This is a genomic window from Devosia sp. 1635 (genome assembly GCF_013185955.1).
Taxonomy (GTDB): Bacteria; Pseudomonadota; Alphaproteobacteria; order Rhizobiales; family Devosiaceae; genus Devosia.
In genome coordinates, this window is record NZ_JABAOM010000003.1 from 297671 (window position 1) to 411518 (window position 113848).

Below are 113848 nucleotides of genomic sequence, written 5' to 3' on the forward strand. Positions count from 1 at the left end.
CCACCATGGCTCCAGCACCGGCACCAATTCGCCCCGCTCGAAATGGGGCCGCAACCAATCCTCGAACAGCGCGACGATGCCCATGCCCGCAATCGCAGTATCGATCGCCAGCTCCATCGCTGCCCCGGCCTGCACGATCAGCGGACCCTTGGGCTCGATGCTGACCCGCTCCCCATCGCGCTCGAAATCCCAGGCAAACAGCGCCCCACTCGGAAATCGGCCCTGGAAACAGGCATGTTCGAGCAACTCGCGCGGATGGCCGGGCGTGCCCCGTTGCGCGAGATAAGCCGGCGCGGCTCCCAGGCTAAACCGCTGCACCCGCGGCCCGATCGGCACCGCGATCATGTCCTGAGCCAGCTTTTCCTCATAGCGGATGCCGGCATCGCACCCGGTTGCCAGAAGGTCCACAAAGCTTTCATCGGCCACGATCTCGACCCGGATCTCGGGATAGGCTGCCAGAAACGGGGGGATGATGGCGGGCAGCACCGTGCGGGTGGCGCTGACCGGCACATTGAGCCGCAGCGTGCCCATCGGGCGCTCGCGATGCACGTTGACCACGTCTACCGCCAGCGCAATCTCCTGCAGCGCGGGCGCAAGCCGCGCCAGCAGGTCGCGCCCCGCTTCGGTGGGTCCGACGCTGCGGGTGGTGCGATTGAGCAGCCGCACGCCCATTTGCGTTTCGAGGCGCCGCACCGCGTCGCTCAGCCCCGAAGGGCTGCGGCCCAGCTCCCGCGCCGCATCACGAAAGCCTCCGGCGCGCGCCACTACCGCAAAGGCACTGAGGTCATTGAGGTCGAAATCCACTGTTCGCCCTTCCGCACAGCCCGTGCGGATTGTGGGGCGTTATCACGCCAATCGGCAAGCCCTATCTTGGTGCGACAACTGGAGAATGATCATGTCCACAATCGAAACCGCCGGCACCTATCCCCTTGCCGACCGTCCCGTAAAGCGCCTCGGCTATGGCGCCATGCAACTCGCCGGCCCGCATGTATTCGGCCCCCCGCGTGATCCCGACGCCGCCCGGGCCGTTCTGCGCGAAGCCATTGCGGCCGGGGTCAACCACATCGACACCAGCGACTTCTATGGCCCCCATGTCACCAACCAGCTGATCCGGGAGGCGCTCGTGCCCTACCCTGCCGACCTCGTCATCACCACCAAGATCGGCGCGGTGCGCGGCGACGACGCCTCCTGGTTGCCGGCATTCTCGGCCACCGACCTCGCCCAGGCGGTGGACGACAACCGGCGCAATCTCGGGCTCGATGTGCTCGACGTGGTCAATTTGCGCATCATGTTCGGCATGGGCCCGACTGAAGGCTCGATCGAAGCCCCGCTCACCGCTCTGCTCGAGCTGCAAAGCCGTGGCCTCGTGCGGCATGTCGGGCTGAGCAATGTCACCGCGGCCCAGGTTGCCGAAGGGCGCCAGCTCGCGTCCATTGTTTGCGTGCAGAACCAGTACAATCTCGCCCATCGCGAGGATGATGCGCTGATCGACGAGCTCGCCGCCGCTGGGATCGCTTATGTGCCGTTCTTTCCGCTAGGCGGCATTTCCCCGCTACAGTCGGCGACCCTCTCGAACGTGGCGGAGCGCCTCGGCGCCACCCCGATGCAGGTGGCCCTCGCCTGGCTGCTCCGCCGCTCACCCAATATCCTGCTGATCCCCGGCACGTCCTCGGTGGCCCATCTCCGGGAAAATCTCGCCGCCGCGCAGCTGCAGCTCTTTGATGCTGACATGGAGGAACTCAACAGCATCGCCGCTCCCGCTGCAGCGTCGTAACCGGTTTTGCAGCCTTGGCCGGCCATGCGCTCCTTCAACGCAGGGCCGGCCGGCAGGGCCCTAGCGCAGCGGGTTCTCACGCCGCCAGGCCTCGTATTCTTCCTGGGCATCGGGATGGAGCGGGTAATAACGCTGCAGCGATTCCCCGGCCATCAGCTTCATGCGCGAAAATTCCTCCCATTCGGCATGCTTCTGGCCGTCCTCGATCACCTGCTGGGCCATCGACACCGGCACCACCACCGCGCCATCGTCATCGGCCACGATGATATCGCCCGGCACCACGGTCACCCCGCCACAGGCAATGGTGACATTGACCGCATAGGGGTAGATATCGGTCTGCACATGGTAGTTGGGCGACCAGCCCTTGAGCCAGAGCGCGAGGTCGAGCTTTTCCACATTGGGCCGATCGCGCATCACCCCGTCGATGATGATGCCCGCGCCCCCGCGGCCCTTGAAATAGGTGGACATCATGTCCCCGAAAATGCCCGAGCGCATGTCGCCGCGCGCATCCACCACCACCACATCGCCATCCTGCACATGATAGAGCACATGCCGGTGCAGCTGCGTTTCGGGATCGGCATATTCGCCTTCGCTAAAGAGGTCGGGCCGCTGCGGCAGGCATTGCAGCGTCAGCGCCGGCCCGCAGATCACCTTGCCCTTTGTCTGGGGCAAGATGCCGGTCATATGCGGGTTGCGGAACCCCATATGCCCCAGCGTGCCGGCAATGGTCGCCGCGCCCAGCCCGCGCAAGCCCTCGGTCAATTCCTTTGCCGGCCGTTGTATCTCGGCGCCACTCGTCATTCGTCTTTCCTCCACTTTGGCCGGCCGCCTACCAATTGGTCACCGAACCATCTCGGCGCCGCAGATGCGGCGCTTCCCAGAACTCAAAACTCTGCCGCGCCAGGAGGTCTTCATTGACCTCCACTCCCAGCCCCGGCGCATCGCTGACCCGGTAAACCGCGCCCTCCAGCTGCGGCTGCACCGGAAAGAAGTCGGCGTTGTTAAAGCCCAGCCCGCGTTCGGGCTCCCGCGTCTCGAGCCAGGCGAAATTGGGCACGGCCGCCGCGAAGTGCACGGTCGCGGCTGTGCAGACCGGCCCCAGCGGGTTATGCGGCATCAGGTCGACATAATGGGCCTCGCTCCAGCCAGCGACCTTCATCGCCTCGGTCAGCCCACCGACATTGCACACATCGAGCCGATTAAACTGGTGAATGCCCCGCTCGATATAGGGCAGGAACTGCCACTTGCTGGAAAACTCCTCGCCAATGGCAAAGGGAATATCGGTCATCCCGCGCAGCGATTGGTAGGCTTCGGGCGTCTCGTCGCGAATGGGCTCCTCGAGAAAATCGAGCACGCCCTTGTCGAGCTTGTTGCAAAAGCTCGCTGCCTCCGCGACCGACAAGCGGTGGTGATAATCGATCCCCAGCACCACGGCGTCGCCCAAGGCCTCGCGCGCCCGGTTGAGCAGGCGCGCCGTGCTGGCAATGGACTCGCGCGGCTCAAAGATGTCGCGGCTGTCTTGCCCGATGGGGAAGAACCGGATCGCGTCGAACCCCATTTCCATCAGCTCAACGGCCCGCTCGATCGCGCCCTCCCCGGCACTGTCGCCGGTGGAGGCGAAAGTGGGGATCACGTCGCGCTGCTTGCCCCCCAGCAACTGGTAGACCGGCACGCCCAGCGCCTTGCCCTTGATGTCATGGAGCGCAATGTCGATGGCCGAGATCGCGGCCTGCAACACGCGCCCGCCCTCGAAATACTGGCTGCGATACATTTCCTGCCAGATCCGGCCGATCTGCATCGCGTCCTGCCCGATGAGGAACTCGCGGTAATGCTCGACGGCCCCGGCCACCGCCTTTTCGCGCCCGGTGAGGCCACTTTCGCCCCAGCCAAAGATCCCCCCATCGGTTTCGATCTTGAGCAGGAACTGGTTGCGGATGCCCACGCGCACGGCAAAGGGCGTAATGGCAGTGATCTTGAGCTGGAACGGCATGAGCAGGGGTAATCCGGATTATGCCGAGCGCAGCGCCATTTCGGTTTGCCCATCGAACAGATGCATGCGCTCCTGGTCGAATTCGAGCCAGACCTGCTCGTCGGGCGCGACCTGCACCGTGGGTGGCAGGCTGATATTGACGATCGAGCTCGCGACGAACGCCTGCACAAAGGTGATGTCGCCGGTGGGCTCCACCGTATAAACCCGCGCCGGCACCGCCCCGTCCACCGCCGATTTGTGCAGCCGGATGGTCGAGTGCCGCGCCCCCAGCACCACTTTGCGCGAACTGGCGCCCGCGACCTTGCGCGCATTGGCCTCCGAAAGCGGCATGTGCCAGCCCTCGGCGCTGGTCAGCACCGTTTGCCCATTGGCACTGCTCGCTTCGAGCGGCACCAGACTCATGGCCGGGCTGCCGATAAAGCTCGCGACGAACATGTTGACCGGGTGGGCAAAGACCTGCGCCGGCGTATCATATTGCTGCAGCAGCCCCCCGTTCATCACCGCCATCTTGTCGGCCATGGTCACGGCTTCGAGCTGGTCATGGGTCACATAAATGATGGTCGCCCCCAGATCCTGGTGGAAGCGCTTGATTTCCGAGCGCATCTGCACGCGCAGCTTGGCATCGAGATTGGAGAGCGGCTCGTCCATCAGGAACACCGCCGGGTCGCGCACCAGCGCCCGCCCCAGCGCCACGCGCTGCTGCTGCCCGCCCGAGAGTTCGCGCGGCTTGCGCTCGAGCAGATGGGTGATGTCGAGCACCTTGGCCGCCGCATTGACCTTGGCCTCGATCTCGGCCTTGGGGAGCTTTCTCATCTGCAGGGGGAAGGCGAGGTTCTGGAACACGCTTTTTTGCGGATACAGCGCATAGTTCTGGAACACCATGGCGATGTCCCGGTCCTTGGGGTCGAGATCGTTGACCACCCGGTCCCCGATGACGATGTCCCCCGAGGTGATCGGAATCAGCCCCGCCACGAGATTGAGCGTCGTCGTCTTGCCGCAACCGGACGGGCCGACCAGGGCAACGAACTCGCCATCATTAACTGTCAGGGACACGTCCTTGGCCGCATAAATCGAGCCATAGGTCTTGACGAGATCCTTGAGAACCACCTGAGCCATGGGGCAACTTTCTAGTGTTTGACCGCGCCTTCGGTGAGCGCACGCACGAAATATTTCTGGAGCACGAGGAACAGCACCACCACCGGCACGCTCATCATGAAGCTTGCCGCCATCAGGCCCGGGAAATCGGTGGTGTTTTCCGAAAAGAACCGCTGGATGCCGACGGGCAGGGTCAGCTGGTCGTTCCGGGTAAGGAAGGTCGCGGCATAGATGTATTCGTTCCACGCCCCGATAAAGGAATAGATCGCGGTGGCGATAATCCCCGGCGCCGAAAGAGGCATGACGATGAGGAGGAACGCCTGGAAGCGCGTGGCCCCATCGATCCGCGCCGCCTGCTCGAGTTGGACGGGGATGTTGTCGTAAAATCCCTTGAGCAGCCAGATCGCCAGCGGCAGCCCGAAGGTCAGGTAAGTCAGGATCAGCGAGCCATGGGTGTTCACCAGCCCCAGCACCCGCATCAGGATGAAGAGGGGCACGAGGAAAATCACCGCCGGGAACATGTTGCGCAGCAGCACCGCGAAAAACAGGAATTTTCGCCCGGGAAAGCTGAAGCGCGAGAAGGCATAAGCCGCGGGCACCGCCACCACCACCGCCATGATCGTGGTGCAGACCGAAACAAAGAGGCTATTCCAGAAAAAGCGCAGGAAATCCTGGCCCACGCTGTTTTGCGGATCGAGCAGCTTTTGGTAGCTCGCCAGCGTCGGCTCGCTCGGCCACCATTGCGGCGGGAACTGCATGGCGGCAAAGCCCGATTTGATCGAGGTCAGCAGCATCCAGATCATGGGCAGTGCGGTGTAAACCAGCATGAAGCCGAGAAAGATGCGCCCCGCCCAGCGCCAGCCATCGATCCTCTTGCGCCCACGCCGGGCGGTAATTGCGGTGCGGCCGGATGAGGCAGCGGTTGGGGTGATGCTGGTCACGCGCCGTGCTCCTTTTTCTCGTTGCCGCTGAGCGCGCGGACATAGAAGTAGCCCAGCGCCATCAGGATGATGAACAGCAGCACCGAATAAGCCGAAGCCACGCCCCAGCGCTGCCGCCCGAAGGCCAGCTCATAGATGTGGGTGATCCAGATATGGGAGGCGTTGGATGGCCCGCCGCCGGTCATGATCCAGGGGATAATGAAGGAATTGAAGTTCGCCACTGCCAGCAGCAGGATGGTGACCGTCGATACCCCGCTCAGATAGGGAAAGGTCACGTGCCAGAACCGCTGCCAGGTCGAGGCGCCATCGACCTTGGCGGCGCGCAGCAACTGCTCGGGCACGGTCTGCAGCCCAGCCATGATCATGATCATGGCAAAGGGGAACTCGCGCCAGATATTGACCACGATCAGCGAGGGCAAGACGGTGTGGACATTGTCGATGAAATTGGGCTGCCGGTCCACCAGCCCCATCTGCACCATCACGGCGCCCAGGATGCCGAAATCGGAATGGTACATCCACTTCCAGATATAGGATGCGGCCACCGCGCTGATCACCCACGGAATGATGAGGATCGCGCGCAGCACGGCGCGGCCGGCAAAATCACGGTGCAGCGCCAGCGCCGCGGCATAGCCCAGCACAAAGGCAATGAGCGTCGAGGCAAAGGTCCAGATCACCGTGTTGAGCGTGACGCGCCAGAACACATTGCTTGAGAGGATCGTGGCGTAGTTCTCGAGCCCGACAAAGTTCTTGTCGCGCAGCTGCAGGCCGGGGGGCGTTTCAAAGAACGACAGGTCGATCGTGTAGTAGATGGGATAGGCGATGACGATCAGCATGACGATGATCGCGGGCAGCACATAAAGATAGTCGGCCCGGCTGGACCATATCTGCTGCAACACACTGGGGCGAACAATGCGCGCCTGGGCAGGGGCGCTAGCAAACCCGATCTGCGTGGTCATTGTGGCTCTCGTGGTGAGAGAAAAACTAACCGGCAGCGGCGCAGGGCTGCCGCCGGTCGCGTCTTCTGTGCCGGCTGGGCCTAGAGTCCGCCGCCGCCCGTCAGGTCGCGCACCTTTTGCGCCGCGTCATCCGCCGCTTCATCGACCGTCATCGCCCCGGTCAGTGCGTTTTGCAGCATGTCGGGAATGATGATGTTCATGATTTCGGGCGTCACTGGCAGCGCCGGGAACGGCACGCCATAGGGCAGCATGGCGGTGGTCACATCGAGGAACTCGATGTTTTCAAGCCGCTCCTTCATCCAGCTGGTCTTGAAGCCATTGAGATTGCCCGGATTGGAGCCGGCATAAGCCATTTTGAGCGACCATTCGGGGCTGGTCCAAAAGCAGGTCATCGCCTTGGCGGCTGCCTCGTCCACGACGCCGCCATCCACATATTCGGGCTTGAGAATGTGGATATTGGAGCCGCCGAACACCACGGCGCGCCGCCCGTCGGGGCCGGTGGGAATTAGGCCATAGCGCATATTGTCGATGACGGTCTGCGCCTTTTCCTTGTCGGCGCCCGTGGCCTTGGCCTGCAGGTCCAGCATCACGTCGTAGTCGGAGGGGTGCGACACCATCATCGCCACCTGGCCGGCCAGGAACAACGGCTGGTTGTCCGCCTGCTGGTTGGTCAGCGCCGAAACCGGCACCGATTTGTCGCGCACATACATGTCATAGGAAGCCTGCAGCGCCGCCTTGCTTTCCGGGCTGTCGAGGCGAACTTCTTCGTAGGTCGGGTTCGGATCGGCTTCGTCGAACACGCCCCCGCCATAAGCCCAAAGCTGGGGCATGAAGCGATAAGGGGTATTGCCGGCATTCTTGCGCGCCACGAGCCCATAGCCGGCAATGCCCAGCGTATCGTGGATCTGCTTGGAATAGGCGACCACCTCGTCCCAGGTTGCCGGTGGCTTTTCCGGATCAAGGCCCGCGCGCTCGAAAATGTCGGCGTTCCAGATAAAGCCCATCGTCTCGTTATTGGTGGGAATGCCGTAAGTCTTGCCTTCCCACATCACCGACTTCATGGCGCCCGGCCAGAAATCTTCGCTCTTCCAGCCCACATCCTCGGGGCTGAGCTCCTGCAGATACCCCTTGGAGGCAAATTCCACCCCGCCCAGGATCTGCAGGCGCACCATCATCGGGCCGGCATTACCCAGAAGCGCGGTGCGGAACTTGTCGAGCAGGTCGTTATAGGTCAGCGCCTGTTCCTGGAGCTCGATATTGGGATAGGTTTCCCGGAAGGCGACAAAGAAGTCCTTGTAGTACTGGCGCAGCAGATCGGGATCACCCTCGAACACGCCCTGGTACCAGAAGGTCAGCTTACCTTGGTAATCGAGCGGGGTGACGGCCCCGCACTGCTCGGCCGTGTCGAACTCCTCGGTGCCCGCGATCGAGCGCACATATTCCGGCGACCACTGGCTGATATCGACACTTTGCGCGAGCACGGAAGTGCTCATCATCGTCGACACAGCGAGCGCAGTTATTGCTGCGCCATGCACAAGGGCACGGCCCAAACTGGGCTTCCTCATCTCGTCCTCCTGTCATCCGCTGGGCTCGGCGCAGCGGGCTCCCTTGGCGATCGGACAGCGGGCTTGTGCCTCTTCTGTCTCGCGCCACCTCAGGCAGGTTTGCAGACAATAAATTATGTGTCAACGGGCTAAAATTGCACATTATCCGCAAGATTTGTTGTACGATCCCGGCCCGTCTTGGCTAGGCTTGGCCCTGCCGCAACGACGCCAACCCATGGAAGTGACGGGACTATCAATGAACGACTACAAGGCGCAGCCGCCCGCAGGCATGGAGCCCAGCGGCGCGACTCCAGCCGGTGATTCGGTTTACCAGCAGATCCGGGACGACATCATTTCGGGACGCCTTGTGGCCAACGAACGCCTGGTGGTGGCCGAACTGGCGCAGCGCCATAACACCTCCGCCAACCCCATCCGCGAAGCCCTGCAGATGCTGCGTGGCGAGGGCTTTGTCATCATTTCCCCCAATCGCGGCGCCCGGGTGCGCCCGATCGACCAGGATTTCGTGCGCGACATCTACGAGATCGGCGTCTTGATCGAGCCCGCACTCACCCGCTGGTTCGTGGGCATGGCGACGAGCCAGGATATCGCGCAACTCGAAGCGGTGCAGGACGAGATCGAGGCTAACAATTTTGCCGATCCGCTGCGCCACAGCGAACTCGATACCCGCTTTCACACCATCATGTATGAGCGCCACTACAACCGCCATGCCGCCGAGCTCTGGTGGAAGCACCGCGAAGTGCTGCGCGCCGTCAGCCGCCGCTTCAATTTCACCCTGACCCGGCGGGCCCAGGTGCTGCGCGAGCATCGCGAGCTGATCGCACTGATCAAGGCAGGCGATGCCGATGGGTCGGCCGCACTCGTGGCCCAGCATGTCGAGGGCTCGGGCCGCCATATTCTGGAACATATGCGTGCCGCCGAAACGGCACGGGCGAGTTAGCGCCGCATCTGCACAGCAATCGGCGCCTTGGGGAGGAAGGCAATGAAGATAACTGGCGTCAAACCTTGGCTGATCAAGTCAGCCGCATCCTATTGGGGCGAGTTCCTCTTTGTGGAGGTGACCACCGACGAGGGCGTGTCGGGTTGGGGGGAGATAACCACCACCACCTATGTTGCCAACCGGGCGCTTTGCGTCATGCTGACCCAGATCAGCAAGATCATCGAAGGCGACAACCCCGCCCACATCGAACGCATCTGGCACAAGATCTTCCGCAATTTCACCTATATGGGCAGCCGCGGCGCCGCGGTGGAATGCACCAGCGCCATCGACATCGCCCTGTGGGACATCCGCGGCAAGGTCTTGGGCCAGCCGATCTACGAACTCCTCGGCGGTCCGGTGCGCGAGGACATTCTCCTTTACACCCACCCCGACCAGCGCAAATTCACCAGCCCGGAAGCCGTCGCCCAGGAAATCCGCGACATCGTTGCTTCCGGACACACCGCGCTCAAATTCGACCCCTTCCCCCAGCAGGGACCGGTGCTGGCCAACGGCATCGCGCGCGAACAGTTCGAGGGCTATCTCGATGGCACGATGACGCGCAAGGATGAGCGGGAAGCGGCCGAACTGACCGAACTCATCCGCCAGACCGCCGGGCCCGACATCGAAATCCTCATCGATGCGCATGGCCGCTTTGACGTGCCCACCGCCATTCGCCTTTGCCGCACACTCGAGGAAGCCGGCGATATCGACTGGTTCGAAGAGCCCGTGCCGCCCGAAAGCTTCAACGCCCTCCAGCAGGTGCGCGAGAAGGTTAATTGCCCCATTTCCTGGGGCGAGCGCGGCCACACCAAATGGGATTTCGTGCCCATCCTCGAAAACCAGCTCGCCGACTACATCATGCCCGACGTCACCTGGACCGGCGGCATCACCGAGCTCAAGAAGATCTCGGCGCTCTGCGAAGCCTATTACATCCCCGTTTCGCCCCATGATGCGGCCGGGCCCATCAACGTGGTGGCGGGCGCGCAGGTGATGATGACCGTGCCCAATTTCTACCGGCTCGAAACCTCGGAATGGAATTTGAGCAAATACGACCACCTGATCGACAAGCCGCTCGACAACTCGAACGGCTCGCTCAAGCTCAACCGGGCCCCCGGGCTCGGCATCGAAATGAACCGGGCTTATCTGGAGGAAAACCTGGTGGACCTCGCCTGAAGGCGGGAACGGGCGCGTGGAGGCGCCCCAATGGAAAAGGGAGGAATTGACCCATGAACGAGATCAACACCAATGAGTTGATCCAAGGCAATGTGCGCACCAGCTCAAGTCCGAGCGATCTGCGCATCACCGATATCCGCGTCGCCGAAATCGTGGGGGCGCCGTTCATCAGCGCGCTCCTCAAGATCTACACCAATCAGGGCATTGTCGGCTTTGGCGAAGTGCGCGACGGCGCCAGCGCCACCTATGCGCTGATGCTCAAGAGCCGGCTGCTCGGCGAAAACCCGCTTGACGTCGATCGCCTGTTCCGCCGCATCAAACAGTTCGGCGGCCACGGCCGGCAGGGCGGCGGCGTTTCGGCCATCGAGATCGCCCTCTGGGACATTGCCGGCAAGGCCTATGGCGTGCCCATCTACCAGATGCTGGGCGGCAAGTTCCGCGAAAAGGTGCGCATGTATTGCGACACCGATGCCAGCGTCGCCAGCGGCACCGAAACCGGCAAGCGGTTGAAGGAACGCATGGCGCTGGGTTTCACCTTCCTCAAGATGGACCTGGGGCTGATGCAGGTCGTCGACACCCCCGGCTCCGTCGTGGCGCCCGCGGGCTCCCTTGAGGGCTATCGCATCCATCCGCCCCGCGGCCACGGCAAGACGCTCGAGGATCGGCGCGCCCGCAATGCGGTCTACGACACCCACAATGTGCGCCATCCCTTTACCGGGCTCAACTTCACCGAGCGCGGGCTCGACCAGCTCGAGCAATATATCCACGAAGTGCGCGAGGTGATCGGCTACGAGATCCCGCTCGCCATCGACCATGTCGGCCATATCTCGCTGCAAAGCGGCATCCGGCTCGCTCGCCGCATCGAGAAATACGCCCCGGCCTGGCTCGAGGACGTGATCCCCTGGCAATATACCGAGCAGTATCGCGAGCTGCAGCAGGCCACGACCGTGCCGATCTGCACCGGCGAGGACATCTATCTGCGCGAGGGTTTCGAGCCGCTGCTGGGTTCGGGCATTTCGGTGATCCACCCCGATCTGCTCACTTCGGGCGGAATTCTCGAAACCAAGAAGATCGGCGACGCCGCCCAGGAGCAGGGCATCGCCATGGCCATCCACATGGCCGAAAGCCCCATCGCCTGCATGGCCGCCGCCCATGTCGCCATCGCCACCGAAAACTTCATGGCGCTCGAATACCATTCGGTCGAGGTCGACTGGTGGGACGACATCGTCACCGGCCTGCCCAAGCCCCTGGTGCAGAACGGCTTCATCACCGTGCCCGACAAGCCGGGCCTGGGGATCGACGACATCGTCGACGAGGTGATCGCCGAGCACCTGCAGGACGGCGTCAAGGGCATCTGGCTGCCCACCGACCAGTGGGACGACGACTATTCCTGGGACCGGACCTGGAGCTAGGCGTTTTCCCCGCAGGGGAAAATCGCCCGGCCTCTTCGCGCAGCGAAGATGGCCCCAGCCTTTCCCGCCTTTTCGCGCAGCGAAAATGGCGAGCGTCTATTCTGGGCAAGACCATCGCCCACCCACTGAACGGCACCTCCCCCCCGACGGGGGAGGCTGGGAGGGGGTGCGGGAGCCATTATATCGGGGCGAACGCCCCCCACCCTTGATCCCTCCCCGCCCGGGGGAGGGTGTCGACTGAAAGGTCAGCGACACCGCCAACAAGGTTCAGGAGGAACCATGAAAATCACCGATCTGCGCTGCGCCGTTATTGGCCGGCACCCCATTGTGCGCGTCGTCACCGATGAAGGCCTCTATGGCCTGGGCGAAGTGGAATACACCAAGGCGTATCTCAAACCCTGGGTGCTCCATTTCCGCGATGCGCTGATCGGGGAAGACCCCACCGATGTCGAGCGCTGCATGCTCAAAATCCGTCAGCGCGGCTCGTTCAAACCCTATGGCGCCGCCGTTTCGGCCATCGAGCATGCCCTCTGGGACATTGCGGGCAAGGCCGCCAATGTGCCCGTCTACAAACTCCTCGGCGGCAAGGTGCGCGACCAGGTGCGTGTTTATAACGGCTCCATCCGCCAGAAACGCACCGGCGACCGCCCCGAGGATTACGCCGCCGACGTCAAATGGATGATGGAGCAGCCGCAGAACTTCTTCATGGTCAAGCAGGGCATCAGTTTTCATTCCAACATGAAGACCAATGTTCCCGATTTCCATTACGGCGTTACCCAGCCGCGCCTCTTTCACGGCGCCATGGACCAGGGTCAGATCAGCGAGCACGCCTTCAACCACATGCTCGATTGCGTCATCGCCATGAAGGAAGTGCTGGGCGACAAGGTCTCCCTCGCGCTCGATTGCGGCCCCGGCTGGTTCCTGCCCGATGCCATCCGCTTTGCCCAGGCGGTCGAGAAATACAATCTGATGTGGCTCGAGGACATGCTGACCGGCGACTACGTGCCCTGGGTCAATCCCCAGGCCTATCGCGAGCTCACCACCTCGACCTCCACCCCCATCCATACCGGCGAGCAAATCTATCTCCGGCACAATTTCAAGGAGCTGATCGAAACCCAGGCCGTGCGCGTCATCGGCCCCGATCCCGCCGATATCGGGGGCATTGCCGAACTCAAATGGGTGGCCGAGCACGCCTATATGCATTCCATCATGATGGCCCCACATGGCACCGCTAATGGCCTTTTGGGCCTTGGTGCTCTCATCAATGTCTGCGCCACGCTCCCCGCCAACTACATCGCCTTTGAATATCCCAGCGCCTCCGATCCGTGGTGGGAAGACATCGTCATCGGCCTGCCCGACCAGATCGTCACCAATTCCATGGTCGATCTGCTCGAAGCGCCAGGCCTGGGGCTCGACATCGATCCCGAAGGCGCCCGGCCCTATCTGCTGGAAGATGATTTGGACTTTTTCGCCCCCTGAGGAGAGGGGCGAGGGAGCAGCTTTCACACAACAATCGGGCTGCACCGCAAGGGGCAGCCACTCGCGCGGAGGAGAACCACGTGAAGATCACTTCGGTCACCACAGCGGCCACATCAGGCCATTGCATGCATCTATGGGTGCGCATCGAAACCGATGCCGGCATCACCGGCCTCGGCGAATGCGTCCATGGCGGCCACCAGGCCATTGCCATCATCCAGCGCGAACTGGCGGGCAAGCTCGTCGGTCGCGACCCCTTCGCAATCGACGCCATCTTTGAGGAAATCCGCCGAAGCCTCGTTTTTGAAGGCGGCTTTGCCGGCGCCCTGATCACGGCGCTCACCGGCGTCGAGATCGCCCTTTGGGACCTCAAGGGCAAGGCCCTGGGCGTGCCGATCTATGAGCTCATGGGCGGCAAGTTCCGCGACCACATCCGGGTTTACTGCGATTGCGAAGTCTCGCCCGGCATGAACATGGACCAGGTGCAGGCCGAGGTCGATCAGGTGCTCGCGGCCGGCTTTACCGCCCTCAAGGTCGATCTCGATATCCGCGCCTATGGCCATACCGGCACCGAAACCGATTGGTACGAAAAGGACGGCTTCAACATGACTCCCAACAAATGGGAGCATGACCGCATGGTGCAACTGGCCGAAATGGTGGTCAAGGCCGCCGGCAAGGAGGTGGAAGTCGCCTGTGACCTGCATACCCGCCTCGACAAGCACAGCGCCATCCGCCTCGCCCGCGATCTCGAGCATCTGCAGCTGATGTGGCTCGAAGAGCCCATTCCGCCCGAGAACATCGATGTGATGGCCGAGATTACCCGCAGCACCACGACCCCGATTTGCGCCGGCGAAAACCTTTACCTGCGCCACGGGTTCAGGAAGCTGCTCGAGCAGCAGGCGGTGGATATCATCATGCCCGATATCCCCAAATGCGGGGGCCTGTCGGAATGCCGCAAGATCGCCGAGCTGGCCGATCTCTACTCAATCCCGTTTGCGCCCCACAACGTGTCCTCGCCCATCGGCACCATGGCCTCGGCTCAGGTCTGCGCCACGGTGCCCAATTTCCTCGTTCTCGAGTTCCATTGGTTCCACCGCGATTACTGGTCCACCATCACCGATGGCGGCGAGATCATCAAGAACGGCAGGATTGCGCTCAGCGATCGGCCGGGCATCGGGCTCGAGCTCAACGAGGAAGTCGCCCGCGCCCACCAATATCCCGGCACGACCTGGTTTGAGCCGATGCAGTAATCCGGCGCCACAGCGCCGGCGCTGCAAGGCACCGGTCGTTACCCCCGCGATCATGAACGGCAAAACCCTGCGCCGGCGCCCCAAGCGCCGGCCGCGTCATTATCCCCTAGCCGGCCTTACGCCGCCTGGGCCTCCAGCAGGTCGAAGGTCGCGACCTTGTTGGCAAAGGCGAACTTTTCGGCGGTGGAGCTATCCATCGCCGTCATCGCCTGGTTCAGCAACGCCTTAAATTCAACCAGCGCCGCGCTCGCATCATCCACCGAAAACGGCTCGCCTTCGAACCTTGCGACAAAGCGTGCAGCCACCCGGCCGAGCAGGGCGAGAATGGCGGCATTGTCGCTATCCCGACGGGCCAGCTCGCGCACTTTCTGGTGGAACTCGGTATAGGTCCGGATGCCCCCGCTTTGTTCTTCAAGCCAGGTATAAAGGTCGTGCACTCTAGGTCTCCTGTCATAACAGACGCTTGCTGGACGGCGGAAACGGGCGTGTATATCAAAAGTGAGACTTAGCGCAAAGGGAAAGCATGTCCGCCCAATTCGAGGAAATCGGCAAACGACTGCGCGCTCATCGGATCGGCAAGAATCTGAACGCCGATGATATTGCCGCCCATCTTGGCATCTCTCGCGCCGCCGTTTACCGGCTCGAGAAGGGCGAGATCGTCAAGGTCCAGATCCTGGAATCCATCGCCCGCTTCCTTGATGTATCCCTGCCTTCGCTCTTGGGCGTCGGCGTCGAATACTACAGTAATGCCCTCTCCTTTTTCGAGCGCATGCGCCAGCTCGAAGAAAAGTCGCACTATCTCCTCGGCAATTTCTCGCCGGTCTCATCTCTCTTGCTGTCGCCCGACTACATGGATTATCTCCGCCTGATGCTGGTGGAGGCCATTTCTGAAAACGAGCGGGACCGCCCTGCCGCTCTACACGCCATCGACAATATTCTCGATCTCCTCAATGAGCGCCGCCGCAGTGCCACCCGGCGCAATGTGCCCATCGTCTCCATTGTCGGCAGTCAGGATATTGAGCGGTTTTTGCTCTTGGGTCTGGTCGGGCGCCTCGATCTGCCGCGCGAAGTGCAGGCCGAGCGCCGCGCCGCCGCCCGCCTCGAAATCGAGCGGCTATGCACGACGCTCGAGCGCCAGCCCATCGGCACGCAGATCGGCATCATCGATGGCCAGCCGCCCAGCCAGACCTTCCAGATCTATGAGCGCGACGCCGATTCCGCGGTCACTCTCTCGCCCTACCGCCTTGGCGATCAACCCAATATTTCCTCGGGCATCGCCATTGTCACCACCGCGCCCGAAGCGGTGCACCACTTCCGTGACACGCTCGAAGCGCAATGGGCCGTGGCGAAGAAAGGCCCCGATGGTGCCGCCATCCTGCGCCGCATCATCGAGCGCACGGCCGCGACCTTCCCCTGAGCGCGCGGGCGTACCGACCACGCAGGCCCATTGACAACCTGCCCGGGGCTGCGCATTGTCTCAAAAATGAGACAGGATGAAATCTCCGCCCTCGCCCCCGCCGCTCCTTTTATGCCGCGCATTGCGGATACCTCGGCTCGTGTCCTCAGCAATGACTGGGTCAATGCCGAATATAAGCTCGTCGTGCTCGATGCCCCCGGTGTCGCCGCCACGGCTGAAGCGGGCCAGTTCTTCAACATCGACTGCCCGGCAATTGGCGAAGACAAGCCGTTCTTTCGCCGCCCGATGAGCACCTATGCCGCCGACCCCGCGACGGGCCGGATGGAGTTCCTCTACAAGGTCGCCGGCGCCGGCACCCGTGGCCTCGCCAGCCTCGCGCCCGACAGCACGCTGCGCATTCTTGGTCCCCTGGGGGTCGGCTTCAGCTTGCCCGAGGGCATCCGCTCCATTGTCGTGGTTGGGCGTGGCGTCGGGCTTGCAACCCTCGCGCCGCTGGCCGAACTCGCCCGCAGCCGCGGCATCGCCGTTACTGCCCTCGTCAGCGCCCGCGATCCCGCAGCTGTGCTCTCGGTGGAGCGCTTCCGCTCCGCCGGCGCTGCAGTCGAGATCGTGCTCGACAGCGATGGCACCAGCGAGCTGCCCCATGTCGAGGCCCTGCTGCGGCGCCTCCATGCCGAGGGCCGCGCCGACGCCCTTTACACCTGCGGCTCCAACCGTCTCATGCTGCTGCTCCAGCGCCTCGCCGCTGAACTGGGTCTGCCCGGAGAAGTCGCCATGGAACAGCAAATGGCCTGCGGCCTGGGCATGTGCTTTTGCTGCGTGCGCAATTTCACTGTCGATGGGCAAACCGTTTCCAAGCGCGTCTGCTGGGATGGCCCCGTCTTTCCCCTGGCCGAGGCCACCTCATGGTAGACCTGCGCACCGATCTTGGCCGCGGCCTCGTCCTCGCCAATCCCGTCATGCCGGCGTCCGGCACCTTTGCCGAGGGCCTCGCCGAAGTCATTGATCTCAATGGCCTGGGTGCCCTCGTCACCAAGACCATCACCGCCGAGCTGCGCGGCGGCAATGCTACCCCTCGCGTGGCGGAAGTGGGCAATGGCATGCTCAATTCCATCGGCATTCCCTCCAAGGGGATCGCGCATTTCCTCGCCGAAACCCTGCCCTTTTACCGCAGCTTTGCGAGCCCGCTGATCGTCTCGATCTCGGCGCCCACCATTGCCGAATTTGCCGAAGCGGCCGCGCAGCTCAACCAGCCCGGCATTGCCGGCATCGAAGCCAATATTTCCTGTCCCAATATCGAGGAAGACGGCAAGGCCTTCGCCATGCGCCCCGCCACCACCGAGCAGGCGATCGCCGCCATGCGCGCCGTCACCGACCTACCGCTTTGGGCCAAGCTCACCCCCAATACCGGCGATATTGCCGGCGTTGCCCGCGCCGCTGAAGCCGCGGGCGCCGATGCCGTGGTCGTCGCCAACACCATCCTCGCCATGTCGATCGACATCGATACGATGCGCCCGACCCTCGGCAACATCATGGGCGGCCTTTCCGGCCCCGCCTTCAAGCCCATTGCCCTGCGCATGACCTATCAATGCGCCCGCGCCGTCCGCATTCCGGTGATTGGCTGCGGCGGCATCAGCAGCGCCCGCGACGCCATTGAGTTCCTGCTCGCCGGCGCCCGCGCCGTGCAAATTGGCACCGCCACCTTCACCCGCCCCGGCACCATGCCCGAAGTGATCGCCGGCATCGATCTGTATTGCGAGCGCCACGGCTTCACGAGCCTCGACCAGCTCATCGGCGCCCTCGATACCGACCTGCAGCTCCCCCACCTCATGGAGGCCGCCCAATGAACGCGCTTGCCCCCGCCGCCGACATCGATTGGACCGCCTTCGCCACGGAGCATGAGCTCGCCACCGCCATCTTTGCCGAACTGGCCCGCTGCACGGGCGACGGCGTCGGCATCACCCGCGAATGCTATGCGCCCGGCGAAGACGCCGCGCTCGCCATCTTCTCGGCCGTCGCCCACGCCCATGGCTTTGCCATCAGCATCGATCCCGTCGGCAATCTCCTCGTTTGCCTGCCCGGCGATGATGGCACCCGCCCCGCCCATCTCATTGGCTCGCACGCCGATTCCGTGCCCCAGGGCGGCAACTACGATGGCGCCGCCGGCATCGTCGCGGGTCTCGCCTGCCTTATCCGCATTGCCCGCTGCGGGCGCGAGCTCACCACCCCCGTGCGCCTCCTGATGCTGCGCGGCGAGGAAAGCGCCTTTTATGGCCGCGCCAATATCGGCTCGCGGGCCCTTTTTGGCATCCTCTCCCCCGCCGATCTTGCCGCCCGCTCGCGCGGCACCGGTCGGACCCTGGCCGAAGCCATGACCTCGGTGGGCATCGATCTCGCCCCCATCCGCGCCGGCCAATCCCTCTTTGATCCCGCCACCGCCGCCAGCTATCTTGAACTGCATATCGAGCAGGGGCCGGTGCTGATCGACCGCCGCTTGCCCGCCGCCGTCGTGTCCGGCATTCGCGGCAATCTGCGCCACCGCCGCGTCGTTTGCCGCGGCGAAGCGGGCCATTCCGGCACCATCCCCCGCTGGCTGCGCAAGGATGCCGTCTTTGCCTTTGCCGATCTCGTGGGGCGCCTCGACGAGCATTGGCGCGTCCTCCTCGAACGCGGCCTCGACCTCGTGGTGACCACCGGCATTGTCGGCACCGATCCCGACCAGCATGCCCTCAGCCGCATCCCGGGCGAAGTCATGTTCTCCTTTGAAGTGCGCAGCCAGAGCCACGACACGCTCGAAAGCTTCTACGAGCTGTTCCGCGCCGAATGCCGCGCCGTTGGCCAGCAGCGCGGCGTCGTTTTCGAGCTCGACGAGCGCGTTTATACCGAGCCCGCCCGCATGGACCCCGCCGTGATCGAACGCCTTTGCGCCGCCGCCGCCGCTTGCGAGCTCGATCCGCAAACCCTGCCTTCGGGCGCCGGCCATGATGCGGCGGTGTTCGCCAATGCCGGCATTCCCTCGGGCATGGTGTTCGTGCGCAACGCCAATGGCTCGCACAATCCCGCCGAAGCCATGGATATCGGGGATCTCATCAAAGGCACCGATGTGCTTTATAAGGCCGTGACCGCCACCAACTGAGCCAGGCCCCCGACCCCATGCGATCCCTGACCATCCGCAAGCCCGTCGACCTTCACGTGCATTTCCGCGACGGCGCGGTGCTCGATGCGGTCGTGCCCCACACTGCCCGCCAATTCGCGCGCGCCATCGTCATGCCCAATCTGGTGCCCCCCGTCACCACCGCCGCGATGGCCGCCGCGTATCGCGGGCGCATCGAGGCGGCGATCCCCGAGGGGGTCGACTTCACCCCCATGATGACCTGCTACCTCACCGACGCCACCGATCCCGCCGATCTGATCGCCGGCCATCGCGACGGCATCTTTGCCGCGGCCAAGCTTTATCCCGCCCACGCCACCACCAATTCGGCCCATGGCGTCACCTCCATCGCCGGGCTCGATCCAGTGTTCGCAGCGATGGCCGAAGCCGGCATGCCGCTCCTCACCCATGGCGAGCTCGTCCACCACGATGTCGATATCTTTGATCGCGAAGCGCGCTTCATCGATGCCGTCCTCGCCCCGCTGCTCGAGCGCCACCCGACGCTCAAAGTGGTGATGGAGCATATTACGACGAGCGAAGGCGCCCAGTTCGCGAGGAGCCACGGCAGCCGCGTCGCCGCTACCATCACCCCCCAGCACCTGCTTTATGATCGCAATGTGCTGTTCGAAGGCGGCATCCGCCCCCATTATTATTGCCTGCCCATCCTCAAGCGCCGCTCCCACCAGCTGGCGCTGCGGGAGGCGGCCACCAGCGGCGCGCCCAACTATTTCCTGGGCACCGACACGGCCCCCCATCTGCGCCATCTCAAGGAAAATGCCTGCGGCTGCGCCGGCGTCTTTTCCGCTCCCGTTGCGGTCGAGGCCTATCTCAAGGTCTTTGCCGAGGAAAACGCGCTCGACAAGTTCGAGGCCTTTGCTTCCCTCAATGGCCCCGCCTTTTACGGCTTTGCGCCGTCACAAACCCGCGTCACCTATGAGGAACGCGCCTGGACCGCGCCCGCCAGCGTTTCGGTGGAAGAGCACCAGATTGTCCCCCTCTTCGCGGGCGAACGAGTTGACTGGGCTTTGAGCCGCGGTTTATAGCGAACCGGCTGCAATCGAGATTTAAGCACCCTGCGGCGCTGGACTTCCATCCGGCGGCCGCGATTTCGCGCGACCGCATGACGCAATGATGAAGGACTGTTTCCCATGAGTGCACTGCACCGCAGCGAAGACAAAAAAGCCATCGCCCGGCAAACCGCCCGGATGATGCTCGAGATCAACGCTGTTCACTTCAATGCCGAACATCCATTCGTCTTCACCTCCGGCTGGGCCAGCCCGGTTTACGTGGATTGCCGCAAGCTCATCTCCTATCCGCGCCTGCGTTCGGCGCTGATGGACATGGCCGCCCAGACCATCGTCACCGAAATCGGCTATGAGTCGATCGACGTGGTCACCGGTGGCGAAACCGCGGGCATCCCCTTTGCCGCCTGGATCGCCGACAAGCTGATGCTGCCCATGCAGTATGTGCGCAAGAAGGCCAAGGGCTTTGGCCGCAACGCCCAGATCGAGGGCGAAGTGATCGCCGGCGCCCGCACCCTCCTCGTGGAAGATCTCGCCACCGACGGGCGCTCCAAGGTCATGTTCGCCGATGCGCTGCGCAAGGCGGGCGCCAAGGTCGACCACTGCTTCATCGTCTTTTTCTACGACATCTTCCCCAACAGCCACGATTTGATGAAGGAGCTCGGCATCGAGCTGCATTATCTCGCGACCTGGTGGGATATCCTCGAGGCAGCCAAGGAATCCGGGCACTTCGATGCCAAGACCCTGACCGAGGTCGAAAGCTTCCTCAACGACCCCTCGAGCTGGTCGGCTGCCCATGGCGGCATTTCCGAATTCTCCCCTACCCCTAAGGAATAAGCCCGTTTTCAACCGGCAAAACAAAAGGGCCGCCCAGTGGGCGGCCCTTTTTTTGTCCCTCTGTGACCCCGGTCAGGGCGCCAGCATGCGGGGCAGGAACATCGAGATCTCGGGCAGATAGGTGATCACCAGCAAGGCCAGCAGGTTCACCACCACAAAGGGAAAAATGCCCGAAATGATCTTGCCCACCGACTCCCCGAGCGTCGAGGACGCCACGAAAATGTCGAGCCCGAATGGGGGCGTGATCATGCCGATACAGGTGTTGAGGCACACGATGATGCCGAAATGGATGGGATCGATGCCAAAGCTGACCGCCACCGGATAGAGCGCCGGTACGAGGATCAGCATGGTCGAATTGGGATCGATGAACATGCCGGCGACAAGGAACAGCAGGTTGACGATCAGGAGGAACATCACCCAGTTCGCATCGATCGCCCCGAGAAAGTCGATAACCAGAGTTGGCAGCTGCGCCAGCGTAATGAAATAGGCCACGATCGAGCCCATCGCCAGCAGCACGAAGATCGTGCCCGTGGTCACCGCCGCGCCGGTCGCGACCTTGAACACATCGCCCAGTTTCATGTGGCGATAGATCAGCACCTCGACGATCAGCGCATAGGCCACGCTGACGGCGGCAGCTTCGGTGGGGGTGAAGAGGCCCGAATAGATACCGCCGAGCAGCACGACCGGCAGGCCCAGCGCCCAGATCCCGCGCCCGACCACTTTGAGCCGCTCGCTCCAGGGCAGCGGCGCATCGCCCTTGATGTCGTGGCGATAGGCGTAAAACAGCACATAGCAGCAAAACACGCCGGCGAGGAACAAGCCCACGACGAGGCCGGCGGCAAACAGCGCCGCCACTGACGTGCCGGTCAGCCAGGCATAGATGATGAGCGTGATGGAGGGCGGGATCAGCAGCGATACTTCCGCCGAAGACACGATGAGCCCGAGCGAGAACTTGTCGGAATAACCCTGCCGCTGCATTTCGGGATAAACAATGCCGGCCAGCGCCGCCACGGTGGCCGGCGCCGAACCCGATACCGAACCGAAGGCCGCCGCGGCTGCCACCGTCGTCAGCCCCATGCCGCCCCGGCGATGGCCGAGAAAGGCCCCCACCAGCTGGATCAGGTGCCGCGCGATCACCCCCTTGGACATGATCTCGGCGGCAAAGATAAAGAAGGGAATGGCCAGCAGCGTCGAATGGTTGATGCCCCCGACGATGCGCTGCCCATAGATCAAATCGGGCATGCCCGAGAAAAAGAACTCCTTGGTCAGGATGCCCGGAATGCCGAGCACGATAAGCATTTCAAAGCCAAGGAAGAGGAGGGCCAGGGCCCCGGCAACAAGAACGGCAATCAACATCTCAGTGGGCCTCAGCCTTGTTGGACCAGCGATCGATCAGCCCGAACAGGCTCATGGCATAGCGCAGCGCCAGCAGCAGGAAGCCGGCGGGCAGCGCGTAATACAAAAGGGCAGCCGGCACGCCGAGCGTCGGGCTCATCTGGCCGGTCTTTGCCACGGTCAGTGCCATCTGCAGGCCAAACCAGGCGATATAAAGCGACAGCACCAGCCCCGACAGATCAATGGCCCGGCGGATCCAGAGCTGGGCGCCCGGGGACATGCGTTCGAGGAAACTGGTCATGGCGATCTGGCGCCCTTCGGCCAGCGCTAGCCCTAGCGACAGGAACACCAGCCAAACCATTAGATAGCGGGCGGCTTCGTCGATCCAGGCGAAATTGCGCGCATAGACGGGAACCAGTTCGCGCACGACCACGCCGGTGACGTAAAGCGCGACCATGATCAGCATCAGGGCTGCCAACGCGATCCGCTCCAGGGACGACCAGGCGGCCAGCGCCTTGGATAACTTACTGTTTGGGCTCATGTCACTGCGGGTTCCCTCTGCACAAAAGAGGCGCCAGGGGTGTTGGAACCTGGCGCCTTGTGGCTGGCGCCTGCCGGCGCCGGTTGATCCTTGGGGTTACTGCCCCGAGACCGCGCTGTACTGCGCTTCATAGGCATCCACGATCCCCTGCCCGGCGGCACCCGCATTGGCGAGATAGGCGTCGCGCGCGGGGCCATACATGGCTTCGCGGAAAGCGGCGCGCTGGGCGTCGTCGAGTTCATGGATGGTGATGTCGCTGGCTCGGATGGTTTCGAGCGCGGTCGCCTGGGCGGCTTCCTTGAGCTCTTCCACCTGCGGGCGCACTTCCTCGAAGGCCCCGGTGATCACGGTCTGGTATTCGGCCGGCAGACCATCCCACCAGGCCTGGTTGAACATCACCACGTCCTCATTGGCGCCGTGCTCGGACACCAGCAGGTAGTCCTGCACTTCGTGGTACTTCATGGTCGCGATCGTATCGAGGGCATTTTCCTGCCCGTCGACCACGCCGGTCTGCAGAGCGGTGTAAAGCTCGCCAAAGGGCAGCGCCACGGCCGAAGCACCCACCGCGTTGAACTGCTCTATTAGCACCTTGCTGTCCATGACGCGGAAGCTCTGGCCGGCGAAGTCCTCGAGCGCGGCAATTTCCTCATTGGAGGTCATCGACTTGCGCCCATTCGGCCAGATGGCAATGGCCTTGAGCCCGAGCGGGGCAAAGCTGTCGAGCACGGCCTGCCCGAAAGCGCCGGTACGCAATTCGTTCGCCTGGGCGCGGTCGGCGGGATAAAGGAACGGCACGTCGAGGATGGAAACGGCGGGGTTGAAGCCGGCGAGGAACGCGGCAGGCGACACGGTGCCTTCCATTAGCCCCAGCTGGGTGCCTTCATTCATCTCGCGGGCCTGGCCGAGCTGGCCGGCGGGGAACAGCTGGAACGCGACATTGCCGTCGGTGCGCTCCTTGACCAGGTCGGCAACCATCACCAGGCCCTTGTGGCGCGGCTGCTGGTCCGATTCCAGGTGGCCGATCCGGGCGGTGAATTGCTGGGCGGAGACGGGCAGCGCCCCGATCAGGGCGGACAGGACGGCGACGCTGGCAAGCAATACACGACGGTTCATTTGGTTCCCCTTCATTCAAAATTATTTTCGACAAAAGCTCTGCGCCCCAGCGGAGTCAAGCGAACTTTCTCAAAAACTAGACAGTTCTGTTAGCCTGCCCCAAACTTGTGCGGCCTGCCCAATCTCTGGCCCGATTGGCTGCCGCTCACGGCAAGGCCAATTCCTGGGTAAATCCGGCCAGTTCCGTCCCCACCGGCAGCAGCGCCCGCACCGCTTCGCGCACCGCTATCACATCGACATCGCGCGCCAGCGCCACCAGCAGCACGCCTTGCGGCTCACCCACATCGCGCCCCTGTCGCTCCGCTGTCGGCAGCGCCGAGATGGCCTGATCAGCAAGGCCCAGATGGCACCCCGCCACCCCAGGCAGCGCCGCAATCCCCGCCGCCACTGCCCCCCAGCCCTCCGCAGCCTCGGCCACAAGGCACGCCACAAGCACCCGCTCGCCCGGAGCCTCGCCAGCGCTCTGGGCAAATCCGCCGACGCAGCGCCGATTGTTCTGGAACTGGCGCATCACCCGCTGCGTCCAGGGGCTGGGATCATTGAGTCGCGCCAGATACGCCGCCGACCGGCTCACTTCGGGCTCTGAAAGGGTATAAAGCGTGAAAAACTCGAGCGGCACCTCGTCGGCCCGCCAGCGCGTGCCACTCAAAAAGCCGGGGATGGCGAGGCGCTCGGGCATATGCTCCTCGCGGTGCCAATCGACGAAATCCTGCCGCCCTTCGGCCGGGATCCCGTTCCAGATCGCCACAAAGCCGCGCCCCGCCAGTGAATGCATCCATGTCTCCGCAACTATCGGCCCGGCTATAACTACATCGCAGCCGCGCAATATCGCCGCTTCGTCTCACGATTGAGACGAAAGCTCCGTCTGCTTTGCCGCTTGTGCAGTATCCGCCCGCGTTCTGCTGTTGTTGCCCTGGCACAGCCCAGCAGAACTTGGCGCCCAGCCCCGGCCGGCTGCTTATCCCGGCTGCCGCCAGCTTGGCAATGCCCACGCCCCCGCGTCCGGTTGCCCCAGCCGCCGGAGAACAGCTTTCCACAAACGGTCGTTTTGCAGAATTTGTTACTCCTCTGGAACCCAGCGCGAGCAGTCCGTCTTCCTTCCGCTAATGGAGTTGGCTGCCGCCCTGCCTTATGCTGCGGCACCCTTTTCGTGGAGCCCTCATGCCCAAAATTGCGCTTCTTGCCGCCGCCCTCCTTGCTGGCGTCAGCTTTCTGCCCGCCGCCGCTTTTGCCCAGGATTTTGATCCCGCCGCCACCATCCGTATCGGCTCGCTCTACGAGCCGCAAAACCTCGACAACACCGCGGGCGCTGGCCAGGGCATCAACGAGGCCTTCAACGGCAATGTTTATGAAGCGCTGTTCCAGCTCACCGATGCGGGCACCGTCGAGCCCCGGCTCGTGGCCGATTACACCGTCTCGGAAGACGGCCTCACCTATACCTTCACCCTGCGCGATGGAGTGACCTTCCATTCCGGCGATCCGCTGACCGCAGCCGATGTGAAGCACTCCATCGAGCGCGTCACCGCCGAAACCTCGCAAAGCTCGCGCAAGCGCAGCCTTTCGACCATCACCGGCATCGAGACTCCCGATGACCAGACGGTGGTGATCACCCTTTCGCAGCGCTCCATCTCGTTGCCCTACAATCTCTCCTATGTCTGGATCGTCAACGACGCCGCCCCCGACATCACCGCGGCCGAAGACGGCACCGGCCCCTACCAGCTCGCCGAATGGCGCCGCGGCTCGGCCCTCGCCCTCACGCCGTTCGAAAGCTATTGGGGCGAAGCGCCCAGCAATGGCGGCGTGCTGTTCCAGTATTTCACCGAAGCCACCGCGCTCAACAATGCGCTGCTGACCAACGCGGTCGACATCATCACCTCGGTGCAAAGCCCCGATTCCCTGGCCCAGTTCGCCGACAACCCGGCCTTCACCGTCACCGAAGGGGCGTCCACCACCAAGGAAATCCTCGCCTATAACGACCGCGTTGCCCCCTTCGATAACCCCAAAGTGCGCAAGGCCCTCGCCCGCGCCACCAACAAGGCCCAGCTCCTGAACTCGGTCTGGGGCGACTACGGCACGCTGATCGGCTCCTTCGTGCCCCCCACCGATCCCTGGTATGTGGATCTAACGGGCGTTGATCCCTATGACGTGGAATCCGCCAAGGCGCTCCTCGCCGAGGCCGGCTATCCCGACGGTTTCGAGTTCACCCTCGATACGCCTGACTACGATCCCCACCCGCTGGTGGCGCAGTTCCTGCAGGCGGAATACGCCAAGATCGGCGTCACGGTGAACATCAACATCATCACCGCCAATGAATGGTACACCAAGGTCTACCAGAGCCACGATTTCCAGGCGACGCTGCAGGAGCACGTCAATCACCGCGACATCGTCTTTTACGGCAATCCCGACTTCTACTGGGGCTACAACAACCCCGAAGTGGTCGAACTGATCGCCAGCGCCGAAGCGGCCGCCTCCGAAGCCGAGCAAACGCAAAAGCTGACCGAAGCCAACCGCATCATCGCCGAAGACGCCGCCGGCAACTGGCTCTACCTCTACCCCCAGATCGTCGTCTCGGCCGCCAACGTCACCGGCTACCCCACCAACGGCCTCAACGCCCAATTCTTCGCCTACGACATCCAGAAAACCAACTGACGGCCTGACCCCGATCCACCGGCAAACACCGGCCCGTCCCCTCCCCCTTGAGGGGAGGGCTAGGGTGGGGGTGCCAGCACACCCACCAGCCAGAACCCCGGCGCTTCCCTCAAGGCTCGCCGCCAGCCTCTCCGCTCCATCCCACCCTCCCCCTTGCGGGGAGGGTAGCGCAGCTTGGGCCGCAAGGCCCTAGCGGAGCTGGGGAGGGGGTCGTTGAGCCTGCCACCGCTAGACCCGCTCTTCTCCAGAGAGCGAACCTAGAGCACACATCCATCATTGGATAACCCCACCGGCCCTTTCGGGGCGCCGGTGGTTTTGTCCATCGCCCCCAGCTACACTGCGCGCGTCGCATCGCCGCCAAAGGACATCAGCCCATTCTCGCCTATACCATCCGCCGCACCATCATCCTGCTGCTGTCCCTGCTGATCGCGGCCGTGGTGCTGTTTGTCCTGCTGCGCCTGCTGCCCGGCGATCCCGCCAATGCACTGCTGGGCGTCGGCGCCACCCCCCAGCAGATCGAGGCCGCCCGCGCCCAGGTCGGCTCCGACCAGCCCCTCTTCACCCAGTTCACCACCTTCCTCGGCAATATCGCCCGGCTTGATCTGGGCACCTCCTTTGTCAGCCGCGCCTCCGTGCTCGCCGAAATCGGCAATCGCCTCGCCGTCACCCTGCCCCTCACCGCGCTTGGCTTTGCCATCGCGCTCCTCCTCGCCATTCCCCTCGGCATCATCTCGGCGGTCAAGGCCGATCGCTGGTATGGCGCCACCATCTCGGTCGTCTCGCAACTCGGCATCGCCATTCCCGTGTTCTGGGTCGGCATTCTGCTCGTTACCCTTTTTGCCGTGAACCTGCGCTGGCTGCCCTCGGGCGGCTTTCCCCTGCGCGGCTGGAGCAGCTTTGGCGAAGCCGCCACTGGCATGATCCTGCCTGCCCTCACCATTGGCCTCGTCATGGGCGCCTCGCTGCTGCGCTATGTGCGCGCCGCCACCCTCGAAGTGCTGGGCAGCGATTTCCTGCGCACCGCCCGCGCTTTGGGCGCCAGCTTCCCCGAGGCTCTCATCCGCCACGGCATCCGCAATGGCGCCGTGCCGGTGATTTCCATTCTCGGCATCGAGCTGGCCTCGACCTTTCTTGGCGCCGTGGTGATCGAGCGCGTGTTCAGCCTTCCCGGCCTTGGCTCCATGCTGCTCCTGGCCATCCAGCAGCGCGATTATCCCAATGTGCAGGGCGTGCTCTTCGTTTCGACCCTCCTCGTCCTGCTCATCGGCTTTGCCGCCGATCTCGCCCAGCGCCTGATCGATCCGCGCCTGCGCACCCGCAGCGAGGCCCGCGCATGACCACCATTTCCACCACCGCCACCGCGGCCCCGCAGCGCCGTCCGCGCGCGCTGCTCCTTTGGGTCGGCATTGCCCTGGTGAGCCTCCATCTCGTTGTCGGGCTCCTGACCCTCGTCTGGACGCCCTATGATCCCACCGCCTTTTCCGGCGGCCGCCTCGAGGGCCCAAGCCTTCTCCACTGGGTCGGCACCGACCGGCTCGGCCGCGATCTTTGGACCCAGCTGATGATCGGCAGCCGCATTGCCCTTCAGGTCGGCATCGGCGCTGTCGCCATTGGCGCGGTGATCGGCGTTACCCTCGGGCTCCTCGCCGCCTTTGCCAGCAAATGGCTCGATGACGTGCTCGCCGCCGCCCTCGATATTCTCATTGCCTTTCCCACCCTCCTCATTGCCATGCTGGTGGTGGCGGCGAGCGATACGGCGAGCCTTGGCTCCGCCATCCTCGCGCTCGGCATTGCCCTTTCGGCCATTGTTGCCCGCCTCACCCGCATTCTCGCCAAGCGCGTGCTGGTGATGGATTACATCACCGCCGCCCGCACCTCGGGCAGCTCCTGGCCAAAGATCGTGCTCATCCACATCCTGCCCAATATCCTGCCCACCCTTTCGGTCAATTTCGCCCTCCAGTTCGGCCTTGCCGTCATCGCCGAAGCCTCGCTCTCCTATCTGGGCCTCGGCGCCCCGCCGCCCAATGCCTCTTGGGGCCGGCTGCTGCAGGAAGCCCAAGCCACGGTTTACACCGCCCCCATCGGCGCCATCGCGCCCGGCCTCGCTCTTGTGTCGCTGGTGATCGGCATGAATCTCCTCGCCGATGGCCTGCGCGACCGCGCCGATCCGACGAGGCGCAGCCGATGAGCCCCTTGCTGACCGTCGACAACCTTTCCATCCACGCCGGTGCCAGCACGCTGGTCTCCAATCTGAGCTTTACCCTCGAGCGGGGCGAGCGCCTCGGCCTGATCGGCGAATCCGGCTCGGGCAAGTCGCTGACCGCGCTGGCCACCACCGGCCTGCTGCCGCGGGGCCTTGCCGCCACCGGCTCGGTGCATCTCGCCGGCCAGCAGATGGTCGGCACATCAGAGCAAAAGCTCAACCCGCTGCGCGGCACCGCTGTGGCCACCGTGTTCCAGGAACCGCTGACCGCGCTCGATCCCTTGATGCGTATCGGCAAGCAGATCGCCGAGCCCCTGGCGCGCCGCGCCCGCCGCGACGGCAAGCCCCTGTCCGGCAGCGCTCTCGCCGAAGCAGTGCAGATCCTGATGGGCGAAGTGTCCCTCCCCGATCCCGCCCGCATCGCCCGTGCCTATCCCCATGAGCTCTCCGGCGGCCAGCGCCAGCGCGTCGCCATCGCCATGGCCCTGGCCTGCCGGCCTGATCTGTTGATCGCCGACGAACCCACCACCGCGCTCGATGTCACGACGCAAGCCGAAATCCTGCAGCTGCTCGATCGTCTCGTGCGCGAGCGCAACATGGCGCTCCTCTTCATCAGCCACGACCTGCCCGTCGTCGCCAATACCGTCGAGCGCGTGGTCGTGTTGCGCCGCGGCGTTGCCGTGGAAGCCGGTCCCGTCGGCACCGTGTTCAACACCCCCCAGCACGACTATACGCGCAGCCTCTTGGCCGCCGCGCGCAGCTTTGACCGTGCACTGGAGGGCCAGCCATGAGCCTTGTTACGGTTGAAAATGTCGGCTTCGGCTACACCCGGAGCCGCCCAATCCTCGACAATATCTCGTTCGAAATCGCGGAGGGCGACACCGTCGGGCTGGTCGGGGAATCCGGCTCCGGCAAAACCACGATTTTGCGCCTGCTCCTCGGCCTCGAACGCCCGGGCACTGGTACCATCCATTTTGATGGCGCCCCGCTCGACCCGCGCAACCGCGCTTTCATGCGAAATTTCCGCCGCCAGGCGCAGGTCGTGTTTCAGGATCCCTATTCCTCACTCGATCCGCGCCAGACCATCCAGGCCGTCATTGCCGAACCCCTGCGCTCGCTCCGGGTCGAAGGCGACCATCCGCAGATGATCAGGGCCGCCCTCGCCGCGGTCGGGCTCGATGCCGATGCCGCCACCCGCTACCCCCACCAGTTCTCGGGCGGCCAGCGCCAGCGCATCGCCATTGCCCGCGCCATTGTCGCCCGGCCCCGCCTGCTGCTGGCCGATGAAGCGGTGAGCGCTTTGGATCTCACCACCCGCATTCGCATTGTCGAACTCCTGGCGGGCCTCAGCCAATCCATGAGCCTCTTGCTCGTGTCGCACGATCTGGGTGTCGTTGCGGCCCTCTGTCGCCGCGTCATTATTCTCGAGCGCGGCCGCATTGTTGAAGCCGGCCTCACCCGCGACGTGCTCGCCCATCCCCAACACCCCTATACGCAGCGCCTGCTTGCCAGCGTGCCGCGCCTGCATCTGGAGACCCCGACGCTATGACCACCGCCCCCGCCGATTACACCGCCTGGCAAGACCGCCGCCTCGCCGCCCTCAAGGCCCCCGATGGCTGGCTCAACATCATTGCCCGCGATTGGCTGTCCGAGGGCACCGTCTCGGTCGGCAGCGCCGCCGATAACGACATCGTCTTGCCCACCGGCCCCGCCCATATCGGCACCCTGACGCAAGGCCCGGACGGCAGCGTCACCTATACGCCCCTTGGCGGCGAGCCGACTAAGCTCGCGCTCTCCAAAACCAACCCGCCCCGCTTCATCGCCGAAAACCTTCTGCTCGAAGTCACCACCCTCAACGGCGAAAACGCGCTGCGCGTGCGCGACACCGCTTCATCAGCTGGCGACGACCTGCCCCCGATCGACTACTTCCCCTATGATCCGAGCTGGCGCATCTCAGCCCAATGGATCGCGCTCGACGCCCCCAAGCAGCTTTCCATCACCACCTCCAAGGCGATCCCGACCGAGGTCGAGGCCTCCCACAAAGCCGTGTTCACCCGCGAGGGCACGACTTACGAGCTGCTTGCCACCCATGGCACGCCGCAAAGCCCGCAGTTCGTTATTCGCGACCTAACCGCGCAAAGCGAAACCTATGGCGCCTGCCGCTTCGTGTTTGGCGAGGAGGTCACCGACACCTCGATCGTCCTCGACTTCAACAAGGCCATCAATCCGCCCTGCGCCTTCACCGACTTTGCCGTCTGCCCGCTGCCGCCCGCCGAGAACGTCCTGCCCATCCGCATCGAGGCCGGCGAAAAGCGTCTGGCCAACAGCCACTAGGCCGCGGCGCTTTTACCTTGCGCCGCCGCCCGGGGGAACACTGTTCCGCCCCGGGCGGTTGCCGCCCTCACTTCGGCATGCTCCCTTGCTGCACCAGCCGACCGGCCCACAAAAACACTGGAGGAAACCATGAAGCTCGAATCGATCGCCCTGCACCACGGCTACACCGCCGAAGCCACCACCAAGGCCGCAGCCGTGCCGATCTACCAGACCACGTCCTATACCTTTGACGACACCCAGCATGGCGCCGATCTCTTCGATCTCAAGGTCGCCGGCAATATCTATACCCGCATCATGAACCCCACGACCGCGGTGCTCGAAGCGCGGGTCGCCGAAATGGAAGGCGGCATCGGCGCCCTCGCCGTCGCCTCGGGCATGTCGGCCATTACCTATGCCATCCAGACCATCGCGGAAGCCGGCGACAACATCGTCTCCATCTCCCAGCTTTATGGCGGCACCTATAACCTCTTCCAGCACACTTTCCCCCGCCAGGGCATCGAAGTGCGTATGGTCGGCTTTGACGATTTCGAGGGCTTTGAACGCCTGATCGACGCCAGGACCAAGGCCGTGTTCCTTGAATCCATTGGCAACCCGCTTGGCAATGTCGTCGACATCCAGCGCATCAGCGAGATCGCCCATCGCCATGGCGTGCCCGTGATCGTCGACAACACGGTCGCGACCCCGGTGCTCTGCCGCCCCTTCGATTTCGGCGCCGATATCGTGGTGCATTCCCTCACCAAATATATTGGCGGGCACGGCACCTCGATCGGCGGCATCATCGTCGATAGCGGCAAGTTCGACTGGGTCGCCAACAAGGACCGCTTCCCCATCCTCAACCAGGCCGACCCCTCCTACCATGGCGTGGTTTATACCGAAGCGCTCGGGGCCGCCGCCTTTATCGGCCGCGCCCGCGTCGTGCCGCTGCGCAATACCGGCGCCGCCCTTTCGCCCTTCAACGCCTTCCTGATCCTGCAGGGCCTCGAAACCCTGGCACTGCGCATGCAGCGCCATTGCGACAACGCCCTCAAGGTCGCTCAATTCCTCCAGAACCACCCCAAGGTTGCCTGGGTGAACTACGCCGCCCTCCCCGATAGCCGCTTCCATGCGGTGGCCCAGAAGATCACCAAGGGCAAGGCTTCGGGCATTTTGAGCTTTGGCATCAAGGGCGGTCGCGACGCCGGCGGCGTCTTCATCGACAATCTCAAGATGATCCTGCGGCTGGTCAATATCGGCGACGCCAAGTCGCTCGCCGCCCATCCCGCCACCACCACCCACCGCCAGCTCAATGCCGAGGAACTGGCCAAGGCCGGGGTTTCCGAAGACCTCGTGCGCATCTCGGTTGGCATCGAGCATATCGACGACATCATCGCCGATATCGAGCAGGCCCTGGCTGCCGTCCCGGCCGCCTGACCCATTCCGCTCGCCGGCTGCAATCGCACCAGCCGGCGGGCACCTGACATTTTGTTCAGAACGCGTTCATCATCATGGCCAAAACCCGGCCAACCGCCCCGGAGACCCCGTTTGCACCCCTTCACCACCCAGCTGCTCGACGCCATCACCACCGGCAATCCGGTCCCCCGCACCACCGCCACGCCCCCGCAAACCCCCGCTGAAAGCGAAGCCATCCAGTCCGAACTGATCGCCGCCCTCGGTGGCATCGGTGCCTGGAAAGTCTCCCCCTGGTCACCCGGCGCCACCATGACGGCGGCTCCCATTCCCAAGGCCTGGGTTCACCAAAGCGCTGAAACCGTTGATCTTTCCGGTCTGCGCTTCGAGGTCGAATTCGCCCTGGTTGTCGCTGGTGATGGCTCCTTCCGCATCGCCCCCGCCCTCGAATTCATCCGCTCGCGCACTCAGGCCGACGCTGAATGGCCCGCCGCCGCCAAGCACGCCGACCTCCTCGTCACCGGCGGCCTCGTCCTCGGCACCCCCCAGCCCCTGCCACCGGCCTACAGCGAAATTGCCGTGGCAATCCAGCTACTTGCCGGCGACGAGAGCCAGACGCTGACCACCAATCTGTCAGTCTCCGACCTCCTTGAAGCGGCCCGCTGGACCAGCGAATACGCCAGCCGCATCGGCCTGCCCTTCACCCCCGGCACCGTCATCATCACCGGCGCCCGCCTCGGCCCGATCGAGCTCGCCGCCAACCATATCCGCGCCGAGCTCGACAGTTTCGGTGCCGTCGAGATCTTCCGCGCCGGGGCACAATAAACTCCGCCCCGCGGCGATACTTGCCGCCGAGTAGAATTTTCTTCTCTGCTCGGCGGCCAAAACAACCAGGCTTTTATCTATTCTGCCCGGGCTTTGGAGCGCCAGACTTCGCTTCCGCACGCCCAAAGCCTTATGCTCTCAGCAACTTTGCAGGAGTGTGGGATGCGTTTTTCGTCTTTGGTTGCGGCCGCCATGCTGGTCGCGGTTCCCGTCGCCGTCCAGGCCGCCGAGGTGACCCCGCTGGTCACCGCCGACTGGCTCAAGGCTAATGCCGCTGACGAGAACGTCAAGATCATCGACATACGTGACGAGATCGAAGGCACCGACCTCGGCGAATTGCCCTATATCGCCAATGCCGTAGTCGCCCCCTATGCCAGCGCCGGCTGGCGCACCGAGGTCGACGGCGTCCCCGGCCAGATCCCGCCCGAAGCTGAGATCGCCGAGCTGATCGGCAATCTGGGCATCGACGGGGACGATCACGTCGTGATCGTTCCGTGGGGCACCGACTCCTCCGAATTCGGTGGCGCCACCCGGGTCTACTGGACCTTCAAGTATCTGGGCTACAACGATGTTTCCATTCTCGATGGTGGCTGGCGCCAATACGATGCCCAGGGCGGCGAGCGCGTCGCCGAGGCCGCCAAGCCCGTGCCCGTTGAGTTCCCCTACGAAATTCAGCCCCAACTGCGCGCCACCACCCCTGACGTGCAGGCCGCTCTTGAAAAAGGCACCAAGCTCATCGATGGCCGCCCCACCGAGCAGTTCGTCGGCCAGTCCAAGAGCCCGGTCGTTCGTGTCACTGGCACCATCCCGGGCGCGGTCAACATCCCGCACTCGACCCTTTACAGCGGCGAATATGCGAGCTTTGCCCAGCCCGAAACCATTGCCACCCTGGCGCAGGGCGTGGGCCTGGCCGAAGGCGAAGAAAACATCGTCTTCTGCAACACCGGCCACTGGGCATCCATCGCCTGGTTCGCCCTGAGCGAAGTGGCGGGCAACAAGAACACCGCCATGTATGACGGCTCCATGGCCGAATGGGCTGCCGATCCGGCCCGCCCGATCCAGTAAAAACCTGGCGCCGCCCCGCCACCACCATCTTGGGTGTTGCGCTTGACCGGCGCAGCATCCAAAGCTTTTTGAACACACCAGTTTTTCGAGACCCATGAGCCAGATATCTGCGGCCGCCCCGCCCAAACTGCTCCCCACCATTGTCCCTGACCGGGCGCCGCTCCTCGTGGCGAGCGCCATGCTTGTCTTGGGCTTTGCCCTCATTACTTGGCAGGTCGACCTGCGCCAGGGCGGCCTCTTCCTGATCGGTGCGATGCTCGGCGTTGCGCTTTACCACGGCTCCTTTGGCTTCACCGGCGGCTGGCGCCGCATGGTGGTGGAAAAGCGCGGCCGCGGCATGCGCGCCCAGATGCTCGCCATCGGCGTGGCCGCGATCGCCATGATCCCCCTCGTGGCTGCCGGCAATATCGGCGGCCAGGCCATGGTTGGCGCCATGGCCCCGGTCGGCCTTTCCGTGCTGCTCGGCGCCGCCATTTTCGGGTTGGGCATGCAACTGGGCGGCGGCTGCGGATCGGGCACGCTGTTCACCGTGGGCGGCGGCTCCGCCCGTATGCTGGTGACGCTGGTCTTCTTCATCATCGGCGCCGTCGCCGGCACGGCCCATCTGCCGTTCTGGCTGCAGCAACCCTCGCTGCCGCCGATCAGCATCGGTGCCGAACTGGGTGTCGGCTTTGCCATCGCCGTCACCATTGCGGGCCTGGCCATCGTGGCGTTGATCACCGCGCTGGTTGAAAAGCGCGTGCATGGCAATATCGAGCATGAACCGGCACCGGCAAGGGCCGATTGGGGCTGGATCCTGCGTGGACCCTGGCCTCTCGTGGGTGCTGGCCTAGTGCTGGCGCTGCTCAATGTCGCGACGCTCCTGCTGGCCGGCCACCCCTGGTCCATTACCTATGGCTTCGGGCTTTGGGGCGCCAAGATAGCCCAGGCCGTCGGCATCGATGTCGCCAGTTGGGAGTTCTGGACCTGGCCCGCTCAGGCCCAGGCCCTGCAGTCCAGCGTTCTGGCCGACACCGTTTCGGTGATGGATTTTGGCCTCGTGCTCGGCGCCGCCGCTGCCGCCGCCATCGCCGGCAAATTTGCGCCCAAGGCTGCCTTGCCTCTCGGCTCGCTGCTTGCTGCCATTGTTGGGGGCCTCCTCATGGGCTACGGCGCCCGCCTGTCCTTTGGCTGCAATATCGGCGCGCTGTTTTCGGGCATCGCCACCGGCAGCCTGCATGGCTGGCTCTGGTTTGCCGCAGCTTTCGTGGGCTCGTTCTTCGGCATTGCCCTGCGGCCGGTATTCGGACTTGATGGACTGGCCAAGAAATGAGCGCGCGTAACACCCTTCTGTTTGGCGCCGCTCTGGCCGTTTCCACTGCCGCGATCGCCTATGACCACCTGACCAATCCGGTGCCGCCGCGTCCGGGCACCCAGACCGTTGCCGCAGCGGGGGGTTCTGCCCCTTGTGCAGCCGCGCCCTGTGCTGCGGGGGCCTCTCCCTGCGCCGCCGGCGCGCCGGCCGCACCCATGCGCGCGGCTCCCCCACCCCCAGCCGCTGCACCCTGCGCGGCCGGTGCGCCACAGCTGGCGGCGCCTCCGCCACCCCCGGCCACCCCGCCTGCTGCCGGCAAGGCACCGCCCCCGCCACCACCGCGGGCGACACCTCCGGCTCAGCCGCAGGCTGCGCTGGCTGCCCCGCCACCTCCGCCCAAGGCTAAGCCTGCGGGTGCGGAAGCGCCTGATCTGGTTCTGGACCCGTCCTGAGATGAGTGAGGACGCCCGCCGGCAGGCCCTGGCTGAAGTCGCCTTTTGCGAGACAATCCTCGCCAAGGGCGGCCTCAATGTGCTGAGCGAAACATTTGCCGGCGTGACCACGATTGAGGCATGGGAGCATTATCCCCCCGGCGATGTGTTCGACCCTGCGAGCAATTCCCAATGGTTCTACCATTGCCACCCGGCAGAGGAAGGCGCGCGCGAGCACGGCCATTTCCACTGCTTCCTGCGCCCGGAGGGTCCCGCCGGTCCCATCCACCATCTGGTGGCGATCGGCGTCGATGGTGAAGGGCGCTTGCTGCGCCTCTTCACCGTCAATCAATGGGTGGTAGGCGACGACTGGGCCGATGCGTCCACGACGATCCCGCTGCTCGAGCGCTTCGACATGCAGATGCCCCGGCCCTCTTATCTGGTGAACCGGTGGCTGACGGCGATCATCGTTGCCTATGGGGAGCAGATCGCGGACCTGCTGCGCCAGCGCGATGCAGCTCTGGCGGAAGGCGGCGGGGATATCGACGCCCACCGCCAGGATCGTTCGCTCGAAGTGCTCTCAGAGTTCTTTCCGGCCGCCGCCTGAGTCGACAGCCGGGTTTGTTGACCGGCTAAATTAACCGGTACTGCTTGGCCTTGTTGCGCAGGAACGGCAGGCCCTTGTCCATCACTTCCTCAAAGCTGTTGGCGACGGGCCGCCAAACCGCAAGGCCATAGGCAAGCTCGGGCGGCATGTTGATGAAGCTTTCCATGGCAATGCCGCCCTTGAAGCCGATAGCAGCGAGGGTTGCATAGATTTCGTCCCAATCGCAGGTGCCTTCGCCGGGGGTACCGCGATCGGATTCCGACATATGGATATACCGCAGCAGGTCCCCGGCATCGATGATGCCGTTGCCCGCGCCCTTTTCCTCGATATTCATGTGGTAGGTGTCGAGGTGGATGAAGATATTGTCGGCACCCACCTTCTCGATCATCCAGCGGGCCTGCGCCGCCGTGTTGATCAGGTGGTTCTCGTAGCGGTTGACCGGCTCGATGCCAAAGGCCAGGCCCACCTGCTTGGCATGACGCGCCGCCGCTTCCAGCGCCCGGGCCATGTTGTCATATTCCGGCGTCGTGGGGGGCAGCCCGCTGCGCTGGCCGATGCCGCCATAGGTGACGCCCGACAGGGCCTCCGCCCCCATGGCTGCGGCAACATCCATGACATGCTTGAGATGGGCGATCCCCGCTTCTGGATCAACCGAAGGCCAGCTGCCCTCAGGCAGGCCGAGCGAGCAGACCGCCCGCATATTGTGCTGCTCGAGCAGCGATCTTGTATGAGCCGGATCCACCACAGTTGGGTTGACCAGGGCGATTTCGATGAAATCCATCTTGTAGGCCGCAGCGGCGGCAACCGTGCGCTCCGCTCCCGCCCGATCCCAGTTCATCGTCCACATGCTGGTGTGAACACCAAAGCCTTGCATTGCCTTTTCCTCTTCTCGTCAGAAATCTTGACTACGGTGCCGTCTCAAATAGCCAGAAACCAACATGGCGCCTCAGCACCGATGGGCGGCGGCAAGGTTGCGGAGATCCCGCGCCGTAGCCTGCAGGGTGAGGAACGCCTGGTAGCGGAAATCCTGCAGCGCCCGCAGGTCAGGGTTGGGCAGGCAGCGCGCCGCCACGCGAGACATGGCCGGCATTGCCGTTTGCAGGTCCGGATAAAGGTAGCACGCCACCGCCCCCAGCATGGCCGCGCCCAGCAGCACGGGCTCAGGGGATTCCGTGATATCGACCGGAAGGCCCGTGGCATCGGCTAGCAATTGCCGGGTCAGCGGATGGGCGCCCGCGCCACCACTGATGCTGATCGTCTCCACTGGAGCGCCATGAACCGCCTGCGTTTCGATGATCTGGCGCAGGCCATAACCCAGGCCGCAAATGCCGGCGACGTAAAGGGCCACCAGCGAATCCGGACCCGATTCCATGCCTTGGCCCATGATCACGGCACGGGCATGCGGATCGGCAAAGGGCGCGCGGTTGCCCAAAAATTCCGGCACCACATGCAGGTCGTCGGCCAGCCGCACCGTGGCGCTGGCGTTGTCGGCGAGCTGCAAGGCGCGATCGGCAAGCCACTGCGGCAGGGACATGCCGGCCGCTTTTGCTACGGCCGTCGCTTCCGCATTACCGGGATGCAGTTGCACCAGCTGATCGATTGCGGCACCGGCTGCCGACTGCCCCCCTTCGTTCAGCCAGGCCCCGGGCACCATGGCCGAATAATAGGGCCCCCACACACCGGGTACAAAAGCCGGTTCTTTGGTAGTCGTCATGGTGCACGATGAGGTGCCGAACACATAGCCGAGGCAGCGCATGGCGTCGCCACCGGCCGCAACCGTGCCCAATCCACCCGCATGGGCGTCGATCAACCCGGCTGCCACGGCCGTGCCCGGCAACAAGCCCATCGCCTTTGCCGCGGCTTCGGTCAGCCCCTGTCCCAGCGGCGTGCCGGGGTCGACGACGCTTTGGCCGATACGCTGGAAGTTCTGGTCGGCCAGGTCCGCCAGGCCAATCTGGCGGAAATAACTCGCATCCCAACGGCGCTCATGGGCCAGATAGGTCCATTTGCAAGTGACGGTGCAGGCCGAGCGATCCAGCGCTCCGCTCGCCTTCCAGGTCAGGAAATCGGTGAGGTCAAAGAAACTGGCGGCCCGGGCATAGATGTCCGGGCGATTCTCGCTCAACCACAGCAGTTTCGGCGTTTCCATCTCGGGCGAAATGCGGCCGCCCACATATTGCAGCACGGCATGGCCCTGCGCATTGATGCGCTCGGCCTGCTCCAGCGCCCGATGATCCATCCAGACGATAATGTCGCGTTCGGGATGGGCGGGGTCGCCCACCGGCAGGCTTTCGCCCTGGGGGCCCAGCACGACCAGTGAGCAGGTGGCATCGAACCCAAGCCCGCGCACATCGGCCGGGTCGATCCCGGCTTCGGCTACACTTTGCCCAACCGTTTCGCAGACCGCCTGCCAGATTTGCGCGCTGGATTGCTCGGCGATGCCGCCGTCCTCGCGGTGCATGTCGATATTGCGGCGCGCCGTGGCCAGCATCCGACCCTCGGTGTCGAATACGCCGGCTCGCGCCGAGCCGGTGCCGACATCAACCCCAATAACATAGCTGGCCATGGCGGTTTCTCCCCTAAGCCCGTGTCAGACGCGGTCGAAGCTGGTGGGGAGCACGATCATGTCGCGGATCGTCACGGTGCGCTTACGCGTGAGCATGTAGACAATGGCGTCCGACACTTCCTCGGGATCCATGAGGCTGCCGGATTCCTTGGCCTTGCGCAAATTCTCCTCGGGCCAGTCGGCCAGTAGGGCTGAAACCACTGGCCCCGGTGAGACCTGGCCGACGCGGATACCATAGGGAATGAGCTGGCGGCGCATGCCCTGCACAAAGCTCGTAATGGCCCATTTGGAGCCCGAATAAACCGGCTCCCAATAGGTGGGGAAATGCCCGGCCACCGAGCAGGTAACGAGGATATCGCCGGTCTTGCGCTCCATCATATGAGGCAAAACGCCATGCACATTCTTCATCACCGCATTGACGTTGAGATTGAGCATCCGGTCGATGGCTTCGGGCGTGGTTTCAAGCAGATCACCGCCGACATAGGTGCCGGCATTGCAGTAAAGGATGTCGATATGAGGCACCTTGGCGAGGATCTCGGGCACCATGGCGTTGCAGCTCTCGGCGTCGAGCAGGTCGGTGACCTGAACCACCGCCTTGTCGCCCAGTTCGCCCGCAAGCGCCGTCAGCGCCGCCTCGTTGCGGTCCACCATCACCACCGTCGCGCCCTCCTTGAGCAGGGCCTTGGTGGTCGCCAAGCCGATGCCCGAAGCCGCCCCGGTGATCACCGCGATCTTGCCTTGCAGGGATTGCGCCATTCTTGTTCTCCTGGATAAAGGGGTTGAAGCTCGCCACAGCCTTTTGCTTAACCCAAACTGTTGCTGATGGGCGGGTTTGCCCATCAGCCTGATTCTTGCATGCCCGCGGGCAGTTTCGGCTCTCAAGCCCGCCCATGCGAGGCGCGCGAGCGCCGGGCCAGCGAATCGACGATCACGGCGATGGCCAGCACGGCGCCGGTGATCATGTAGCGCAGGGACGAATTGAGGTTCAGCAGGGTCAGCCCATTGGCGATGGCCTGGATGACGATGATGCCGAGCAGCGCCGAATAGGCACTGCCCCGCCCGCCAAAGAGGCTCGTGCCGCCGATCACCGCTGCGGCAATGGCGTTGAGGTTGACGTCGCCCGTGCCGGCCTGCTGGCTCGAGGACGCCAGCCGCGAGGCCGCCAGCACGCCGCCCAGCGCGGCAAAGGTCGAGCACAGGATAAAGGCACTGGCATAGATGCGTCGCACATTGATGCCGGCGCGGCGGGCCGCTTCCTTGTTGCCGCCCACCGCCTGCATGGAGCGGCCCCATTTGGTGCGGGTAAAGGCGTAATCCATGATGATGACCAGCGCCACAAAGAGGCCGAACATCCAGGGCACGCCGCGCCCGAGATTAAGGTAGTAAACGGCCCCTTCGATCACGAGGGTCAACACCGCGGCCTTGAACAAGAGCCCGCCCATTCCCCCGGCACTCAGATTAGCCGCGCGCCGGCGCTGGATCGTCCGCATACCCAAAACGATGGTGAAAATGCCGGGCAGCAAGCCCAGCGCATGGGACAGCCATTTGGGCATCATCAGGATCTGCCCGAACATCACCAGCGGCGACTGGTAGGGCAGATTGATCGAGCCGGCATTGCCCAAAATGTAAAGCTGCAGACCCAAAAGAGCGAGTAGCCCCGCAAGCGTGGCCACAAAGCTTGGCATCCCAAGCCGATTGTAGAGCAGCGCATAGATGCTGCCGACGACGACGCCGGCGAGGAGGGCAGCAAGGAGCGCGACCTCAAAAGGCCAGCCCTGCGTCACCCAAAGCGAGCCGAACAGGGCGGAAGCCAGCCCGCTCATCGAGCCAACCGACAGGTCGATCTCGCCCAGCATCAGCACGCAAACAATGCCGAGCGAAATGATGCCGACCGTGGCGCAATCGAACAGCAGGTTCACGAGGTTATTGGGCGCCAGATAAACTGGGTTGAGGGCGCTGAACACCAGCGAGATCACCACCAGCCCGACGGCAACGGGCAACATGCCAAGGTCGCCCGAACGCACCCGGTCGAAAAAGCCTCGGATCGCGCCCGAGACGCCCTCGTCACGCCGGACGCGTACATCGCTGCGGTCCAGTTCACGGGAAGCCTCAGGCCTTACCTGATCGAGCTGGCTCATCGCATTGCCTCCTGGTCGGATGTGTCCGCAGCAAGTTGTTTGCGGCTCATGCGCCGCGACACGGCGTTTTCAGTAGCGCCGGTGATGGCCGCCACCAGCTCGTGGTTGGAATCCTCGGGCGTGAACACGCCATTGTTGCGGCCCAGGCGCAGCACGACAATGCGGTCCGCGACTGCCCGCACATCCTCCATGTTGTGGCTGATCATCAGCACACCCAGCCCCCGCGCGCGAACCCGCTCGATCAGGTTCAACACTTCGGCGGTCTGCGCCACGCCAAGAGCGGCAGTGGGCTCGTCAAGCATGATGAGCTTGGGTTCCAGCAGCAGCGAGCGAGCGATGGCTACGGTCTGGCGCTGCCCGCCCGAGAGCGACGCCACCGGCTCGCGCACCGAAGGAATGCGGGCGGACAGCTCGTTAAGCAGCGTCCAGGCGCGCACTTCCATCGCCACCTCATCAAGGCGCCAGGGGTTCTGCTCGCGCCCAAGATAGATATTGGCGACAACATCGAGGTTTTCGCACAGCGCCAGATCCTGGAACACCGTGGCGATGCCAAGATTAAGCGCTGCGGCGGGGCTGTCGAGGCTCACCTCTTGCCCATTGAAACGGATAGTGCCTGCCGACGGCTGGTGCACGCCAGCCAGGATCTTGACAAGGGTCGACTTGCCAGCGCCGTTGTCGCCCACCAGCGCCACGACCTCGCCAGCATGCACCTCTAGCTCGATATCGGTCAGCGCTGATACCGCGCCGAAATTCTTGGAAATGCCACGCAGGCTGAGTACCGGCTCGCCAGTATGCTGCGCAGTTGATGACTGGTCGGACATGGCCTGCCCCTTCGCTCAGGAGAAACATCCGCCCGGCCATGACCTGGCCGAGCGGACGGGGTGGCGCTTACTCGAGAATGCCCAGTTCGCGGCAGCCTTCGGCATATTCACCCGTGCACACTTCCTCTGCGCTGGCGATGTCCTTGTCGAAGATCTCGGCCTTGATGTTTTCGCGCGTCACCACAACCGGCACGAACAGCTCCGAGGGCGTGTCGTAAAGCGTCGTCTTGGCTTCGGGGGTTTCCCCGTTCAGCAGCTTGTAGGCGACTTGCGCCGCAGCAGCCGCCACGATCTCGGACGGCTTGGAGATGGTGTTGTACTGATCCCCCGAAATGATCAGCTGCAGTGCCGCGATCACCGCGTCATTGCCCGTGACGGGCGGAACGGGGTCAACGCCTGTCGCCTTGAACGCAGCGATGGCGCCGCCGGCAGTGCCGTCATTGGCCGCAGCCACGCCCACGATCTGGTCGCCAAAGCGAGTGATCTGTCCGCTCGCCCATTGCTGGGCTTCGGCCGGCACCCAGTCGGGGGTATCGAACTCAGCCAGGGTCTCGTAGCCGGACGCATCGAGCGCCGAGTCAATGCCGTCCCGGATCAAGCCGGCTGCCGCGTCGGTGGGCGAACCATTGATCTGCAGCACCCCCGCGCCCTCGGGCACGCCCTCAGCCTTGAGGTGGTCCACCAGCGACTGCGCGATGGCCCGGCCAATACCTTCATTGTCGAAGGACACATAATAATCCGCCGGGGTATCGGGGATCGGGCGGTCATAGGCGATCACCTTGACGCCCTGGGCATGGGCCTGCTGGACCAGCGATGCGGCGGCCGAGGAGTCCACCGGGTCAAGCACGATCACCGTGGCGCCTTGGGTGATGGCGGAGTTGAACTGTTGCTGCTGCAGCGCCGCATCAGCCGTTGCGTTCTGGTAGATCAGATTGCAGTTGGCGCAGAGCTTTTGCATTTCGGCCTGGAAGCCCGGCCAATCATGCTCCTCGTAGCGCGTGGAGCCCTGGTCCGGCATCAAAAAGGCAATCGTGGCATTTTCGACCTGGGCGAAAGCTGGGGCCGCCATCAGCAAGCCGGCAAGCGTCGTTGCCAGCGCAGTTCCGATCAAAGTTCTAGACATGTAGTCCTCCCATTGTGGTTGATTTCACTCACTCCCCCCGCCCGACTTTGTGTCTGGGCCGGGATTCCCTTGATTCTTCCTGGCGGCGCTTAGCGCCGTCGGCCGAGCGTCAGCAGCTCTGCGCCTCCTGTTGCGTGTCCCACGCTCTTGCCCGTGGAGCCCGGTGCGGCGGTCGATTCACGCAGCACCAGTTCCACCGGCAGCTGCCGGTGCACCGGGCCACCGCTGGCGCCGTTGATGCGTTCGAGCAATTGCGACCAGGCCAGCCGCCCTATGAGGTCAACAGGCTGCCGGATCGCGGTGATGGACGGCCGGGCAACCGGCATCCAGGAATAATCATCAAAGCCCACCAGCGACACGTCGTGAGGTACCGCACGCCCAGTGCGGTTGAGCGCCGCGAGCACTTGCAGTGTCGTTGTATTCATCAAGGCAACGATCGCGCTGGCGATGGCAATCTGCGCCTCCGCCGTGTCTGGCAACGCTTCGGGCACGCCGCCAAGGCCGGTTTCCACCACCAAGGGTTCGGCGCCGAATTCAGCCAGCACTTGCGCGACGCCAGCGATGCGCTCGCGCAGATTTCGCACTCCCAGCGAGGGGGTGCAGACGGTGATTTGTCGATGACCGAGCTGCACCAGGTGGCGGGCCGCTGCCGCACCGGCGGCAACATTGTCGATCTCGACGAAGTCGCTGGGCTCGCCGTCGGGCGCCCGATCGGCAAAGACCAAGGGGATGCGGGCCGCCTCGATCTGCTTGCGGGACGCAAGTCCGGCCGAGCAGGGTATGATGATGAAGCCGGCGGGCTTCCATTGCATCAAAGCGTTGATGCGGGCTTCCTCGATTTCGGGCTGATGGGCGGAACTTGCCACGATCAGCTCGAAGCCATCCTTCTGGCAGCTGGCTTCCACTGCCGCCAGGATGGTGGGAAAGAATGGGTTGTCGAGGGCCGGCACGATCGCCGCTACGATCTTGGAGCGCCCGCTGCGGAGATAAGAGGCCGCCGGATTGACCCGGTAGTTGAGCGCCGCGACCGCCGCCATGACCTGCTCGCGCGAGCCGGCACGAACCGGCTTGTCGCCCGATAGCACGTTGGACACCGTCGCCACGGAAACGCCCGCGCGCTTGGCAACGTCCTTCATGGTCACGTTGATCTTGATCTTCCCACCCTCCCCGGTGAGCCGCCTCAAGCCGAAGCTAAAAACGATTTACGTAAATCGTTTCACGGCGCCGCGAGGCTGTCAAGCAGGTGCTTTGCTCGCCGCAGGAGGAGGGAGGGCTGCAGAAGCCTATGCAGGCGCTGCCGCCTTGTCTCCGGCGGAGTCCCGAGGAGAAAGGTGGCGTCCAGAAGCGACACCAAGAGCGCGGCAAGCAGCGTACCGGCCACCGTCAAGCCCGCCCGCTGGACGAACGCAAAGCCGGGCTCGGAGGTGGCCAGCGCGCTGCCGACCAGCGAAATCATCACCGAAGCAGCATCCTGATAAGCCATAGAGGGCAACCGGCCCCTCAGCATCTTGTGCCCTAACCAGAGGGTCGCGAGAAAGACCAGGCACAGCAGCACAGCCAGATGCCCGACCCAATTGAGGAGCGCAAGAATGGTGAGCGCCAGCACTCCCCCAAGGGTCACTGAAAAACTGCGCTGTCCCGCCTCTGCCCAGATCGAGCGACGCGTCGATTGCACCAGCACGAACATGCCGGCGACTGCCAGCATCATGTTGGAGAAGTCGAGGATCGTGTACAAGAACAGGCTATAGCCCAGCATGACCACCGTGCGATTGGCCGCACGGATCCCCCATCCTGAGGGAAATGCCGGTTCATACTTGTCCACATTGATCTCGGTGGTGCGGGGCGGCAGCAGCACATAAAGCAGTGGGATGACAACGGCCGAGCACAAGGCCGCCTTGCTTATCTCGCTGCGCAGATAAGCCATGGCCGGGTAGGAGCCGAGGCCCATGATCGACATCAGCGCCACGGCGACGATGATCAGCAAGCCAAAGGCGTTGCCGGTTCGCTGGATGAGGTAAAAGGCGAGAAAATAGATGCCGCCGATCACCAGCAACAGCAGCGCCGGGATGCCTGAAAACAGCAGCACCACACCCGACATCAGCCACAACACCCCGCTGAACAGGATGGGAGCGGCAAAGACCCGCCGGGCATCGAAAGCCTTCCGATTGCCCGCCAGGAGCGAGAACATCAGGGTGGGAAAAATCATCGCCAAGGGCGAGCGGAAGGCAATGCCAATGAGGAGCCCGATAACAGGCATGATGGCGACCCGCACGGCAAATAACGGGTCTTCATCGATCAGCGGCCGGGGAGCGATGAACATGGCTGCCCGTTAGTACAGATAGGAGAAATAAGCGCTGAGCGTCTGCAAGGCAGAGGCCGCAACAGCCACCGGATGCGAGCGGCCCTGCGCGTAAACCAGCGCACTGGCCTTTGAGCCCACCCGAACATTGTCCGGCCAGGTTTGGTCGGGCGCCAGTTCAACATGCACCGGGATCGTCCGGGCCGGCTCGAACCAGCGGGCCATGGCCTGATTCTGCGGCAAGCCGTTAGCAGCGGTGCGGCCGGGATCAATGCCCCAGGCAATGCCGCGCACCACGCCAGGATATTTGCGGCCCGGTGCGCCATCAAACAGGATATCAGCGTCATCGCCGACATCGATATTGGCAAGCTGATTTTCGCGCATATCGACCACCACCCAGGAATTATCGGCCTCGATAAAGGTGAGCGCGGGGGTGCCGGCATTCACATCCTGGCCCTGGGCGAGCTTGAGATTGGTGACCACCCCGTCAGCGGGGGCCAGCACCGAAGCAAAGGATCGGTTGAGCCGCGCTTGCTCGAGCTGCACCGCAGCCGTTTCCACCTGCGGATTGGCTTCCTTGCCACCGGCACGAAGCCGGGCGCTTTCAAGTTCCGCAATGGCGGCATCAAGTCCCGAACGCGCCGATGCCAGTTGTGCATTTGCCGCATCGAGCTGAACCTGTGATGCCAAACCACGCTGATGCAGGCTCGTGGTGCGCTCGGCAGCGGTCCGGGCCGTATCAAGGCTGGCGCGCGCCTGCTCAACTTTGGCTTCAGTCGCCACCAGCGAGATGACCGAAGCGTCAAGGGTTTGCGTGACTTGAGCGAGATTGGCCTCGGCTTGCCGGACCGCCAGGTCAAAGGGAGCCGGATCCAGTTCAAACAGCGGCGTACCCCGGACGACAAACTGATTGTCCTGCACCAGTACAGTTTGCACCTGTCCCGATACCCTGGGGGCCATCAACGCGGTTAGCGCCGTCACCGAACCCGAGGAACTCGCCGGAGCCACCAGGTCGGTCGCTACATGCCAGCCCAAAGTGCCGATAAGGACAACAAGGATCACCCCGGCCACCTTGCGTGCCGGGTTGGCTCGTTTGGCGGCCGGTTCCGCACGCGGCGCAGCTTCATCTGGCTTGCCTGCCGCAGCGTGTGGCTGCAGCGCCTGCGCGGGAGTTGCAACTTCGGTATCGATTTGAGCAGTTGTGCGAACCACGTTTTTTCGTCCTTGCTTCAAGGGGCCGACGCCTCTAGAAGTAATTTGTCTTCACCGTAGAGATACTTCATGGAAGAGAAAACGTCAAGCAGCAGTGCGCGCGACCTGAAGATGCGCCGGCTCGGATCGGCGCTGCAAAATCTGATGCGCAATGTGGAAAGCGCGCGTGAGGCCGCTGCCCGCGCCCAGAAGCTGCATCCAACCGATTTCTCCTGCATTGGCCTACTGGCCCGAGCAGGAGCACCGATCAGTCCCAAGCAGATCATCGACGAGCTGCATCTGAGTTCGGGCTCAGGGACGGCCTTGCTGGATCGCTTGGAACGGGCAGGCTTTGTGCGTCGCCTGCCCAATCCAGACGATCGCCGCAGTGTGTTGATCGAACTGGACAAACAGCAAGCCGCCGAGCCACTGGCGAGGTATCGGGAAATCGAACAGGCCTATGTTCGGGTGACGGAAAACCTGACCGACAAGGATATGGACACTGTGGCGGACTTCCTCGATGGCGTTGCCGCCCTTACCCGGCTGCATCCCCGGCAGTGATTTGACGCCTTCCCGGCTCAGGCGGAAAACCAGTTGGCATGGGCTTCCGCCAATTTGGGCAGAGAAGTCAGGATTTCGCTTAGGTGTCGCTGCATCCCCGCTTCGGCGCTATCTGGATCACGGCGGCGGATGGCGTCGGCAATTACCGCGTGCTGCTCGATCAAGGTCTTGATCGGCGTGGCGTCTGAGAGCGACAGGTAGCGCACCCGGTCCATCTGCGCCTTGAGGCTCTCCAGCAAACGCCAGGCATGTTCGCAATCGGCAGCCAGTGCAATCGCCTGGTGAAAGGCTTCATCGAGGCGCAAGAATTCCACATGCTCGCCCGCATAATTGGCCTGGCGCTGCCGCTCGATCAACCCATCGAGAATGGAATGGTGACGAGGGTCGGCCTCGGCGGCCGCCTTGCGCACCACGGCTACTTCAATGGCTTCCCGAATGAACCGGGCGTTTTCCACTTCCCGGCGTGAAATCATCACCACCGAAGTGCCCCGCTGGGGCCGAATCTCCACCAGCCCCACCTCCGCAAGTTTGATGAAGGCTTCGCGCACGGGCTGGCGAGACACACCGAGCTGGCGAGCCATCTCGGCTTCCGACAAGGGATCGCCTGGCCGCAACTGCAGCTGGATGATGGCCTGGCGCATGGCCTCAAAGACCTTGTTGCCTACGGTAGCGGGCCGCCCCAATTGGGCACCCTCATGGGTCAGGGGTGCAATCGTTACCATGTTGACTCCTTTGAACTACCATACTACCATTTTTGTGAAGCCGTTGCCTAGAGCACGGAACGTCGCGGCTACGCCGCTTGGGAGGAAATCATGAAATTCACACCGCTCGCCGCGGCGCTTGCTGCTGGCCTGGTCATCTCGTACTCGGTTCCCGCGATGTCGGCGGACTATACTCTCAGCGTCAACACGGCGCTGGCCACTTCAGACCCGCTGTATAAGGGGCTTGAAGCCTTCCGCGACAATGTCGCCACCGCCTCCAATGGCGCCATCGAAGTCAAGCTCTTCCCCAATTCGCAGTTGGGCGCCGATGAAGACGTGCTGGAGCAGGCCCGTGCCGGAGCGCCGGTCGCTGTGGTGGTTGATGGCGGTCGCCTCGCCGCATTCGTCAACGAATTTGGCGTGCTCGGCGCTCCTTATCTCGCTTCGGGCTATGAAGGCATCCGCAAGGTCGTCGTTTCCCCGCAGATGGAGGAATGGATCACCAAGCTGCACGACGCTTCGGGTCACCAGGTGCTCTCGTTCAACTGGTGGCAGGGTGAGCGGCACCTCTGGACCAAGATGCCAGTCAATGTGCCCGCTGACCTCAATGGCTCGCGCATGCGTACCCCAGGCGCGCCGGTCTGGGTGGAAACGGTTTCCGCCATGGGCGCGACCCCAACCCCGATGCCGTTCTCGGAAGTTTATTCAGGCCTTGAGCAGAACGTGATCGATTCCGTGGAAGCCCAGCTTCCCGCCGGCTTTGGCTCCAATCTGCAGGAAGTCACGTCCGTCCTCACCAAGACCGGGCATATCAACCTGATCACCGGACTTGTCACCTCCGGCCCTTGGTTCGACAGCCTGCCGGCCGAGCTGCAAACCGTGCTGCGCGACGAGGCCCTTAAGGCTGGCGACATCGCTTCCTATGGCACCCAGGATGCCCTGGCCCAGATCGAGGCCGACCTCGTCGCCGCCGGAATGACTGTCAACGAGATCGACGTCACCCCGTTCAAGGAAGCGACGGCCGGCGTTTATGACAAGCTCGGCTATGGCACGTTGCGGGACGAGTTGCAGGCGATCGCCAACCAGTAATTCACTCTGACGGGCCCTGCGGGCCCGTCACTTCCATTGCTCAGGTAAAATCCATGCTCAAGCGTTTGGCTCAACTCGAGCTGGCGATCTGCTTCGCCTTGCTCGCCGGCATCACCGGCCTGGTGTTCACCGCCGCCCTTATGCGGTTCTTTGGCCATCCGCTGATCTGGTCGGTGGACATGGCCCAGCTCCTCTTCATCTGGCTGTGTTTTTTCGGCTCCAACAAGGCCATGCGCGAAAAATCGCACCTGGGCATGGAAGTGCTGGTGTCGCGCCTGGGCTACAAACGCCGGTTCTGGCTGGAATTTGCTTGCACGCTGCTGATCATCGCCTTTTTGCTGGTGCTGGCGGTTGAGGGTTGGAAGCTGACCATGCTCAACCGTGAACGCACTTTTGGCGACAGCACCCTTTCTTATTCCTGGGTCACCGTTGCCGTGCCCGTGGGCTGCGTGCTGCTCGCCGCCACACTGATTTACAATACGGTTCGGGCGTTCAAGGGCCGCCAGCAGGAACTGCTGATCTATAACCGCACGCAGGCCGAAATGGACGCCAGCGCCCCCACACTGGAGCTCTGATCATGGCCCTGATTGGTATCGCCTTTGTTGTGCTGATGGTCCTGGGCATGCCCGTCGCCTTCGCGACCGGCATTTCCGGCTTCATCTTCTTCATGACCACGCAGGGCATGCCAATGTCCATCGGCGTGCAGAAGATCGCATCGATGAGCCAGAGCTTCCCTCTGCTCGCCGTGCCCTTCTTCGTACTGGCCGGCCACCTGATGAATGAAAGCGGCATCACCGGCCGCCTTCTCAAGGTCGCGCTGCTCTCGGTAGGCTGGATGTCTGGCGGTCTGGCGCAGGTGGCCATAGTGCTTTCCACCTTGATGGGTGGCGTTTCCGGCTCCGCCGTGGCCGACGCCGCCATGGAAGCGCGCATTCTTGGCCCCACCATGACTGCCAAGGGCTATGGCAAGGGCTTCTCGGCCGCCGCAATTGCCGTGGGCTCGCTTATCACCGCCACCATTCCGCCGTCCATCGGGCTGATCCTTTATGGCTTTGTCGGCAATGTCTCGATTGGCCGGCTGTTCCTGGCCGGCATCGTTCCTGGCATCCTGATGATGGTGGTCCTGATGCTCACCACCTATCTCATTGCCAAGAAGCGGAAATATGTAGTCGCCGACAGCAAGAAACCGACGGTCAAGGCGCTGGCCGCCGCCTGCTGGGATGCCAAATGGGCGCTGCTGTTTCCCGTGGCCTTGGTGCTGGCCATCCGGGGCGGCCTCTTTACGCCTTCCGAGGTCGGCTCCGCCGCCGTGGTTTATGCCCTCGTCATTGGGTTTTTCGCCCATCGTGAGCTAACTATGGAAAAGGTTTGGCGCTGCTTTGGTCAGGCGACCTCCGATGTTGGCCTGATCATGCTCATTATCCTGATGAGCGGCATGGTAGGCTATGCCACCATCTATCTGCAGGTGCCCCAGGAACTGGCCGGCTGGATGCTGGCCGGCATCACCGATCCCAACATGATCGTGCTCGTCATCCTGATCTTCCTCTTGGTGGCCGGCCTGGCGCTCGACAGCACGGTGATGGTGCTGCTGCTGACACCGATCTTTGTGCCCATCATCACGCAGGTCGGCATGGATCCCGTCCATTTCGGCATTCTGATGATGTCAATCGTCACCCTGGGCGGCATGACCTGGCCCAGCGGTTCGGCTATGTTTGCCGTGTGCTCGCTGATGAATGTGTCGATCGAAGAATATTCCATCGAATCGATCCCCTTCATCGCTGCCGTCGTCGCTCTGATCGCTGTGCTGCTCTTTGTGCCCGACCTCGTGCTCTGGCTGCCGCGCCTCGCCTTTGGCAGTTGACGACGCCGTTGGAGCCGCATGCAGCGGCTCCGACCCTATTCCCTCGGAGATCGACATGAAGCAGACTTGGCGCTGGTTCGGGCCCCATGACCTCACCAGCATTGACGACATCATCCAGAGCGGTGCCGAGGGCGTGGTCTCGGCCCTGCACCACATCCCCAATGGGGAGGTCTGGACGCCCGAGGAGATCGCGCTGCGCCAGCGCCAGATCGGCACTCGCAAGGATGGCTCGCCTTCGGGGCTTCGCTGGGACGTGGTCGAAAGTCTTCCGATCTCGGAAGACATCAAGCAGCAGACTGGCGATTGGCGCCTTCACATCGCCAACTACCAGACCAGCCTGCGCCACCTTGCCCAAGCCGGGCTGGAGGTGATTTGCTACAACTTCATGCCGGTGCTCGATTGGACGCGCACGGCGCTTCGCTGGCGGCTCGCCCATGGCGGCACCTGCATGCGCTTCGAGCTCAACGATTTCGCGGCCTTCGACATCCACATCCTGGAACGCAAAGGCGCTGGGGACGACTACCCCGAGACTGTGGTCGAGGAAGCGGGCCGGCGCTTTGCCGATATGAGCGATGCCGATAAAATCACCCTCGCCCGCAGCGTGACCATGGGCCTGCCCGGCTCCACCGAGTCCATGTCGCTTGCCGACATGCACACCCACCTCGCCCGCTATGGCGCGATCTCCCGCGACCAGTTGCGCGCCCATTTCATCGCTTTTCTGGAAAAAGTGGTCCCGGTTGCTGAAGATCTGGGTTTGCGGCTCTGCTGCCACCCCGACGATCCCCCGTTTCCGCTGCTCGGCCTGCCGCGCATCATGTCGACCGGAGAGCACTTCCGGCTGATCCTGGACGCGGTCAACAGCCCGGCCAATGGCATGACTTTGTGCTCGGGCTCGTTGGGTGCCCGGCCGGACAATGACCTGCCCTCCATCATGGCAGAGCTTGGCGACCGCGTGCACTTCCTGCATCTGCGCAATGTGACACGCGAAAACGATGCGATCATGGGCTCGTTCTACGAAGCCGAGCATCTGGGCGGCGATACCGACATGGTCGCGCTGATCGCGGCGGTACTTGCTGAGGAAGGGCGCCGCAAGGCGGCGGGCCGCATCGATTGGGAAATCCCGATGCGTCCCGACCACGGCCAGGACATTCTCGATGACCTCAACCGCAGTGCCCAACCCGGCTATCCGACCATCGGTCGCATGAAGGGCTTGGCCGAACTGCGCGGCATCACCAAGGCGCTGCAACACGGCGCCGTTCGCTATCAAGACGCTTAGGAGCGAAGCCCGCCTCCGGTACTAAGCTTTGTTCCGGTGCCCCAAGCGATCGGCTCCCAGTTCCTGCAGGGTTTTGAGCAGCCTCGGCTCAATGCTTTTAGCCTGTAGTGCGCTTTCGAGGCTAAAGGCTTGCTGCACCTCGAGAAACTGCACCGCAAAGCCGCCGCGGGTCACCCGCACGACCTGGGCGCCGATGGCGCCGATCGCGAGATAGTCGCCGACCCCCAGAGCCAGAAAGGTCAGCACAACCGCGCCCGAGGCCGAAACATTGGCAATGCGGCAGCGGGTTTGCCGGCCATCGGGCAGGAAGATCAGCGCCTGCGTATTAAGGGGCACAAAGCGGGGATGAGCGCGCAATTCCGCGCGGTCATCGCCAGCAGCCGAGCTTGGAAGCCGGTCCCCAAACAGCGGCGCAAAGCGCGCATGCGAGCGCGGCGTGGCGAGCGTACTGTGCACCGCAGCCCCACCTAGGTAATTGAATTGAGCGGAATAGGCCGCTTCCGCCTTGCCGATCGTATTGGCGCCATAAGCAAAGCTGGCCAGACCGGCAAGCCGCGCTTCCCGCCCGAACCGCTCGAGTTCGCTCGCCATTTGCAGGTTTTCGCCCTCGGCTTCCCCCAGCGAGATGGACAACCCCCAGGTCGCGCCGCGAACGCCATCGTTCAACCGGTCGTCCCAGGGCGTAACTTGCAACACGACACGTTCGGTGATCTCGCGCGCCGTTCTGACGACCTGGAGCAGCTCAAGCGCACTTGCCGCGGAAGGCACGCCGATAACGTCGAGCAACAGGAACTTGCGATAAGGTGGAGGCAGGGCCGCGCCCAGTTCGATGAACTCGGGCGAAGCACCCAGCAGAGTTTGAAACTGCACCGGAACCATGACGCTGGCTTGCTTAATGTCTCCAAGCGCCTGATGCAGGCCTTCAACGGACTTGGCGAACAACACGCAATCAAGATTGGCGAGCGCCTCCAACAGCTCATCTCGGCTTTCGAGCGCGGTAAGATGTTCGGCCGCCGCGGTCCCTACCCAGCTATCAAGCAGGCTCCGGTTGATGGTTTTACCAAAGGCGCGGCTAGGCCAGAGCGGCTGGAACAGGGCACTGGCATAACGGAGCGCGGTGATGCGGTGGCGTTTGGCCGACCGGTCGCTGACCTGATCGCGAATGTCAAGCAAGCTGGCATGGAGGGCCGCCAGCGGGTCGCTGGTTTCGGTAAAACGTTGCGAGTCAACGGCCGCGGCAAAGCTTTCGACCGACACCATGGGAGCGCCATGTTGCAGCTCCAGCTTGATCCTTTCCTCGATCCGCGCCGCGATACGCTGCACCTGGAAGTGCGCGAAGGCTTCGTCTTGGGTCTCAAAGCAAACCTGAAACGCGCCACTGGGCAACCGCTGGAACACATCCTGTGGGCCCAGAAATTGCTGCAGCACCTCCTCGGCTATGCCAGTGGCGCGATCCGCGAGCGTGTTCCATCCCTCCCCAACGCGCGCCCGGATCTCGTCGAGCCCGACAAGGAGCACGCACCCCGCCATCACGGCCGTTGAATTGCGCGCGCGTATATGGCTGACCAGGCCAGCAATGTCATTGACGCGAGGCGAGGACGCCGATGTTGCGGCGGCAAAGCCCACAGCCTTGCTCGATCCGGTGAATAGCTCTCGGACGCGCTTCAGCAGGTAATCAGTGCGCACGATATTGCCTTGTTGCTTGGCAGTCTCCAAACCGAAAGCGGTTCAGTTGGCGCCGTATTCTCCGCTTGAGCATGCCGCGGCTTTACAAAGCATTAACCTCAACGCATTTGCCGTGTCGGAGCACGCGCCGGTTGACGGCTGCTAACCTCCGAGGGAGGCGTAGCCCCGCAGCGGCACCCAGGTGAAAGCCCCGCAGATAAAGCCAAATGTGCTACTTGCCGGGGAACAGAACGGCAGCAGCAAAGCACCAAGCAGATGAGCATTATCTTGACCGTGACCGCCGAGCCCTCGGCCGCCGACCTGTCGGCGATCAGTGAAGGATTGGCAGCCTTCAACCAGGCAGATGCCGGGCCAGCGGAGCGGCGAGCCCTCGCCGTGACACTCAAAGACGGTACTAGCACGCTTGTGGGCGGGCTTTCCGGCTATACGGCATGGGGCTGGCTTTACGTGCAGTGGCTGTGGCTGGATGAAGGCCAGCGCGGCCACGGCTTGGCCGGTCGCATGCTCGAGGAAGCGGAAGCAGAAGCGCGTAGCCGCGGCTGCCACGGCGCTTATATCGACACATTCAGCCCCGTTGCGCTCAAGGTTTATCAGCGTGCGGGCTATGTGCCCTTTGGTGCCCTGCCCAACTTCCCGGCAGGGCGAACACGCACCTTTTTGCAAAAGCCGCTTTAGCCGGCAATGCGCCCGCCGGTGAGAGGATGGGGCGCCCCGGTGGTGGTCGGAAAACTGATCGGCAGCCCCCGCAGCACGCGAGCCGCAAGGAAGGCAAAGCATTCCGCCTCCACCGCATCGCCACGCCAGCCGACTGCTTCGGCGGGAATGGCTTCCACGCCGGCACGCTCATGCAACATCGCCATGATGGTCGGGTTATGCCGCCCGCCCCCGCACACCACCAGCTTGGTTGGGCGCTCGGGCAACAGGTCCAGTGCCTTGCCGACCGCTCCAGCGGTAAACGCCGTAAGGGTCGCCGCACCCCTTGCGGGATCGAGACCGTCGGCCATCGCAGCGGTGAAGTCGAAGCGGTCGAGCGATTTGGGAAAGGGCGCGGAGAGATAGGGATGCTGCAGCAATTGCGCGAGCCGCGCCTCGTCGACCTCGCCGCTGGCGGCAAGTGCACCGTCGCGATCCATCTCACCCAGGCCCAAGGCCTTCATGAAGTCGTTAAGCGGGGCGTTGGCGGGACCGGCGTCAAAGGCAATCAGCCCAGCCTCCCCGTCCCACCAAGTGACATTGGCCACCCCGCCCAAGTTCAGGACGGCGGTGTCGCCGCTCGCCCCAATGCCCCGCAGCAGCGCCTGGTGGTAGACGGCAGCGAGAGGCGCGCCTTGCCCACCGGCGCGCACATCGGCCGAACGAAAATCGAACGCAACTTTCACGCCAAGCAACTGGCTCATCAACGCGCCGTCGCCCAGTTGACGGGTTGCTCCCATTCGGTCCGGTTGGGGCGCCCGGTGCAACACCGATTGGCCATGGAAACCGACAATGCCGATATCAGCCATGCTGAGGCCCGTGCTTTCCACCAACTGTCGCACCGCTTCAGCTTGGGCGCGGGTGAGCGCGGCTTCGGCTTCGGCAAAAATGGCAGGCTCGGGCCCCTCGAAGTTCCACTGCCGAGCGGCGGCCAGAGTTGCTTCGAGCAATTGGCGAACCTCGCTCGTATATGGCGCCAGCGTATAGGCGCCGAACTGCTCGATCCGCTCGCCATCGGTCTTGAGCAGCGCAACATCGATATTGCCGTCCAGCACCGTGCCGGTCATCAGCCCAACAGTCCAGATCGGGTCCACGGTGCTATTCTCCATTGCCGCTGATAAGATCGCCTACGGCGCGCCGCAGGCTCATAATGCCACTGTCGAAATGCCGGGTCGGATGGACGCGATTGGTCAGGAGAGTCCAGGCCCGGCTATTGGCGAAATCGATCCATAGGCCGGTGCCGGTAAAGCCGGTATGGCCAATCGTCTCGGCCGAGCAAGCCTCCCCACCCGACCACCCCTCATAGGCGCGCTCCCAGCCATGGGTCCGGCGTCCCGAAATGGGGGTGCGCATCAACTCGATTGCCTTGACCGAAGCACCCGTGCCATTCAGGAGGCCTTCGGCAAAGTCGAGCACAGCGCCAACGGTGCCGAACAGCCCGGCGTGACCGGAGCCCTGCAGCGCATAACAGTTCTCGTCATGCACTTCGCCAACCATGACCCGGCCCCGCCAGGGATCCTGTTCCGTTGCGACAGCCTGGGCGGGATCCGCCGACCAGGCGAAACCCGGTCCGGGATCGATCTGGCGCATGGAGCAGCCCTGCAACCGCTCCAGCACAAAGCCCAAAAGGATGAAATTGAGATCGGAATAAACCGCGGGACCGGACGTCCATTCATGCTGCATCACAAAGGCACGCAACAGTTCGGGATCACTGCCATAGGTATAGATGGGAAATACCCCGGGTAGCGGCGTCTGGTGTCCCAAACACTGCCGGAAGGTGATCTTGCGTTCCCAATTGTCGGGATTGTACTGCCGCCAATCTGGCAGCACTGAGATGATGGGTGCATCGAGATCGATGGTGCCCGCATCCGCCAGCGCCAGAATGCGCGGGGTGGTAAAAATCACCTTGGTGAGTGACGCCAGATCGAACGACGAGGCTTCGCTGATGGGGCGCTGCTCTGGTACCAGCTGTGCCAAGCCGATGGCCCTTGTTGCCCGGGAGCCGTCCCGCTCAACCACTCCGAGCACGCCGCCGGGGATGCGTCCTTGTTCAATCGCGTGCCGCACGGGGGCAAAAGCGCGCTCCGCTACATCCTCTAGGCTCATGCGTCCTCCAGCCTTACCCGGTGATCAATACCAGCATCTCGCCAGTTCGGCGTAGCTGGCTCATAGCCCGGCGGCCGCACCAGCGATGGGATCTGGGTGGCATCCACCGTGAAGTGCTGACGCCGCCGCTCGATAGTAGGCACCGCCGCAATCAAGCGCTTGGTATAGCTGTGCTGCGGATCAGACAGCACCGAGGCTGCAGCTCCAATCTCGACGAACTGGCCCGCATACATCACGGCAATCCGGTGGGCGATCCGCTCCACCACGGCCATGTCATGCGAGATGAAAAGGTAAGCGAGCCCGAATTCCTGCTGCAGTTCCACGAGCAGATCCAGCACTTTTGCTTGCACCGACACGTCAAGTGCTGACACGGCTTCATCCAGCACCAGAACATTGGGGTTCAGCATTAACGCCCGCGCAATGCAGAGCCGCTGGCGCTGCCCGCCCGAGAACTGATGGGGAAAGCGCAGGAGAGCATCTTCGGGCAGCCCAACACGGTCCAGCAGCATGCTCATGCGCTCACGCACTTTTCCATCCAGCTTCTGACCAGCGGCAATGGCAGGCTCGGCCATCAGGTCACGCACATTGAGACGGGGATTAAGCGAACCGAACGGATCCTGGAACACCATCTGCATCGGACGCTCACCTGCGCCCCTGGCCGTCTCGATGTTGCCACGGGTCCTGGCGACGAGGTCCAGCATGGCCCTGGCGGTAGTGGATTTACCCGAGCCGCTTTCCCCCACAATGGCCAGCGTTTCGCCGGGCGCCAGATGGAACTCGACCCCATCCACCGCATGCACCGCGCCCCTAGCGCGCGCAAACAGCCCCCGCTTGACCGGGAAGCGAACCACCAGGTCCTCTACAGCCACCGCCCGTGGCTCAGAGCCTTTGCGCGGCGCATCGCTGCGCACCGCACTACCCCGGTTAAAATGGGGCACCGCTCCAAGCAGGTGCTTGGTATAGTCGTGCTGCGGCCGGTCCAGTACGCCGTCGAGCGACCCCTGCTCCACCGCAACCCCGTTCTGCATCACCATGATCTGGTCGGCAATTCCGGCCACGAGCCCGATGTCATGAGTGATGAAGATCATCGCCATGCCGGTTTCTTCGCGCAGTTCAGCCAGGAGCGCCATGATCTGCGCCTGCACGGTAACATCGAGCGCCGTGGTCGGCTCATCGGCAATCAGCAGACGCGGATTGCTGGCGATCACCATCGCAATCATCACGCGCTGGCGCATGCCGCCAGATAGCTGGTGTGGATAATAAGCGAGCCGCGCCTTGGCATCGGGAATGCGCACCCGCTCCAGCGCCTGCTCTGCCGCCAGAGTTGCCGCGCGGCCCTCAAGCCCGCGGTTGAGGCGGAAGGCTTCCTCGATCTGCTTGCCAATGGTTTGCACCGGATTGAGCGAAGTCATGGGCTCCTGGAAGATCATGCCGATTTCGCGCCCCCGAATCCGGCGCAGCACGCCCTCCTCGGCACCGGTAATATCGAGCAGGTCGCCGTCTGGCCGCTGCAGCTTTACGCTGCCGCCAGTGACGCGCCCGCCGCCAAAATCAACCAGCCGGTTGATCGACAAGGCCGTAACTGACTTGCCCGAGCCGCTTTCCCCCACAATGGCGAGGGTCTGCCCTTGGTCGAGCTCAAAGCTGACGCCCCGCACCACTTCATGCGCCTTGGGATCACGCCCGAACCCGACCCGCAGGTCACGAACTGAAAGCAGCGGGCTCATGCCGAACGCCCCTGCGTGCGGGGATCGAGAATATCGCGCAAGGCGTCACCAAACAGATTGAAGCCCAAAATACCCAGCATGATGGTCAACCCGGGAAAGATCAGCAGCCAGGGCGCCTGCTGCATTAGGTTGCGCGCCTCGCTCATCATCAAGCCGAGCGAAGGCGACGGGGGCTGAGTGCCGAGTCCGAGAAAGCTGAGCCCCGCCTCGGTGAGAAGGGCCCATGCCAGCGCCAGGGTCACCTGCACGGTGAGCGGCGCCACGAGATTGAGCAGCAGGTGGCGGGTGAGGATAAACCATTGCGAGGAGCCAAAGGTCTTTGCTGCCTCGATGAATTCCCGCCGCTTCAGCGACAAGGTCGGGCCGCGCACGACGCGCGCAAAGATCGGTGTATAAACAATGCCGATGGCGGCAATGCTGGTCATGGTGCCGGGGCCGACAATGGCGATGATCAGCAGCGCCAGGAGGATCGCCGGGAAGGCGAGCAGCACATCCATCATCCGCATCAGCACGCCGTCAGCGGCGCCGCCCCACCAAGCGGCGAAAAGGCCGATCACCGTTCCTGCAAGGGTCGCCAGCCCCACCGAAGCAAAGGCCACAACAAAGGACTGACCGATCGCCACCATTAAGCGGCTGGCAGTATCGCGTCCGAGGAGGTCAGTGCCCATTAGATAGGTGCCGTTCGGCGCCTTCATCCGGTCAATACGAAACTGTTGCAGTGCATCATGGGGGGTGATCCCCACGGCCCCAAGGATTGCGAGGAGGATATAAAGCGTGACGATGGCAGCGCCGATCCGGCCGCTCGGATGAGCGGCAATAGCTTTGAGCAAACCCATCAGCGACTCCCCAGCCGAATGCGGGGATCAAGCGCCGCATAGGCGAGATCAACCAGAAGATTGACGATGAGGAAGTTGAAGGCCACGAACAGCACCGCGCCCTGCACCAGGGCGTAGTCGCGCTGGCTGATCGCATCGAGCGTCAGCCGCCCTAGGCCGGGCAGGGCAAAGATCTGTTCGACAATGACGGCGCCGCCCAGGAGATAACCGAACTCCACCCCGCTCAGCGTCACTACCGGGATCAGCGCATTGGGCAAGGCATGGCGCCAGATAACGCTGCGAGACGAAGCGCCCTTGGAGCGGGCGGTGCGCACATAATCTTCATGCAGCACATCGAGCATCGCCGAGCGCGAAATGCGGGTGACCGAAGCGGCAAAGGCAAAGCCCAGCGTCAGCGCCGGGAAGATCAGCTGACTGAGATTGGCCAGGGGATCGACGTGGAGCGGCGTGAACGTGCCCATCGCCGGCACGACTCCAAAATAAACCGACAGCACGAAGATGATCACGAGGCCCACCACAAAGCCGGGCGTTGATTGGCCCAGCATGGCCAGCACCCGCACGACGAGGTCAGTGGGACGCTGCGCCCGCGTCGCCGCGAGCACCCCCGCCGGCACCCCGATGCTGAGCGCGATGAGCATGGACAAAACGGCCAGTTCCAGCGTCAGCGGGAAGCGCTCGAGGATCACGGACAGCACCGGCCGGCCATAGGTGACCGACACACCCATATCGCCCCCGAACAGCCCAGTGAGCCAGCGCCAATATTGCAGGTGGATGGGTTGGTCGATGCCGAAATAGGCAGCCAGGGACGCACGTTGCGCCGGGGTCAGCAGTCCCGCTTCCGTGCCGAGCATCGCGGTGATCGCATCGCCCGGGATGAGCCGGATCGACACGAACACCAGCAGCGAAACGCCCAGCAGGATCAGCGGAAAGGTCAGCAGCCGCTGCGCGACGTAGTTCATGAAATCAACCGTTGGGAAAGGAGGCGGGCCCCTGGCCCGCCTTCAGGCATCAGGGGGTGACGGAAACCTTGGTCAGGCCGAACAGCGTACCGGTCGGCGAAGGCTCAAAGCCCGACACGGTCTTGAGCTGGGCCGTATAGGTGTTGGAGGTCGACAGCCAAATCCACGGGGCCATCTCCACCAGATGCGCCTCGAACCGGCCAAAGATTTCCTTGCGCTTGGCGGGGTCCGTTTCGATCCGGCCCTGCTGCATCAAGCTGTCGAGCTCGTCATCGACATAGTTGGAAACGGCGAGCAGATTGCCATCCTTAGTGAAGTAGCGATTATACATCGGATACGGATCGGGGCGGCCGCCGTTCTGGGCGACTGCCATGTCGAAATCACCGGCCAACCAAGTATCGACAAAGACATTGAGCTCCATGATCTTGATCTCGAGATCAACCCCGATCTCTGCCAACTGGCTCTGCAGCACCTGCGCCTCCGCCGAAGCGACTGGAGGTTCCCCGCTGGCGGCAATGACGGTGGCCTTGAACCCGTCTGCCATCCCGGCTTCTTCCATCAGCGCCTTAGCCTTTTCCAGATCCTGCTCATAGCAGAACAGCGTGCTGGGATCGCTCGCATAGGCAGGCATGGTGAGGGGACCAGTCACCTGGCCCTCTCCCACCAGGGCCGTATCGAGCACTTCCTGGCGGTTCACCGCGCAAGAGATGGCCTGACGCACCAAGAGGTTGTCCATCGGCGCCCGCGAGGGATTAAGCTGGAGCACGTTGTAGGCTAGGCCCGGAATGGCATTGAGCTGCAGGTTCGGCTCATTAGGAACGAGCGTGGCGATCAGCGGATCGTTGAGCAGGGCAAAGTCGGTTTGCCCCGCACGCAGGGAGGCCAGGATCGCGGTCTCATCGGGCAGAACCGAAATGGTGATGCCATCGATGGCAAGCTCGCCGCCCGCCCATTCGGGATTGGCCCTCAGCACTTCGCGCGAATTCGGATCCCACTGGTCGAGCTTGAACGGACCCGAGCCAAGCGCTGTGGTGCCGATGCTGCCCGCCGTAATAGCGCTGGTCGGTACCACAGCGGCATTGATCGTGGCCATAGCCACGAGGATCGGCGCATCGGGCTGGGACAGGGTGAACACCACCGTCCCATCATCCGGCGTGTCGATCGCGGCGATGGACAGGAAGTTCGAGCGGGCGGCAGCGCCGGTCGCTTCATCCAGCAGCCGCTCAAAAGAAGCCTTCACATCCGCTGCCGTCACCGGGGTGCCATCACTGAACTTGGCGTCAGGGTCGAGCTTGAAGGTCAGCGTTGTGCCGTCCTCAGAAAAGCTCCAGCTTTCGGCAATCGCCGGCACCACATTGAGTTTGCCGTCGAGCCGCACGAGAGGCTCATAGATCAACTCCAGCAGCCGCAGGGACGAGAATGCGGTCTGGGTGTGCGGATCAAGCCCCGTGGCGTCCTGCGCCCAGGCCATGCGCAAGCTCGCCGCCTCAACGGGCAGCGCCAGGGCTGCGGAAAACATCGTCGCTATGGCGACGCTGGACAAAAACGGCTTGCCGAACTTCAGATGCATTGTGATCTCCGGTGCGAAACTCTTGCGCGCTCTTTGATGCCTCATGGGCCATCACGGTGCCGAGGGCGAGCTTATGCCTGGGAGAGCGGGAACGGCAATCAACCAACAGGTCGATAGCCTCGCTTCACAAAGCTTGGCAGCGCTTCTTGCGTTGACGAGCTTAGCGCCATAACGTCTGCTCTGTCGAGACTGGTATCATACTGGATCTATCGGGAGGGGCCGGTGATGGCAGAAAACGGGCTGGCGGCGCTTGCGCCCCAGGGTGAAGAGCTGCCCTCTGCCCTGTCGCAGGCCATTGTTGCTGCCATGCGCAGCGACATGGCCCATGAAGACCCACTTTATCTGCAGCTCGCCCGCGCCATTCGCGGCCTGATCGAAAGCGGTCACCTGCGTTACCGCGAATCGCTGCCTTCGGAGCGCACTTTGGTCCGGGCCACCGGCATTTCCCGTGTCACCGTGCGCAAGGCGATCGACCAACTGTTTCGCGAAGGTCTGGTGTCGCGCCGCCCCGGCGCCGGCTCCTATGTCGCCCGCAAATTCGACCAGCCCATGTCGGTTCTGGTCGGGTTCAGCGCCGATATGACGCGGCGCGGCCTTGCCGGCCGCTCCATTCTGTTGGGCAAGACGGTGAGCCTGCCCAAGCCGGACGAACAGCTCAAGCTGGCGCTGTCGCCCAGCGACAAGGTGCTGCGACTGTCGCGCGTTCGGCTCGCCGATGACGAGCCGCTGGCCATTGAAAATGCCGTAGTGCCGCTCTTTGCCGTGGAGCCCGAGCGAATCGAGCACTCGCTCTACGACGCGATGCGCCACACCGGTAACCGGCCGGTGCGCGCGCTGCAGCGCCTGCGCGCCGCCGTCGCCAACACCGATGAAGCGCGCCATCTCGAGATCCCCGAAGGCAGCCCGATCCTCCATATCGAGCGCCATTCCTTTCTCGCCAATGGCAAGCCCATCGAAGTGACCCATTCCGCTTACCGCGGTGATCGCTATGATTTTGTCGCCGAACTGCACCTCGAAGACTGAGGCAAAATGCGACAAGTGCTTTACATCCGCAGCGCCTTGTTCAATGCTGTGGTATTGCACTGGTATGGTCCGTGCGCAGGAGGCCATGCATGGCGCGGTTGAACCTTCGTGGCGTCAAGAAACGCTTCAAGAGCACTGAAGTGCTCCATGGCATCGATCTCGACATCGGTGATCGTGAATTTGTGGTGTTTGTCGGCCCCTCCGGCTGCGGCAAGTCGACCTTGCTGCGCCTGATCGCCGGCCTCGACCCCATCAGCGAAGGCGAGTTCATCCTCAACGGCCGGCGCATGAACGAAGTGCATCCGTCCCAGCGCGGCATTGCCATGGTGTTCCAGAGCTATGCGCTTTACCCGCATATGGATGTCTACGAGAACATGGCCTTTGGCGCTCGGCTGATGGGCCTGAGCAAGACCGAGGTTGAAGCCCGCATCGCCCAAACCGCGCGCATGCTGCAGCTCGAGCCACTGCTTAAGCGCCGCCCGCGCGAATTGTCGGGCGGCCAGCGCCAGCGCGTTGCCATTGGCCGCGCCCTTGTGCGCAAGCCCGAAGTGTTCCTGCTCGATGAGCCGCTGTCCAATCTCGATGCAGCCCTGCGCTCCGAAGTGCGCCTCGAAATCGCGCGCCTGCACCGGGAAATCGGTGGCACCATGATCTATGTGACCCACGACCAAGTGGAAGCCATGACCCTGGCCGACCGGATCGTCGTCATGAATGCCGGTCGGATCGAGCAAGTGGGCTCGCCCCGCGAACTTTATGAAACCCCGGCCAATCTCTTTGTGGCGACCTTTATCGGCTCGCCTAAAATGGCGGTGATCAATGCTGAGCGCACCGGCAATGCCGTGACTGTCGCCGGCGCCACGGTGCCACTCGCTCGCCTGCCCGCCGGTGGAGGTGCGCTACGCCTGGGCATTCGCCCCGACGCCATGCGCATTCAGCGCGAGCCGGGTGCCAGCGCCATTCCGGCCAAAGTCGTTTACACCGAATATCTGGGTGAAAACGCCTTTGTTTATGCCCGGCTCGTGGATGGCACGCTGGTGGGCATCCGCACCACGCCCAATGATCTCTATGAGCCCGACGCGCCGGTCGGCCTGCTGCTCGACAATGACGCGATCCATTTCTTTTCTGCCGAAGATGGCCGCCGGTTACCCGCGTAATCCAGGTGGCGAGTTGATGACGATTACGCCTGCAAACAAATCAAGGGAGTTGAAATGCCAAGCACACTCATTCGGATCGGGGCCGCACTGGCCGCCATCACCGTCGCGGCGCCCGCACTGGCGCAGGACCTGACCTTCTGGAGCTGGCGCCAGGAAGATCGCGCCCAGTATGACCAGTTCATCGACACGTTCGAAGCCGCCAATCCCGGCATCACCGTAAACTTCGAAACCTTCGAAGCCACGAACTACAACACCATTCTCGCCACGGCTCTCGCCGGCGGCAGCGGGCCCGACCTGATGATGGTCCGCGCCTATGGGGGGCTCGAAAACATCGCCGTGCCCGGCTATCTCGAGCCGCTGACGACCGAAATCGTGCCGGCTCTGGCCAACTACACGCCCGAAGCGCTGGCCGCCGAAACCGTGCGCGCCGACGGCAAGGTCTATGCCGTGCCCTTCGCCAGCCAGACTCAGCTCGTGATCTACAACAAGAAGATTTTCGATGATGCAGGCCTCAGCGAACCCCAGACCTGGGACGAGTTCATGGCGCTGAGCCAGAAGCTCAAGGACAGCGGCATCATCCCGATCGCCAATGGCACCGCCACTGCCTGGCAGAACGAGACCGTGACCTTCGACTTCGTGTCCTCGCTGATGGGCAAGGATTTCGTTGCCGATATCATGTCGGGCGAAACCGATTTCACCGATGAGCGCTTCACCAGTGCCCTGGCCGCTCTCAAAGACCTGTCACAGTACTTCCCGGACGGCTTTATCGGCCTTGATTATGCCAGCGCCCAGCAGCTGTTCTCCTCGGGCATGGCGGCGATGTTTGGCGGCGGCTCCTATGAGCTGGCCACCTTCCGCGCCCAGAACCCCGATCTGGAACTCGGCGTCTTTGCCGCCCCCGGCCGTACTGCCGAGGACGAAAAGCTTGTCGCTCTCTATTTCGACGGCGGCTATGCAGCCAATGCCGCCGGCGCCAACAAGGAAGCGGCGCTCAAGTTCATCAACTATCTCGCGAGCACCGAATTCGGTCAGGCCTTTGCCGACAACCTCAACAACATCTCAACCGCTCCGGGCGTGACGTTCCAGGATCCGCTCCTGGCCGAGGTTGCCGAGCTCAATACCAGCTCGATCCCCTACCTGTTCCTGGTTGCCTTCCGCTATGGCGAGCCCTCCGGCTCGGTGCTGATCCAGAGCGAAGTGCAAAAGCTGTTCGCCGGCGAAACCACGCCGGAAGCCGCGGGCCAAGCCATCACCGATGGTCTCAAGGTCTGGTACGAGCCCTTCCAGGACTGATCACCCCTTTGCCCAATCCCTCCCTCGCCCACCGGCGGGGGAGATCCTAGCTGGAGAACACCATGCCGCAACTTCGCCTCACCGGGCGCGGGCTTTGGATCACGGCGCTGATCGTGCCGCCACTGGCCTTTGTGGCGCTGTTCGTCGTCTACCCGATCATTTCCGCCTTCGCTTATGCCTTCTTTGACTGGAACGGGCTGCTGCGCGGCGAATTTGTCGGCCTCGACAACTTCCATACCGTGCTGTTCGCCGAGCCCTATGCCAGCTGGACCCGCAACGCTTTCTCCCACAACATCATCGTCTTTTTTGCCCTCATGGTGCTGCAGAACGGCCTGGGCTTTTTCCTCGCCTATGCGCTGTGGCGCGAACTGCCAGGCGCCCGCTTCCACCGGATCGCGGTGTTCCTGCCCGTCGTGCTCTCGACCATCATTGTCGGCTATCTCTTCAAGCTCTTCCTTCATCCGCTGTTCGGCGTCGTCAACATCAGCCTGCGCGGCATGGGCCTGGGCGAACTGGCGCAACCTTGGCTCGGGCAAAGCTCAACCGCGCTTTGGGCCCTGATCGCCGCCAATGCCTGGCACATGGTCGGCTTTCCCACCCTTGTCTTCCTCGCCGGCATGCAGCGCATCCCCACGGAAATGCTCGATGCCGTGCGCATGGAAACCCGCAGCGAATGGGTCAAGATCACCAAGATTGTCTGGCCGCTCGTCGCGCCCAGCGCCACCGTCGTCTTCGTCTTGCTGTTTGTGGGCGCGTTTAACTGGTTCGAGCTGCCCTATGTGATGGCGGGGCTCGATGGCTCGCCCTTTGGCTCTACCGACGTGCTGGGCCTTTATTTTTACCGCACCGCCTTCGGTAATGTGTCCTCTGGTCAGCAAGACTTCGGTCTGGGCAGTGCCCTTGCCGTGCTGATCTTCCTCTTCATTGCCGCCGTCGCCGGCGTCATCACGGTGCGCCTACGCGCACGGGAGATCCAGTTGTGAGCACTGTCACCAGCACTTACAGCGATCGTCCCGGCCTCATCGCCACCCTAGGGCGCGACGGGCTGGTCCAGATCATCCTCATCGCCAATACCTTCATCATGCTGGCGCCCATCGTCATCATGATGTTTTCGGCCTTCAAGACCACGCCGCAGATCTTCGCTTCGCCCTTCGGCATTCCTGATTTCACCAATCTGGTCAATTTCAGCCGGATCTGGACCCAGACCAACTTCCTGCAGTACCTCATCAATTCCTTCGTCGTGACTGGCGCCTCCATGGCACTGATCCTGACCCTCGGCACGATGGCAGCCTATGCGCTGGCGCGTTACGAGTTCTTCGGCGCCGGCTTTATCCTGATGTTCTTCATCGCGGGCCTGACCCTGCCCCTCAAGCTCGCCATCATCCCGCTCTTCATGCTGATGCGCGATCTCGGCATTCTCAACAATCAGCTCTCGCTGATCTTTGTTTATACCGCCATGGGCCTACCCACGACGATCTTCATCATGACGGGGTTCATTCGCACCCTGCCCAATGAACTTGAAGATGCCGCCCGCATGGATGGCGCCAGCGAGGCGCGGATCATGTGGTCGATCATGCTGCCCCTGGTGCGTCCGGCCATGGTCATCGCCGGCATCCAGAACGTCGTGCCGATCTGGAACGACTTCTTTTTCCCGCTGGTGTTCATCCAGAACGATCGCCTGAAAACCCTGCCCCAGGGCCTCACTACCTTCATGGGTGAATATTCCACCGACTACGGCGTGCTTTATGCCGGCCTGACGCTCTCGGCCCTGCCGATCATCATCATCTATATCGTGCTGTCCCGGCAGTTCATCAGCGGCATGACCTCGGGAGCCATCAAATGAGCCTGCGCCTGCAACAGGGTAGCCTCATCGTGTCCTGCCAGGCCCGGGCCGACAATCCCCTGCATGGTCCCCAGTTCATGGGCGCCATGGCCCTGGCCGCACGCGATGGGGGCGCCAGCGCCATTCGCGCCAATGGGCCCGAGGATGTGCGCACCGTGAAAGCTGCGGGTCTGCCGGTGATCGGCATCCACAAGGTCTTTTCCCCGGACGTGCCCGTTTACATCACCCCCACCATTGCGGCCGCCGATGCGCTGGCGGCAGCCGGTGCCGATATCATCGCGTTGGATTGCACCCCGCGCCCCCGCCATGGCGATGAAGCTGCTGCCATCATCGCCCATATCCGCGACCGGCTTGGGCTTGAAACCTTTGCCGATGTCTCGACGGTGGAGGAGGGCATCGCGGCGGCGGCCATGGGCGCGACCTATGTTTCGACCACGCTCTCGGGCTATACCGAATACACCCAGCCCAAGCCCGACCTGCCCGACTTCGAGCTGATCCGTGCGCTTGCTGCCGCCGTTAAGACGCCCATCATCGCCGAAGGCCGCTTCAACACCCCCGAACTGGCGCAAGCCGCGATCGCTGCTGGCGCCTATGCCGTCGTGGTCGGCACCATGATCACCAATCCGCGCGAGATCACCCGCGGCTTTGCCCGGGCGGTTGCCGAGGCACATTGATGGCAGGCTTTCTAGGCATCGATATCGGCGGCACCGCCTCGCGCTGGGTGCTGGTGGATGCAACTGGCACCCCGCTCGCCCGTGGTTCGGCCGCCGGCGCCACCGGCCATCTCTTTAATGCCGCTGAACGCGAGCGACTGGCCACCACCCTCGCCGCTATCGCCGCAGCGCTCCCTCAAGAGCCCATCCATGCTACCTGCCTGGGCATTACAGGGCTGGGCCAAAGCGTGCATGAAGAGGCACGGCAACTGGTCGGCAGCAGCTTCAAGCTCCAGGCAGGCGCCATTCGCCTCATCGATGACATGGAACTGGCCTTTCGCGCTGCCTTTGCTCCGGGCGAAGGGCACCTCATCTCGGCGGGAACGGGCTCGATCGGGCTGCATCTCGATGCCAACGGCACCATGCTCCGGGTCGGCGGTCGCGGGCTCCTGATCGATGACGGCGGCTCGGGCACCTGGATCGCCCTGACCGCGCTAGATCAACTCTATCGCCGCATCGATGCCACCGGCGGCCCTGCCGATGCCGCCATCCTCGCGCGCGAACTCTTTGCCGAGATGGGCGGCGACCACTGGGACCAGACCCGGACCTTTGTTTATGGCAGCGACCGCGGCCGGATCGGCACCCTCGCCCAGGCCGTGGCCCGCGCCGCGACTGCCGGCGATCCACTGGCAACCGAGGTCCTCGAGCGCGCCGCCGATGAACTCGCCCGTCTCGCCAAGGCGCTGATCGGGCGCGCCGGCAGGCTCCCCGTCGCCTTTGTGGGTGGGATCACGACGCTCCACCCCCTGATCAAATCCGGCCTGACCGCTGCCCTACCGGAAACATCAGTCAGTTTCCCCCAGATCGACGCCGCGAGCCACGCAGCCCAATGGGCCAGAACCACTCACCAACAGGAGGCCCCTTTATGAGCCACACCACCGAATCCGCCTCCCTGCGCTTCGCCAATCTCGAAGACTGGTCCAGCACCGATCTCGTTGCCGGCATTCTGGAAGGCCAGTTCAGCGCGATCAGTGCCGTCCAGGCCGCCAGCGCCCCCATCGCCGAAGCCATTGACCGGGGCGCCGAACGGCTGGCCCGTGGTGGTCGCCTCGTTTACCTCGGCGCCGGCACCTCGGGGCGCATCGCCACCCAGGACGCTGCCGAACTGCCCCCCACCTTCAACTGGCCCTATGAGCGGGCCCTCAGCCTCATGGCAGGCGGGGAAGATGCCGTGTTCCGCGCCGCCGAAGGTGCCGAAGACAGCGAGCAGCTGGCCATCGAGGCTCTCGAGGGCATCGGCGTCAACGAAAACGACGTGGTGATTGCCCTCGCCGCCAGCGGCCGCACCCCCTATGCTATTGCCGGCGTCCAGCATGCCCGCGCCAAGGGTGCCTTGACGATCAGCATCTTCAACAACTCAGGCGCTCGCCTGGGCGAAGTGGCCGATATCGCCGTGCTGCTCGATACCGGGGCCGAGATCCTTTCGGGCTCCACTCGCATGAAGGCTGGCACCGCGCAAAAGGCGGCGCTCAATTGCATCTCGACGGGCGTGATGATCCGGCTGGGGTTTGTGTATCGCGGCCTTATGGTCGAGATGCGCCCCACCAATACCAAGCTCAAGGACCGCGCCGCCAAAATGGTCGCGACCCTCACCGACACCGATTACGCCACCGCCGCCGAGGCCCTCGCCGCTGCCGGCGGCAGCATCAAGATCGCCACCGTCATGCTGCTCAAGTCGCTCGATCGGGCGGGCGCGGAAGCTGCTCTGGCCGGCGTCGACGGCAATCTGCGCCGCGCCCTGCAATAATCCGGCGCGCGTTACGCGGCGTCCGCGCAAAGATCCCGGGACAACCGCTTATGGTTTACCTTCCGTCAACCCGCAGACGCGAATAGTGCCGACCTCATTGAAACCCAGGAGGCACCATGAGCGACGCTGGTATTGCGGGTGGACGGATCCGTTCCTTTGTTGAACGCATCGAGCAGATCGAAGGCGAGATCGCCGAACTCAACGAAGGCAAGAAAGAGATCTTTGCCGAAGCCAAGGGCGAAGGGTTCGACGTCAAGGTGATCCGCGAGATCATCAAGCTGCGCAAGCAGGACCAGGACGAGCGTGACGAGCACGAAACCCTGCTCGATCTCTATATGCGCGCCATGGACCGCACCGACGAGACCGAAGACGCCAAGGCGGCCTGAGCCGGCCTTCGCCTCGTGAGCTTGGAAAAGCACTCCCAGCCAGCTTGGGGGTGCTTTTTGCTGTCAGCTGGTCCCGTCCGGCAATGGTCGCCACGGGCCCTCGCCCGCCCGCTGCAGCAAGGGCGAAGCCAGCGGTGCCACGATGCGCTCTCGCCAGGGCGCCAGCGGCTCCTGCCACCGCGTGCCCTGCAGCATCGCCACCCCGATCACCACCGGCTCGATCCCGGCCTTCCCCAGCAGCCGCAACACGGCTCCTGTCGAGGTGCCTGAACTGATCACATCGTCGATCACCGCCACCCGCTTGCCCTCCAGCAAGGGCAGCATGCGCGGATCAACGAACATGGTCTTGCCCAGTCCCGGGCTGGTGATCGAGCTGATCGGCTCGGAGAGATCCTCGACATACCAGAACTTGCGCGAAGTTCCGAGCGCCACCATCCGGGGGTGGCCCAGCCGGCGCGCCACATTATTGGCGAGCGGCAAACCAAGCGTCGGCACCCCAACCACCACATCGGGCGCATGAGGGGCGAGCAGCCCCGCCAATTGCTCGGCCAGTGCATCTTCCACGGCAAAGCTCGCCTGGTTGATGATCAGGGAAGCAACCGCCCTGGTGCCATCGCCGGGCAGGACGCGAATGGGCAGCAGCAATTCGCGTCCATCCGCAAGTTGGGCCGGATAGCCCCCGAAATAGCCGGCTTCCGGGTCGCCGGGATAAGTGCCCTTCGGCACGATCTGCTGCCAAAAGCTGTGTGGTTCGATGGTCACGGCAAGGTTTCTCTTGCAAGGGCCCCACCCGGGAGCCGATGTCTGGGGGCTAGTGTTTCAAGTACGGGCTTTCGATGCAATCCAACAGCAATGACCCTTTCGAGCTCATGCACATGATCGAGCTGCGCCGCGACCTGCATGCCCACCCCGAACTGGGCTTTGAGGAAACGCGCACCAGCCAGATCGTCGCCGATCAACTCGCAGAGGTCGGCATCGAAGTGCATCGCGGCCTTGGCAAGACCGGCGTCATCGGCACTTTGCGCGTGGGCACGGGCACAAGGGCGATCGCCTTGCGGGCCGATATGGACGCGCTGGCCATGCCTGAACTGGCCGAGCGCGATTATGCCTCCAAGACCCCTAACACCATGCATGCCTGCGGCCATGACGGCCACACCGTGATGCTGCTGGCGGCGGCACGCCACCTCGCCCGGGAGCGCAACTTTTCGGGCACAGTACATTTCATCTTCCAGCCCGCCGAAGAAGGACGCGGTGGTGCCAAGGCCATGATCGATGACGGTTTCTTCGAGCGCTTCCCGGTGGATGCTGTTTATGGTCTCCACAACATGCCCGGGCTCGCTCCCGACGAGATGGCAGTGGTCGCCGGCCCGCAGCTGGCCTCGTCCGATAGCTGGGAAGTGACGTTCCGCGGCATCGGCACCCATGGTGCCAAGCCCCATCTGGGGCGCGATGCCGTCACCGCCGCCGGCCAATTCCTTCTTGCCCTCCACACCATCGTCGCTCGTCGCGTCGATCCGCTGCAACCCGCCGTGGTGAGCGCCTGCGCTATCGAGAGCGGCGATTTCCGGGCCCTCAATGTCATCCCTGACACTGTCCGCATCGGCGGTACGGCCCGCGCCTACAGCGCCGCGGTGCGCGACCAGCTCGAAGCCGAAATTGGCCAGCTGGCGCAGGGCACCGCTGCCATGTTCGGCATCACTGCGGACTATAAATTCCTGCGCCGCATCCCGCCCGTGATCAACGATGCCGACGCGACCCGTCGCGCCCTGGCGGCAGCGCAGGCCGTAACGGGCCGGCCGGTGGTGACCGACTTTCCCCCCTCCACCGCGGGCGACGACTTTGCCTTCTTTGGCGCAGCGGTGCCTGGCGCCTATGTCTGGCTCGGCAATGGTCCGGCAGTGGATGGGGCGCTGCACCACAATTCGCGCTACGACTTCAACGACGAAGCCATTGCAACCGGCGCCCGCTTTTGGAGCACACTGGTTCAGCAAGAGCTGCGCTGAGCCGCATTGAGGCCATGCCTCAGGGCCTCGATAGCCCCGGGGCCATCGACCCGCATCGCGACCTTGATGGGCGGCCCGTCCGGGTAGCGCACCAGGGCGCCCGCTTCGGGCCCCTCGCTGACATCAACGGCAAGGCTCAGGGTGTCGAGGCCGAACAAACCCGGCTCGACCGCAAACAGCATCACGCAAGGGTCGTGGAGCGGCCGGCTTTCCCGGCCGGTGCCGAAATAAAGCGCGATGATCTCGGCACAAAGGTCTCCCGCGCGTGAGCCGCGCAGCGAGGCAATCTGCCCCGGAAGCACCCGCACGCGCCGGGTGACATCGAGCGGGATGACGGTGAGATCAAGCCCCGCTCCGAGCACGATCTGCGCCGCCTCCGGATCGGTGGCGAAATTATACTCCGAACGCGCCCCGATATTGCCGGGCTCGTCCACCGCTCCGCCCATAACGATGAGCCGACCCATGCGGGCCGCAGCATCAGGATGGTCGCGCACGAGGAGGGCGATATTGGTCAGGGGCCCGAGGGCAAGGATGTCGACGCTCCCCGCAGGCGCCGACTGCAATTGCTCGACCAGCCACCCGACCGCTTCTCCTTGCGCTTGGGCTTGCGGCGGGGGCAGCGTAAGGCCGCCCATCCCATCATCGCCGTGAATGGAGGTGAGTTCCGCCCCGCCACGACGAAGCGGCTGCGCAGCACCGCGGCGCACCGGCACATCGCTGCGCGCCATCGCGGCAAGCAGCCGAAGGCTGTTGCTTGTGCTCGCCTCGATACCGATATTGCCCGCGACCGTCGTCAGTCCCAGCACCTCGAACCGACCGCAAGCCACAGCGTAAAGGATCGCGACCGCATCATCGAGCCCGGGATCGGTGTCGATGATCACCCGCCGCGGGGTTGCTGGCGCGCTCAAGCTTTCTGCTCGTCAAGCAGGACCATCTCGGCCTTGAACTGGTCGGCAATCTGCAAGGCGTCGCGGAGCGCCTTCTTAGGCTCTACCGTTTGCACCTGCCGGTCCCGCATCAGCCAGCGGCCGGCCACCATAGTGTCGAGCACATCACCGGGCATGGCGGCAAACACCAGCGCCGAATAAGGATCATAGATCGGATGCAGCCGCGGCGCGGCAAGGCTGATGCGAATAAGGTCCGCCTGCTTGCCCGGCTCGAGCGAACCCGTCTGCAGATTGAGCCCCAGCACCCGGGCTCCCTCGATCGTCGCCATCTGCACGACATCGCGCGCCGGCAGCGGCCGCCGCGACTTGCCCAAGAGCTTGGCAAACATCGACACCGGCGCGAATTGCGCAAACAGATCCAGCGTATTGCCGCTCATTGCCCCGTCACTGCCCAGGCCAACCGGCAAACCGGCATTGCGCAAGGCCTCCACCGGCGCGATGCCGCGGCCGGCCTTGCCATTGGAGCGCGGATTGGTCGCGACGCAGACCTGCGCCTCGGCCATCAAGGTTATATCGGCATGATCGAGCTGCAGGCAGTGCGCGCAAATGAGGTTGGGCTTGAGCAAACCAGCTTCGCGCGTCACCTCGACCGTCGAGCAGCCATGGTTATCCTGCGCCCAGCGGACTTCCAGATCGCTTTCGGCCAGATGCATCTGCACCGGAATATCGGGGTGATCCGCCGACCATCGCGCTACCCGCTCCATGGTGGCGCGGCCGGTGGAGTATGGCGCATGCGGGGCAATCGAAGCCGTGACGAGCGGATGGCCGGCAAACTCATCCACCAGCGCCTCGACCAGGGCAAAGCCCTCGTCCCAGTCGCGATGATCGGGCGGCTGGAAGTCGGCGAGGGTCTGGCCGACAATGGCGCGCAGGCCCGAAGCCGCAGCTACCCGACCCACTTCCTGCTCGAAATAATACATGTCGGCGACGGTGGTGACCCCGCCCTGGATCATCTCCAGCGCCGACAGGGCCGAGCCGACCCGCACCATTTCGGGCGACACGAATTTGCGCTCAAGCGGCAGGATATAGCGGTACAGGCGATCATCCACGTCTTCGCCCAAGCCCCGGAACACCGCCATGCCCATATGGCAGTGGGTGTTGACCATGCCCGGCATGACGATATCGCCGCCGCAATCCACGATCTCGGCGCCGGCGATGGAGGGCGGCTCGCCACCGCCCAGTGCCGTGATGGTGGTGCCATCCACCTGCACCCAGCCAGGATTGTGCTCGCTCATCGCCTCGTCGAGCGTCAGCACCCAGGCATTGACGAAAAGAATGGTCACGCCGTTTCTGCCGCCAGAATCGTGCATTGCTCGGGCACGGGCACGAGCTTGGCCTGCCCACCCATCTCGAGCGGCCGCGTCAGCGGCCCATTGGCCAGCAGCGGGCCGGCGGGCGTGTCGCACTGATACTGGTAGGCACGACCCAGATAGGTGCGCAGCCCCAGCGTCGCCGGAATGCCTTCCATGGCGAGGTCAGGGCTTGCCACAAGGCCATCGGCCCGGCAGGCCAGCGTGAAGCTGTCGGGAATGGCGCCGAACTGCTCAAGGCCCAGCGTCAACCGCACGCCACCGGCAGCCTCGGCGGTGATCTTCGCCCCATCCCGCTCGACAACGCGCATGGGGATCAGGTTCTCAAAGCCCACAAACCGCGCGACGAACGCATTGGCTGGACGCTGATAGAGGGTTTCGGGCGTATCGAGCTGCATGATGCGGCCCGCATGCATGATGGCCACGCGATCCGAGATCGAAAAGGCTTCTTCCTGGTCGTGGGTGACGTAAACCGAGGTCGTGCCATTGGCGCGCTGCAGCTGGCGGATTTCGACCCGCATATCGACCCGCAGCTTGGCGTCGAGATTGGACAGCGGCTCGTCAAACATCAGCAGCGGCGGCTCAATAACGAGGGCGCGCGCCAGTGCCACACGCTGTTTTTGCCCACCCGACAGCTCTCCGGGCAGTCGGCTCGCGAGATGCGCGAGGCCCACGCGCTCGAGCATGGCCGCGACACGCTTGGTTTTTTCCGCCGGCGCAACCCCGCGCTGCTTGAGCCCAAAGCCCACATTGTCGGCCACGCTCATATGGGGAAAGAGCGCATAGTTCTGGAACACCAGCCCGATATCGCGCCGATGCGCGGGCAGGCGTGTCAGGTCGACCCCGCCAAGCAGGATGCGGCCTGAAGTGGGCTGCAGGAAACCGGCCACCAGACGCAGGGTCGTGGTCTTGCCGCAGCCGCTGGCGCCCAGCAGCGAGACGAGTTCGCCTTCCGCCACCTCGAGCGAAAGATCTTCAAGCACCTTGGTCGTGCCGTAATGGGCAGTGATCGACTGGATCGAAAGAGCTTTGGTCACGCGCGTGGCACTCTATTTAGCAAGGAAGGTAAGGCCGAGCGTGCGCTCGACAATCGCCATGACCCCGACGGTCAGCACCATCAGCAGCACTGACACCGAAGCAACGGTAGGATCAAAGAACTGCTCCATATGGGCCAGCAACTGGATGGGGAGTGTGGAAATGCCCGGGCCGGTGAGGAAAATGGAGATGGACACGTCATTGATCGAGGTGATGAAGGCCAGGATAAAGGCCGCGATCACGCCCGAGCGCACATTGGGGAGCAGGATGGTGAAAAAGGTGCGCAGCGGGGGTGAGCCCAGGCTGATCGCCGCTTCCTCGACCGAAAAGTCGAACGAGGCGAGCGAAGCGCTGATCACCCGCACCACATAGGGCAGCACGAGCAGGCTGTGACCGAACACCAGCGTCAGGAAAATGGGGGTGTTGAACTGTACCGCTACATTCTTGAGGAGCGCGAACCCCAGCACCAGCTCAGGCACCAGCACCGGCAGCACGAACAGCGTGGCCAGCCACCCGGGCAGCTGGATGCGATAGCGATTAAGCGCATAGGCGGCGGGAATACCGATCAGCAGCGCGATGAAGGTCGAGAGGAACGCGATCTGCAGGCTGGTGATGATGGTACGCCGGAACGCAGCGATCTCGAAGATATTGGCGAACCAGCGCAGCGACAGCCCTTGGGGCGGGAAGGTCAGATAGGTCGTGTCGCTCAGCGCCGAGCCCACCACGATGATGAGCGGGCCGATGAGGAAGATGAACACGAGGACGGTAAAGCCAATGAGGGCCGGGTGCAGCTTTTGGGTCATCATACCGCCATCGGGTTGAGACGGCGGGCGACGCGCGTCATCACAAGAACAATGGCGATGGTGAACACCACCATGACGGCCGCGATGGTGGAAGCCGCGACCCAGTCAAAGGTGACCATGGCCTGCTGATACATCAGCGTGCCCATCATCATCACCTGCTCGCCGCCCAGCAATTGGGGCGTGGCATAGGAGGTGAAGCTGCCGGTGAACACCAGCACCGCGCCCACGATGAGGCCCGGCACCGCGAGCGGCAGAATGACCTGGGTGAAGGTCGCCCAGGGTTTGGCGCCCAGCGAGGAGGAGGCCTGGATCAGGTCCTCCGGGATAGATTCAAGCACGCCCACCAGGGTCAAAATCATCAAGGGAACAAAGAGATAGACCATCGCCACGATCACCGAGCCTTGCGTGTAAAGCATGGTCAGGGGCTCGCCGATGAGACCGGCGGAGACGAGGAAATTGTTGAGAATGCCGTTCTTGCCCAGAATGATGAGCCAGGCAAAGGAGCGCACGACGACGCCGGTCAGCAGCGGAAACACGGCGGCAATGATCAGGATCGACTTGAGCCAACCCGGCGCGCGGCTGATCACAAAGGCCGTTATGAAGCCAACTATGAGCGCGATCGCCGTAACTATGAACGAAACCTGAATGGTGCGGAACAGCACCGTTCGGCGAAAACCGCTGCCGAAAAATCCAAGATACGGCGCCAGCGGGCCGTTGGGCGTCATGAAGGTGGTGACGATGGTGGCGACCACCGGCAGCACCAGAAAGACGACCACGAGCAGCGTCGCGGGGGAGGCCAGGGTCCAACCTGAAAATCGCTTCATTCAACCTGGCCCTTTAGTCCAGCAAAGATTGCGGGGCGCGCTAAGGCGCCCCGCTTGGAGATTACATGCCGAAGATTTCGTTCCAGCGCTCGATCCAGCCGGACTTGGCAGCGTTCATCTTGGCATAGTCGATGCGCTGCAGGCCGGCGATGGTGTCGGCACCATAGGTCCAGAGTTCTGCCTGCTCGGGGGTCAGTTCCACCGCGGTGTTCACCGGAGCATCAACGCCCTCTTCAGCCAGAACCTGCTGGATTTCGGGCGACAGGATGAAGTTGATGAACTGGTAGGCCAGTTCCGGCTCGGCTGCGCCCTTGGGGATGTTGACGGTGTTGAGCGTGGCGATCGAGCCTTCCTCGAGCTCGGCCCATTCAACGGTCGGCACGGCAGCCTGAATCTGGCCAAGGGTGAAGTCCTGCGCAATGGCAGCACTGATCTCGCCGGTCGAGAAGAGGTTAATCATCTCCGAGCCGGTGTTGTAGTTCTTGACCACATTGGGCTTGAGTTCGGCGACGGCGGCAAAGGCGGCATCGGTGTCTTCATAGGCATCGACGCCGGCATGATCGCCTGCCTTGAGCACGACCATCGGTCCAGCCGTGGTGGTGATGCCGGGCAGCGAGAGCGAGGAAGCGAGGTCTTCGCTCCAAAGGTCATTCCAGGAGGTGACCGGCGTTGCGATCTTGGCGGTGTCGTAAACGATACCGACGCGGCCGATCGTATAGGCCGGACCATACCCACCCTGCGGGTCCTTGGCGATGTCATAGAGACCGGCAAGATTGGGGAGCTTGGCCGGATCGATCTGCTGGAACAGGCCCGCTTCAATCCCCTGCTGGCTGAAGCTGTCGGAGAAATAGGCGACGTCAACGCCACCGCCATTGCGGATCTGCAGCTTGTTGAGACGCTCGCCGTTATTGCCGGTCTCGAACACGATCTCGCAATCGCACATTTCGCGGAAGGGCGCGAGCACCAGCGTTTCGAGCTTTTCGCCATTGAAGCCCCACCAGGAGATGGTCAGGGTCTTGTCCTGCGCCATTGCGGGCGCAGCCATCAGGGTAGTGGCGGCAAGGGCAACCGCGAAGACGGAAGAAACTGTTTTCGACATGGATATTCCTTTGCACGCGGAGTGCCGTCCGCGAACGGATGGAGCGCAGGCCCGGCCGGCAGAAGCCTGTTTTTTGGGTCGCATATGCCGCAAGCCTTATCTTTGTGCAACTGTCATGGGAAGATGGCTTCTACTCGCCATCCCTCTTATTGACAGGCAAGCGCATTGTCAGCGCGGCAAACTGTATCTCGGAACTGATATGACCACCATAAGCGATCTGCTGATCAACCCTGAAGACGAAGTCGCGATCCGGCAGAACCTGGCCCTGGTCGCACTGGGCAAGCGCCCGGCCGATCGCGCCATTCGCGTGGGAAAGGTGCTCGATGTCTATGGCCGCAACTGGCACGAGGATCAGGAGATCGTGGTCTCGGGGCGCCGCATCGCCTGGGTGGGTCCGGCCGGCGCCTATCCGGGAACTGTCGCGGAACGGATCGATCGCTCGCATCTGGCGGCGGTGCCCGGCTTTGGCGAAGTGCACAAGCATATTGAATCGAGCCATCTAACGCCCGAATGGGAGGCGGCCCTGGTGCTGCCGCATGGCTGCACCTGGACCTGCGAAGCTAGCCATGAATTTTCCAATGTGAATGGCGCTCACAATCTCCAATTCTGGCTGACTGCACGGCTGGCCGGCTCGCCCATGAAGATTTTCCCCTTGCCGGGCTCGGCCGTTCCGCCCACCGCCTATGAATGGGGTGGCGGACATTTCGGCTATGCCGAACAGGCCCAGTTCCTGCGCAGCCAGTTGATGGTGGCGGGGCTCGACGAGGTGATGGACTGGCCGGCGGTCTGGAACCCCGAGAACCCTTCCTATGAGCGGCTTTGGGGCATGATCCGCGCGACCTTCGAGCAGCGCGGCGTCGTGGAAGGGCATGCGGCCGGGATGCGCGGCATCGACGACATCAACGCCTTTGCCGCCGCCGGCATGGCGTCGGACCATGAAGCCTGGACGGCCGAGGAGGTCAGCGACAAGCTGCGGCGCGGCCTTTTCATGGAATTGCGGCCCCATTCCCTCACCGAAATGATCACGGGCCTGCTTGAGCGCGGGCAGAGCGAATGGTCCAATGTCGCGCTGTGCACCGATGATCGCTCCTGTTCCGATACAATGAAGCTGGGGGCCACCGACCACAATGTCCGGCTGGCGATCGCCGCAGGGCTGCCGGTCGAGACCGCGATCCAACTGGTGACGATCAATCCGGCCCGGCATATGCGGCTAACGCCTTGGGTCGGCGCTATCGCGCCGGGACGCTTTGCCGATCTGGTTCTGCTCGATGACATTGAGAAGCTCGCCATTGACCAGGTCTGGGCTGACGGCACCCAGGTCTCGCAGGGGAAAAGCTATACCGGCGCCCTGCCCCAGATCACCTGGCCCGACTGGGCAACAAAGACGGTCCATATCGAGCGGGAAATGACGGCCGATGATTTCGCTATTCCCGCACCTGCGGATCGCGACACGGTTCAGGCTGCGCTGTTGCGGCCTTTCCACTGGGCCGATGACTTCATCACCACCCAACTCAAGGTAGAGAATGGGCTGGTGCAGCGCGACACTGCCCGCAACATCACCAAATTCGCCATTGTTGACCGGTTTTCGGGGGAGGGCAAAACCGCGGCCATGTTCTGGCTGGGCACCGGGCCGGCCACGCCCGATACGGCGCTGGCCTGTTCCATGGGGCACGACAAGCACAATATCTGGGTTGTGGGCTCGTCGGACGAGGCCATGGCGCTCGCGGTCAATACCCTGCGCCAAACGCAAGGGGGCTGGGCCCTGGTGCGTAGCGGGGAAGTGCTCGCCACCGTGCGCTATGAGGTCGGGGGCCTCATGACCTGCCGCCCGGCCGCCGAACTCGATGCCGAAATGGCCGAGCTTTACCGACAGGGCGAAACCATTGAGTGGATGTTCGAGCCGACCTTTTCGCCGCGCTGGTGGCCCGGCTTTCCCGAACGGCTGGCCTTTGCCACCCTCACCTGCGCGCCCTGGCGTTGGGTTCTGGTAGCCCCTTCGCCGCTCGCGCCGGAGGGGTTCGTCAATGTTGCCACCGGAGCCACCCACCCCATCGTCTGGTAGATGTGGCTGGGCTCGCCTAGTGCAACGGGCCCAGCACGCGTCGATATTCTGCCTCGGGGGCGCCATAGGCATCGGCGGCAAAGGCCTCCGGCGCTTCGCGATCACGAATGGTGATGAAGCCGCGCTTCGCACGAATGAAGTGGCTCCCTTCAAGGGAGTGGAGCGCCGTGGTGACACTGGGGCAGCGCACGGCCACATCAGCGCGAGAAAGTCGTGCGTGAGCGCCATCTCATCAGCCTCGGCCCGGTCGTGACACATCAACAGCCAGCGCGCCAACCGCTCGTGGACCGGGTGCACGGCGTTGGACAGGGCCGTATATCCGGTCTGGATCGACAGCGTGTGCACAGATAGCGAAAGCATCTGGTGCAGGGATGGCTGGCTCGGCACGCCCCCAGCAATGCTGTGCTATCGATGACGTGACCGGCGCCAGCCATTTGCATCACGATTAAATGAACCGGCTGACCGGACCCAAGGGGAATGGGTCCAACTTGGTACGCTTGCTAATACAAGTTGGTCCTATCGGGGCTGATGTGCTAAGACTGAGTTGATGACGCCTAGAGACGCAGCCGCCACAGGCGATGCTGCCCTGCTGCGTTCGCCATGAGCGGACGTCACTGCCCGATCCAGGCCGCTTTATACGCCAGAATTGCTGCACGAACCTGAGCGGACCGGCTCAGGCGAGACAATTAAACTGCAGTGCCCTGTAGCGCTTCCTGGCGCCATCAGCGGCACGGCAACAAGCGCAGACATGGCTTCGTAATTCTCGAGTTTGACTAACATAGTTCAATGAACAGGAGGTTGGCGATGTCGGATGGTGCGGAACTGATGATCGTTGAGGACGAACCCCTGATTGCCATGATGATCGAGGAAATGGCCGATGAAATCGGCTGGCCGGTCGGGAGATGCCTCCACTCCGAAGCGGATGCCTTTGTTTACCTCAACAGCCACAAGCCTGCCCTGGCGGTGCTGGACATCAATCTGGGCCTGACCACGAGCCTCGGCATCACGGCCGCCTGTCACGATCGCAACATCCCTGTTGTCTTCACCACCGGCTACACCCCCGCCGACGTGCCGACCCAATGTGGCAACGCCCCAGTGCTGGCCAAGCCGTTCTCGACCGAAGATCTGGCTCGAGCCATCAAGCAAGGATTGCAGCAACATGCTTATGCGTAACCATTCAGGCTCGGGCCTGCCCGCCATCGGCGATGCCTTGGCCGGCCATCTGGGATTGTTTGGCCCCCTAAGCCCCGCTGAGCGCACTGGCCTGCTGGCCCTGACGGGCTCCACCGTGCGGCTGTCGGCCAATGAAGAAATTACCCAGCTGGGGTCGCACGCGTCCAGCATCGTCGTGGTGCTCGATGGCGTGTTGCAGCGCTTCAACGACGATGCCCGCGGCAATCGCCAGATCTGCGGACTTTACCTGCGCGGCGATGCCCCGGGGCTGGAAACGCTGCAGATGCCGATCGCGGACCAGGGGCTTTCAGCACTGGTTCCCTCCATTGTCGGGCTCATTCCGCAGCGCAAGATGCTCGACCTGCTCGCGCAGTTTCCGTCCCTGCAGGGCCTGATGTGGCGCGAAACTTTGGTGCAGGCCTCGATGCTGCGCATCTGGCTTCTTCGCAACAGCATCAAGAATGCCGCCGGGCAGCTGGCGCATCTGTTTTGCGAATTGCTGATCCGCGCCAAGGCCGCCGGCATTGCCCAGGGCAATAGCTGCCCCCTGCCCCTTTCGCAGCGCCACCTTGCCGAAGTGACCGGGATGTCCGTGGTGCATGTCAACCGCACGCTGATGGTGCTGCGCGCCGACAACCTGATCGAATTTGCCAATGGCGTGCTGACGATCCATCGCTGGGACGAGCTGGCTGAAATCGGCGAATTCACCCCCGGCTATCTGCATCTGGGCGAGCAGGCTGCCGAGCTGGCCCCAGCGCGGCCCACCCCGGTGCTGCAAAGCCGGATTGAGGACAGTTTCGAGTTCATCCCCAGCCGCGCGCCGACGGCGTCCGAGGAGCCCGACGCCTTCCGGCGCAAGGCGGCTGATTTCAAGCAGATGCTCAAGACCTGGTCATTCGTGTCCTCGGGCATCATGCGCGGGGAAGCTGACGATCTATTTGAAAAGCTCACCCGGCTCGCCAATGATCTGCACGAGTTGGCGGGCGATGCCCCCGAGCGCAAGGCCACGGTGGAAACGCTGACGAGCCTGTTTCACCGCGTGCAGCTGGTGCCCGACCGCAGCAAAAGCCAGGCCTGAGGCCTGGCTTTGCGCCTTTAGCGGAAACGCGCAACACTGTAGGGCGTTGGATCCACAAAGGGGGTCTCCCCCGTCATCATTTCGCCCAGGAGCCGCCCCGTGGCGGGCCCGAGCGTCAGCCCATGATGGGCATGGCCGGTGGCCAGCCATAGCCCCTTGCGCCCTTCAGGCCCGATTATGGGCTTCATGTCGGGCGTGCAGGGCCGCGCCCCCATCCAAGGCTTGGCATCGAGCCGCTCGGCAATGGGGTAGCCCTCGCGCGCATAAGGCTCGGCGGCATCCACCTGCACAGGGTTGGGCGGCGCATCGAGCGCGGCAAATTCCGCCCCGGTGGTGAGCCGGATGCCCTGGCGCATCGGCACCATCAGGAAGCCCGCTTCATCAAACATCGGCATGGAGATGGTGGCATTGCCGCGCGGGCGGTAATGCATGTGGTAGCCGCGCTTGACCCCGAGCGGCAGGTGCCGCCCCAGTCTGCTCAGCAGCCCGCCCGACCATGGGCCCAGCGCCACCACCGCATCGCGCGCCTGGAGCGGGCCCTCGACTGTGTCGACGCTCCAGCCCGGCGCCGCTTCACGCAGGCTGAGCGCATCGCCATGCACGAACCTTCCGCCCAGCTGGATGAACAAGCGCAGATAAGCCTGCGTCAGCGCCAACGGATCGCGTACCGTCCAGGGCTGCGTCCAATGCACCGCGCCAACGAGTGGGGCAGTGACATGGGGTTCCTGGCTGCGCAGCGTTTGCTGGTCGAGCGCCTGGTGCTCCAGCCCATAGCGGCCATGCCCCTCGGCTTCCTCGAGGGCGGCGCGGAAACCCTTTTCGGTGCGGAACACCTCCATCCAGCCCGCCTTGCCGATCAGGTCCCCGGCGCCCGCTTCCTCGATCAACGGCGCATGCTCGGACACCGAATGGGCGATGAACTTGGAATAGTCCTCAACGATCTTCTGATAGGAGCCCGAGCGCGACGCCCACCAATAGCGCGCAAGGAACGGCGACAACTTGGGCAGGTCGCGCCAGCGAAAGCGCATGTCGACGCTCTGGTTGCGGCCATAATTGAGTACGGTCACCAGCGACTGGGGAAACAGATGCGGCGCCACCCCTTCGCGCTGGATCAGTCCGGCATTGCCATAGGAGGTTTCCTTTCCGGCCTCCCCCCGGTCCAGCAGCACCACGGAACGGCCGCGCTTGAGAAGGTGAATGGCGACACTGACCCCGACGATCCCGGCCCCGAGGACAACGCAATCTGCTTTCATGGAGAATTCCGACTCAACTCAATAATGTTGGCGATCCGCTGTCTAGACGCCGCTGGGGCGCATGCGGAAGTCGTTGCCCTCGGGCAGCAACTGACCACCATCTACGACAATGGTGGTGCCAGTGATATAACTGGCCTCGTCGGAAGCCAGAAACAAAAACGCGTTAGCAACATCGCGGGCACTGCCCAGCCGCCCCAGGGGAATGGCGCTTTCCATATCGGCGATGAAAGCCGGGCCGCGATGCTCCTGCATCGCTTCGGTCAGGATATTGCCGGGCTCGACGCCATTGACGGTGATGCCATAGGCGGAAAACTCCAGCGCCGCCGAGCGGATAAAGCCGTTGATGCCGGCCTTGGTCGCGGCGTAGTGGCCGTGGCCCGGGCTGGTGACATGCGGGCCGGTGATCGAGGAGGTAAAAAGGATCCGCCCCGAGCCTTGCGCCCGCATCGGCGCTAATGCCGCTTTGGCGGCATTGAACGAGCCGCGCAGATTGACCGCCATGACGCGATCCCAATCGGCTTCCGAAGTGTCCTCGATCAGCTGCCAGGGATAAACGCCGGCATTTTGCACGATGATATCGAGCCGCCCATAGGCGGATAGTGCCATAGCCACGGCCGCTTCCGCATCGGCCAGCCGCGAAATGTCGGTGGCGATGAACTGCGCACCCAACTCCTCGGCCGAGGCGCGACCGGCCTCGGCTTCCCAATCGGCCAGAACGAGGTTGGCGCCTTCCTCGGCAAAGCGCAGCGCAATGCCTTTGCCAATGCCACGGGCAGCCCCGATGATCAGGGCCGTCTTGCCCGCCAGCCTGTCGCTCATGCCAATTGCTTTCTGATGGTTTGTTTGAGGGTATCGAGCAGCACCGCCGCCAAGACCAGAAGGCCATGGATGACCTGGGTGTAATGAGCCGGCAGGCCCATGAGGTTGATTGCAGTGTTGATCGACGAGAGCAGCAGCACGCCGGCATAAACGCCGGGCAGCGAGCCTACGCCGCCCTTGAGGCTGACGCCCCCGATCACCACCGCGGCAAAGGCATTGAACAACATGCCGGCGCCCAGATTGGCGGTAGCCCCCGAGGTGCGAATGGCGAGGAGCCAACCGGCCAGGGCGGCAATAGCCCCTGAAAGGACAAAGGCTGCCATCAGCACCTTGTTGACCTTGATGCCCGCGCGAAACGCGGCGCCTTCATTGCCCCCGATCATCAGCAGGTGCCGGCCGAACCGGGTTTTCGCCAGGATGAAGGAGAAGGCCACAAAGCAGAAAATGGCGATGTAAGCGGTGAGGGGAATGCCAAGGACGCGCTGAATACCGAGCCAACGCAATTCGGGTGCCAGGTTCTGCGCCGAGCGGCCGCCCGACAAGGCCACAACCAGCCCCCGCACCCAGATAAAACTCGCCAGGGTGACGATGAAAGCATTCATCTTGACCTTGACCACGAGAAAGCCGTTGAGCACGCCGATAGCGGCGCCCACCAGCAGGCCGGCGCCAAGCGAGACTGGCACAACCAGCCAGCCCGGTGTCAAAGTTATGCCAAGGCCGATGCCAGACGAAGCAAAGAGTATCCCCGTGACCATGGCGCTGAGCGCGGCGACCGATTCCACCGATAAGTCCATGTGGCCGGCGATGATCACCAGCGCCAGGCCAATGGACATGACACCCAGAACGCTGGATTGCTCGATGATGTTGGCGAAGATGCCGGGCTGGAAATAGTTCGGGATAACAGCCGAAAAGATTGCCAGCACCGCGAGCAGCATGAACCACACAAGGTTATCGAGCACGAACTCGAGCGCTTGGCGTTGGCGAGGCGGCATGGATGAGCTTCCGGGAGGGCTATGGACAAAGGCTCCCTCCCGATGGGGGAGGGAGCAGAGGGTTCAATGGTTATTCAACCGGCGTGATCGGCTGTGCTGGCGGCTGCCCGTTGCCCCAGAAAGCGGGGTCATCCACATTTTCGGCGGTGACCGCGGCACCCGGAATCTTGATCGTGGGGCCCCAGTCTTCGACCGTCACCGCTGAAGTCAGCCCGAGCACATCATATTCGCCGGGCTCGATGGGCTCCTTGGCAACGATCTTGTCCATGAACATCGCCACCGCCGCAGCCTGCGCATAAAGCGGCTGCTCGACTTCCACCTGCATCCAGCCATCGCGGATCAGCTGCAGCGCAACCGGGGCACCATTGGAGCTCATCACCAGGACATCGCCAGGCTGCTTGCCGGCCGACTCCAGCGCCGCCACGGCCGCGACGGATAGATGCGCTGCGTGGCTGAAGACGATGTCGATGTCGGGATTGGCCAGCAGCTGGTCCGACACAATGGTGCCGGCATTGCTCGCTTCCCACATCATGGCGGGTTGGCTGATGATGGTGACCTCGGGAAAGGCTGCCATCTTCTCTTCAAAACCCTTCTGAATATCGAGGGTATAGGGGTCACCGGGGTCGCCCAGCACCTGCAGCACCTTGCCTTTGACCCCGCCGTTCTTTTCGGTCAGCAGCCGCTCGACCTCTTGGGCGGCGACATAGCCAATCTCGATCGTGCCGGCGACCGAGGTGAAGTCCGAAACGGTAGAGGAAATCTGCCGATCAAACTGGATGACGGGAATGCCTGCCGCCCGCGCCGCATCAACGGAAGGCGCCAGGGCATTGAAGTCCACTGCTGCCAGGATAATAGCCGTAGGGGCCAGGGTGATGACGTCGTTCATCTGCGATTGCTGCAAGTCGGTCTTGTTGTCGGCATTGAGCGTCGTCATGTCGTAGCCGACCTGCTCGAGGAACATTTCGAGCGCACTGACCGAGCCGGTCTGGAATTCATCCAAGAGGGTCGGGACCATGTAGTAGACCGTGCCCTTGTCCTGGGCATAGGCCGGGCTCAACAAGGCCGCGCCACTCGCCGCAATGAGCAGGGTCGATTTCAGCAGTTTGTTCAAAACATCGCTCCTCAAACCGGATCGCTACTGCCCTGCGCCAGGGCCGGTCCGGATCCGGTCAAGGTTTCGCCCGTGATCATGCCGATCACTGCGTCCGCATTGGTTTGAGTGCGCGCCACATCGCCGGCCACCACGCCCTGGCGGATCACCACGATGCGGTCGGCAACCTGAAAAGCCTGCTGCATGATATGGGTGATGATGACGACGCCGATGCCCTGCGCAGCGACCTGGCGGATCATCTGCAGGCCCCGCCGGGTTTGCTCGACGCCGAGCGCCGCGAAGGGCTCATCCAGCAAGACCAGCTTGCCACCCCAATGCACGAACCGATTGAGCTCGATCGCCTGGCGCTGCCCGCCCGACAGGTGCTCGACCTTGGTGCGCAAGGAGGGAATGCGCGTGCCCGCATCGGCGAGGGCCTTGGCCGTTTGCCGCTCCATGGTGGCTTCATCGAGCACGCGAACGCCGAGCACCTTGCGCGTCAGCTCCCGCCCCATGAAAAAATTGCCGACCACATCGATATTGGTGCAGAGCGACAGGTCCTGGTAGACCGTCTCGATCCCGGCGGTTTTGGCTTCGGAGGGTGAACGGGGGCGGAAGTCGCGGCCCTCGAACCGCATGCTGCCCGAACTGGCCTCCAGCCCGCCCGAGATGATCTTAACGAGGGTCGACTTGCCGGCGCCGTTGTCGCCCAGAAGGGCGATGACCTCGCCCTTGGCAATGGAAAAGGACACTCCTCGCAGCGCCTCCACGGCGCCAAAACTCTTGGTGATACCATCGAGCTCGAGGAGAGGCTGGTTCACGCGGCCACTCCGCAAGCCGCGACGAATAGGCAGTTCAACCTGCCAACCACACCATCTGCCGCGCCAACTCCCATTCCGCCGTGCTCCCTCAATAGGCAGCAGACTGGCAGCGCCTAAATTTCAAGTCAATCGGCAATCAATGGCTCTTGCTGCCCTCGTCCGGTCCCTTTCCTGAACCGCTCGCCACCGCAAGGTGGCCGTTGGCAGCATCCTGCATGAGGTGCAAGGCTAGAAGGCTGAGCTTTTCGGCGTCCTCGGCGCCAAAACTGCTGCGCGCTTCCTGGTCCAAGAGCGACAACGCGCCGACGATTTCCCCATCGCCGCCGACCAGCGGCACCGAAACACAAAACCCGATGCCGTTCTCGAGCAGGGCGGGATCGGCGGAGAAACGCGCATCCGAACGCACATCGGTCACCACCACGACTTCGCCCGTGCTCATCGCGAGAGCGGCCACCGTGCTGGCGCCATGCGGCGTCGCGGGCGTGGATGAACCATTGCTGCCGCCGGCCTCGTCCTGGCGCAAGTCCACGACCGCAACAGGCACTTCCATGGTCACCGCAATTTCCCGCAGGCGTTCGGCCACGGGGCCCTCAGGACGAGCGAGTTGCCGGATCCAGGCCATGTCGGCGGCCGCGCCAAGCGGGTCGGTTGCTTCGAGAGCCGGTGTCCCCCCTTCGGGCTCAGCCATCTCGACGCGCACGGCAGTGGCTGCTTCCTCGATATTGCGCGCCACCATGTCCACGTTCAGCTCACCCGCTTCGGCCGTCGCCATGTCGTCATTGAACACGCAGGCGATTACGACAAGGCCGGGCTGGCGACGGTGTAGACGGCGCGCCACATAGCGCAGATAGCTGCGCATGCTCTCGCCGAGATAACACAGGCACACCACCCGCACGCCTTCGAGATCGAGTTGGCCGATGCTTTCCTGGCGGACGGCTAGGGGCGGCATGACGCTGATGGCATATTCGGTTTCCAGCAGCCTCCCGAGCAACAGTGCGGCCGAGCCGTCGAGCTCGGTGCGCCCGCCGATGCAAAGCACCTGAGGCTTTTCCGCCTCCACCGCATGGCGGCCCAGATCATCGTCGAGGTCGTCCACCACGCCCGAAAGGCTTTCCACCACCCGGCGGCGATGGGCGACATCATTGGCGTTGGTGTCGAGGTCTGCTTCCGCCAGGCGCAGCGCGGGCATGGCGATCTCCTGGTAAAAGCGCTGCAGATCATGCTCGCCGACATATTCTTCGGCCAGCTCAATGGCCTCCACGGTGTTGCCCGCCACCAGCCGCTGGTAGAACCGCTCCGTCGGTTCCAGCACCGGCTCGCTGCCGAGGAGCGTCTCGAAAAACTGCAATTGGGGCACATAGCGGCCGAGCACGACAAGGCACACGGTTATAGGCGTCGACAGGATCAGGCCGATCGGTCCCCATAGTGTGGCCCAGAACATAGCCGCCACCAACACCGCGAGCGGTGACAGCCCGGTGCTCGAGCCATAAAGCCTCGGCTCGATGGCATTGGTGGTGACGAGCTCGAGCGTCGCGAACAGCGCCACGGAATAGAGCAGCATCGACCAGCCCGGATCCACCGCAAAGGCGAGGGTAAAGGGAATGGATGAGGCGATCAGCGTACCGACAAAGGGGATGTAGCGGAAAATGGCCGCGAGCAAGCCCCAAAGCACCGCATTGGGCACCCCGATCAGGCTGAGGCCCGTCCCGTACACCACCCCATAGGAAAGGTTGACGCAGAACTGCACCAGCAGATAGCGCCCGACGCGGGCGGCCGCTTCGTTCATTACCTTGGTGCTGGTGCGCAGATCGCCCCGGCTGACGAGTTTGAGGAAGCGGTCGCGCAGGTCTTCGCGCTCGAGCAGAAGGAAAATCAGGAACACTGCAACGATAGCGGCGGTGGTCAGCGGCCCCAGCACGGAACTGAGCACCGATTGCACCATGGCGAGTGGGCCAGCGGCATCATTGGTGATCACGACGGGCATGGGCCGCGTGGTTTCGGCGCCATCCGCTGCTTCAAGCTGCCCCTGCAGCTGGCCGATCGCATCGCCAAAACTGCTGAGGAACCCCGTGCCGCCCTCCCCGCCCAGGGTTTGCTGCAGCGCGGTAAATTTCTCGACTACCGTGGTCTGGTAGCGCGGCAGGTCGCCCGCGAGCTTGATCAGCTGGGTGGCGACAATATAGCCGATGGTCGACAGCACCGCGCCTGCCAGCAGCACGGCCAGCAGCACTGCCACGATATGGGGCAGATGCAGCCGCCGCAGCCGATGCACCACCGGCGCCAGCGCGAAAGCCAGCAGCACCGCCAGGACCAACGGCACGAAAATGCCCGCCCCCAGATAAAGCACCACAATGGTCATTCCGATAAAGGCGGCGGTGACCAAGGTGTTGGTTGGCGGGGCGCCCTTGTAGTTGACCGCTCCGACCAGGGGAGGAGTGTCGTGCGGATCGCTCATGGGTGAATACCTGAAAGGCCGCGAGATTGCTGCGCCAAGGCAACGGCCACGGCCCCTCCCGGTTCCGTTACTGCGCGCCCTCGGCGCACAATGACGCAAGGGGTGCCCTCAGGCACCCCGGCAAGGTTAGCGCAGCAGCAGCAGCGAGCGCGAGGTCATCCTTACGGGCTCGCCCGCTGTAAGCTTGCGGACTTCCTCGCCAGTGACGGCAGCAGTGTTGATGTCGACCAGCCATTCATGGCCACCTTCCCGCTCGGGCACGACGAAATCCACGTCGCCGTCATGGGGATTGAACAGCACCAGCACCTCCCACCAGGTGTCGGGCTGGCCCTTGAGATCCTCGCGCGCCAGATGCAGGCCGATCGTGGTGGCGCCAGCGTCTTCCCAATGCTCGTCCTGTTGTTCCCCGCCCCCGGGATTGAACCAGGTAACGGTCATGCCGTCGCGCCAATTGGCGCGCCGCAGCAGCGGCTGTGATTGCCGGAGCGCAATCACCTGGCGCACAAACTCGGTCAATTCCGCGGTGGCGGCAGGCCGTTCGTCCCAGTTCACCCAGGAGATCTCGCTGTCCTGGCAATAACCGTTGTTGTTGCCCAGCTGCGAGCGGCTGAACTCGTCGCCCGCCAGGATCAGCGGCGTGCCATGCGAAAGCAGGAGCGTCGCCAGCATGTTGCGCTTTTGCCGTTCGCGCACTTCATTGATGCCGGCATCGTCGGTTGGGCCTTCCGCGCCGTAGTTATAGGAGCGGTTATCATTGTGCCCATCATTGTTGTCTTCGCCATTCGCCTCATTGTGCTTCTCGTTGTAGGAAACGAGGTCATTGAGGGTAAAGCCGTCATGGGCGGTAATGAAATTGACGCTGGACCACGGGCGGCGGCCGCGTAGATCATAAACATCGCCCGATCCGGTAAAGCGGGCCGCAAAATCGCGGACGGTGTTGTCCTCGTCGCGCCAGTAATCGCGCACGGTATCGCGATATTTGTCGTTCCATTCCGACCAGCCGGGCGGAAAGCCACCGACCTGATAACCCCCCGGGCCGATATCCCAGGGCTCACCCACAAGCTTGACCTTGCTCAGCACCGGGTCCTGCCCGACTGCTTCGAAAAAGCCGCTTCGCTCGTCAAAGCCATAGGGCTCGCGCCCCAGAATGGTGCCCAGATCGAAGCGGAAGCCGTCGATATGCATCTGCTCTACCCAGTAGCGCAGGCTGTCGGTCACCATCTGCAGCACGCGCGGATGGCTGGTGTTGACCGTGTTGCCGGTGCCGGTGTCGTTGATGTAGTAGCGCGGCTCGCCCGGCATGGTGCGGTAATAGGCGAAGTTGTCGATGCCCTTGAACGAGAGGGTCGGGCCCATTTCGTTGCCTTCGGCGGTGTGGTTGTACACGACGTCGAGGATCACCTCGATGCCGCCATCATGGAAGGCGCGCACCATGTCGCGGAACCCGTCGAGCCCGCGCGGGCCGAAATAGCGGTTGGCCGGCGCGAAAAAGCCCAGCGTATTATAGCCCCAGAAATTCTTGAGCCCGCGATTGAGCAGGAAATCGTCATCGGGGAAGAAGTGCGTCGGCAGCAGTTCAACCGAAGTCAGGCCCATGCTCTTGATATAGTCGACCACCGCCTTGTGGCCCATTCCTTCGAAAGTGCCGCGCAGGTTTTCGGGAATGGCGGAATTGAGTTGGGTGAAGCCCTTCACATGGGTTTCGTAAAAGATGGTCTGGTCCCACGCGATGTTGGGCTTGCGATCGCCGCTCCAGTCATAACCACGGGGATCGATCACCCGCGCCTTGGGCATGCCTGCGGCGTTGTCGCGCTCGTCAAAGGACAGATCCTTTTCTTCGCTATCGGTGATGTAGCCGAAATGGGCGGGCGACCACTGCACATCACCCACCAATTCACGAGCGTAGGGATCCACCAGCAGCTTGTTGGGGTTGAACCGATGGCCGTTCATGGGGTCATAGGGACCATGGACGCGATAGCCATAAAGGGTGCCGGGTCCTACACCGGGCAGATAGCCGTGCCAGATTTCGTTGGTATATTCGGGAAGGGTGATGCGCTCTTCCGCCCCACTTGCCGGATCGAACAGGCACAGCTCCACCCGATCGGCATGAGCGCTGAACAGGGCAAAATTGGTCCCGTCCCCGTCCCAGTGAGCGCCCAGCGTGGTGAAATCACCGGGCAGGACCTGGCGGGAAGACGAGCTTGTAATCGACATGGAGCGGGAACCCTTGATTGACGCCGCTCAACGTCGCGAGGCCCTTCGAAGTTGCCTCAAATCCGTGTCGTTAATGCGCCAAATTGGCGGCGACGGCGGGCGGCGGTAACCTCGTCTTCACTATGCGGGCCCTACAAGGAAGGCGCACGGTATGTACCGGGTACGTGCAAACAGCGTCAGTGAGGCGCCTGTCCATTTGGTTGGGCAGGCGCCCTACGCTGAACCGAAAATGAACCAGGCGATATGGTTTGGTTCAGAGCCCAGCGGTTAGAACCGAGCATGCTTTTGAGGGCATGATCATTTTCAAACCCTGAGGTTCTCCCATGAAACTCCCCGCTTTTTCTCCCCTCCTGCGTGCTGGGGCCGTGGCACTGGCACTGGGTGTCACCGCGGTTTCGGCCATGCCGGCCCAGGCCCAGTCAAATAGCCCCAGCCTGTCGTTCAGCTTCCAGAACGGCAATGGTTATGGCTTTTCGGTTGGCGAACGCCACCGCCCGCAGCGCCATTGCATGAGCGATCGTGAGGTGCGGCGCTTGGTCGAGCGCGCCGGCTATCGCCATGTGCGCATCTATGCTTCGGGCGACCGTTATGTTCGCGTCCGGGGTGACGAAGGTCGCCGCTCCTATATTGTGACTGTAGACGCCTGCCGCGGCCGCATCATCGATCGCGACCGGGTTCGCCGCTGATCCAGGGGGCCCGGCCTTGCGCCGGGCCCTTCCCTGACCGCAATCAGCCTGCAATGGCCACTTCAAGCGCCAACTCCACCATCTCGCGAAGGGAGCTTTGCCGCTCTTCGGCGCTGAGCTCCTCCTTGGTGATGATGCAATCGGTCATGGTGCAGATGGCGAGCGCCCTCGCCCCGAACCGGGCGGCGAGCGTATAAAGCGCGGCCGCCTCCATCTCGACGCCCAGAACGCCATGTTCGGGCAAGGCGTCGTAACCGGCCATCCCATCGGCATGATAGAAGATATCGGCCGACAGCATATTGCCAGCGTGAAAGCGCAGCTTGAGCTCTTCGGCGCGCTCGGCGGCACGGCGCAGCAGCCCAAAATCGGCGATCGGGGCAAAACTATAGGGGCCGAACCGCCCCTTGACGATGGAGCTGTCGGTGCAGGCCCCTTGCGCCAGGATTACGTCGCGTACCTTGACCTTGGTGTTGAGGCCGCCACAGGTGCCCACCCGGATCAGCGTCTTGCAGCCATAGACATTGATGAGCTCATGCACATAGATCGCGAGCGAAGGCTGCCCCATTCCGCTCGCCTGCACCGAAACCCGCCGGCCGTGATAGGTGCCGGTATAGCCCAGACAATTGCGCACGCTGTTGACCTGCCGCGCATCGGCGAGGAACGTTTCGGCAATCCATTTAGCCCGCAGCGGATCGCCCGGCAGCAGCACGGCATCGGCGTAATCGCCCGGCTTGGCATGATTATGCGGCGTCATCGGTTGCGTCCCTGGCTGGTTTCGGAGACAAAACCCTGCCATCGGCCGCCCCTCCGGGCAAGGCCGGCGGCTTGACGCCGCGTCGGACGCGGCCCATCTAGACGAACAACACGAGGAGCGCGAAACAGCACATGGCCGCCAAGATCTTCATCGATGGGGAAGCTGGAACCACCGGATTGCAGATCCGCGAGCGTTTGCAGGAGCGGCGCGATCTCGAATTGCTCACCATCCCGCCCGAGCGGCGCAAGGATGCGGGCATGCGCGCCCAGCTGCTCAACGAGGCCGATGTGGCCATTCTCTGCCTGCCGGACGATGCCGCCAAGGAAAGCGTCGCGCTGATCGAGAACACCACCACCCGGGTGATCGACGCCTCCACCGCGCACCGGGTGAACCCCGACTGGGCCTATGGCTTTGCCGAGATGGACCGCGCACAAACCAAGGCGATCGCCGAAGCGCGCTTTGTGGCCAATCCCGGCTGCTGGCCTCAAGGCGCCATTGCCGGGCTGCGCCCGCTGATCGCCGCGGGCTTGCTGCCGGCCGATTACCCGGTGACGGTTAATGGCGTGTCGGGCTATTCCGGCGGCGGCCGCCAGATGATCGAGGAATATGAAGCGGCGGGAGCCAGCGCCAGCCACTTCATGCCCTATGGCCTGACCTTCCAGCACAAGCATGTGCCCGAGCTTACCCAATACGGCACCCTTCAGCGCGAGCCGCTGTTCCAGCCGGCCGTTGGCGATTTCGCCCAGGGCATGCTGGTGGCCGTGCCGCTGCAGCTGGGCATTCTGCCCAAGGCGCCGACCGGCAAGCAACTGCATGCCGCTTTGGCCGACCATTACGCTGCCATTCCCGACAGCTTTGTGGACGTGGCGCCCTTCGAGGCCGTGGCCAAGACCCCGGCGCTCGATCCACAGCACCACAACGACACCAACCGCATGACCCTGCACGTCTTTGCCAATGACGATCGCGCCCAGGCGCTGCTCGTGGCGATCTACGACAATCTGGGCAAGGGCGCCTCGGGCGCTGCCGTGCAGAACCTCAACCTTATGCTCGGCGTGGACGCGCGCGAAAGCCTAGCGGCTTAGGGCAAGCTCCCAAACCTGACGGCGGCAGGACCATAACCGCCGCCGCCCCACCCTCGATGTCATCCCGGCCTTGAGCCGGGGCCCATCACGAGATCCCGCCCGCGCCGCCAGGTGCTTCACGGGGGCACCTTCAGCACCTTCCACCAACACCTCAGGATGGATCCCGGCTCAAGGCCGGGATGACAGCTGGCGGGATAAGGCCAGTTCTGAGCCCTGCCAAACGCCGAGAATTCCTTCTTGCAGCCCAAAACCACTCCGCAGGCGTAACCAAGAGTACGCCAGCGAACGGTTTCCCCCCAACTCGACTTGACCCCACCCCCGCTTTCGCGCAAAGACCAGCACAAAGCGAGGTTTTCCGATGGACAAATTCACCACCCTGACCGGTGTTGCGGCGCCATTGCCGATCATCAATATCGACACCGATATGATCATCCCCAAGCAGTATCTGAAAACCATCAAGCGCACGGGTCTGGGCACCGCGCTGTTTTCGGAAATGCGCTACAACGAAGACGGCACCGAAAACCCCGATTTCGTGCTCAATAAGCCGGCCTATCGCGGTGCCAAGATCATCGTGGCCGGCGACAATTTCGGCTGCGGCTCCTCGCGCGAGCATGCCCCTTGGGCGCTCTTGGATTTCGGCATCCGCTGCGTGATCTCGACGAGCTTTGCCGATATTTTCTACAACAACTGCTTCAAGAACGGCATCCTGCCGCTGGTCGTCAGCCCCGAGCAGCTCAAGCTGCTGCTGGACGATGCCGAGCGCGGCTCCAACGCCACCCTGACCATCGATCTGGAAGCACAGACCGTTCAGGGTCCCGATGGCGGCACCATCCATTTCGATATTGATCCCAGCCGCAAGCAGATCCTGCTCGAAGGCCTCGACGATATCGCCGGCACGCTCAAATCCGACCCGTCCATCGCTGGCTTTGAAAGCAAGATGGCCGTGGACCGCCCCTGGCTCTAAGGCTCCCGGCCATGGTGCAGCGCGTTTCTACCGGCTCGCCGTTTGAAACCGACTTTGGCTATTCCCGCGCCGTCCGGCACGGGGACACCGTCTATGTTTCGGGCACCACCGGCTATGACTATGCCAGCATGGTCATGCCCGAGGGCGCGGGCGATCAGGCCCGCAATGCCCTCTCGACCATCGATGCGGCCCTGCGTGAACTGGGCTGCACGATCGCCGACACCGTCCGCGTCGTTTACTACGTAGCAGACCGCTCACATGTCGAGGACGTCGTGGCGGCGGTCGGACCGGTTTTCCGTACGGTCCGCCCCGCCGCTTCCATGCTGATCGTGCAGATGATCGAGCCCGGCATGAAGATTGAAATCGAAGTAACCGCCCGCCTGGGCGCCTCCAACTCTTGAAAGCACAAAATATGGCCACCCATTCCCTCTTCCTCTTGCCCGGCGATGGCATCGGCACCGAGATCATGGTGGAGGTCGAAAAGCTCATTGATTGGACCAATGGCGAGCAGCTGACCGATTTCTCGATCGATACCGGTCTTGCCGGCGGCGCCGCCTATGATCAGCATGGCGTCGCCATCACGGATGCAGACGTGGCCAAGGCGCTCGCGGCTGATGCCGTGCTGTTTGGCGCCGTGGGCGGGCCAAAGTGGGACAATGTCCCTTATGAGCATCGCCCCGAGGCGGCTCTCCTGCGCCTGCGCAAGGAAATGGCCGTTTTTGCCAATCTGCGCCCCGCCATCTGCTACCCCGCCCTGGCCGACGCCTCTTCGCTCAAGCGCGAGCTGGTGGAAGGCCTTGATATCCTCATCGTGCGCGAACTAACGGGCGGCGTTTATTTCGGCGAGCCCAAGGAGATCACCGATCTGGGCAACGGCCAGAAACGCGCCGTCGACACCCAGGTCTACGAGACCTATGAGATCGACCGCATCGCCCGCGTCGCCTTCGATCTCGCCCGTACCCGCCGCGGTCTCGTGCACTCCGCCGACAAGAAGAACGTCATGAAGTCCGGCGTGTTCTGGGATGAAGTCGTGCACCAGGTGCACAAGGACTACTCGGACGTCGAGCTGCGCCATATCCTCGCCGATAACGCCGCCATGCAACTCGTGCGCAATCCCAAGCAGTTCGACGTCATGGTCACCGACAACCTGTTCGGCGATATCCTCTCGGACGTGGCGGCCATGCTGACCGGCTCGCTCGGCATGCTGCCCTCCGCCGCGCTGGGTGCACCCGATCCGGTGACGGGCAAGCGCAAGGCCTTCTACGAGCCCGTGCATGGTTCGGCCCCCGATATCGCCGGCCAGGGCATCGCCAACCCGATCGCCATGATCGCGAGCTTTGCCATGTCCCTACGCTACAGCTTTGGCATGGTGGAACTCGCCGGCAAGGTCGAGGACGCCATCTCGGCCGTGCTCAGCGACGGGTTGCGCACCCGCGACATCGCCCAGGACAACCGCAAGACTGTGGGCACCGAAGAAATGGGCTCGGCCATCCTCGCCAAGCTCAAGGCGTAAAGCCCCCTTCCTCAGCGTTGCACCAAGATCACCCCGGCCTCGCGCCGGGGTTTTTGTTTGTGCCAGCGCACGGCCAAGCCCCACAAACCAAAAACCCCGGCGCTTGCGCACCGGGGTTCTTCTGGCAGTCGCCAAAAGCCGAATTACTCGGCGGCAGCGTCCTCGGCCGGAGCATTGGCAGCAGCGGCCTTGGCGGCCTTTTCCTCGGCGCGCTGGGTGGCCTTCTCGCCGGGCTTGCCCTTGTTGGGGTTGTTGCGCGGATCGCGCTTGGTCAGGCCCGCATTGTCAAGGAAGCGCAGCACGCGGTCGGTCGGCTGGGCGCCAACTTCGAGCCAATGCTTGGCGCGCTCGCCGTTCAGCACGACGCGGTTCTCGGCTTCCTTGTTGAGGAGCGGATTGAACGTGCCCAGCTTTTCGATGAAGCGGCCATCGCGGGGCGAGCGGGCATCGGCAACAACGATGTGGTAGAACGGGCGCTTCTTGGTGCCACCACGAGCCAGACGGAGCTTGAGAGCCATTTTGGTATCCTAGTTTGGTTGAAGGGTTACTTTTTCTTGCCCAGGCCAGGCAGGCCGGGGAAACGGGGAGCACCGCCAAGGCCGGGTAGGCCCGGGGCGGATTTGAGCAGCGAGCCGACATCGGTCGGCAGCTTTTCGGTCAGCTGCGGCTGCACGGAGGGCAGGCCCTGCAACTGCTTGGGATCGATGCCGGCCTGAAGGGCCATGGCTTCGAGTTGTGCGGGATCCATCTTGCTTAGGTCCGGCATGCCGCCCAGCATATTGCCCATCTTGCCGCCGAACATGCCGCCAAGTGCGCCCATGCCGCCCTTGGAGACCTTTTTCATCATATCGGCCATCTGCCGATGCTGCTTGATGAGCTTGTTGATTTCGCTGACTTCCACCCCCGCGCCAGCGGCAATGCGCTTGCGGCGCGAGGCATTGAGCAGGTCAGGCTCCGCCCGCTCCTTCTTGGTCATCGAATTGATGATGGCGACCTGGCGATCAAAGATCTTTTCGTCGACATTGGCGCCGGCCATGGCCTTTTTCATCTGGCCCATGCCCGGCAGCATGCCCATAAGGCCACCCATGCCGCCCATCTTTTTCATCTGCAGCAGCTGGTTGCGCAGATCTTCGAGGTCAAAGGAGCCCTTTTTGAGCTTCTTGGCCATCTTCGCGGCGTCTTCGGCCGACACATGCTCTGCGGCGCGCTCGACGAGGGAGACGATGTCCCCCATCCCCAGGATCCGGTCGGCAATGCGCGAGGGATGGAAATCCTCGAGCGCATCCATCTTTTCGCCCACGCCGATCAGCTTGATCGGCTTGCCGGTGGCGGCACGCATCGAAAGCGCAGCGCCCCCGCGGCCATCGCCATCGACGCGGGTAAGGACGATACCCGTGACATCGAGCCGCTCATCGAACGAGCGCGCCACATTGATCGCGTCCTGACCGGTCAGGGCATCGACGACCAACAGGATTTCGTGTGGATTGGCAATCGACCTGATCTGGGTCGTTTCGACCATCAGCTCTTCATCGATATGGGTGCGACCGGCGGTATCGAGCACCAGCACATCAAAGCCACCCAGCCGGGCTTCGCGCGCGGCGCGGCGCGCGATCTCGACCGGGGTTTCGCTGGCGACGATCGGCAAGGTGGCAACGCCCACCTGCTCGCCCAACACGCGCAGCTGCTCCATGGCAGCGGGGCGGCGGGTATCGAGCGAGGCCAGCAGCACCTTCTTTTTCTGCCGGTCCTTGAGGCGCTTGGCGATCTTGGCTGTGGTCGTGGTCTTGCCCGAGCCCTGCAGACCCACCATCAGGAGGGTTACGGGCGCAGGGGCATTGAGATCGATCGCGACGGCGTCCTCGCCCAGCACGGCAACGAGCTGGTCGTGGACGATCTTGACCACTTGCTGGCCGGGCGTGACCGAACGGGTGACTTCGGCGCCCACCGCGCGCTCGCGCACCTGTTCCACAAAGGCACGCACCACTTCGAGCGACACGTCGGCTTCGATCAGCGCGCGGCGAATCTCGCGCAGCGCCACATCGACATCGGCAGCGTTGAGCGCACCGCGCCCTCGCAGTCCCTCGAAGATCTTGCCAAGCCGGTCTGAAAGGCTCTCGAACATGAACTTGTCCTTTATTCTCTTCGGGTGATCCGAGGAGAGATAAGATCCATCAGCCCAAACGCCAAACCCACCCGCGGGCGCAACGCGCTGGCGGATGGTGGCCTCCGGGATCGTTTTATACCACTTGGGGTCCCGGTCGGCGGATCAGGTACGGCCTGATGAATGGGTGCTGCATAGAGTTTTCACGCCTCCGAGTCAAGGAAAGCCCGGCCTGCGCCCCTTTAGCGGCTGGACGCCCGGCGCTCCGCTGGCCATAAGGGCGCCATCCCGATTAACTGGATCCACCCATGCCGATTGCCGTTGTCAGCTGGAACATCAACTCGGTGCGCTTGCGCCTGCCCATGGTGCTCGACTTTCTCAAGCAATATAGCCCCGATGTGCTGATGCTCCAGGAGATCAAGTGCACCGAGGACCAGTTCCCACGCGTGGCCTTTACCGAAGCTGGCTATCCCCACCATGCGGTGCATGGGCAAAAGGGCTATCATGGCGTCGCCATCATTTCTCGCTTCCCGCTCACCGACATTGCCACCCGGCAGTTTTGTGACATCGATCACTCCCGCCACATCTCGGCCCGGCTCGACTGGGGCAGTGGACCGGTGACCCTCCACAACTTCTATATTCCGGCCGGCGGGGACGAGCCCGATGCCGAGATCAACATCAAGTTCAAGCACAAGCTCGATTTCCTCGACGAAATGGCGCTCTGGTTTGCCGAACCGCAGTTCGCTCAGGGCCAGCTCATCGCCGGTGACTTCAACGTCGCCCCGCACGAGAACGACGTGTGGAGCCACAAGCAGATGCTCAAGGTCATCAGCCACACCCCTGCCGAAACCGAGCGGCTCGACGCGCTGCTGGCCGGCGGACACGGCTGGGTGGACCTGATCCGCAAGCACGTGCCCTATGACCAGAAGCTGTTTTCCTGGTGGAGCTATCGCGGGCTCGACTGGGAGAAAAGCAACCGCGGTCGCCGACTTGACCACATCTGGGCCACCGCAGACGTGGCCGCCCATTGCTCGGGGGCCGAGATCATCAAGCCGGCGCGCGGCTGGACGGAAAAGCCCTCTGACCACGTGCCGGTGATCGCCCAGTTTGGCCTGTGACGCCTAGCGCTTGAACTTGTTGCGAATGGGCTGCAGCGCTTCGAGATAGCTGCCAAGGTCGGCCTGGATGCGCTCGGCCACGCGCTGTGCCAGCACTGGGGACTGCTGCACCAGCTTCATGAAAGCGTGCCGCGGCACGAAAAACACCTGGGCTTCGGTCAAAGCAGTGATGGTGACGGGACGAGGTTTGGCCAGGATCAGCGCCATGGCAGAAACAACGCTGCCGGGCTCATCGATTGTATAGGGGGCCGAGCCGTCGCCTTGTGGCGCCACCTGCAGGACTCCCTCGAGCAGCACAAAGGCGCCGCTCGGAATCTCGCCGGCCCGGTACAGCACCTGATCGGCGCCGAAATGCTGCTGGTCGCCGGCAAAGGCCAGCATGCGCCGCTGCTCGTCGTCGCACATTTCCAGGAACTCGGCCCGCGCCAACATCGCGGCCGTTTCGTCCATAATATCGCCCTATCCAACAAATCAGCGGGTCGCCCGGTCGGTCCGAAGCGGTTCGCCAAGCTATAGGGCAATTCGGCTCCCGCTTTGAACCCCCTTTAGCGCCAATGGGCTAGGGGACGAGGCGATAGCCCCCTTCTTCGGTCACCAGGAGCCGGGCATGAGACGGGTCACGCTCGATTTTCTGGCGCAAGCGATAGATGTGGGTTTCGAGCGTATGGGTGGTCACGCGGTTGTTGTAGCCCCACACCTCCTTGAGCAGCACATCCCGGGTGATGGTTTTAGGACCCTGCCGGTAGAGATATTTGAGGATCGAAGTTTCCTTGTCGGTCAGGCGCACCTTGCCCCCGTCATTGGCTTCGAGCATTTTGGCCGCCGGCTGGAAGCTATAAGGCCCGATGGTGAACACCGCGTCCTCGCTTTGGTCGTGCTGGCGCAGCGCGGAGCGAATGCGCGCCATCAACACGGGAAAGCGGAAGGGCTTGGTCAGATAGTCATTGGCGCCCGATTCTAGCCCTTTGATCTGGTCGGCATCGCTGGTCTGCCCCGTCAGCATCAGGATCGGGCTCTTGAAGCCCTCCTGGCGCAGGATCTTGACCGCCTCGCGTCCATCCATGTCGGGAAGGCCGACATCGAGGATCATGAGGTCAATATTGTTTTCGCGGGTGGCCTTGAGCGCATCATTGGCGCTGGCAGCCTGGACGATCTCGAATTCCCGTTCGTCTTCGAGTTGATCCACCATGGTCTGGCGCAGATCCGCATCGTCATCGACCAGAAGAATGCGGCGCTTGTTCATGAATTCGCTCCGGACTTGGACCAGGGCGAGTGCAAACGGCTGCCTGCAGAAAGGCAAAGGGCCGGTCACGTCGCCGTTACGGTGATAAGCAACGGAACACGACGCCCAGAAGTTGCAGTGCGGGCACAAAGCGGCGCAAGTTTATCTCCTGCTAACCATTTGCGGCGGCTAGGCAAGCGGCGGTCGGGCCCCAAACAAGGCCGAGCCCACCCGCACATCGGTGGCGCCCATGGCGATGGCTGTCTCGAAGTCCCCGCTCATGCCCATGGACAGGCGCGACACCCCGGCCGCCCGGCCCAGCGTGGCCAGATGAGCAAAATAAGGGCCTGGCGGCACGCCATCGGGCGGAATGCACATCAACCCCACCACATCGAGCCCATGCACGCTCCGGCAGCGCTCCACAAAGGCTACGGCTTCGGCCGGCGCAATGCCGCTCTTTTGTGGTTCTTCCCCGATATTGACCTGCACATAGCAGGGCAACCGCCGCTCTGCGCGCGCCATTTCTGCGGCCAGCACTTGCGCGAGGTTGTCGCGGTCCACGCTCTGGATCACGTCGAACAACCCAACCGCCTCGCGCGCCTTGTTGGTTTGCAGCGGCCCGATCAGATGCAGTTCCACATCGGCAAAACGCTCGCGCAGCGCCGGCCACTTGTTCTTGGCTTCCTGCACACGGTTCTCCCCGAACACCCGCTGCCCCGCCTCGAGAAAGGGGGCGATCGCTTCGGCATCGAAGGTCTTGGACACCGCCACCAGCTTAACCTCGGCCAGCCTAGGCTCGAAGCGCGCCTGCGCCCGCGCGATGCGATCGCGGATTTCGGCCAGCCGCGCCGGCGCGTCCACTGCAGTCTCGCTCACGCTTTTGCCCTGTTGCTGTTGACCTGAGGGGTGATTTCTGATGATGGTCCGGTAGCCAAAATCCCCAATAAACGCAAGCAGCTTCGCCCTTTCGGCAGACTGCGCATTTGCCCCCAAGGACTGATAGATTGAGCGGCGAACGCTATAATCCGCGCGAAATGGAACCGCACTGGCAGCAGGTCTGGGACCAGCGCCAAAGCTTTGTGACCTCCAATGATGACCCGCGCGAGCCCTACTACGTGCTCGAAATGTTCCCCTATCCCTCGGGGCGCATCCATATGGGGCACGTGCGCAACTACGCCATGGGCGATGTGGTCGCGCGCTATCACCGGGCCCGCGGCAAGAATGTGCTGCACCCCATGGGCTGGGACGCCTTTGGCCTGCCGGCGGAAAACGCCGCCATCGAGCGCAAGACCCATCCCGGCACGTGGACTCGCGCCAATATCGCGACCATGAAGGGCCAGCTCAAATCCATGGGCCTGTCCATCGACTGGACGCGCGAATTCGCCACCTGCGAGCCCGAATACTACAAGCACCAGCAGGCCATGTTCATCGACATGATGGCGGCGGGCCTCGTGACCCGCAAGCAAAGCAAGGTGAACTGGGACCCCGTCGACATGACCGTGCTCGCCAATGAGCAGGTGATCGATGGCAAGGGCTGGCGCTCGGGCGCCGTCGTGGAACAGCGCGAGCTGACCCAGTGGTTCTTCAAGATCTCCGACTTCGCCGAAGAGCTGCTCGAAGCGCTTGATGGCCTGACCGAGTGGCCCGAAAAAGTGCGCACCATGCAGCGCAACTGGATCGGCCGCTCCGAAGGCCTGCGCCTGCTGTTCGAGATGGTGCCCAACAACACCGTCAATGCCGGCAGCATCGAGGTCTTCACCACCCGCCCCGACACCATTTTCGGCGCCTCCTTTGTCGCCCTTTCTCCCGATCATCCCCTGACGGCGGAATTGGCGCGCAGCAATCCGGCGCTGGCCGAGTTCGTTGAGGAGACCCGGCGCCTCGGCACGGCAACCGAAACCATCGAGAAAGCGGAAAAAAAGGGCGTCTTCACCGGTCTTCAGGTCAAGCACCCCGTGCTGGACGGCCAGGCCCTGCCGGTCTATGTCGCCAATTTCGTGCTGATGGACTATGGCACCGGCGCCATTTTCGGCTGCCCGGCCCATGACCAGCGCGACCTCGATTTCGCGCGCAAATACGACCTGCCGGTGATCCCGGTCGTGCTGCCACCCGACGCCGATGCGGCCAGCTTCGCCATTGGCGATGAAGCCTATGTTGACACTGGTCACATCTTCAACTCGGGCTTCCTCTCCGGCCTCTCCATCACCGAAGCCAAGGCCGCCGCAGCGCAGTTCTTTGCCGAGCGCACCGTTGACGGCAAGCCGCAGGGCAAGGTCGAGGTCAATTATCGCCTGCGCGATTGGGGCGTCTCGCGCCAGCGCTATTGGGGCTGTCCGATCCCGGTGATCCATTGCGAGGTCTGCGGCACCCTGCCCGTCCCCAAAAAGGACCTGCCGGTGGTGCTCCCCGAGGATGTCACCTTCGACAAACCCGGCAATGCGCTCGATCATCACCCGACTTGGAAGCACGTGCCCTGCCCGCAATGCGGCGGCCCCGCCCGGCGCGAAACCGATACCATGGACACTTTCGTGGACAGCTCCTGGTATTATGCCCGCTTCACCGCGCCTCAGGCCGAAACCCCGACCGTCCCCGACATCGCCAATCGTTGGTTGCCGGTGGATCAGTATATCGGTGGCGTCGAGCACGCGATCCTGCACCTGCTGTATTCGCGCTATTTTACCCGCGCGATGAAGGCGACCGGCCATGTGGGGCTCGATGAGCCGTTCAAGGGCCTCTTCACCCAGGGCATGGTCACCCACGAAACCTATCGCTCGGCTGCGGGCGAATGGGTCGCCCCGGTGGACGTCGTGCTCGAAACCAGCGGTGAAACCCGCTCCGCCACCCATCTCGAAACCGGCGCGCCGATCAGCATCGGCTCGGTCGAAAAGATGAGCAAATCCAAAAAGAACGTGGTGGATCCCGACGAGATCGTTGCCACCTATGGTGCCGATACTGCACGCTGGTTCATGCTCTCGGACTCCCCGCCCGAGCGCGACGTGCAGTGGACCGAAGCCGGCGTCGAAGGCGCCAGCCGGTTCCAGCAGCGCATCTGGCGCCTGGTGGGCGATACGGTGGCCCTGCGCGCCCAGTCGCAGGACCTGGCTCCTGTTGCCGCGGACGAAGAAGCCATTGCCCTTCGCCGTGCCGCCCACCGCGCGGTGCAGCAGGTCGCAGACGACATCGAAGGCCTCCGCTTCAACCGCGCTGTCGCCCAGATCTATGAGCTGACCAATGCTCTCGTACGCTCCTCGGGTCTGGTATCGGCCGCTCCCGCAGCGCGCCTCGCGGCGCTCGAGGAAGGGGTTGGCTACCTTGTGCAGCTGATCGCCCCGATGATGCCGCACCTGGCAGAAACCTGCTGGCAGGCACTGGGCCGCGACGGTCTCGTGGCCGATGCACCCTGGCCCCAGGTCGATCCGGCGCTCCTCGTGGACAATGACGTAGTCATGCCCATCCAGGTCAACGGCAAGCGGCGTGGTGAAATCACCGTAGCCAAGGGCACCGCCGCCGCCGAGATCGAGCGCATGGTCTTGTCACTCGAAGCGATTGCCCGCATGCTGGAGGGCAAGACACCGCGCAAGATCGTCGTGGTGCCGGACAGGATCGTCAATGTCGTGGTCTAGCCCACTCCGGAGCGCATTGCTCGCTCTTGGCCTTGTCGCTGCTGCGGCCACCCTGGGTGGCTGCAGCTTCTCGCCGGTCTATGGGCAAGCCAATGCGGCGCGGGTCGAGCAGTTTGCCCTGAGCTTTGCCAAGCCGGGCAACCGGCTTGAGCAAATCATCTACCAGGAGCTGGCCGAAAGCTTCAGCAATTCGGCCACTGCCACACCCCGCGAGGCCCGCGTCAGCCTCGCCGTAACCTATGCCGATGCGGCGCTGTCGCAAACCGGCAGCCCCTACAAGCCGCTCGAAGTGACCATCACCGGCACCCTGACCGTGGCAGCCCTGCCCGGTGGCAAGCCGATCGTGCTGACCCGCACGGCGACAGCGAGCTTCACCAAGAATGATCAGGTTCTGGCCGATCGCATGGCCGGCACCGAAGCCGCCGAACGCGCGGCCCAATCGGTCGCCGAGTCACTGCGTCTCGGGCTCCTGGCCGTCCTGTCGCGCTAGATGAGCGCGCTCAAGGCTCATGAGGTCGCGCGCTATCTCGCCCGGCCCGACCTCCGCGAGGGCATTTTTCTTGTCTACGGGCCCGACACCGGGCTCGTTCGCGAAACCGCGCACACCCTGATGCGCCGCCTGAGCGGCGATGATCCCGAAGCCGCCGATGTGATCGTGCTCGACAGCGCCCAGCTCGATGCCGATCCCTCGCTCTTGGTTCTCGAAGCGCGGAGCACGTCGCTCTTTGGCGGCAAGCGCATCATCCGGGTCCGGGGGGCTGGCAAGAACCTCGTCATGGCGCTGACACAGCTGCGAGATGATCCCGGCGGCTCCGCCATCGTGCTCGAAGCCGGCAATCTGGCCCCGCGGGACGCCCTGCGGGCCCTTGTGGAAGCAGCCAAGCTCGGTCGCGCCCTGCCCTGCTATGCCGATACGGACGAGACCCTTTCGGCGCTGATCCGTGAAACCTTCAACGCCCAGGGCATCCGGGCTGATGGGGACGTAGTCTCCACACTGCTCGAAATCCTGGGCAATGATCGCGAAGTCACCCGGCGCGAGCTCGACAAGCTCAGCCTTTACGCTGCCGCCAGCAAGCAGTTGACGCGCGAAGACGTGCTGCGCCTCTGCGCCGATAATGGCGCTCTCGTCATTGATGCGATCATCGATGCAACTGCTGGCGGTCACGCCGAGCGGCTGGAACTGACGCTTAATCGAGCTTTGAGCGGCGCCGTTGATCCGCAGCGGCTGCTCGCAACGGCGACCATTCACTTCGCCAATCTGCGGCGCTGGCGCACCGAAGTCGACAAGGGCCGCAGCCCCCGCGATGTCCTGGATAGCTTGAAGCCCAAGCCGCATTTCTCGCGCCGCTCAAGCCTGGAGCAGCAGCTGCGGCTTTGGTCCGACACTGCACTGGGCACGGCGCTGGAGCGGCTGCTGCTCGCCACCGGCGAGTCGCGCCGTCGCCCGGCCTTGGCCGAACCGGTGCTGCGCCGTGCTTTGCTGAGCATCTGCACGGCGGCCGCAAGCCATTAAAGCCTAGTTCCCGGCGCCAGTCAGCCGATGGCAAATGCCGTCGAGTTGTTCCATGGTCTTGTAGCGAATCTCGATCTTGCCGCCCTTGTCGCCATGATTGAGCGACACCGATAGGCCCAGCGCGTCCGACAAACGTCGCTCCAGCGACACCGTATCGCTGTCGCGCTCGGTTGGCGTGCTGCGCTTCTTGGGCGCAACCTCACGCTGTTGGCTCAACGCCTCGGCCTCACGCACGGAAAGGCCTTCATCCACGATCTGCCGCGCCAGTCTGGCCGGATCTTCCGCCGTGATCAGAGTGCGGGCATGGCCCGCGGTCAAATCGCCGCTCGAGACCATCTCCTTGACGTCTTCGGGTAGGCGAAGCAGCCGCAGCGTATTAGCGACATGCGAGCGGCTCTTGCCGATCACCTGGGCCAGATCCTGCTGGGTATATTCGAACTGCTCCATCAGCTGGCCATAGCCCATGGCCTCTTCAAGCGGATTGAGATCGGCCCGCTGCACGTTCTCGATGATGGCGAGCTCGAGGGCTTCCTTGTCCCCGACCTCCCGCACGATCACCGGCACATCATGCAGCCCCGCCTTTTGGGCGGCCCGCCAGCGGCGTTCACCGGCGATGATCTCGAACAGATGCGGATCTTCGCTCGGGCGCACCAGCAGCGGCTGCATGATGCCCTTTTCGCGAATGGAATTCGTCAGCTCTTCGAGCTGATCGGCATTGAAGGTGCGACGGGGGTTGGACCGATTGGCAATGATAAATTCGACCGGGAGGCGCTTCGTCCCCTGCATATCGGTGACGCGATTGCCTTCCATCGTCGCCATGTCGCCGATCAAAGCCGCAAGCCCGCGGCCGAGCCGCGTTGGTTTATCGTTCATTAACGCTCTCCTAAGCCGCGTTGAGCTGGCGCTCGCGCCGAATAACTTCAGTGGCCAGCCGCAGATAGGCCTGGCTGCCCGCACATTTCAAATCATAGAGCAAAGCGGGTTTACCGTACGATGGCGCTTCACTCAGGCGCACATTGCGCGGGATCACGGTGTCATACACCAGTTCCCCCATTTCGCTGCGCACATCATGCAGCACTTGCTCGGACAAATTGTTGCGGCGATCGAACATCGTCATCACCACGCCTTGGATCGAGAGGCGCGGATTAAGCGTCGAGCGGATCTGCTCGATGGTCTGCAGCAGCTGGCTTAAACCCTCAAGCGCAAAGAACTCGCATTGCAGCGGCACCAGCACGGCGTCGGCGGCCACCAGCGAATTGATCGTCAAGAGGTTCAGCGAGGGCGGGCAGTCAATCAGCACATAGCTGATCGCCTGGTCATTGATCTTGAGGTCACCCAGAGCTTTGAACGCGTTGCGCAGCTTGAAGGCGCGGTCTGCCTGCGCGGCAATGGTCAGCTCGACGCCAAGCAAGTCCATGGTGGATGGAACGATCGCCACATTGGGAACGCTGGTCAAAACAGCCGACTCGACCACGGTCGCTTCGCCCACCAGCAGGTCGTAGGCGGAAATCTCGCGTTCGTTGCGGGCGATACCAAGACCGGTGGAAGCATTGCCCTGTGGATCGAGGTCCACGATCAGCACGCGTTCGCCAATGGCAGCGAGAGCGGTGGCCAGGTTGATGGCGGTTGTAGTTTTACCCACGCCGCCTTTCTGGTTCGCCAATGTGAGAATACGGGGTGCCAAATTCGCCTCCAGTACACCGCTGCTAGCGAGATCTCAGTCCAGTGAGTTCAAGCAGCACGCCATGCGGATCAGTGTCGCTTCGCGCTACTACCACGTCGAACGCCCATAAAGCACGCGATTCGCTGATCTCTTCACCATATTCGCGGCCTTTGTGCAGCAGTGCACGGGTGTTGCGGCCGAAAAACGGCTGCATCATGCCGCAGAGCTGCGGTAGTGCCGCCAAGGCGCGTGAAGTGATCAAGTCGGGAACCGCTGTTTCACGTGAATCAATCTCGTTGCTGCGCTTGGGAATCACGGTGACTGCCAGACCAAGCTCACGCGCAACGGTGCGCAGGAAGCTTACCTTGCGGCCTGTGGGCTCAACCAGGGTGAACTGCGCCGGGGTGTCCTTCAGCGCGATCGCCATTGGCAAAGCTGGCAGTCCGCCGCCGCTGCCGAGATCGAGAAACTTCCGGTCTTCCGCCCGAACAAGAGCCAAGGTTTGCAGACTATCGGCAAAGTGGCGCGTCCAGACCTGGTCCAGTGTTTCACGTGAAACCAGATTCTGCACGGCCTGCCAGCGCCGCAACAGCCCCTCATAAGCTTGCAGATCGGCCTCTACTTCGGCCCGACTACGAGAAAAATACTGGGCGTAGCGTTCTATACTGCTGTTAGGCACTGGCACGATGCCTCACATCCCCGCGTCGGATAGCAGCCAGAACCAGGGTGATCGCGGCGGGGGTGACGCCATCCACCGCTTGCGCTTGGGCAATGGTCTGCGGCCGCGCCGAGTCAAGCTTCTGGCGCAGCTCACTCGATAGACCCGGCAGCGTCTGATAATCGAAATTATCGGGAATGCTGCGCTGCTCGTCCCGACGCACCGCCTCGATGTCCTTGCGCTGCCGATCCAGATACACGGCATATTGCGCGTCCACCACCAGTTGCTCGAGCGTCGGTGCGGCAATGGTATCCAGCTCCGGCCAAAGCTTGCGCACATCATCGAAGGCGATGTCCGGATAAGACAACAGCTCAAAGGCAGAGCGAGATTGCCCATCGGCATTCACCGCAATCCCGGCCTTTCGTGCCACTGTGGGGCTGACGCGCAGGGTATGCAGCAGCGACCGGCCCGTAGTCAGGGCTGCGGCCTTTTCCTCGAACAGCTGCGAGCGCTGCTCACCCACGAGCCCGCACTCGATCCCCAGCTTGGTTAGGCGCTGATCGGCATTGTCGGCGCGCAGGTGCAGGCGGAACTCCGCCCGCGACGTGAACATGCGATAGGGTTCGGTCACGCCGCGGGTAACCAAATCATCAACCATGACCCCGATATAGCTTTCGGTACGCGAGAGGACCAGTGGCGCACGACCCTGGACTGCCGCGGCAGCATTAGCACCGGCTAGCAGGCCCTGCCCCCCGGCCTCCTCATAGCCGGTCGTGCCGTTGATCTGCCCGGCCAGGTACAATCCGGGCTGGCGCTTCAGTTCCAGCGTGGCGCGCAGCTCGCGCGGATCGACATAATCATATTCAATTGCATAGCCTGGGCGAACAATCCGCACTTGCTCCAGCCCCGGCATGGAGCGCAGGAAAGCCGCTTGCACGTCCTCTGGCAACGAGGTCGACAGCCCATTGGGATAAACCGTCGTGTCGTCCAGACCTTCTGGCTCCAGGAAGATCTGGTGACTGTCGCGATCGGCAAAGCGGACGATCTTGTCCTCGATGGAGGGGCAATAACGCGGGCCACGGCTCTGGATGCGGCCGGAATACATCGCTGAGCGATGCAGGTTCTCGGATATGATGCGATGCGTGTCGGCTGTGGTACGAGTGATATGGCATTCCACCTGCGGCGTCGTGATCGCAGCCGTGAGCATGGAAAAGGGCTCGGGTGGCGTGTCGCCCGGTTGGGCTTCCAGCTGCTGGTAATCAATGGTCGTACCGTCGAGGCGCGCTGGCGTGCCGGTTTTGAGGCGGCCAAGCTGCACACCGAGTTGCTCCAGCCGCGCTGACAACCCAAGCACCGGCCCTTCCCCGAACCGCCCCGCCGGCGTGGTTTCTTCACCCCGATGGATCAAGCCCCGCAAGAACGTGCCGGTGGTCAGCACCACGCTTTTGGTGCTGAAACGACGCCCATCGAGAAGCACTACCCCCGACACCTTGCCGTCAGCGTCGACGCTGACGTCATCGACTTCACCCTCGATGACCTGCAGGTTCGTCTGCGCCGTAATGGCTGCCTGCATAGCCTGGCGATACAGCTTGCGATCTGCTTGGGCGCGCGGCCCACGCACCGCCGGGCCTTTGCGGCGATTGAGCACCCGGAACTGGATGCCGGCGGCGTCGGCAACGCGGCCCATCAAGCCGTCGAGCGCATCGATCTCGCGCACCAGGTGTCCCTTGCCCAAGCCGCCGATGGCCGGATTGCAGCTCATCTCGCCAATGGTGGCAAACCGATGGGTGATCAGCGCCGTCGGCACACCCATGCGGGCTGAGGCGGCCGCGGCCTCACAGCCGGCATGGCCCCCGCCCACCACGATCACTCCGAACTCAGTCATTCCGCAAACTCCAATACCCCGTGAAGCAATGTTCCACGTGAATCATTGCCGGCATCGCACAGCCCGGCTTATTTGCCGATACAGAAGCTCGTGAACAGGCGATCCAGCACCATTTCCGGATCGAGCCGGCCCACCAGCCGCTCCAGGGCACTCGACGCCAGCCGCAACTGCTCAGCCGCCAGTTCGGGTTCTTCGAGCAGCCGCATGGCCAAGCCCAGTGCTTCCCGTGCCGCCACCAAGGCTGCGCGATCGCGCTCGCGGCTCAACAGCGCCGGCTCGCCGCCGGTGTAATCTTGCCCTAAGTCAGCGAGGCGCTGCAACAACTGCTCAACGCCGCTGCCATCCAGCGTCGACACAGCCACATCAGCATTTGGGCTCACCTGGCCCAGATCGGCCTTAGTGCTGACCCGCAGCAATGGCGCCAAATCTGCCGGGGGCTCAACGGGCTCGATGTCCGGCGCCTCAAGCCAGAGCACGAGGTCGGCACTCTGCATGGCTTGACGGGCCCGGCGAATGCCTTCTGCTTCGGCCTTGCTGTCGGTGTCGCGCAACCCCGCGAGATCGAGCAGCACGAATAGCTGCCCACCAATATCAAGCGGCACTTCGCGCACATCGCGCGTCGTGCCCGCTTCATCGGTGACAATGGCAATGTTCGAACGCGCCAAGGCATTGAGCAGACTGGACTTTCCCACATTTGGGGGGCCGGCCAGCGCCACGCGAATACCCTCGCGCACGATCCGGCCATGCTCGACGCTGCTCAGCGTTTGGGCGATATCTTGATCGAGTGCCGCGATGCTCTGACCAAACCCTTCCGGCAGCGCTTCCCCGACATCGCCCTCGTCGGAAAAATCGAGCCGTGCTTCGATCTCGGCCCGCAGATCGAGCAATTGCTCGCGCCAGTCGCCAATCTTGCTGCTGAGCCCGCCTTCGAGCCGCGCCAGCGCCTGGCGACGCTGGTTCTCGGTTTCGGCTTCCAAAAGGTCGCCGAGCCCTTCGACTTCGACGAGATCGAGCTTGCCGTTCTCGAAGGCGCGCCGGGTGAACTCACCAGCTTCGGCGAGGCGTGCCCCCTGCTCCACGAGTAATTTGAGAATGGCGCGCACGCCGGCCGGCGATCCATGCACCTGCAATTCGGCGCAATCTTCGCCGGTAAAGCTCCTGGGGCCCAGGAAAAACGCCACGAGACCCCGATCGAGTGCCGTGCCGGCACCAATGCTGCGCAAGGTAAGCTGCCGCGGCTTGGGCAAGACGCCTGTCACCGCCAGGAGCAGCTCTTGCACGGCGGGTCCCGAGAGCCGGATCACCGCCACGCCCGAAGGCGTCGCGCCGGACGACAATGCTACGATCGTATCGCCCAGGAGCATCGATCCACCCTCGCCCCGCGGCTCAGGTATTCATCGAATCAAAGAAATCCGAATTGGTCTTGGTCTGGCGGATCTTGTCGGTGAGGAATTCCATGGCATCGATCGTGCCCATGGGCGTGAGGATCCGGCGCAGCACATACATCTTCTTGAGGATGTCGGCTTCCACCAGCAGCTCTTCCTTGCGGGTGCCAGACTTGGTGATGTCGAGTGCGGGGAAGATGCGCTTGTCCGCGACCTTGCGATCAAGGATGATTTCGGAGTTGCCCGTGCCTTTGAATTCTTCAAAGATCACTTCGTCCATGCGCGAGCCGGTATCGATCAGCGCCGTCGAAATGATGGTCAGCGAACCGCCATCCTCGATGTTGCGCGCCGCACCGAAGAAGCGCTTGGGGCGCTGCAGGGCATTGGCATCCACGCCGCCGGTCAGAACCTTGCCCGAGCTTGGCACGACGGTGTTGTAGGCGCGGCCAAGGCGGGTGATGGAATCGAGGAGAATCACCACGTCGCGCTTGTGCTCGACGAGGCGCTTGGCTTTTTCGATCACCATTTCGGCCACCTGAACGTGGCGGCTGGCGGGCTCGTCAAAGGTCGAGGAGATGACTTCGCCCCGAACCGAGCGCTGCATGTCGGTCACTTCTTCGGGCCGTTCGTCGATCAGCAGCACGATTAGATAGCATTCGGGATGGTTGGTGGCGATCGACTGCGCGATGTTCTGCAGCAGCACGGTCTTGCCGGTGCGCGGGGGTGCGACGATCAGAGCGCGCTGCCCTTTGCCCAGCGGTGCCACGAGATCGAGCACCCGCGCCGAGCGATCGCGAACCGTGGGGTCCGGCAATTCCATGCGCAGCCGCTCTTCGGGGTAAAGCGGGGTCAGATTGTCGAAGTTGACCTTGTGGCGCACCGCCTCAGGATCTTCGAAATTGATGGTGTTGACCTTGACCAGGGCGAAATAGCGCTCGCCTTCCTTGGGGGAGCGAATCTGGCCTTCCACCGTATCGCCGGTGCGCAGGCCGAAGCGGCGGATCTGCGAGGGGCTGATATAGATATCGTCCGGACCCGGCAGGTAGTTGGCATCGGGCGACCGCAAGAAACCGAAGCCATCGGGAAGAACTTCCACCACGCCTTCGCCAGTAATATCGACTTCGCGCTCCGCCAACTGCTTGAGAATGGCGAACATCAACTCCTGCTTGCGCATGGTCGATGCATTTTCAACTTCGTGTTCTTCTGCGAACACAAGAAGTTCGGCCGGAGATTTGGCCTTGAGCTCGCTGAGCTTCATATTCTGCATGTAGAGGATGACCCTGCGGGAAATCGAAAAGGCGGAGAGGAGGGGGGTGTAAGGCCCCGCAAGCAACCTGGGCGGTCGCGAAGGCGCGGAAGCACTTCGTTTCAGATAGCCCGGCTTGCCGCTTATTTCAAGCGACAAGCGCGCTGCAATGGCGTTTTTCGCGCCCGAACGGCTAGAACGGCCGCACGATCACGGCAATGACGATGCCGATCATCAAGACCGTCGGCACTTCATTGATGATGCGGAAGTAGCGCTG

At 63.3% G+C, this 113848-nt stretch carries 108 protein-coding genes (2 of these 108 cut by a window edge); 51 read left to right on the top strand and 57 right to left on the bottom strand.

Annotated features, from left to right (window positions below; translation table 11 throughout):
• A protein-coding gene (locus HRU92_RS13705) for a LysR family transcriptional regulator (RefSeq protein ID WP_172121606.1) crosses the window boundary here: on the bottom strand, positions 1 to 804 show its 5' portion. Its footprint begins 99 nt before the window's first position; only the first 804 of its 903 coding nucleotides appear in the window; its start codon is at positions 802 to 804; the stop codon falls past the left edge of the window.
• 91 nt (positions 805 to 895) lie between these two features.
• On the opposite strand from HRU92_RS13705, the gene HRU92_RS13710 reads away from it, so the two are divergent.
• Entirely contained in the window at positions 896 to 1774 is an 879-nt protein-coding gene (locus tag HRU92_RS13710) for an aldo/keto reductase family oxidoreductase (RefSeq protein ID WP_172121607.1), read from the top strand.
• Positions 1775 to 1834: 60 nt separating this feature from the next.
• On the opposite strand, the gene HRU92_RS13715 is transcribed toward HRU92_RS13710, so the two are convergent.
• The 6 genes from HRU92_RS13715 to HRU92_RS13740 all read right to left on the bottom strand — a co-directional run bounded on the left by HRU92_RS13715 (position 1835) and on the right by HRU92_RS13740 (position 8321).
• Positions 1835 to 2575: a ribonuclease activity regulator RraA gene (locus HRU92_RS13715; RefSeq protein ID WP_172121608.1), complete on the bottom strand. Its 741-nt coding sequence runs from the start codon at positions 2573 to 2575 to the stop codon at positions 1835 to 1837.
• Positions 2576 to 2603: 28 nt separating this feature from the next.
• Complete coding sequence (locus HRU92_RS13720) at positions 2604 to 3764, bottom strand: mandelate racemase/muconate lactonizing enzyme family protein (RefSeq protein ID WP_127754864.1); 1161 nt, start codon at positions 3762 to 3764, stop codon at positions 2604 to 2606.
• A gap of 18 nt (positions 3765 to 3782) precedes the next feature.
• A complete protein-coding gene (locus HRU92_RS13725; RefSeq protein WP_172121609.1) occupies positions 3783 to 4880 on the bottom strand; it encodes an ABC transporter ATP-binding protein in 1098 nt (365 codons plus the stop codon).
• Between the two features lie 11 nt (positions 4881 to 4891).
• Entirely contained in the window at positions 4892 to 5686 is a 795-nt protein-coding gene (locus tag HRU92_RS13730) for a carbohydrate ABC transporter permease (protein ID WP_210258578.1), read from the bottom strand.
• A gap of 110 nt (positions 5687 to 5796) precedes the next feature.
• A complete protein-coding gene (locus HRU92_RS13735) occupies positions 5797 to 6756 on the bottom strand; it encodes a sugar ABC transporter permease (protein ID WP_172121610.1) in 960 nt (319 codons plus the stop codon).
• Between the two features lie 80 nt (positions 6757 to 6836).
• Entirely contained in the window at positions 6837 to 8321 is a 1485-nt protein-coding gene (locus HRU92_RS13740; protein ID WP_127754867.1) for a sugar ABC transporter substrate-binding protein, read from the bottom strand.
• Between the two features lie 235 nt (positions 8322 to 8556).
• Here HRU92_RS13740 and HRU92_RS13745 point away from each other — a divergent pair, with 235 nt between their 5' ends.
• The 5 genes from HRU92_RS13745 (at position 8557) to HRU92_RS13765 (ending at position 14608) form a co-directional block, all read left to right on the top strand.
• Positions 8557 to 9258, top strand: a complete 702-nt coding sequence (locus HRU92_RS13745; RefSeq protein WP_172121611.1) for a GntR family transcriptional regulator — start codon at positions 8557 to 8559, stop codon at positions 9256 to 9258.
• A gap of 42 nt (positions 9259 to 9300) precedes the next feature.
• Positions 9301 to 10470 carry a mandelate racemase/muconate lactonizing enzyme family protein gene (locus HRU92_RS13750; protein ID WP_172121612.1) on the top strand — a complete coding sequence of 390 codons (1170 nt, stop codon included), beginning with the start codon at positions 9301 to 9303 and terminating at the stop codon, positions 10468 to 10470.
• Between the two features lie 53 nt (positions 10471 to 10523).
• Positions 10524 to 11882 carry a mandelate racemase/muconate lactonizing enzyme family protein gene (locus HRU92_RS13755; protein ID WP_172121613.1) on the top strand — a complete coding sequence of 453 codons (1359 nt, stop codon included), beginning with the start codon at positions 10524 to 10526 and terminating at the stop codon, positions 11880 to 11882.
• Positions 11883 to 12161: 279 nt separating this feature from the next.
• Positions 12162 to 13361, top strand: a complete 1200-nt coding sequence (locus HRU92_RS13760; RefSeq protein WP_172121614.1) for a mandelate racemase/muconate lactonizing enzyme family protein — start codon at positions 12162 to 12164, stop codon at positions 13359 to 13361.
• Positions 13362 to 13441: 80 nt separating this feature from the next.
• Positions 13442 to 14608: a mandelate racemase/muconate lactonizing enzyme family protein gene (locus HRU92_RS13765; protein WP_127754872.1), complete on the top strand. Its 1167-nt coding sequence runs from the start codon at positions 13442 to 13444 to the stop codon at positions 14606 to 14608.
• 116 nt (positions 14609 to 14724) lie between these two features.
• On the opposite strand, the gene HRU92_RS13770 is transcribed toward HRU92_RS13765, so the two are convergent.
• Positions 14725 to 15045, bottom strand: a complete 321-nt coding sequence (locus HRU92_RS13770) for a hypothetical protein (RefSeq protein ID WP_173088346.1) — start codon at positions 15043 to 15045, stop codon at positions 14725 to 14727.
• A gap of 86 nt (positions 15046 to 15131) precedes the next feature.
• On the opposite strand from HRU92_RS13770, the gene HRU92_RS13775 reads away from it, so the two are divergent.
• The 6 genes from HRU92_RS13775 (at position 15132) to HRU92_RS13800 (ending at position 21035) form a co-directional block, all read left to right on the top strand.
• Positions 15132 to 16025 carry a helix-turn-helix transcriptional regulator gene (locus HRU92_RS13775; RefSeq protein WP_172121616.1) on the top strand — a complete coding sequence of 298 codons (894 nt, stop codon included), beginning with the start codon at positions 15132 to 15134 and terminating at the stop codon, positions 16023 to 16025.
• A gap of 66 nt (positions 16026 to 16091) precedes the next feature.
• Positions 16092 to 16937 carry a dihydroorotate dehydrogenase electron transfer subunit gene (locus HRU92_RS13780; RefSeq protein ID WP_248307145.1) on the top strand — a complete coding sequence of 282 codons (846 nt, stop codon included), beginning with the start codon at positions 16092 to 16094 and terminating at the stop codon, positions 16935 to 16937.
• Positions 16931 to 17872, top strand: coding sequence for a dihydroorotate dehydrogenase (locus tag HRU92_RS13785; RefSeq protein ID WP_172121617.1), 942 nt, complete (start codon positions 16931 to 16933; stop codon positions 17870 to 17872). Before HRU92_RS13780 ends, HRU92_RS13785 begins: the two co-directional genes overlap by 7 nt.
• A complete protein-coding gene (locus tag HRU92_RS13790; RefSeq protein ID WP_172121618.1) occupies positions 17869 to 19161 on the top strand; it encodes a hydantoinase/carbamoylase family amidase in 1293 nt (430 codons plus the stop codon). The genes HRU92_RS13785 and HRU92_RS13790 overlap by 4 nt, the downstream gene beginning before the upstream one ends.
• Before the next feature lie 17 nt (positions 19162 to 19178).
• Entirely contained in the window at positions 19179 to 20219 is a 1041-nt protein-coding gene (gene pyrC / locus HRU92_RS13795) for a dihydroorotase (protein WP_172121619.1), read from the top strand.
• A 105-nt stretch (positions 20220 to 20324) separates the two neighbouring features.
• Positions 20325 to 21035, top strand: coding sequence for an orotate phosphoribosyltransferase (locus tag HRU92_RS13800; RefSeq protein WP_127754878.1), 711 nt, complete (start codon positions 20325 to 20327; stop codon positions 21033 to 21035).
• A gap of 72 nt (positions 21036 to 21107) precedes the next feature.
• On the opposite strand, the gene HRU92_RS13805 is transcribed toward HRU92_RS13800, so the two are convergent.
• From HRU92_RS13805 to HRU92_RS13820, 4 genes are all read right to left on the bottom strand, one after another.
• Positions 21108 to 22391 carry a TRAP transporter large permease gene (locus HRU92_RS13805; RefSeq protein ID WP_172121620.1) on the bottom strand — a complete coding sequence of 428 codons (1284 nt, stop codon included), beginning with the start codon at positions 22389 to 22391 and terminating at the stop codon, positions 21108 to 21110.
• A gap of 1 nt (position 22392) precedes the next feature.
• A complete protein-coding gene (locus tag HRU92_RS13810; protein ID WP_172121621.1) occupies positions 22393 to 22911 on the bottom strand; it encodes a TRAP transporter small permease in 519 nt (172 codons plus the stop codon).
• A 96-nt stretch (positions 22912 to 23007) separates the two neighbouring features.
• Positions 23008 to 24024 (bottom strand): TRAP transporter substrate-binding protein, encoded by a 1017-nt coding sequence (locus HRU92_RS13815; protein WP_172121622.1) that lies wholly within the window; start codon positions 24022 to 24024, stop codon positions 23008 to 23010.
• Positions 24025 to 24169: 145 nt separating this feature from the next.
• On the bottom strand, positions 24170 to 24799 hold the full coding sequence (locus HRU92_RS13820; protein ID WP_172121623.1) for a hypothetical protein: 630 nt from the start codon (positions 24797 to 24799) through the stop codon (positions 24170 to 24172).
• 386 nt (positions 24800 to 25185) lie between these two features.
• Here HRU92_RS13820 and HRU92_RS13825 point away from each other — a divergent pair, with 386 nt between their 5' ends.
• The 11 genes from HRU92_RS13825 (at position 25186) to HRU92_RS13875 (ending at position 36818) form a co-directional block, all read left to right on the top strand.
• Entirely contained in the window at positions 25186 to 26673 is a 1488-nt protein-coding gene (locus HRU92_RS13825; protein ID WP_248307146.1) for an ABC transporter substrate-binding protein, read from the top strand.
• Between the two features lie 389 nt (positions 26674 to 27062).
• The gene (locus HRU92_RS13830; protein WP_349236726.1) at positions 27063 to 28010 is read left to right on the top strand and encodes an ABC transporter permease; all 948 of its coding nucleotides are present in this window, start codon (positions 27063 to 27065) and stop codon (positions 28008 to 28010) included.
• Entirely contained in the window at positions 28007 to 28861 is an 855-nt protein-coding gene (locus HRU92_RS13835; protein ID WP_172121625.1) for an ABC transporter permease, read from the top strand. Before HRU92_RS13830 ends, HRU92_RS13835 begins: the two co-directional genes overlap by 4 nt.
• The gene (locus HRU92_RS13840; RefSeq protein ID WP_172121626.1) at positions 28858 to 29667 is read left to right on the top strand and encodes an ABC transporter ATP-binding protein; all 810 of its coding nucleotides are present in this window, start codon (positions 28858 to 28860) and stop codon (positions 29665 to 29667) included. The genes HRU92_RS13835 and HRU92_RS13840 overlap by 4 nt, the downstream gene beginning before the upstream one ends.
• The gene (locus tag HRU92_RS13845; RefSeq protein ID WP_172121627.1) at positions 29664 to 30425 is read left to right on the top strand and encodes an ABC transporter ATP-binding protein; all 762 of its coding nucleotides are present in this window, start codon (positions 29664 to 29666) and stop codon (positions 30423 to 30425) included. The genes HRU92_RS13840 and HRU92_RS13845 overlap by 4 nt, the downstream gene beginning before the upstream one ends.
• A complete protein-coding gene (locus tag HRU92_RS13850; RefSeq protein ID WP_172121628.1) occupies positions 30422 to 31210 on the top strand; it encodes a DUF1684 domain-containing protein in 789 nt (262 codons plus the stop codon). Before HRU92_RS13845 ends, HRU92_RS13850 begins: the two co-directional genes overlap by 4 nt.
• 129 nt (positions 31211 to 31339) lie before the next feature.
• On the top strand, positions 31340 to 32620 hold the full coding sequence (locus tag HRU92_RS13855) for an aminotransferase class I/II-fold pyridoxal phosphate-dependent enzyme (RefSeq protein WP_173088350.1): 1281 nt from the start codon (positions 31340 to 31342) through the stop codon (positions 32618 to 32620).
• A 111-nt stretch (positions 32621 to 32731) separates the two neighbouring features.
• The gene (locus HRU92_RS13860) at positions 32732 to 33421 is read left to right on the top strand and encodes a hypothetical protein (RefSeq protein WP_173088352.1); all 690 of its coding nucleotides are present in this window, start codon (positions 32732 to 32734) and stop codon (positions 33419 to 33421) included.
• 162 nt (positions 33422 to 33583) lie between these two features.
• Positions 33584 to 34486: a sulfurtransferase gene (locus tag HRU92_RS13865; protein WP_173088354.1), complete on the top strand. Its 903-nt coding sequence runs from the start codon at positions 33584 to 33586 to the stop codon at positions 34484 to 34486.
• A gap of 94 nt (positions 34487 to 34580) precedes the next feature.
• Positions 34581 to 35798: a YeeE/YedE family protein gene (locus HRU92_RS13870; protein WP_172121632.1), complete on the top strand. Its 1218-nt coding sequence runs from the start codon at positions 34581 to 34583 to the stop codon at positions 35796 to 35798.
• Positions 35799 to 36233: 435 nt separating this feature from the next.
• Positions 36234 to 36818, top strand: coding sequence for a hypothetical protein (locus HRU92_RS13875; protein ID WP_172121633.1), 585 nt, complete (start codon positions 36234 to 36236; stop codon positions 36816 to 36818).
• A 25-nt stretch (positions 36819 to 36843) separates the two neighbouring features.
• Here HRU92_RS13875 and HRU92_RS13880 read toward each other — a convergent pair whose 3' ends face one another.
• From HRU92_RS13880 to HRU92_RS13920, 9 genes are all read right to left on the bottom strand, one after another.
• A complete protein-coding gene (locus HRU92_RS13880; protein ID WP_172121634.1) occupies positions 36844 to 37692 on the bottom strand; it encodes a sugar phosphate isomerase/epimerase in 849 nt (282 codons plus the stop codon).
• A gap of 72 nt (positions 37693 to 37764) precedes the next feature.
• Positions 37765 to 39384, bottom strand: a complete 1620-nt coding sequence (locus HRU92_RS13885; protein WP_172121635.1) for an FGGY-family carbohydrate kinase — start codon at positions 39382 to 39384, stop codon at positions 37765 to 37767.
• Positions 39385 to 39408: 24 nt separating this feature from the next.
• Complete coding sequence (locus tag HRU92_RS13890) at positions 39409 to 40140, bottom strand: SDR family oxidoreductase (protein ID WP_172121636.1); 732 nt, start codon at positions 40138 to 40140, stop codon at positions 39409 to 39411.
• Positions 40141 to 40262: 122 nt separating this feature from the next.
• Positions 40263 to 41522: a sugar ABC transporter permease gene (locus HRU92_RS13895; protein WP_173088356.1), complete on the bottom strand. Its 1260-nt coding sequence runs from the start codon at positions 41520 to 41522 to the stop codon at positions 40263 to 40265.
• Entirely contained in the window at positions 41519 to 42343 is an 825-nt protein-coding gene (locus HRU92_RS13900) for an ATP-binding cassette domain-containing protein (RefSeq protein WP_127754898.1), read from the bottom strand. Before HRU92_RS13900 ends, HRU92_RS13895 begins: the two co-directional genes overlap by 4 nt.
• Before the next feature lie 67 nt (positions 42344 to 42410).
• Complete coding sequence (locus HRU92_RS13905; protein ID WP_248307181.1) at positions 42411 to 43412, bottom strand: sugar ABC transporter substrate-binding protein; 1002 nt, start codon at positions 43410 to 43412, stop codon at positions 42411 to 42413.
• Between the two features lie 143 nt (positions 43413 to 43555).
• Positions 43556 to 44602 (bottom strand): LacI family DNA-binding transcriptional regulator, encoded by a 1047-nt coding sequence (locus HRU92_RS13910; RefSeq protein WP_172121639.1) that lies wholly within the window; start codon positions 44600 to 44602, stop codon positions 43556 to 43558.
• An 80-nt stretch (positions 44603 to 44682) separates the two neighbouring features.
• A complete protein-coding gene (locus HRU92_RS13915) occupies positions 44683 to 45786 on the bottom strand; it encodes a hypothetical protein (RefSeq protein WP_173088358.1) in 1104 nt (367 codons plus the stop codon).
• 9 nt (positions 45787 to 45795) lie between these two features.
• Complete coding sequence (locus tag HRU92_RS13920; protein ID WP_210259518.1) at positions 45796 to 46977, bottom strand: HlyD family secretion protein; 1182 nt, start codon at positions 46975 to 46977, stop codon at positions 45796 to 45798.
• A 69-nt stretch (positions 46978 to 47046) separates the two neighbouring features.
• On the opposite strand from HRU92_RS13920, the gene HRU92_RS13925 reads away from it, so the two are divergent.
• A complete protein-coding gene (locus HRU92_RS13925) occupies positions 47047 to 47517 on the top strand; it encodes a MarR family transcriptional regulator (RefSeq protein ID WP_172121641.1) in 471 nt (156 codons plus the stop codon).
• A gap of 17 nt (positions 47518 to 47534) precedes the next feature.
• On the opposite strand, the gene HRU92_RS13930 is transcribed toward HRU92_RS13925, so the two are convergent.
• Positions 47535 to 48239: a GntR family transcriptional regulator gene (locus tag HRU92_RS13930; RefSeq protein WP_172121642.1), complete on the bottom strand. Its 705-nt coding sequence runs from the start codon at positions 48237 to 48239 to the stop codon at positions 47535 to 47537.
• A gap of 90 nt (positions 48240 to 48329) precedes the next feature.
• Here HRU92_RS13930 and HRU92_RS13935 point away from each other — a divergent pair, with 90 nt between their 5' ends.
• From HRU92_RS13935 to uxuA, 4 genes are read left to right on the top strand one after another with little or no spacing between them, the layout of a single operon-like run.
• The gene (locus tag HRU92_RS13935) at positions 48330 to 49307 is read left to right on the top strand and encodes a C4-dicarboxylate TRAP transporter substrate-binding protein (protein ID WP_172121643.1); all 978 of its coding nucleotides are present in this window, start codon (positions 48330 to 48332) and stop codon (positions 49305 to 49307) included.
• A gap of 53 nt (positions 49308 to 49360) precedes the next feature.
• Positions 49361 to 49882, top strand: a complete 522-nt coding sequence (locus HRU92_RS13940) for a TRAP transporter small permease (protein ID WP_172121644.1) — start codon at positions 49361 to 49363, stop codon at positions 49880 to 49882.
• 2 nt (positions 49883 to 49884) lie between these two features.
• A complete protein-coding gene (locus HRU92_RS13945) occupies positions 49885 to 51168 on the top strand; it encodes a TRAP transporter large permease (protein ID WP_172121645.1) in 1284 nt (427 codons plus the stop codon).
• A 55-nt stretch (positions 51169 to 51223) separates the two neighbouring features.
• On the top strand, positions 51224 to 52444 hold the full coding sequence (gene uxuA / locus HRU92_RS13950) for a mannonate dehydratase (protein WP_173088360.1): 1221 nt from the start codon (positions 51224 to 51226) through the stop codon (positions 52442 to 52444).
• Between the two features lie 21 nt (positions 52445 to 52465).
• On the opposite strand, the gene HRU92_RS13955 is transcribed toward uxuA, so the two are convergent.
• The gene (locus HRU92_RS13955; protein ID WP_173088362.1) at positions 52466 to 54130 is read right to left on the bottom strand and encodes a hypothetical protein; all 1665 of its coding nucleotides are present in this window, start codon (positions 54128 to 54130) and stop codon (positions 52466 to 52468) included.
• 255 nt (positions 54131 to 54385) lie between these two features.
• Between HRU92_RS13955 and HRU92_RS13960 the strand changes: the two genes are divergently transcribed.
• On the top strand, positions 54386 to 54805 hold the full coding sequence (locus tag HRU92_RS13960; RefSeq protein ID WP_172121648.1) for a GNAT family N-acetyltransferase: 420 nt from the start codon (positions 54386 to 54388) through the stop codon (positions 54803 to 54805).
• Here HRU92_RS13960 and HRU92_RS13965 read toward each other — a convergent pair.
• Genes HRU92_RS13965 through HRU92_RS13990 form a run of 6 tightly spaced genes read right to left on the bottom strand, consistent with a single transcriptional unit; the run spans position 54802 to position 61970 of the window.
• Positions 54802 to 55917, bottom strand: a complete 1116-nt coding sequence (locus tag HRU92_RS13965; protein ID WP_172121649.1) for an anhydro-N-acetylmuramic acid kinase — start codon at positions 55915 to 55917, stop codon at positions 54802 to 54804. The genes HRU92_RS13960 and HRU92_RS13965 overlap by 4 nt on opposite strands.
• A 4-nt stretch (positions 55918 to 55921) precedes the next feature.
• The gene (locus HRU92_RS13970; protein ID WP_172121650.1) at positions 55922 to 56929 is read right to left on the bottom strand and encodes a serine hydrolase domain-containing protein; all 1008 of its coding nucleotides are present in this window, start codon (positions 56927 to 56929) and stop codon (positions 55922 to 55924) included.
• Positions 56926 to 58656, bottom strand: a complete 1731-nt coding sequence (locus HRU92_RS13975) for an ABC transporter ATP-binding protein (protein WP_172121651.1) — start codon at positions 58654 to 58656, stop codon at positions 56926 to 56928. The genes HRU92_RS13970 and HRU92_RS13975 overlap by 4 nt, the downstream gene beginning before the upstream one ends.
• On the bottom strand, positions 58653 to 59492 hold the full coding sequence (locus HRU92_RS13980) for an ABC transporter permease (protein WP_172121652.1): 840 nt from the start codon (positions 59490 to 59492) through the stop codon (positions 58653 to 58655). The genes HRU92_RS13975 and HRU92_RS13980 overlap by 4 nt, the downstream gene beginning before the upstream one ends.
• Entirely contained in the window at positions 59492 to 60451 is a 960-nt protein-coding gene (locus HRU92_RS13985; protein ID WP_172121653.1) for an ABC transporter permease, read from the bottom strand. The genes HRU92_RS13980 and HRU92_RS13985 overlap by 1 nt, the downstream gene beginning before the upstream one ends.
• A 49-nt stretch (positions 60452 to 60500) precedes the next feature.
• Positions 60501 to 61970, bottom strand: a complete 1470-nt coding sequence (locus HRU92_RS13990; RefSeq protein WP_248307183.1) for an ABC transporter substrate-binding protein — start codon at positions 61968 to 61970, stop codon at positions 60501 to 60503.
• 276 nt (positions 61971 to 62246) lie between these two features.
• On the opposite strand from HRU92_RS13990, the gene HRU92_RS13995 reads away from it, so the two are divergent.
• From HRU92_RS13995 to HRU92_RS14035, 9 genes are all read left to right on the top strand, one after another.
• Complete coding sequence (locus HRU92_RS13995) at positions 62247 to 63044, top strand: GntR family transcriptional regulator (RefSeq protein ID WP_173088366.1); 798 nt, start codon at positions 62247 to 62249, stop codon at positions 63042 to 63044.
• An 89-nt stretch (positions 63045 to 63133) separates the two neighbouring features.
• On the top strand, positions 63134 to 64198 hold the full coding sequence (gene ugpC / locus HRU92_RS14000; RefSeq protein WP_127754914.1) for a sn-glycerol-3-phosphate ABC transporter ATP-binding protein UgpC: 1065 nt from the start codon (positions 63134 to 63136) through the stop codon (positions 64196 to 64198).
• Positions 64199 to 64252: 54 nt separating this feature from the next.
• The gene (locus tag HRU92_RS14005; protein ID WP_172121655.1) at positions 64253 to 65491 is read left to right on the top strand and encodes an extracellular solute-binding protein; all 1239 of its coding nucleotides are present in this window, start codon (positions 64253 to 64255) and stop codon (positions 65489 to 65491) included.
• Between the two features lie 62 nt (positions 65492 to 65553).
• Entirely contained in the window at positions 65554 to 66474 is a 921-nt protein-coding gene (locus HRU92_RS14010; protein WP_173088368.1) for a sugar ABC transporter permease, read from the top strand.
• Complete coding sequence (locus HRU92_RS14015; RefSeq protein ID WP_349236652.1) at positions 66471 to 67334, top strand: carbohydrate ABC transporter permease; 864 nt, start codon at positions 66471 to 66473, stop codon at positions 67332 to 67334. The genes HRU92_RS14010 and HRU92_RS14015 overlap by 4 nt, the downstream gene beginning before the upstream one ends.
• Positions 67331 to 68008 (top strand): putative N-acetylmannosamine-6-phosphate 2-epimerase, encoded by a 678-nt coding sequence (locus HRU92_RS14020; protein ID WP_172121657.1) that lies wholly within the window; start codon positions 67331 to 67333, stop codon positions 68006 to 68008. Before HRU92_RS14015 ends, HRU92_RS14020 begins: the two co-directional genes overlap by 4 nt.
• Entirely contained in the window at positions 68008 to 68916 is a 909-nt protein-coding gene (locus tag HRU92_RS14025) for a BadF/BadG/BcrA/BcrD ATPase family protein (RefSeq protein WP_172121658.1), read from the top strand. The genes HRU92_RS14020 and HRU92_RS14025 overlap by 1 nt, the downstream gene beginning before the upstream one ends.
• A complete protein-coding gene (locus HRU92_RS14030) occupies positions 68913 to 69794 on the top strand; it encodes an N-acetylmuramic acid 6-phosphate etherase (protein WP_172121659.1) in 882 nt (293 codons plus the stop codon). Before HRU92_RS14025 ends, HRU92_RS14030 begins: the two co-directional genes overlap by 4 nt.
• Positions 69795 to 69910: 116 nt before the next feature.
• Positions 69911 to 70180: a DUF2312 domain-containing protein gene (locus HRU92_RS14035; protein ID WP_127754919.1), complete on the top strand. Its 270-nt coding sequence runs from the start codon at positions 69911 to 69913 to the stop codon at positions 70178 to 70180.
• 63 nt (positions 70181 to 70243) lie between these two features.
• Here the strand turns inward: HRU92_RS14035 and HRU92_RS14040 are convergent, their stop codons facing one another.
• Positions 70244 to 70936 carry a phosphoribosyltransferase gene (locus HRU92_RS14040; protein ID WP_172124717.1) on the bottom strand — a complete coding sequence of 231 codons (693 nt, stop codon included), beginning with the start codon at positions 70934 to 70936 and terminating at the stop codon, positions 70244 to 70246.
• A gap of 80 nt (positions 70937 to 71016) precedes the next feature.
• Between HRU92_RS14040 and HRU92_RS14045 the strand changes: the two genes are divergently transcribed.
• Complete coding sequence (locus HRU92_RS14045) at positions 71017 to 72183, top strand: M20 aminoacylase family protein (RefSeq protein WP_173088370.1); 1167 nt, start codon at positions 71017 to 71019, stop codon at positions 72181 to 72183.
• Here HRU92_RS14045 and HRU92_RS14050 read toward each other — a convergent pair.
• From HRU92_RS14050 to HRU92_RS14075, 6 genes are all read right to left on the bottom strand, one after another.
• A complete protein-coding gene (locus HRU92_RS14050) occupies positions 72165 to 73091 on the bottom strand; it encodes a nucleoside hydrolase (protein ID WP_173088372.1) in 927 nt (308 codons plus the stop codon). The genes HRU92_RS14045 and HRU92_RS14050 overlap by 19 nt on opposite strands.
• Positions 73088 to 74413 (bottom strand): amidohydrolase, encoded by a 1326-nt coding sequence (locus HRU92_RS14055; RefSeq protein ID WP_349236873.1) that lies wholly within the window; start codon positions 74411 to 74413, stop codon positions 73088 to 73090. Before HRU92_RS14055 ends, HRU92_RS14050 begins: the two co-directional genes overlap by 4 nt.
• On the bottom strand, positions 74410 to 75477 hold the full coding sequence (locus HRU92_RS14060) for an ABC transporter ATP-binding protein (RefSeq protein WP_127754923.1): 1068 nt from the start codon (positions 75475 to 75477) through the stop codon (positions 74410 to 74412). Before HRU92_RS14060 ends, HRU92_RS14055 begins: the two co-directional genes overlap by 4 nt.
• A 12-nt stretch (positions 75478 to 75489) precedes the next feature.
• Positions 75490 to 76281 (bottom strand): ABC transporter permease, encoded by a 792-nt coding sequence (locus tag HRU92_RS14065; protein ID WP_127754924.1) that lies wholly within the window; start codon positions 76279 to 76281, stop codon positions 75490 to 75492.
• The gene (locus tag HRU92_RS14070) at positions 76278 to 77102 is read right to left on the bottom strand and encodes an ABC transporter permease (RefSeq protein ID WP_172121663.1); all 825 of its coding nucleotides are present in this window, start codon (positions 77100 to 77102) and stop codon (positions 76278 to 76280) included. Before HRU92_RS14070 ends, HRU92_RS14065 begins: the two co-directional genes overlap by 4 nt.
• Positions 77103 to 77163: 61 nt before the next feature.
• Entirely contained in the window at positions 77164 to 78201 is a 1038-nt protein-coding gene (locus HRU92_RS14075; protein ID WP_172121664.1) for an ABC transporter substrate-binding protein, read from the bottom strand.
• Between the two features lie 199 nt (positions 78202 to 78400).
• Between HRU92_RS14075 and HRU92_RS14080 the strand changes: the two genes are divergently transcribed.
• Entirely contained in the window at positions 78401 to 80263 is a 1863-nt protein-coding gene (locus HRU92_RS14080; RefSeq protein ID WP_172121665.1) for an adenine deaminase C-terminal domain-containing protein, read from the top strand.
• 16 nt (positions 80264 to 80279) lie between these two features.
• Here HRU92_RS14080 and HRU92_RS14085 read toward each other — a convergent pair whose 3' ends face one another.
• Positions 80280 to 80453 carry a hypothetical protein gene (locus HRU92_RS14085; RefSeq protein WP_172121666.1) on the bottom strand — a complete coding sequence of 58 codons (174 nt, stop codon included), beginning with the start codon at positions 80451 to 80453 and terminating at the stop codon, positions 80280 to 80282.
• Positions 80454 to 81067: 614 nt separating this feature from the next.
• On the opposite strand from HRU92_RS14085, the gene HRU92_RS14090 reads away from it, so the two are divergent.
• Entirely contained in the window at positions 81068 to 81436 is a 369-nt protein-coding gene (locus HRU92_RS14090; RefSeq protein WP_172121667.1) for a response regulator, read from the top strand.
• Complete coding sequence (locus HRU92_RS14095) at positions 81423 to 82514, top strand: Crp/Fnr family transcriptional regulator (protein WP_173088376.1); 1092 nt, start codon at positions 81423 to 81425, stop codon at positions 82512 to 82514. The genes HRU92_RS14090 and HRU92_RS14095 overlap by 14 nt, the downstream gene beginning before the upstream one ends.
• A gap of 17 nt (positions 82515 to 82531) precedes the next feature.
• Here the strand turns inward: HRU92_RS14095 and HRU92_RS14100 are convergent, their stop codons facing one another.
• From HRU92_RS14100 to glgX, 7 genes are all read right to left on the bottom strand, one after another.
• On the bottom strand, positions 82532 to 83767 hold the full coding sequence (locus HRU92_RS14100) for an FAD-dependent oxidoreductase (protein WP_172121669.1): 1236 nt from the start codon (positions 83765 to 83767) through the stop codon (positions 82532 to 82534).
• Between the two features lie 42 nt (positions 83768 to 83809).
• Complete coding sequence (locus HRU92_RS14105) at positions 83810 to 84586, bottom strand: SDR family oxidoreductase (protein ID WP_127754932.1); 777 nt, start codon at positions 84584 to 84586, stop codon at positions 83810 to 83812.
• Positions 84583 to 85578, bottom strand: coding sequence for an ABC transporter permease (locus HRU92_RS14110; protein ID WP_127754933.1), 996 nt, complete (start codon positions 85576 to 85578; stop codon positions 84583 to 84585). Before HRU92_RS14110 ends, HRU92_RS14105 begins: the two co-directional genes overlap by 4 nt.
• A gap of 70 nt (positions 85579 to 85648) precedes the next feature.
• Positions 85649 to 86689 carry a sugar ABC transporter substrate-binding protein gene (locus tag HRU92_RS14115; RefSeq protein WP_248307147.1) on the bottom strand — a complete coding sequence of 347 codons (1041 nt, stop codon included), beginning with the start codon at positions 86687 to 86689 and terminating at the stop codon, positions 85649 to 85651.
• Positions 86690 to 86700: 11 nt separating this feature from the next.
• The gene (locus HRU92_RS14120; protein ID WP_173088378.1) at positions 86701 to 87489 is read right to left on the bottom strand and encodes an ATP-binding cassette domain-containing protein; all 789 of its coding nucleotides are present in this window, start codon (positions 87487 to 87489) and stop codon (positions 86701 to 86703) included.
• A gap of 136 nt (positions 87490 to 87625) precedes the next feature.
• Positions 87626 to 89944 (bottom strand): AI-2E family transporter, encoded by a 2319-nt coding sequence (locus tag HRU92_RS14125; protein WP_173088380.1) that lies wholly within the window; start codon positions 89942 to 89944, stop codon positions 87626 to 87628.
• Positions 89945 to 90070: 126 nt separating this feature from the next.
• Positions 90071 to 92158, bottom strand: a complete 2088-nt coding sequence (glgX, locus tag HRU92_RS14130) for a glycogen debranching protein GlgX (protein ID WP_173088382.1) — start codon at positions 92156 to 92158, stop codon at positions 90071 to 90073.
• 323 nt (positions 92159 to 92481) lie between these two features.
• Between glgX and HRU92_RS14135 the strand changes: the two genes are divergently transcribed.
• Positions 92482 to 92844 (top strand): hypothetical protein, encoded by a 363-nt coding sequence (locus tag HRU92_RS14135; RefSeq protein ID WP_172121673.1) that lies wholly within the window; start codon positions 92482 to 92484, stop codon positions 92842 to 92844.
• A gap of 43 nt (positions 92845 to 92887) precedes the next feature.
• On the opposite strand, the gene deoD is transcribed toward HRU92_RS14135, so the two are convergent.
• The gene (deoD, locus tag HRU92_RS14140) at positions 92888 to 93598 is read right to left on the bottom strand and encodes a purine-nucleoside phosphorylase (protein WP_172121674.1); all 711 of its coding nucleotides are present in this window, start codon (positions 93596 to 93598) and stop codon (positions 92888 to 92890) included.
• A gap of 131 nt (positions 93599 to 93729) precedes the next feature.
• Between deoD and argC the strand changes: the two genes are divergently transcribed.
• The 4 genes from argC (at position 93730) to leuB (ending at position 97157) form a co-directional block, all read left to right on the top strand.
• A complete protein-coding gene (gene argC, locus HRU92_RS14145) occupies positions 93730 to 94680 on the top strand; it encodes an N-acetyl-gamma-glutamyl-phosphate reductase (protein WP_172121675.1) in 951 nt (316 codons plus the stop codon).
• Between the two features lie 358 nt (positions 94681 to 95038).
• Positions 95039 to 95644 carry a 3-isopropylmalate dehydratase small subunit gene (gene leuD, locus HRU92_RS14150; protein WP_127754940.1) on the top strand — a complete coding sequence of 202 codons (606 nt, stop codon included), beginning with the start codon at positions 95039 to 95041 and terminating at the stop codon, positions 95642 to 95644.
• A gap of 11 nt (positions 95645 to 95655) precedes the next feature.
• On the top strand, positions 95656 to 96045 hold the full coding sequence (locus HRU92_RS14155) for a RidA family protein (RefSeq protein ID WP_172121676.1): 390 nt from the start codon (positions 95656 to 95658) through the stop codon (positions 96043 to 96045).
• A gap of 11 nt (positions 96046 to 96056) precedes the next feature.
• Positions 96057 to 97157, top strand: a complete 1101-nt coding sequence (leuB, locus tag HRU92_RS14160) for a 3-isopropylmalate dehydrogenase (RefSeq protein ID WP_127754942.1) — start codon at positions 96057 to 96059, stop codon at positions 97155 to 97157.
• 143 nt (positions 97158 to 97300) lie between these two features.
• Here leuB and rpsP read toward each other — a convergent pair whose 3' ends face one another.
• Positions 97301 to 97675, bottom strand: coding sequence for a 30S ribosomal protein S16 (gene rpsP, locus HRU92_RS14165; protein WP_172121677.1), 375 nt, complete (start codon positions 97673 to 97675; stop codon positions 97301 to 97303).
• Positions 97676 to 97701: 26 nt separating this feature from the next.
• Positions 97702 to 99279: a signal recognition particle protein gene (ffh, locus tag HRU92_RS14170; RefSeq protein WP_173088384.1), complete on the bottom strand. Its 1578-nt coding sequence runs from the start codon at positions 99277 to 99279 to the stop codon at positions 97702 to 97704.
• A 287-nt stretch (positions 99280 to 99566) separates the two neighbouring features.
• Here ffh and HRU92_RS14175 point away from each other — a divergent pair, with 287 nt between their 5' ends.
• Positions 99567 to 100376 carry an exodeoxyribonuclease III gene (locus HRU92_RS14175; RefSeq protein WP_127754945.1) on the top strand — a complete coding sequence of 270 codons (810 nt, stop codon included), beginning with the start codon at positions 99567 to 99569 and terminating at the stop codon, positions 100374 to 100376.
• A gap of 3 nt (positions 100377 to 100379) precedes the next feature.
• Here HRU92_RS14175 and HRU92_RS14180 read toward each other — a convergent pair whose 3' ends face one another.
• From HRU92_RS14180 to HRU92_RS14190, 3 genes are all read right to left on the bottom strand, one after another.
• Positions 100380 to 100826: a cyclic nucleotide-binding domain-containing protein gene (locus tag HRU92_RS14180; protein WP_172121679.1), complete on the bottom strand. Its 447-nt coding sequence runs from the start codon at positions 100824 to 100826 to the stop codon at positions 100380 to 100382.
• A 109-nt stretch (positions 100827 to 100935) separates the two neighbouring features.
• Positions 100936 to 101619: a response regulator transcription factor gene (locus tag HRU92_RS14185; protein WP_127754947.1), complete on the bottom strand. Its 684-nt coding sequence runs from the start codon at positions 101617 to 101619 to the stop codon at positions 100936 to 100938.
• Positions 101620 to 101787: 168 nt separating this feature from the next.
• Positions 101788 to 102432 (bottom strand): YggS family pyridoxal phosphate-dependent enzyme, encoded by a 645-nt coding sequence (locus HRU92_RS14190; protein WP_349236727.1) that lies wholly within the window; start codon positions 102430 to 102432, stop codon positions 101788 to 101790.
• 170 nt (positions 102433 to 102602) lie between these two features.
• On the opposite strand from HRU92_RS14190, the gene leuS reads away from it, so the two are divergent.
• Genes leuS through holA form a run of 3 tightly spaced genes read left to right on the top strand, consistent with a single transcriptional unit; the run spans position 102603 to position 106734 of the window.
• A complete protein-coding gene (gene leuS, locus HRU92_RS14195) occupies positions 102603 to 105221 on the top strand; it encodes a leucine--tRNA ligase (protein WP_173088386.1) in 2619 nt (872 codons plus the stop codon).
• Positions 105208 to 105711 (top strand): hypothetical protein, encoded by a 504-nt coding sequence (locus HRU92_RS14200; RefSeq protein ID WP_172121681.1) that lies wholly within the window; start codon positions 105208 to 105210, stop codon positions 105709 to 105711. Before leuS ends, HRU92_RS14200 begins: the two co-directional genes overlap by 14 nt.
• Entirely contained in the window at positions 105712 to 106734 is a 1023-nt protein-coding gene (holA, locus tag HRU92_RS14205; RefSeq protein WP_172121682.1) for a DNA polymerase III subunit delta, read from the top strand. It abuts the gene before it with no gap.
• Positions 106735 to 106737: 3 nt separating this feature from the next.
• Here the strand turns inward: holA and HRU92_RS14210 are convergent, their stop codons facing one another.
• The 7 genes from HRU92_RS14210 to hemJ all read right to left on the bottom strand — a co-directional run.
• Entirely contained in the window at positions 106738 to 107607 is an 870-nt protein-coding gene (locus tag HRU92_RS14210) for a ParB/RepB/Spo0J family partition protein (RefSeq protein ID WP_172121683.1), read from the bottom strand.
• A gap of 10 nt (positions 107608 to 107617) precedes the next feature.
• Positions 107618 to 108418 carry a ParA family protein gene (locus tag HRU92_RS14215; RefSeq protein ID WP_127754952.1) on the bottom strand — a complete coding sequence of 267 codons (801 nt, stop codon included), beginning with the start codon at positions 108416 to 108418 and terminating at the stop codon, positions 107618 to 107620.
• Positions 108419 to 108440: 22 nt separating this feature from the next.
• Positions 108441 to 109076, bottom strand: coding sequence for a 16S rRNA (guanine(527)-N(7))-methyltransferase RsmG (gene rsmG / locus HRU92_RS14220; protein ID WP_173088388.1), 636 nt, complete (start codon positions 109074 to 109076; stop codon positions 108441 to 108443).
• Positions 109069 to 110940, bottom strand: a complete 1872-nt coding sequence (gene mnmG / locus HRU92_RS14225) for a tRNA uridine-5-carboxymethylaminomethyl(34) synthesis enzyme MnmG (protein ID WP_172121685.1) — start codon at positions 110938 to 110940, stop codon at positions 109069 to 109071. The genes rsmG and mnmG overlap by 8 nt, the downstream gene beginning before the upstream one ends.
• A 68-nt stretch (positions 110941 to 111008) precedes the next feature.
• Complete coding sequence (mnmE, locus tag HRU92_RS14230) at positions 111009 to 112304, bottom strand: tRNA uridine-5-carboxymethylaminomethyl(34) synthesis GTPase MnmE (protein WP_172121686.1); 1296 nt, start codon at positions 112302 to 112304, stop codon at positions 111009 to 111011.
• A gap of 22 nt (positions 112305 to 112326) precedes the next feature.
• Positions 112327 to 113592 carry a transcription termination factor Rho gene (gene rho / locus HRU92_RS14235; RefSeq protein WP_127754956.1) on the bottom strand — a complete coding sequence of 422 codons (1266 nt, stop codon included), beginning with the start codon at positions 113590 to 113592 and terminating at the stop codon, positions 112327 to 112329.
• Between the two features lie 172 nt (positions 113593 to 113764).
• Positions 113765 to 113848, bottom strand: the 3' end of a protein-coding gene (gene hemJ / locus HRU92_RS14240; protein WP_172121687.1) for a protoporphyrinogen oxidase HemJ. It continues 342 nt past the right edge of the window; the window shows 84 of its 426 coding nt (coding positions 343-426); its start codon lies beyond the right edge, outside the window — the gene reads right to left on this strand; it ends in the stop codon at positions 113765 to 113767.

Excerpts from the sequence above, each read along its gene's own strand:
- HRU92_RS13710 (WP_172121607.1), top strand. The coding sequence starts at position 896 with ATGTCCACAATCGAAACCGCCGGCACCTATCCCCTTGCCGACCGTCCC.
- HRU92_RS13715 (WP_172121608.1), bottom strand. The coding sequence starts at position 2,575 with ATGACGAGTGGCGCCGAGATACAACGGCCGGCAAAGGAATTGACCGAG.
- HRU92_RS13720 (WP_127754864.1), bottom strand. The coding sequence starts at position 3,764 with ATGCCGTTCCAGCTCAAGATCACTGCCATTACGCCCTTTGCCGTGCGC.
- HRU92_RS13725 (WP_172121609.1), bottom strand. The coding sequence starts at position 4,880 with ATGGCTCAGGTGGTTCTCAAGGATCTCGTCAAGACCTATGGCTCGATT.
- HRU92_RS13730 (WP_210258578.1), bottom strand. The coding sequence starts at position 5,686 with ATGCTGGTTTACACCGCACTGCCCATGATCTGGATGCTGCTGACCTCG.
- HRU92_RS13735 (WP_172121610.1), bottom strand. The coding sequence starts at position 6,756 with ATGACCACGCAGATCGGGTTTGCTAGCGCCCCTGCCCAGGCGCGCATT.
- HRU92_RS13740 (WP_127754867.1), bottom strand. The coding sequence starts at position 8,321 with ATGAGGAAGCCCAGTTTGGGCCGTGCCCTTGTGCATGGCGCAGCAATA.
- HRU92_RS13745 (WP_172121611.1), top strand. The coding sequence starts at position 8,557 with ATGAACGACTACAAGGCGCAGCCGCCCGCAGGCATGGAGCCCAGCGGC.
- HRU92_RS13750 (WP_172121612.1), top strand. The coding sequence starts at position 9,301 with ATGAAGATAACTGGCGTCAAACCTTGGCTGATCAAGTCAGCCGCATCC.
- HRU92_RS13755 (WP_172121613.1), top strand. The coding sequence starts at position 10,524 with ATGAACGAGATCAACACCAATGAGTTGATCCAAGGCAATGTGCGCACC.
- HRU92_RS13760 (WP_172121614.1), top strand. The coding sequence starts at position 12,162 with ATGAAAATCACCGATCTGCGCTGCGCCGTTATTGGCCGGCACCCCATT.
- HRU92_RS13775 (WP_172121616.1), top strand. The coding sequence starts at position 15,132 with ATGTCCGCCCAATTCGAGGAAATCGGCAAACGACTGCGCGCTCATCGG.
- HRU92_RS13780 (WP_248307145.1), top strand. The coding sequence starts at position 16,092 with ATGAGACAGGATGAAATCTCCGCCCTCGCCCCCGCCGCTCCTTTTATG.
- HRU92_RS13785 (WP_172121617.1), top strand. The coding sequence starts at position 16,931 with ATGGTAGACCTGCGCACCGATCTTGGCCGCGGCCTCGTCCTCGCCAAT.
- HRU92_RS13790 (WP_172121618.1), top strand. The coding sequence starts at position 17,869 with ATGAACGCGCTTGCCCCCGCCGCCGACATCGATTGGACCGCCTTCGCC.
- pyrC (WP_172121619.1), top strand. The coding sequence starts at position 19,179 with ATGCGATCCCTGACCATCCGCAAGCCCGTCGACCTTCACGTGCATTTC.
- HRU92_RS13800 (WP_127754878.1), top strand. The coding sequence starts at position 20,325 with ATGAGTGCACTGCACCGCAGCGAAGACAAAAAAGCCATCGCCCGGCAA.
- HRU92_RS13805 (WP_172121620.1), bottom strand. The coding sequence starts at position 22,391 with ATGTTGATTGCCGTTCTTGTTGCCGGGGCCCTGGCCCTCCTCTTCCTT.
- HRU92_RS13810 (WP_172121621.1), bottom strand. The coding sequence starts at position 22,911 with ATGAGCCCAAACAGTAAGTTATCCAAGGCGCTGGCCGCCTGGTCGTCC.
- HRU92_RS13815 (WP_172121622.1), bottom strand. The coding sequence starts at position 24,024 with ATGAACCGTCGTGTATTGCTTGCCAGCGTCGCCGTCCTGTCCGCCCTG.
- HRU92_RS13820 (WP_172121623.1), bottom strand. The coding sequence starts at position 24,799 with ATGCATTCACTGGCGGGGCGCGGCTTTGTGGCGATCTGGAACGGGATC.
- HRU92_RS13825 (WP_248307146.1), top strand. The coding sequence starts at position 25,186 with ATGCCCAAAATTGCGCTTCTTGCCGCCGCCCTCCTTGCTGGCGTCAGC.
- HRU92_RS13835 (WP_172121625.1), top strand. The coding sequence starts at position 28,007 with ATGACCACCATTTCCACCACCGCCACCGCGGCCCCGCAGCGCCGTCCG.
- HRU92_RS13840 (WP_172121626.1), top strand. The coding sequence starts at position 28,858 with ATGAGCCCCTTGCTGACCGTCGACAACCTTTCCATCCACGCCGGTGCC.
- HRU92_RS13845 (WP_172121627.1), top strand. The coding sequence starts at position 29,664 with ATGAGCCTTGTTACGGTTGAAAATGTCGGCTTCGGCTACACCCGGAGC.
- HRU92_RS13850 (WP_172121628.1), top strand. The coding sequence starts at position 30,422 with ATGACCACCGCCCCCGCCGATTACACCGCCTGGCAAGACCGCCGCCTC.
- HRU92_RS13855 (WP_173088350.1), top strand. The coding sequence starts at position 31,340 with ATGAAGCTCGAATCGATCGCCCTGCACCACGGCTACACCGCCGAAGCC.
- HRU92_RS13865 (WP_173088354.1), top strand. The coding sequence starts at position 33,584 with ATGCGTTTTTCGTCTTTGGTTGCGGCCGCCATGCTGGTCGCGGTTCCC.
- HRU92_RS13870 (WP_172121632.1), top strand. The coding sequence starts at position 34,581 with ATGAGCCAGATATCTGCGGCCGCCCCGCCCAAACTGCTCCCCACCATT.
- HRU92_RS13875 (WP_172121633.1), top strand. The coding sequence starts at position 36,234 with ATGAGTGAGGACGCCCGCCGGCAGGCCCTGGCTGAAGTCGCCTTTTGC.
- HRU92_RS13880 (WP_172121634.1), bottom strand. The coding sequence starts at position 37,692 with ATGCAAGGCTTTGGTGTTCACACCAGCATGTGGACGATGAACTGGGAT.
- HRU92_RS13885 (WP_172121635.1), bottom strand. The coding sequence starts at position 39,384 with ATGGCCAGCTATGTTATTGGGGTTGATGTCGGCACCGGCTCGGCGCGA.
- HRU92_RS13890 (WP_172121636.1), bottom strand. The coding sequence starts at position 40,140 with ATGGCGCAATCCCTGCAAGGCAAGATCGCGGTGATCACCGGGGCGGCT.
- HRU92_RS13895 (WP_173088356.1), bottom strand. The coding sequence starts at position 41,522 with ATGAGCCAGCTCGATCAGGTAAGGCCTGAGGCTTCCCGTGAACTGGAC.
- HRU92_RS13900 (WP_127754898.1), bottom strand. The coding sequence starts at position 42,343 with ATGTCCGACCAGTCATCAACTGCGCAGCATACTGGCGAGCCGGTACTC.
- HRU92_RS13905 (WP_248307181.1), bottom strand. The coding sequence starts at position 43,412 with ATGGCGGCCCCAGCTTTCGCCCAGGTCGAAAATGCCACGATTGCCTTT.
- HRU92_RS13910 (WP_172121639.1), bottom strand. The coding sequence starts at position 44,602 with ATGAAGGACGTTGCCAAGCGCGCGGGCGTTTCCGTGGCGACGGTGTCC.
- HRU92_RS13915 (WP_173088358.1), bottom strand. The coding sequence starts at position 45,786 with ATGTTCATCGCTCCCCGGCCGCTGATCGATGAAGACCCGTTATTTGCC.
- HRU92_RS13925 (WP_172121641.1), top strand. The coding sequence starts at position 47,047 with ATGGAAGAGAAAACGTCAAGCAGCAGTGCGCGCGACCTGAAGATGCGC.
- HRU92_RS13930 (WP_172121642.1), bottom strand. The coding sequence starts at position 48,239 with ATGGTAACGATTGCACCCCTGACCCATGAGGGTGCCCAATTGGGGCGG.
- HRU92_RS13935 (WP_172121643.1), top strand. The coding sequence starts at position 48,330 with ATGAAATTCACACCGCTCGCCGCGGCGCTTGCTGCTGGCCTGGTCATC.
- HRU92_RS13940 (WP_172121644.1), top strand. The coding sequence starts at position 49,361 with ATGCTCAAGCGTTTGGCTCAACTCGAGCTGGCGATCTGCTTCGCCTTG.
- HRU92_RS13945 (WP_172121645.1), top strand. The coding sequence starts at position 49,885 with ATGGCCCTGATTGGTATCGCCTTTGTTGTGCTGATGGTCCTGGGCATG.
- uxuA (WP_173088360.1), top strand. The coding sequence starts at position 51,224 with ATGAAGCAGACTTGGCGCTGGTTCGGGCCCCATGACCTCACCAGCATT.
- HRU92_RS13960 (WP_172121648.1), top strand. The coding sequence starts at position 54,386 with ATGAGCATTATCTTGACCGTGACCGCCGAGCCCTCGGCCGCCGACCTG.
- HRU92_RS13970 (WP_172121650.1), bottom strand. The coding sequence starts at position 56,929 with ATGAGCCTAGAGGATGTAGCGGAGCGCGCTTTTGCCCCCGTGCGGCAC.
- HRU92_RS13975 (WP_172121651.1), bottom strand. The coding sequence starts at position 58,656 with ATGAGCCCGCTGCTTTCAGTTCGTGACCTGCGGGTCGGGTTCGGGCGT.
- HRU92_RS13980 (WP_172121652.1), bottom strand. The coding sequence starts at position 59,492 with ATGGGTTTGCTCAAAGCTATTGCCGCTCATCCGAGCGGCCGGATCGGC.
- HRU92_RS13985 (WP_172121653.1), bottom strand. The coding sequence starts at position 60,451 with ATGAACTACGTCGCGCAGCGGCTGCTGACCTTTCCGCTGATCCTGCTG.
- HRU92_RS13990 (WP_248307183.1), bottom strand. The coding sequence starts at position 61,970 with ATGTTTTCCGCAGCCCTGGCGCTGCCCGTTGAGGCGGCGAGCTTGCGC.
- HRU92_RS13995 (WP_173088366.1), top strand. The coding sequence starts at position 62,247 with ATGGCAGAAAACGGGCTGGCGGCGCTTGCGCCCCAGGGTGAAGAGCTG.
- ugpC (WP_127754914.1), top strand. The coding sequence starts at position 63,134 with ATGGCGCGGTTGAACCTTCGTGGCGTCAAGAAACGCTTCAAGAGCACT.
- HRU92_RS14005 (WP_172121655.1), top strand. The coding sequence starts at position 64,253 with ATGCCAAGCACACTCATTCGGATCGGGGCCGCACTGGCCGCCATCACC.
- HRU92_RS14010 (WP_173088368.1), top strand. The coding sequence starts at position 65,554 with ATGCCGCAACTTCGCCTCACCGGGCGCGGGCTTTGGATCACGGCGCTG.
- HRU92_RS14020 (WP_172121657.1), top strand. The coding sequence starts at position 67,331 with ATGAGCCTGCGCCTGCAACAGGGTAGCCTCATCGTGTCCTGCCAGGCC.
- HRU92_RS14025 (WP_172121658.1), top strand. The coding sequence starts at position 68,008 with ATGGCAGGCTTTCTAGGCATCGATATCGGCGGCACCGCCTCGCGCTGG.
- HRU92_RS14030 (WP_172121659.1), top strand. The coding sequence starts at position 68,913 with ATGAGCCACACCACCGAATCCGCCTCCCTGCGCTTCGCCAATCTCGAA.
- HRU92_RS14035 (WP_127754919.1), top strand. The coding sequence starts at position 69,911 with ATGAGCGACGCTGGTATTGCGGGTGGACGGATCCGTTCCTTTGTTGAA.
- HRU92_RS14045 (WP_173088370.1), top strand. The coding sequence starts at position 71,017 with ATGCAATCCAACAGCAATGACCCTTTCGAGCTCATGCACATGATCGAG.
- HRU92_RS14065 (WP_127754924.1), bottom strand. The coding sequence starts at position 76,281 with ATGATGACCCAAAAGCTGCACCCGGCCCTCATTGGCTTTACCGTCCTC.
- HRU92_RS14070 (WP_172121663.1), bottom strand. The coding sequence starts at position 77,102 with ATGAAGCGATTTTCAGGTTGGACCCTGGCCTCCCCCGCGACGCTGCTC.
- HRU92_RS14075 (WP_172121664.1), bottom strand. The coding sequence starts at position 78,201 with ATGTCGAAAACAGTTTCTTCCGTCTTCGCGGTTGCCCTTGCCGCCACT.
- HRU92_RS14080 (WP_172121665.1), top strand. The coding sequence starts at position 78,401 with ATGACCACCATAAGCGATCTGCTGATCAACCCTGAAGACGAAGTCGCG.
- HRU92_RS14090 (WP_172121667.1), top strand. The coding sequence starts at position 81,068 with ATGTCGGATGGTGCGGAACTGATGATCGTTGAGGACGAACCCCTGATT.
- HRU92_RS14095 (WP_173088376.1), top strand. The coding sequence starts at position 81,423 with ATGCTTATGCGTAACCATTCAGGCTCGGGCCTGCCCGCCATCGGCGAT.
- HRU92_RS14100 (WP_172121669.1), bottom strand. The coding sequence starts at position 83,767 with ATGAAAGCAGATTGCGTTGTCCTCGGGGCCGGGATCGTCGGGGTCAGT.
- HRU92_RS14105 (WP_127754932.1), bottom strand. The coding sequence starts at position 84,586 with ATGAGCGACAGGCTGGCGGGCAAGACGGCCCTGATCATCGGGGCTGCC.
- HRU92_RS14110 (WP_127754933.1), bottom strand. The coding sequence starts at position 85,578 with ATGCCGCCTCGCCAACGCCAAGCGCTCGAGTTCGTGCTCGATAACCTT.
- HRU92_RS14125 (WP_173088380.1), bottom strand. The coding sequence starts at position 89,944 with ATGAGCGATCCGCACGACACTCCTCCCCTGGTCGGAGCGGTCAACTAC.
- glgX (WP_173088382.1), bottom strand. The coding sequence starts at position 92,158 with ATGTCGATTACAAGCTCGTCTTCCCGCCAGGTCCTGCCCGGTGATTTC.
- HRU92_RS14135 (WP_172121673.1), top strand. The coding sequence starts at position 92,482 with ATGAAACTCCCCGCTTTTTCTCCCCTCCTGCGTGCTGGGGCCGTGGCA.
- deoD (WP_172121674.1), bottom strand. The coding sequence starts at position 93,598 with ATGACGCCGCATAATCATGCCAAGCCGGGCGATTACGCCGATGCCGTG.
- argC (WP_172121675.1), top strand. The coding sequence starts at position 93,730 with ATGGCCGCCAAGATCTTCATCGATGGGGAAGCTGGAACCACCGGATTG.
- leuD (WP_127754940.1), top strand. The coding sequence starts at position 95,039 with ATGGACAAATTCACCACCCTGACCGGTGTTGCGGCGCCATTGCCGATC.
- HRU92_RS14155 (WP_172121676.1), top strand. The coding sequence starts at position 95,656 with ATGGTGCAGCGCGTTTCTACCGGCTCGCCGTTTGAAACCGACTTTGGC.
- leuB (WP_127754942.1), top strand. The coding sequence starts at position 96,057 with ATGGCCACCCATTCCCTCTTCCTCTTGCCCGGCGATGGCATCGGCACC.
- rpsP (WP_172121677.1), bottom strand. The coding sequence starts at position 97,675 with ATGGCTCTCAAGCTCCGTCTGGCTCGTGGTGGCACCAAGAAGCGCCCG.
- ffh (WP_173088384.1), bottom strand. The coding sequence starts at position 99,279 with ATGTTCGAGAGCCTTTCAGACCGGCTTGGCAAGATCTTCGAGGGACTG.
- HRU92_RS14175 (WP_127754945.1), top strand. The coding sequence starts at position 99,567 with ATGCCGATTGCCGTTGTCAGCTGGAACATCAACTCGGTGCGCTTGCGC.
- HRU92_RS14180 (WP_172121679.1), bottom strand. The coding sequence starts at position 100,826 with ATGGACGAAACGGCCGCGATGTTGGCGCGGGCCGAGTTCCTGGAAATG.
- HRU92_RS14185 (WP_127754947.1), bottom strand. The coding sequence starts at position 101,619 with ATGAACAAGCGCCGCATTCTTCTGGTCGATGACGATGCGGATCTGCGC.
- HRU92_RS14200 (WP_172121681.1), top strand. The coding sequence starts at position 105,208 with ATGTCGTGGTCTAGCCCACTCCGGAGCGCATTGCTCGCTCTTGGCCTT.
- holA (WP_172121682.1), top strand. The coding sequence starts at position 105,712 with ATGAGCGCGCTCAAGGCTCATGAGGTCGCGCGCTATCTCGCCCGGCCC.
- HRU92_RS14210 (WP_172121683.1), bottom strand. The coding sequence starts at position 107,607 with ATGAACGATAAACCAACGCGGCTCGGCCGCGGGCTTGCGGCTTTGATC.
- mnmG (WP_172121685.1), bottom strand. The coding sequence starts at position 110,940 with ATGACTGAGTTCGGAGTGATCGTGGTGGGCGGGGGCCATGCCGGCTGT.
- mnmE (WP_172121686.1), bottom strand. The coding sequence starts at position 112,304 with ATGCTCCTGGGCGATACGATCGTAGCATTGTCGTCCGGCGCGACGCCT.
- rho (WP_127754956.1), bottom strand. The coding sequence starts at position 113,592 with ATGCAGAATATGAAGCTCAGCGAGCTCAAGGCCAAATCTCCGGCCGAA.